Consider the following 87,206-nt stretch of genomic DNA (forward strand, 5'->3'; position numbering starts at 1 on the left):
TGCTGTCAAGCGGTAATTTTCAGAAGTTTTCGAAGATTTCTTCAACAACTTCAACCACTTGCGCTTGCGATCTCTCGTAAGCGGGAGGCGAATTCTACAGAATCCACCAAGGGCGTCAAGCGCCTAAACCAAAAAAATGGAGATTTCCTTCCAGTTCGCCGTCCCTCTATATAGAAGAACAAACCAGACGTATCAAAAAGCGGTAGTTTCCGGCCCCATGAGCTGAATACCTCCCCTCTTTTCGGGAGAGATGATGGCCAGGCAAGGGAGCGAAGGTCTTGTGTATGGCGAACGCCAATAACATGAAGCGCAGAAGATGGTGTCCCAGGGCCGGTTCGAACGGCCAACCTTCCCCTTAGGAGGGTCAATTTAGACCCAACAGGTACAGCCACAAGCCCATGATTACTGGGCCTTTTAGTCCCATTGAGTCCGTGAATATCGAGCGGTATAGTGCTTTTTGCTGCCACCCTGCTGTCACGGTCGAACCCTTGAAAACCAAAATCACTCAGAAGCTTATTGGCAGCCTAGCCGCCGAGGCGAAAGCATACCGCGTGCATGACACCGCGCAACCCGGTTTCTTTATTCGCGTACTGCCCAGCGGTCATAAGTCCTACATGGTCACGTGGGGCCGAAACAAGAACGCCACCCTTGGGCGTGTCGGCGTGCTTACTCTTGACCTAGCCCGAACCGAGGCCGCCCAGTACTTAGCCGATGCCCACGCCCACGGCGAGCCCCTGGCCATCGCCCAGGGCCGTAAGGGGTCAGCCCTGCCCTCACTGCGCGATTTCATCGACGACACCTATATGCCGTGGTTTAAGGCTCATCACAAAGGCCACGAGAAGACGCAGCACACCCTCAGCAATAACTTCGACCCAATCATGTCCCAGCGCCTGGACGCGATCACCGGACGAGACCTGGAGCAGATCCGCACCGGATGGATGCAGGCCGGCAACAAGGCCTCGACGGTGAATCGAAAAATGGGCTCGATCAGTGGTGTTTTCAGTCGTGCCGTTGAGTGGGAGTACATCGACACACACCCGCTTGCCAAGCTGAAACAGCTCAAAGTCGATTCAAAGGGGGTGATTCGCTACCTGGCTGCCGACGAGACCAAGCGCCTACATGAGGCCTTGGACGCTCGACAGGATGAAATGAGGGTCGAGCGTGAGAGTGCGAACACTTGGCGGACAGACCGCAACAAAGAGCCGATGCCAAGCCTCCTGCAACTGCCCTTCACCGATCACCTGAAGCCAATGGTGTTGATATCGTTGAATACCGGCATGAGGCGCGGAGAGCTGTTCGACTTGGAATGGTCAGCGGTGAACTTCAACACGAAGACAATCACAGTCGCCGGGGCCACCACCAAAACAAGCGATACGCGCCACATCCCGATGAACAAGGAGACTATTGGTGTGCTGGAAGCCTGGAAGAAGCAGGTGAGCAAGTCGACGTATGTCTTCCCAGGTCAGGGCGGCGGTCGATTTGAGGACATCAAAAGCGCCTGGCTCAAGTTGCTTGAGCGGGCGCAGATCGACGGATTCCGCTGGCACGATATGCGTCACGACTTTGCGTCACGCCTGGTAATGGCCGGCGTACCGCTCAACACGGTACGGGATCTACTGGGGCACGCCGATATCAAAATGACGCTGCGCTACGCGCACTTGGCGCCAGGCACCAAGGCCGCCGCGGTAGAGCTGATTTAGAGAGGCGGCTCAAAGGGCACGATGGTGCGGCTTTCTTTGTTTTCCTCAACGTGAGCCAGCAAATCAGGCCACCAAATTCGGACGCTATGCTTGTCAATGTATCCAACCCCTGGAACATCCCAAAACTGAGCGTTTTCTTCGATGCCATCGGTTAGAAAGACTTTGGACGCTTTAATCGTTTCCCAAATCCGCTGCTCCTCGTAAGTAATCAGAGAAGGAAGGTGGGTGCATAGGTGGATAAAGCGCTCACTTTCATCTGTCGACCATATTTCGCTCACTGCGCTCAGCAGAGACATAGGCCATGGCTCGCCCGCCGATACGACCGGGGCGTCTAAATCAAAAGCGATTTCCTCGATCGCAGCTTCCACCACGCCGGTGATGGACTGTCGTCGAATGCGAGAGATGAGCTCGATCATCAGCTTAACCTTGGGGTCGAGACGTAAAGTCAAGGTCTCTGTCTTCCGTGCGCCCTGGTTGGGCTTGTTCTTAGCCATCTCATCTGCACTCATCAATTTACGCATAAATCGAATCGTACCTTTTGCGTCCGCCGAAGTCCATGCGTTCACAATCAGCTTATGATTGCAGTTGACTACATGCAAATACCGCAATAGGATTCTCACATTGCCCAATCACTCTCGATGGGCATTTGGAGAATCCTATGGAACAAGCACCTCAAAAAATGGCGCCGCTGTCGTTGAGCGTCGAGGAATCTGCCCGAATCTTGGGCATCTCTCGCTCCGCCACATACGAGCTTATCGCCCAAGGCGAAATCAAGACTTTCAAGATCGGGCGCCGGCGCCTGGCTTTGGCATCCGAGCTGAAGGCGTTCGTCGAGCGCGCAGCAAAGGTCGGCGCACGGTGAAGTGCGAAAAGAATAAGGAGTGGGGATTGCGCAGGACTGCGCGGGAGATTGCCAAGGCGGTGCTAGAACACCGCCTTAGCGAAAACACACTGGATAGCACCAACGTGAAGGGCAAACTATGACACGCCATTCTTCAACTGAGCAAGACCGCAAGATGATGGAGGCCCTGCGAAACGGGCCGGTATCGACCATCGAGGCCGCAAAGGACCTGGATATTGTCCAGCCACCAAACACCATTCGCCGACTCAGGAAAAAGGGTCACGAAATCCGCACCTACTGGACGCATCAGTCCACTGAGCCAGGCCGGCCGCCACACCGCGTTGCCAAGTACATCCTGATGCGCGAAGCGTCGTAATCCGGAGACCACAAAGGACGCCGCTAAATTGCGGCGTCCTTTGTGCCTGCCTGCGAGCTGCTGGCGGGCTTCGGCCCGTTGTTTATCCAGCCGAATTACGCGGAGGTCGATTCAGTGGAATGCCTAGCCACAAAACTACTTAGCCGCGGTGACGCGGTGAGCATTGAGCTTGGGCAGCTCGTCATTCAACCGGCGAGCGGCAAGCCTGTACCGCCTGAGTGGATGAACGCCAATGCGCGGGAGATCTGCCGATCGGTATTGGTTGCGGCAGGCATTGACGCCTACGAGTACGTGGGACACCGCACTGGTCACTACGGGAAGCGCAGAGCTGCAGGTTTGACTCTAATTTTCGCATCGGTGATCACAGGTGAACCCGCATACGCCATCTTCAACGTGGACCTGGCTAGAAAGCGGACCACGGCGGGCGGCAAGGCCGGTGATCCTCTTCCTGCTGGCGAGTTCCGTGTGGGTGAGCGGAGCCACTTCTACAAGTTCTGGCTGGCCATGGGTTTGCAGATGCCAGATCGGATGCAGCGGTTCCACAAATGCATGGGCAAGCTATCCAGTTTCTTGCTGGCGGGCAGCGTAACCAATGAGCGCCTTGACGTGCAGTCAATCCGACACGTGACCATCGATGCTGATCAAGCGCGGTCGGCGATTTTAGGGCACAAGGAGGGCACAAGGAGGGCACAACTCCAGGGCACAAGGAACCTGCTACAGAGCACGATCTACAAGGGTTTCAGCCGAATTCAACTACGTGCGTTGAAAACCACGGAAACAAGGTAATAAGGGAGGACGGTAACAAGGTACGTCCTCACTCCCCCATACACACACCTAAGCCACCACAGGACCAGAGTGTTGATGAGTGGTTGGAGGCATACAGCTCGACCTGACCACCTTGCTGAGAATTCACCCGCCGCCCACAAATGAAAAAGGGCACCACCCTGTTTCGGGGTAGTGCCCTCGATGCTGCAAAGGTTTCGTTGCTTACCTGCCCTACTCCAACATCACCGCGCGGTATTGCTGATCGCCGCCCAGGTCATCCGAGCCGAACAGAGCCTGATTGACGGCCTTCCTACTCTCAAGCAGAAGGTCATGCTCATCATGACTGCCAATGTCCGCCGCAACCCACTCAGGGAGCTCCTGACGCCGCCGCATCTCACTTAGGTGCGTCCACCACCGGGTAGCGTGGCGACGCTCTGCCAGGATGAGTTCAACCACTAAGGTTCGTTGATTGTCGGTGAAGATAGGCAGGCGTAAGACGCTAGAGTCTTCCGCCTCCATGCCTACCGAGCCCTCTCCGTCAAATTCGGACTTATCTTGGCCTTTAAGAGTGTTACTGGTACTTTGGTAAAGTTGCATGACGTGTGCCTCTAAGCTTCGTCGTGTGATCGCCAGGCCGCTGTTGACGCAGCGGCTTGGCACCTCTTTTGAGATGGCCCAAATCAGGACCATCGATTCAATCGGCTACGGCTTAAGCCGATCGACATACGGGATTTCCCCGTATCTACTGCTTACTCTTCTCGCTGATCCAGCCTGCCGCCCAACTCAAGGGGTCTTTCGACTCCATCGGCTCAAGTGGCTTCCCATCGCGTGCCGCCTGCTTGCCTTCCTGCTCCGTCTCTGTGTGAATCCACACCGTGGTGTTCTTGTAGCCCCCTGCTTTCTGACGCTCCTTGAATGCTCGCTGGCGCAACGTGTTCGGGCTTTCGGGTTTGTCTGCCATCTGAATTCCTCATTACCGGTAACGTGAATCATACCGTCACGGCATTACCGGTAACGCAATGGGGTGTGCAAAATAATTGCATCCCCCAAATCTGGGGTATCTGCACGGCCGAGATAACACGGGTTCGCGTGGCCTCTACTGAAATCCCGGTAGTTTTGCGAGGGAGTCGTAAAAGGGTTCCGCTCCCACAATCAACACCAGCTAGGAAATTCAGCGCTATTGCTAATACACAGGAAGGCAAGCGAGTATCGATGCAGAAAAATCGCCAAGACGGAAAGGGAATTGAACATGACGAGGCTTTTGGAAAAACGGTTCGGCGAACTTGAGGTGCAACTCGAAGCTATCGAGGCGACCAAGCGGATGGAGCAAGGCGCTCTGAGCGGATCCCCATACCCGCACATTAACGCCGACCTAATTCTCAACTGGACTGTCAAAGCGAAGTCGCTTTTATCAAATGCGTGTGGCGAAAAATCGTATCATTTGTCCGCTTTCGTCGAAGCAGAGAGGCCGCGCCCCTACTCAAACAATTTCGAAACGCTTCAGCGCGTTAAGGCCGTCTTTCTGGCAGCCAAAGAAGATTATGAAGGTGGCTACCTCAACAGCGTTCGCAACCTGGTGCAGGCAGAAGTGTTCACCAGCGAACTGGAGCAAGCCGAGGAGCTGCTCAAATCTGGGTATGCAACAGCTGCAGCGGTCATTGCAGGAGTTGTGCTTGAGACGACCCTGCGCGATCTATGTACAGCGCACGGGATAGAGCACGGCAGCCTCAACAAAATGAATGACGATCTGGCTAGAGCGAACGCTTACAACGCCACTCAGAAAAAACGAATCACGGCCTTGGCAGGAACTCGCAACAGCGCGGCTCATGGCAAGCCGGAAGAATTTACGGCTGCAGAGGTGAAGGGGATGATTGACGACGTTGAGAGATTCTTGGCTATGGCCCTGCAATGAGCTCTCGGACGGCATGGGCGTTATAATCTCAGCTGCCTGATCACCTGGCGCGGATCGGCGCCGGCGGATATTGCTGAGATAGCGTCCTTGGTCAACTGGTCCAGGGCCTGCTGTTCGAACGCCTCGGCCATAGGTGCAGCCTTGCGCACGATCAGCAGCGCCAGTTCGGGCGGGAATGTGGTCTTGGATGGGTCGGGCAGGTAATCGCAATCGATGACTGACATAGGGGCTCCGGAGATGTCCTGACTTCTCAGGGTATCTCGACGCCGTGCCAGGTGAAAACCCTACATACACGCGAAAAGGCAGTGAATTATCTCACTGTGTGACGATTTGGTCTCACTGGGACATCGAAAATTTCGCGAATTGCCTTGAAAGCCATTTGCCATCCTCATACCGTGGCTCGAGTCAGGGACGCCCCTGTCGCAAATTGATGAGTCAGACCAAACGGTCCGACTCGGACGAAATGGACTGTCTCAAACAGAGCAACAATTTAGCAGCGTAATCTGAACGCTTTATCGATATCGCCTGGAGGGCAAATGAAAGGACTCTTTCCACAATATGACCAAAACAACTCGGCTGACTATGCTGACATTTGGAAACATGCAATTTTTGTTTTTGACACTAACGTTCTCCTTAACCTGTACAGATACCAAACCAGTACATGCGAAGAACTCTTAACTGTCCTAGCGCAGTTATCCGAACGCATTTGGATACCACACCACGTAGCACTAGAATTTCAACGTAACCGCTTAAAAGTTATTGCTGGCCAAGGAAAGCGATTTTCTGAAATCCGAAATATCATTGACCTATCAAAAACAACTCTTTCGAAAGAGATTGAAAAACTTAGACTGCACAAAAGGCACGCATTGATCAATCCAGATCCTCTTATAAATGGATTTGAAACACTTACTGAAAACTTTTTAAGCGAACTGAATAAATTACAGCAAGCGCAACAAACCCTTACATCTCCAGACCCACTGAAAGAACGAATTGAAACATTATTCAATGAAAAAGTCGGAGCTGCATACACATCCCAACAAGACATTGACAACTTAAACAAAGAAGCAGAGAACAGGTATAAACTGAAAATCCCTCCTGGCTATAAAGATGAAGGAAAGGACAAAGACGGACCTGACGATTTCATACATGAAGGAATAATATATAAGAGAAAATATGGCGATTATATCGTCTGGAGCCAAATTTTAAAAAAAGCAGAAACTTATGCATCCAAAAAGCTAATCTTTGTAACTGACGACTCCAAAGAAGACTGGTGGTCGCAGATTGATTTCGAAGGAATCAAAACAACTGGTCCTCGCCCAGAGCTAATTGATGAAGCAATAAGAATCGGAAAGCTCGAGTCATTTTTAATGTATAAACCTGAAGGATTCTTACAGTATGCAAAAGAATTCCTAAAAGTAAAAATTTCCGAAGATGCTTTAAACGAAGTAAGAGAGGTCTCTTCAGAAAACAAAGCTTTTCTCGCACGAAGGCTGCGCATTCTTGAAAGCAAAAAAGACGTATCCGTAATCATTCAAAACTGGTTAACAAATAGACATAGCATCCTAGAGATACACGACGATGGCTTTTTTGACGCCATAGGAATAGATAATCACGAGCGCAACGCTTATGATATAAGATTCACAAGTAGCATAGACTCAGAAAGGGTGGAGAAAATTATAAACCAATCTCTCCGCATGCGAGACGCCTCAAACTTTACCAAGATTTCAATTTTATTCGTAACCGACTCAGCAGAAGAGGCTGAAATCCTATTAAGCACGATAAAATCAATAAAGGCAGATATCAACACCAATAAAATAAATATAATAGTCTCCTTCTACGAACCTCCATCTGACAAAATTCAAATATTCATTGAGGCGCCGCTCAAAGACCTCGTTGTAAATACCTCTTCAGATTTAGAACCCGGTGCGACACCGCCCCTGTAGCGATTGCCGACAAACTCTTCAGTTAGGGCAAAGACCGCATTTCAGTATATTCTGCAAAAATGCGGTCTTTGTTTAAATTTTGGTGCTAAACCCTGAGTCGCCTCTACGTGTAAAAATCCGCGTATGATTTAGCAATCAACACGGTCAGGCCCCCTCAGATCGGAGATATTCTCTGACTCCAGGTCAAACTACCAATTCTGGTAATTTCGATTGTTTCGAGACAGTCGGGATGTTCTGTCTCGGCTCAGATAATCGGTTTGATCAACGAGGAAGTAGAAAGTCCGGCATGGTCTCCGGTTGCTGATTGAAGATATGGGATACAAATTTTTCCCGAAACGCCGCCTCCAAAGCGGCGGAAAAGCTCTTAACGTTTGCAGTAATCTGTTCCCTCCGCAAGAAGCCTCTCCAGTGCAGTCGATCGTCACTCGGCGACTCCCAACCCAGCAACTGAACTAAAGCCTTATGAGCGAACTGTATACCTTCTTTCCCTGCAACAAATCGCAGGTGAATATGGGTGTCGGTATGCTCCTCTTGCGACTCTAAATTCCAAGCGGTAATCAGCGATTGGACTTCACCATCTACGTCTTTGCGGCGGTTGCCGTCACGATCGGTGAAAACCACGTCGTCAATTGTCATCATCCATTGCTCCGTGCTGCCGTCCTCGGTCTGCACCGTATTGACTAGCTTGTCTTTGCGGAATCGAAGATGCAAGCCAACACCGACGCCAAACCTATACGCAACATCGCCAGCTAGAACACCGAGAAGATTTTCCCGCATGGCCGAACTAAGCGTGATGTTGAAATTCGTTTTGGCCTTCGTCATATGGCGCACTTCGAATAGCATCCAGACGCTATGGAATTTCCAAGCAACCAACAAAGGCATCGCCATCAGATCTGCATAGTTCTGCAAACGTTTTAGGTAGTCGGGCGTGAAAGAAAGGACATTGGCCTTTTTCGACTTCACTTCAATCAGGATGGGAGATTGGTTGGCCTGAGTCGAGAACCTGGCTATAAGATCAGGCACCTGATATTCCTGCTTTGAGGCGACCGGCACCTGCTGCTGGTCAAGTTTGTGCATTAGCTGGCATTTTCCCAGCCATGCGCAGACTACTGAGAACTCGTCCTCTGCCGGCAGACCAATATCGAGGCGTCGGACCCCTTCGGCGACAGACGCAGCGTCTGCATCCCACCCCAGTTCTGCCACCACATCCTGAATTAGTCTGGCCCCATCCACTGGCATTGGTTTCTTATCGTCTATCGGCATCGCATCGTGCTCAGTAATAGAAAATGAAAAGATAATAGCTGCAGGTGAGATAACAATTCGGACTTTTCGGCGAGGTATACCACTGCATTCCACTGCTTCGCAACCGACCTGACAGCAGGCTGGAACAGGTGTTGCGATGACAGGAACACCCGATTGAACTGACTAGGATTGCTCGGTAGTTACGCCGCGGCATCAGATATCCGTGCCACGTTTTCACATCTCGCAAAACGTGGCGCGGATACCTGAGATACCAAAATGGTAGGTCAGCCCTCCCTGCTCCATCCTCAATCTGAGTTCGGACTGAGCTGAAATCCCAGCCCTGTATCACTTTGCCTACCCTCGATTTACTGCAACAAAAACACCCTCTCCAATCCCGTCAAAATCAACTATTTCAGTCCCATTCAATCCCGTTATGTGTAGCACATTAGGTTTACCTAAAAAGCACTGGATAAATGATCAGATCATGCCTAATGTGAGTTTTTGAGCCACTCAAAAACCATTCGAGGCAGCACCTATGAACACAGCTAAGCCCGCCCGAGGACGCCAGCACAAACCAACTCGCTCCGAAGTTGCTGCCGCCTGGGGCCGCCTTCGCGAAGCCGCAGCAGACGGAAGCGTTCAAGCATCCGCCCTGCTGATAGCGCTCGCTGAAAACAAACCGGTCATCGCTATGGAATCGCCCACCGCATGACTGATCGCGATAAAGCCGGCAAATGGAAGCCGGGGCAGTCAGGTAATCCCGGTGGTCGCTCTGGCCAAACGCAGGAGCTGCGCGCCCGGCTCGCAGAAGGTGCGGACGCCGTGACAAAAAAGGTTCTGACAGCAGCCAAGAAGGGCGATATGCAGGCTTGCCGACTGATCCTTGAACGCCTGGTGCCGCCAATCAAGCCAACTGCCGAGACAGTGTGCTTCGAGCTCGACGATACCGACCTACCCAGCGCAGCCAAATCAATCCTACGCGCAGTTGCCGCCGGCGAGCTACCGCCCGACCAGGGCAAAGCATTAATCGAAGGGCTGGGCGCTGTTGCCCGGGTTATCGAAGTTGCAGAGCTACAGAAGGCCGTCGAAGAACTCCGCGAACAGATGGAGGGAATGCGGCAATGAGCATTAAGTGGATGCGGGCCGAGCTCAAGCGAATTGCAGAGAAGATCGGCACCGAAGACGAAGAGACAGTGCTCGTTATGTTGACGGTGGTGGACTGCAGGGTTGACGCGGTTGAGGAGGAGATGGACTACCCCAAGACAGTAGGCCATTCGTTCAACTATCCCGTCCTGGGCGTACAGACGGTGATGCACTTCCCACTCTGCACCATGAACAGCTATGACGCGGCCAATCTAGCAGAGGCGTTCATTCTCCACGTCCGCGCAATTGAAAGCCTCCGCCGTCCCGCTCCAGTAGGTGTGATGGATATGCGGCCATTCCCAAGCGCTAGCGCTTGGATCTTCCCGCCATTGGCTGATGGGCAAGACATCAAAGACCACGTCGCAGAACAGTACCAACTGATCATCGAGGCCCGCCATGAACATCCGTAGCCAGGTGGCCAAGCTGCGTCAGCAATCCGGGCTCACTCAATTCAATCGTGACGTGCGAGAGATCAGCGCCCTTATGGATGAGTTGCACCTAGCAGCAGCCGGCGGTGGCACCCGACAAAACGTTTCCCTACTCGAGATCCTGAGCGAAGCCTCAGACCAAAACCGGCCGAACCACGGCCAAACAATCAAAAGGTAACTCAATGAAAATCGGCAAACGATCCGTCCTCAAAGTTGGCTTGGCCAACCTCCATTACTCCGAATACGAGCACTCCCAGGTAGAGGCAAGAACCTTCAATATTCAGCGCCCCGATGGCACCAAAGGAACCTGGCAGGCCGGTGGCTTGCTGAAGTCGGTTCGCCATTTGCAGGGCTTGTCGCTAGAGGCGTTCAAGGACCTCGGAGAAGAAATCCTCTCGATTCGCGAGAACAAGGACCTCAACGCCGCTGCCATTGAGCGCAAGGGCAAAGAACAGATTGATGGAATCATCCCCGCCCTGATGCCTGCGATGGAGAAGGCGGCAAAAGATATGCTCACGTTGGCCCAAACAGTGGCCAGCGGCTTTGCAGCGGTCACGCCACGCGCTAGCTCGGACGTTGTTGGTTTCCTGGCCGACCAGGAGCTACGAGCCATTGTGCGTAGCCTCAAGCCGGAAGAGCGCCAGCGATTAGTCGCTGAAGCGCGCGCAGGCAGTCACCCTGATGTTGTAGAGGCGGTGCTAAGGGCAAACCCAATGCTCTCCGGACTATCACCAGAGGCGGCTGACAGTCTTTCGCGCGCAGGTATTGCCGCGTCCCGCGCCGAAGACATTGAAGGGCTCAAGCAGATGCTAGCGATCTACGATGACGTGCTGGCCACCGCCTCCAATGCCGGTGTCGCACTGAGCGGTATGGTCGCCAATTCGAATGGGTACACCGGTCGGTTCGAGAAGTGGAGGTCGGGCTGCGAAGGCTCCGAGGCGCTTCGGGAATGGCTGGCGAAAATGCCCACTCGCAGCTCCGCGAAAGCGTCTCCTGATCAATCCGAAGCGGGCTAACTACCCATTCGCCTTGGGCTTCCAACCCCTTCGCCCAATCCATAGGAGGCCGCATGGCCGCTACAGCAATCGAATACGCCCCGCTCACCACCATCAAACTGTACGGGCAGCTACGGCAGTTCGGTAAGTCCTACCAGTTCTCCGTCCGAACGCCGGCCGAGGCCATCAAAGCACTGTCAGTGCAGATCCCTGGGTTTGAAAGGTTTCTGTCTAACGCGAAGTCTCGCGGGCTTGTATTCGCGGTCTTTCGAGGCAAGAAAAATATCGGTGAGGGCGAGCTTGGGTTTCAAGGCAAAGGCGACATCATCATTGCCCCTGTAATCGTAGGCAGCAAACGCTCGGGAGTTCTGCAAACCGTCATCGGCGCCGTGCTGATCGCAGCGTCATTCTTCACGTTCTGGGCGCCTCCAGTATCAGCCGGCCTGTTTGCATCTGGCGTGGGCATGGTCGCAGGCGGCGTCATTCAAATGCTCAGCCCCCAGGCTGGCGGCCTGAAGACCAGCGCCGCTCCAGAAAATACGCCTGGCTACGCCTTCGGCAGCGCGAAGAACACCACGGCATCCGGAAACCCGGTACCGCTGTGTTACGGCAAGCGGCGGGTAGGAGGCGCGATCATCAGTGCCGCGATCTACGCCGAAGACCAGATGTAGGCCAAAACGCCCTACGCCTTGGGCGGCACTAATAACACCGCGGCCAGCGGCGAGCCAATACCAATCTGCATCGGTAAGCGCCGCTGGGGGGGGATGATAATCTCGACTCTGATCCACACTAAGGATCAAGCTTGAAAACCTCATCTATGTTCAGGAGGCGGTACCAAAAATCACCTTTTCCGCAACAAACCTAACGATCGGCAAATATTCCTCGATGATACTTTCAGAGTCTGTTAATGGTATGTGGCAGTCTTCACGCTTGTAACGATCTGTTGAGTGGACAATTGCGTTTCTGACTTGCTTGAGAACTTTTGCCGTATTCGCCAACGCATGCGACTTATTAATAACAGCGTCCTTCTGCCCAAACAAAGTACGTGATTTCGTGTAGACTTTGTCGCCACACTTCTCCTCAAAAGTTGTTATAAACTCGACTAAATCCTCTTCAGAAATATATCGCGCAAGCACGTTACGAAGCATTTCCGTCTCATCATTACGCGAATCATGCCCTCGAATTGCAGATATAACCTTATCTAGATTATTCCGAGTTGCGCGAAATTTGGTCTCATTCAGTATAGATGCCAAGCGATCATGAACCACCAGCTCTGAGACCTTAAGGAATTGATATTCCAAAACATGATAAAACGCTAGGAAACTTTGACTCGGAAAAGGACTCGCTTTAGCAAGCTTGTAATAATTTACAACAGTCTCATCATAATCCGCCTCCGACAGGCACTCGTCATCGACCACATCCCCCCAGAATATCGAGCGATTTCGCTTCTTCTTAGGCTTCCAGACCACCATGCAATCATTTTGCTCAACGGCGAGTTTGAAAAGTGCTCGCTCAATGACTCGTAGCGCTACAGCGCTCAAGCTTGGCTGTATCTTTCTACCTTTTGCAGAATAAGTAACTGTTTGAGGCATAAACAACAGCTGCTTCACCGTACGCCGCTTTATTCTGCTCGCAAGTCGACGTTTAATCCTTATCTCAAAAAACCTCTCATATTCTTTTGAGATAAAAAAGGCCACAGCAAATATTGAAGAGCAATCACCAACAGTAACGGTATTTTGCCCCTTATCCTTCAGTGTATACGACTCATTATATAAGCCAGCAGTAGCTAGACGCGAAACTTGCATCTCCACAGAATTATTTAAAACCAGCAGCCTAGACTCAGAATCGTAGTTAACACTTCGCGCAGTAACAAATGCCTTATAACTGGCCTCCCACTCATCACTCACGGTGACTACAGTTACAAAGCCATCCTCAGCGGTGACCGTGATACTACTGCCTTCAAATTCGCAATTTAATCCTAGTTCCACAAAACGATTTTTAACCACTTCGACGAACGTCATGCCAGCTCCCTGATTACAAAAACAAGCGTTTTCCAAATACCCACGCAACGCAAACGATAGCCAAACGCCATACTTATACGAGAAAAACGCTGGTTAGATACGTATTTTTTTGCGTATGCCTATCCAGATACAGGCTTATTTTGCCTTTTTCGGGCTTTCCGCTTGATAAGTAACACCCAAAGTGTGACAGTGTTAGTAGAACGCCCTAACTGATACAGGCACCCATCATGTTCATCCGCGCATACCTCCGAGCCTCCACCGACGAACAAGACGCCGGCCGTGCCCGGGCTTCGCTCGAGCAGTTCGCCAGCGACCATAACAACGTAATAGCAAGCGTGTACCTGGAGAACGCCAGCGGCGCCACCGCCGACCGGCCCGAGCTGCTGCGCCTGCTGAAGGATGCCCGCAAGGGTGACGTGTTGCTGGTGGAGTCGATAGACCGCCTCTCCCGCTTGCCGGTGGAGGATTGGCAAAAGCTGAAGGCCGCTATTGACTCCAAGGGCCTGCGCATCGTCGCGCTCGACCTGCCGACCAGCCACCAGGGAATGCAGGACACTAAGGGCGACGAGTTCACCGGTCGGATGCTGGGGGCCATCAACTCAATGCTGGTGGAAATGATGGCCGCCATTGCGCGCAAGGATTACGAACAGCGCCGGCAGCGTCAGGCCCAAGGCATTGAAAAGGCCAGGGCTGCCGGAAAATACCAAGGTAGGCCCATCGACTTAGATCTGCATGGGCGCGTTAGAGAGTTGCTTAACGCCGGATTGGGGATTCGAGCAACCGCACGACACGCCGACTGCTCGACAACGACAGTTTTAAGAATCCGCGATCAAAACTAGGCCTTGGCTTCCTCTACTGGAGATGGGTCGTTCGACGCAACTTTAGGGGGCTCGATCTTTCCTTTTCGCTCAAGGGAGGACGCCGCCAAGTCTGTGACTTTTTGCATAAAGCCAGGAACGCTTTTGGCAGCGTCCTTGATGATTCCAGACGACAGAAACTCATGCCATGGGCTACCGAAACTGTCGGTTTCTACAAGCCTGAGTGGCTGCTCATCAAACCTAGACAGCGCAGACTTCAGGAGCTGCTTTTCCAGATCTGGATCAATCTTCGCAGCTTCCCGACGATAACCTTCATAAGCACGAGAAATGGATGCTTTGAATGCATAATCTTCAGAAAGCCGGAAGCGCTGTCCAATTTGCTTCGTTGACAGCCATGCAAACCATACCGGCGCACCCACAGAAAGCACCGCTAGCACCAGGTTAACGGTGATCGAAAAGCCACTCGCTGACGAGTCACCGATCATTCGTCCAAGCCGCTCCACTTGAATTGACCCGAAAAAGCTCCCAGCCCCCAGAGCGACAACAAGCCCAAACACCCAGCCCCACATTGAAAAATCTAATGCGCGGGATCGCTCAGTGAACGCAGCCGCAAGCCCCGTACTTGTGGCAGAAGCATAAGCCTGCTCACAAAGCTCAGTGACATTCCGGGCATCTTCAGCGGCTTTTGATATTGTGACCTCTAACTCTTCAATCCGTTTTTTGGCAGCTTCGATAGCTGCCTTGTCGGAATCGGCGCCTTTAACAACGATGTCGACCCGCTGCCTAGCCTCCTTCAGCAACTGAAGATCGGCAGGTAATTCCTCGGCTGCACTATTGGCGTTTTCGATACGCGCTACCTGCTGATCTAAGTCCAACGACCTCTCAGCTAAATCGCCAACACGCGCCTCGATAGCTCGAACCTTCTTAAGCGACTGCTGAATACTCTTCGATAGGTCGTGCTCGCTCAGAAGGATCGGCTCAAGAGCCTGCTCCAAGCCTTCTAACGTCAAAACATAGGCAGGCACCGCCTGAGAAGCGTTGTCCCACATATTCGGGACAGTTGCTTTCCTGAGGTACTGCAGGCGTTTAGGGTAGCTCGCAAGGTCCTCTTCATAAGATCCAAGAAAATCGCCCCCCCTATCAGTGATAAGGCGTTCGAGCCGGTGCGCCTTGCTCATTAGCTCAGTGCCAGTGAGACCAGGAAAGGACCAGTTCGACTGGAATGTTGAAAGGGGCTCGTCACTTGGAAATTGATCGGCAATCTCCTGCGCTAGCAACTCAAGCTCACTACTTAATTCTTCTAACAACGGGTGCATTTTGCCTCCTGCATATATGCGTGAACCATAAACGTAAAAGCCCCGCGCAAGGAGTTGCGCGAGGCTCTAATCGGATCGTTGCACCCGCCATGCACCCACGGATCAAAAACAGAAGTGTTGTGGGAGTGCTAAATCATTGAATTATATGGTGTCCCAGGGCCGGTTCGAACGGCCAACCTTCCCCTTAGGAGGGGGATGCTCTATCCAATTGAGCTACTGGGACATGTCGCGATCGTCGGGCCAAAGGCTCAGCGACGGACGGCGTGCATGTTAACGGCCACGGTAAAGTTTGTCATGTCATCCGTTGGCTTTTTGATCGTAGGCCAATCCTGCAAGCATATACGTGGCGCCGCACTACATTCGCTCGCCCCGCCCCATCGTGCAGATTGCATCCCAGCAAATTGCCATCATTGCAAATTGCAATGCACCACAACCTCGACTGACCCGCAAGCCATTGTTTATATTGAACTAATAGGTTGGCACGAGAGCTGCAATAGTTCTTCTACTAACCCGATTTGATACAGGCATACGGAGAAGAAATCATGAACAGCGCCCTTTTGCTCGGCCTCAACGCATTGGCACTGGCCGCGCTGGCAACCTTTCACTTCCAGCCTGCCGATTTCCAAGACACTGCTCAGATCAATCAACCCGTCCCCCACCATCTGCAGCAACGTCCACAGTTGGCGGTCATGACTGCCAATGCCCAATCGCCCATTCGCTTGGCCCAAGGCACCCAAGAAGCCCCAGCATCCGAACACTGGGTATTTTGAGAGCGCTACTCATGTCCAAATCCGCATGGTTATTTCTTTGCCTGACGCTTCTCACCGCTCTACTGGGTTTGAGTAACGATATGCGGGAAAGCGCGACCCTCGCATTTATCGCCAGCGCTGTGTTCGGCTGCCTGCTGATCGTGTCGCTCGCCATTGGTCGTCGTATCAAATTCGACCCCGTGCTGCGCTAGCCCTCCCCGCCTCAAACCCTGCCCTACCTTACGTCGCCCTGCGCTAGTAAAACAGCAAACTGCCACTACCCTCGTAGATGAGGGCAAAAGGCCATATTGCTTCTGGCGCGAGCTCTTCAACCCGATGCGGGATAAGGTTTGCGCGAAGATCAGGAATGTCCGATCCGAGCAAAAACTTTTCCAACCAGTCCGCAAAAATGCAAATCAGTGCTGGCATAAAGCCTGTAGGCGGTTCAATATTTGTCACAGAATTGACGCCAAGGAAATGTCAAATCTGAGGCATGATGCGGCCTCTTTGCAATTCGGGTTGAACTTTGGTCGTGAGCCTTGTCTTAACACACATCCTTGCGGCCAATTCCAGAAACCGCTCCCCTGAACTAACCGGTTAAATATATGCGCCCATTGAAACAGGCAATTTATTCCAGCCGTACGGCTGACAAGTTCGTCGTACGTCTGCCAGACGGAATGCGGGAACGCATTGCCGATGTGGCCCGCAATCATCATCGCAGCATGAACTCGGAAATCATCGCTCGCCTGGAACAGAGCCTTATTCAGGAAGGTGCTTTGGGTGAAGAGCTAAGCATGCGCCTGGACAGTCCGGAGCTGTCACTGCACGAACGCGAACTGCTGCAGCGTTTTCGTCAGCTTTCCCACCGCCAGCAAAATGCTCTCGTTTCGCTGATCGCGCACGACGTAGAGGCGGCCGCAGAAGCTAATTGATTTACACTTGAAAGCCGAAGCCAGCTATATGCTGGCTTTTTTTTGTGTGGGATTTGAGCAAGGGAGGCGAGGGCAGAATTGCCCTCGCAGGGAAGGTCAGAGCAGGAAGATGGTGGCCAAGCCCAGGAAGATGAAAAAGCCCCCACTGTCGGTCATGGCCGTAATCATCACGCTGGCCCCCATCGCAGGATCGCGCCCCAAACGCGCCAAGGTCATGGGAATCAGAACCCCCATCAAGGCAGCCAACAATAAATTGAGAGTCATGGCAGCGGTCATCACCACGCCCAACGACCAACTGCCATATAGCAAGTAAGCCACCACCCCTATCACTCCGCCCCATACCAGGCCATTGATAAGGCCCACCGCCAATTCCTTGCGCAACAGACGCGAAGAGTTTGCGGTACTGACCTGATCCAAGGCCATGGCACGTACGATCATGGTGATAGTCTGGTTACCGGAATTGCCGCCGATGCCAGCCACTATCGGCATCAAAGCTGCCAAGGCCACCAACTTTTCGATGGAGCCTTCAAACAGACCGATCACGCGGGACGCGATAAACGCGGTAATCAAATTGACGGCCAGCCACGCCCAGCGGTTATGCAACGAACGCCAGACTGACGCAAAAATGTCTTCCTCTTCACGCAAACCTGCCATGTTGAGGACTTCGGTTTCACTCTCTTCGCGAATCAAGTCGACGATTTCATCGATTGTCAGACGGCCGATCAGCTTGCCGTTCTTGTCGACCACCGGAGCCGAGATCAAGTCGTAACGCTCAAAAGCCTGGGCCGCGTCGTAGGCATCTTCATCCGGATGAAAGCTCACGGTATCGCTGGCCATCAGGTCAGCAACCCTCTTCTCCGGATCATTTACCAGCAGGCGCTTGATGGGCAATACGCCCTTGAGGATGCCTTCGTAGTCGACCACAAACAGCTTGTCGGTGTGGCCAGGCAGCTCTTTGAGACGACGCAGGTAGCGCAACACCACTTCCAGGCTGACATCCTCGCGGATGGTGACCATCTCGAAGTCCATCAGCGCGCCGACCTGGTCTTCATCATAAGACAGTGCCGAACGCACACGCTCACGCTGCTGAGTGTCCAACGCCTCCATCAGCTCATGAACAACATCACGCGGCAATTCAGGCGCCAGGTCGGCCAGTTCGTCCGCGTCCATCTCCTTGGCCGCAGCCAGGAGCTCATGATCGTCCATGTCGGCAATCAGGGTTTCGCGAACCGAATCGGATACTTCGAGGAGAATGTCGCCGTCGCGATCAGCCTTGACCAGTTGCCAGAGCGTCAGCCGATCATCCAACGGCAAGGCTTCGAGGATGTAAGCGACGTCGGCGGAGTGCAGGTCATCCAGCTTACGTTGCAACTCGACAAGATTTTGCCGGTGAACCAGGTTTTCGACGCGGTCATGGTGCGGACCTTCCTGGCGGTGCGTGAGGTCTTCGACCACGCGCTGGCGCTGCAGCAGCTCGATAACTTGAGCCAGACGATCCTGCAGGCTTTCTTGTGTTTTCTTTACTTCTACTTCGGTCATAGGCGAACTCCACCCCCAGCAGCGGAGCGCGCCGGAAGGATCAATCAGTCAATTCATGATTGGTAAAGCGGGGTACTGAGTAACTACTGGGTAAGTCCATGGAGGCAGTCCATAAGCCCCGGCGGGGCTGACCGGCGCATGATACACCGACCAACCGCTTTTAACGTCAAAAAACTGGAAAGAACAAGCGCTTGCAAGCCAAAGTTGAGTATTGGCTGCATCCATGAACTGCGACGACACAGCCGGAAGGGAAAACACACGGAAAATCGAAAAAGGCCTGCGCCAGGATAAAACCTACACAAACCCCAGACGGCAAAAAGCCCGCACTAGGCGGGCTTTTTGTTTGTATGGTGCACTCGACAGGATTCGAACCTGTGACCGCTCGGTTCGTAGCCGAGTACTCTATCCAGCTGAGCTACGAGTGCAGATTGTGCTTTTTAGACCAGATCACAACTGGTTGGAGCCAAGTCACCTGCATTACTGCAACCAACTCTTAAATGGTGCACTCGACAGGATTCGAACCTGTGACCGCTCGGTTCGTAGCCGAGTACTCTATCCAGCTGAGCTACGAGTGCATTTGTTGCCGCGCATTATAGGCCGTTCAATCTCTATGTAAAGCTATTTTTTCGAGTATTTTCAACAACTTACCGAAAAAACCAGATTGCAACGTACTAAGCAAATAATGGCGGAGAACGGGGGATTCGAACCCCCGACACCCTTTTGAGGTGTACTCCCTTAGCAGGGGAGCGCCTTCGGCCACTCGGCCAGCTCTCCGCAACACGGGGCGTATATTAACCACGTTCCTCCCCGTTTGCAAACATAAAAAACGATAAAAATTAAAGGCTTGGTTCTTCGTCCTTCTCTTTCTTGATCCGCAGGTAGATTTCCTCGCGATGGACCGCTACCTCTTTCGGAGCGTTAACCCCGATACGCACTTGATTGCCTTTGACGCCGAGCACGGTCACGGTGATTTCGCCATCACCGATAATCAGGCTTTCTGCGCAACGACGAGTCAGAATCAACATACCTTTCACCTCACGCAATTCATTTCAGGAACAACAGTCTGCAAAAAAAAGGCATTGGACCTACAACCAGACGGCCATAGCCCTACCGCCTAAGTATTGTCGAGCCCACGCAAAAGAACATGCGCTCAACAAAAAAATGAAAGGCGCGGTAAGCCGCGCCTTTCTGGCATCGCATCACTCGCCCTGTCGGGCCGGAGCGTCCAGCTCAAAAGCGGTATGCAGCGCGCGCACAGCCAGCTCCAGGTACTTCTCCTCGATCACCACCGAGACTTTGATCTCTGATGTAGAGATCATCTGGATGTTGATACTTTCCTTGGCCAGCGCCTCGAACATGCGGCTGGCAACACCTGCGTGGGAGCGCATGCCCACGCCCACGATCGATACCTTGGCGATCTTGGTATCACCGATCACTTCACGGGCGCCGATCTCCTTCGCCGTGTTCTGCAGGATACGCTCGGCCGCATCGTACTCGTTGCGGTGCACGGTGAAGGTGAAATCGGTGGTGTTATCGTGCGAAACGTTCTGCACGATCATGTCGACTTCGATATTCGCACCGCTGATAGGGCCGAGGATCTTGAAGGCCACACCTGGAGTGTCTGGCACGCCACGGATCGTCAGCTTGGCTTCGTCGCGGTTGAAAGCGATGCCGGAAATGATCGGCTGTTCCATGGATTCCTCTTCATCAATAGTAATGAGGGTGCCCGGACCCTCCTTGAAGCTGTGCAGTACGCGCAGCGGAACGTTGTACTTGCCGGCGAACTCCACCGCACGGATCTGCAACACCTTGGAACCAAGGCTGGCCATTTCCAGCATCTCTTCAAAGGTGATCTTGTCCAGGCGCTGGGCCACGGACACAACGCGCGGATCAGTGGTGTAGACGCCATCCACATCGGTATAGATCTGGCATTCGTCGGCCTTGAGAGCCGCTGCCAGCGCCACGCCCGTGGTATCCGAACCGCCACGCCCGAGGGTGGTGATATTGCCCTGCTCGTCCACCCCCTGGAAACCGGCTACAACCACCACGCGTCCAGCCTTCAGATCGGCACGAATCTTCTGATCGTCGATCTGCAGGATGCGCGCCTTGGTATGCGCGCTGTCGGTAAGAATGCGCACCTGGCTACCAGTGTAGGACACCGCCGGCACACCGCGCTTGTTCAACGCCATGGCCAGCAACGCAATAGTCACCTGCTCACCGGTGGACACAATGACATCCAGCTCACGCGGCAGCGGCTGTTGATCACCGCTGATGGCCTTGGCCAGGTCGATCAGGCGATTGGTCTCGCCGCTCATGGCCGACAGCACGACCACCAGGTCGTCGCCGGCATCACGGAACTTCTTAACCTTGTCGGCGACCTGCTCGATTCTTTCGACAGAACCGACCGAGGTGCCTCCGAATTTCTGTACGATCAAAGCCATTTCTAAGCCGCCTCAGCCCGTAAAGGGGCGCCCAATAAACGAATCTTCCAGCAACCGAGCGAGCCCACGACTAAACCATGGGCTCATTAACAGCGCCTTAAATACCTGCCTCGACAAACGGCACGGCCAAGGCCAGGGCCGCGTCCAGGGCGCCGGCATCCACACCACCGCCTTGCGCCATGTCCGGACGACCACCGCCCTTGCCGCCCACTGCCGCAGCAGCTTGCTTCATCAAATCACCGGCTTTGAGTTGGCCAGTCAGGTCCTTGGTTACACCGGCAACCAGAACGACCTTATCCTCATGGACACTGCCGAGCAGGATCACTGCGCGGCCGAGCTTGTTCTTCAACTGATCGACCAAGGCCAGCAACGCCTTGCCGTCCTGACCGTCCAGGCGCGCCGCCAGGACTTTTACGTCCTTGACGTCAACCGCCGAGGCCGACAGATCGTCGCCCGCGGCACTGGCTGCCTTGGCCTGCAACTGCTCCAGCTGTTTCTCCAGCGCGCGGTTGCGCTCAAGCACGGCGGACAGCTTGTCGATCAGATTGTCGCGGCTGCCCTTGACCAGGCCGGCCGCTTCCTTGAGTTGTTCTTCGGCGGCATTGAGGTAGGCCAGCGCCGCGGCGCCGGTCACCGCCTCGATACGGCGCACACCCGAGGCCACGCCGCCTTCGCTGATGATTTTCAACAGGCCGATGTCACCGGTGCGATTGGCGTGGATACCGCCACACAGTTCCACCGAGAAGCTGCCGCCCATGCTCAGTACGCGCACTTGGTCGCCGTATTTCTCGCCGAACAGCGCCATGGCGCCTTTGTTCCTGGCGGTCTCGATATCCGTTTCCTCGGTTTCAACCGGGCTGTTCCTGCGAATTTCCGCGTTGACGATATCTTCCAGCGCCTTGATCTGCTCAGGCTTGATCGCTTCGAAATGGCTGAAATCGAAACGCAGGCGCTGGCTATCGACCAACGACCCCTTCTGCTGGACATGCTCACCGAGCACCTGGCGCAACGCAGCGTGCAGCAAGTGAGTGGCCGAATGGTTCAGCGCGGTTGCATGCCGTACATCGGCATCGACCTGAGTATCGACCGGCGCACCCACGACCAGGTTGCCCAGCACCAACACACCATGGTGCAGGAACGCACCACCGGTCTTGGTGGTGTCGCGCACCTCGAAACGACCGGACGTCGAACCGAGGAAACCACAGTCACCGATCTGGCCACCCGACTCAGCGTAGAACGGCGTCTGGTCCAGGACCACGACCGCTTCATCGCCCTCGTTCAGCACATCGACTGACTTGCCGTCTTTATAAATGGCAACGATTTTGGCGGAGCCGGCGGTTGCCTTGTAGCCGATGAACTCGGTGGGTACATCAACCTTGACCAAGGTGTTGTAGTCCAGGCCAAACGAGCTGGCCGAACGCGCGCGCACACGCTGGGCCTCCATCTCGCGCTCAAAACCTACCTCATCGACGGTCAGCTCGCGTTCGCGGGCGATGTCGGCGGTCAGGTCCATTGGGAAACCGTAGGTGTCGTAAAGCTTGAACACCACGTCGCCCGGCACCACCGTACCCTTGAGCTCAGCCAGGTCCTGCTCGAGGATTTTCAGGCCATGCTCCAGGGTCTTGGAGAACTGCTCTTCTTCAGCCTTGAGCACCCGCTCGATGTTGGCTTGTTGCTGCTTGAGTTCCGGAAAGGCGTCGCCCATCTCGGCCACCAGCGCAGCCACGATCTTGTAGAAGAAGCTGCCGGTCGCACCCAGTTTGTTACCGTGACGGCAGGCGCGACGGATAATGCGGCGCAGCACATAGCCCCGGCCTTCGTTGGACGGCAACACGCCATCGGCAATCAGGAAACCGCAGGAACGGATGTGGTCCGAGACCACCTTGAGCGAAGACTGGCTCTCATTGGCGCAGCCAATGGCCGCAGCCGAGGCACTCAACAGGTTGGTAAACAGGTCGATTTCATAGTTGGAGTGAACGTGCTGCATGACCGCACTGATGCGCTCCAGCCCCATGCCGGTGTCCACCGACGGTGCCGGCAACGGATGCAACACGCCATCGGCGGTGCGGTTGAACTGCATGAACACGTTGTTCCAGATTTCGATATAGCGGTCGCCATCTTCATCCGGCGAACCCGGCGGGCCGCCCCAGATGTCGGCGCCGTGATCGTAGAAAATCTCGGTGCAGGGGCCGCACGGGCCGGTATCGCCCATGGTCCAGAAGTTATCGGACGCGTAAGGCGCGCCCTTGTTGTCACCGATGCGGATCATGCGTTCGGCGGGCACACCGATTTGCTGGGTCCAGATGTCATACGCTTCGTCATCCGTCGCGTAGACGGTGACCCAGAGCTTTTCCTTGGGCAGCTTCAGCACGCCGGTCAGGAAGGTCCAGGCAAAGGTGATCGCGTCTTTCTTGAAATAATCGCCAAAGCTGAAGTTGCCCAGCATTTCGAAGAAGGTGTGGTGGCGCGCGGTGTAACCGACGTTTTCCAGATCGCTGTTCTTGCCGCCGGCGCGTACGCACTTCTGACTGCTGGTGGCGCGGGTGTAGGCGCGCTTTTCCTGGCCCAGGAAGCAGTCCTTGAACTGGTTCATCCCCGCGTTAGTGAACAGCAGGGTTGGGTCATTGCCTGGGATCAAGGAGCTTGAGGCTACACGGGTGTGGCCTTGCTCTTCGAAGAAGCGAAGGAAGGCTTCACGGATTTCTGCGCTTTTCATTAGGTTCTTCCACGGAGGCTGCGGCCAAAGGCCAGTGCGCAACATCATCAGACGAAGCGACGGCAAAGGGCCGCATTATATCGGCCCTTTGCCGGTGGTACAGCGTGTTTATGTGATAGAAACAGTCAATTAGACGGCCTGCACTGTCATTTCCGCGAAAATGCGACGAATGTCTGCACGACTTGCTCAATCTGGGCCCGACTGACATCCAAATGCGTGACCATGCGCAGACGCGGCGCGGCGCTCAACTTGATCCCGTGCTCGGCGGCAAAGCCTTTCAGGGCCTGCGCCCGATCGCCCATCTGCACATAGACCATGTTGGTCTGTACCGGCTCGACCGTATAACCGGCCTGGCGCAACGCATCCCCCAGCCACTGCGCATTGGCGTGGTCATCGGCCAAACGCTGCACCTGGTGATCCAGGGCATACAGGCCCGCCGCCGCCAGGGAACCGGCCTGGCGCATGCCGCCGCCGACCATCTTGCGCAGGCGCCGCGCCTTGGCGATCAACGCGGTGGAACCGCACAGCACCGAGCCGACCGGTGCGCCGAGCCCCTTGGACAGGCACACCGACACCGAATCGAAATGCCGGGCAATCTCTCGTGCCTCCACGCCCAATTTGACCGCTGCGTTGTAAAGCCGCGCGCCATCCAAGTGCAAAGCCAGGCCGTGTTCACGGGTAAACGCACGCGCCCGGGCCAGATATTCCAGCGGCAGCACCTTGCCCTGCATGGTGTTTTCCAGCGCCAGCAAGCGCGTACGGGCGAAGTGGAAGTCGTCGGGCTTGATGGCGTCGAGCACGTGATTCAGGTCGAGGGAACCGTCGGCCTGCACTTCCAGCGGCTGCGGCTGGATTGAACCGAGCACGGCCGCCCCGCCGCCTTCGTATTTGTAGGTATGGGCCTGTTGCCCGACGATATATTCCTCGCCGCGCTCACAGTGGGCCATCAACGCCAGCAGGTTGCTCATGGTGCCGGTGGGCACGAACAGCGCAGCGTCGAACCCCAGGCGCCTGGCCAGTTCAGCCTCCAGTTGGTTGACGCTGGGGTCTTCGCCGTAGACGTCATCACCGCTGACGGCGCTGGCCATCGCATCGAGCATACCGGGGGTGGGTTGAGTCACGGTGTCGCTGCGCAGGTCGATCACGGTCATGAAGGGGGCCTCTAACGGAATGGATAAGTCCTTTTGTGAGTGATTACTGCGGGCAAAGCCACGCAATATCAAGTCCCCGCTGCACTCAATCGAATACCCACCAAACAAACCGATATAGCTTATCGATACGGCAACCGTGCAGTTTTTGAAAAACCATGTTAAAAACTCTGCGCCGCCAGGGTTCTGGCGGCAACGTTCTCAGGGCGGGGTGTAATTCCCCACCGGCGGTAATTGCGCGCAATGTGCATAGCCCGCGAGCGCTTGGCGCCTCGAACTGCTCAGGCAGGACGGCGACAAGGTCAGCAGACCCGGTGTGATCCCGGGGCCGACGGTCATAGTCCGGATGAAGAGAGAACGGGATTGGCACCTAAGGGCCGCGCGCCTGTTCGCGCACGCGTACCCTTAAATCCCATTCGATTCATAACGCCCTGTTTTTTTCTTAAACAGGAGTCAGAACATGCAACCCACCGCAATCGACAGCAAAAGCAAAAACCATCACGGCGAGCGTGTCGCGTTTATCCAGGCCTGCTGGCACAAGGATATTGTCGACCAGTCGCGCAAAGGCTTCCTCGCCGAAATGATCGCCCAGGGCTACCAGGAATCGGACATCGATTTCTTCGAAGTCGGCGGCGCCTTTGAAATGCCCCTGCACGCCAAGCTGCTGGCCAAGACCGGCCGTTACGCCGGTATCGTCGCCGCCGCGCTGGTGGTGGACGGCGGCATTTATCGTCACGAATTCGTCGCCCAATCGGTGGTCAGCGGCCTGATGCAGGTGCAGTTGGAAACCGAAGTGCCGGTATTTTCGGTATCCCTGACTCCCCACCATTTCCACGGGGGCAGCGAACACACCACCTTCTTCTACGAGCATTTCGTGCACAAGGGCCAGGAAGCTGCGCGTACGTGTGCCGACACCCTGCACAAGGTGCGGGCGATCCGTCGTAGCGAGCCGCGTGCTGTAGCGGTCTAAGCAACACCGCAAAACGAGTGTGGGAGGGGGCTTGCCCCCGATGGCGGTGTGTCAGTCAGCTCATCTGTAGCTGAAACACCGCTATCGGGGGCAAGCCCCCTCCCACATTTGAAGCCAGTCAGGCCTGAGATCTATGCAAGGCCAGCTTCTGTGGTCGGCACGATGAGAATTCCCGCGCGCAAACCATTCTTCACCTTCGGGTTGGGGAAGATGATGCGTACGCCCTCCTCCTCGATCACCCAGCGGGTCTGGGCCACATCTTCGGCCAGCAGATACCCCTTTTCCAATTCCGAAAAGTTTTCCACGTCCGCCGGCAAATGCAGTAGGAACGCGTCGCTGTGCTTGATGATTTCCCGTGCGACGGCGAACAGCTTCAAGCCGTCGAGGTCGCCTGTCTCAGGCTCGGTGCCTTCGATGATGTGCTTGAGGCGCGTCTCCAGCCTGGACACATCCACGCTCTGGTTCTGGCCGAAAGGACGGGCCTTGCCCAGCTCCAGGGTGAAGGCCTCGGCGTCGAGTCGTTCGTAGGTGAACGCCGTGAAGGTGATAGAGGCTTTGTTCTGCAGCAGCACCGCCTCCATTCCGGCGGCGCGCAGGCGCTCCAGCTCACGGCGCGAATGCTGGCGCCCTTCTTTCCACGGGTACAGCGCAAATTGCTCGATCTTCGAGCCGCGAATCGCGGTGTGCAGGTCGTAATGCAGGCGCGAACGGCCCGGCTGGCTGAAAAAGCTGCGGGCCAACTGTTCAAGTTCGGCGGCGCGCATGGCTTCGGGACCAATGTTGCTTTCATGCCGGCCGTTGAACAGCCGGTTGATGTCCAGTTCAAGGTAACGCTCGCCGCGACGCATGGCCTCGGGGTTGCCGAACAGGAACAGAATACGGGTGCGGGGCTTGATCTCCCCACGGGCGATGCCATGCAACAGGCGGTCGAGCAGTTCGATCGGCGCGGTTTCGTTGCCATGGATGCCGGACGACAGCAGCAGGTCGCCGCCATTGTCCCGGGCTTCAGGCGGGCGCACTTCAAGCGCGCCCTCACTGAGCCAGCGCATTTGCACGCCGTCGACAGTCAGTTGAATTTTTTGCGCCGGTTCGCGACCGGCGAGGGTCAGTTCAAGCAGTTTGCCGAGGGCGAGCATAAGCAGCTTCCTTAGTGGTTGCAGCCTGGGCCGTGGACGTGATCGTCGTCATCTCCTTCGACGTCAGCCGGTTCCATTTCCAGTTCCAGGCTCATCAGGTTGGTCGCCAGCGGGCGCATCAGCAGGTTGGCGTACTCGGCGTCGCCCTCTTCCACATCCACACCGATCAGCAGTTGGCCACGGCCGTCATGCTGGATCCAGATCTCCTTGCCCTGCCAGACCACGGCAACGCGGGTGCAGGAGGTTTCCAGCTGGGTGCCGTCGGTGTCTTCAAGGATCAGCTTCAGGGTGTCGGTCATAAATAAAATATCTCAGCCGTAGGGCGTTAATTGATCTGGAAAGGATAAACCGAGCCCAGTTTAAGGATTTGCGTCAGTTCATCCAGTGCCGTCCGGCACTCAAGCAGCAATTGCGGGTCAGCCAGGTCGGTTTCGCGCAGGCTGTCGCGGTAGTGCCTGTTGACCCATTGGGTCAGGGTGTCGTACAGCGGCGCGGTCATGATAACGCCTGGATTCACCGCCGCCAGTTCGGTTTCGTTCAACGCCACACGCAAACGCAGGCACGCCGGGCCGCCGCCGTTCTGCATGCTTTGCTTGAGGTCGAACACCTTCACTTCGCGGATCAAGCCGCCGCTGGCCGTGAGGTGCTGCAGGTACGCCCAGACGCGCGGGTTGGCGCGGCATTCTTCCGGCACGATCAGCAGCATCGAGCCATCGGGACGTGTCAGCAACTGGCTGTTGAACAAGTAGGAGCGCACCGCATCTTCGACGCTGACCTGGGAACGCGGCACACACACGGACTGGAAGTTGCCGCCCCGCTTGCCCAACTTGCCCTGCAGTTCGGCGAGCATCTGTTCGGTGTTGAGGAACGCGTCCTCGTGGTAGAACAGCACCTCGCCGTTGCCGACCGCGATCACGTCGTTGTGGAACACACCGGCATCGATCACCGCCGGGTTCTGCTGGGCGTAGACCACGCCGTCATCCTTCAGGCCGTGCAGACGTGCAACCGCCTGGGACGCCTCGAGTGTCTGGCGCGCTGGATATTTTTGCGGGGCCGGGTAGCGAGCATCGAACGCACTGCGGCCAAACACGAAGAACTCGACGCCGGCCTCACCGTATTCACGGCAAAAGCGCGTGTGATTGGCCGCGCCCTCATCGCCAAACTGTGCCACCGCCGGCAATGCCGCGTGGTGGGCGAAGTGCTTCTGGTCGGCGAACATCGCCCCCAGCACGCGGCTGGTGGTCGGGTGTTCGATGCTGCGGTGGTATTTGCAGTTGAGGTTGGCAGCGGTGAAATGCACGCGGCCATCCGCCGTGTCGGCGCTGGGACTGACCGTGGCGGCGTTGGCCACCCACATGCTCGACGCCGAGCAGCTCGCCACCAACAACGGCATGGCGTGCCTGGCCGCCTGCTCGATGACCTGAGCGTCGGTGCCGCTGAAACCGAGGTTGCGCAGAGCGGCCACATCCGGGCGCTCCTGGGGCGCGAGTACGCCTTGCACAAAGCCCATGTCCATCAGCGCTTTCATTTTTTGCAGCCCCTGCAACGCCGCTTCCCTGGGGTTGGAATGCTGCTGGCTGTTGCTCTGGGACGCGACGTTGCCGAAGGACAAGCCGCCGTAGTTATGGGTCGGCCCCACTAGACCGTCAAAATTGACTTCATAGGATTTCATCGGCGAGGCTCCACGAACATCTGTTCTTATAGGCAATCTTCAACACACCACAGATTCAGTGTGGGAGGGGGCTTGCCCCCTCCCACATTCAAATAAGCGTAATGCCAGGTGTTAGCGTGGCGGGCACCGCCAACGTTGGGGTCTCCAGCGACGCCACCGGGTACGCGCAATAATCGGCCGCGTAATACGCACTGGCGCGATGGTTACCCGAGGCCCCGACCCCGCCAAACGGCGCGGTGCTGGCGGCGCCGGTCAGCTGTTTGTTCCAGTTGACGATACCGGCGCGGCTTTCCAGCCAGAACTGCTGGTAACGCGCCTCGGAATCCGACAGCAGGCCTGCGGCCAGGCCGTACTGGGTGTCGTTGGCCTCGGCAATCGCCGAAGCAAAATCTGCGTAGCGAATCACCTGCAACAGCGGGCCGAACAGTTCTTCGTCTTCGCGCTCGGTCACTGAGGTCACGTCGATGATGCCCGGGGTCAGCAAGGCGGCCTGGTCCCGGGGTTGGGTCATTTCCAGCAGCGCCACAGCGCCATTGGCCAACATCAGTTCCTGGGCGTCCATCAAGGCTTTGGCGGCAGCCAGGGAAATCACCGAGCCCATGAATGGCGGCGGTTGCTGGTCGAACGCGCCCACTTCAATGGCGGCGCTGACCGCTACCAGACGTGCCAGCAACGCATCGCCCCAGGCGCCTTCCGGCACCAGCAAGCGACGGGCGCAGGTGCAGCGCTGGCCGGCGGAGATAAACGCCGACTGGATGATGGTGTACACCGCCGCATCCACGTCGGCCACTTCGTCTACCACCAGCGGGTTGTTGCCACCCATTTCCAGGGCCAGGATCTTGTCCGGACGCCCGGAGAACTGCTGGTGCAGGTGGTTGCCGGTTCGGCTGGAACCGGTGAAGAACAGACCGTCGATGCCTGGGTTGGCCGCCAGCGCGATACCGGTTTCCCGCGCGCCTTGCAGCAGGTTCAATACACCCGCCGGTAAACCCGCTTCGATCCAGCACTGCACGGTCAGCTCGGCAACTTTGGGCGTCAGCTCGCTCGGTTTGAACAGCACGGTGTTACCCGCCAGCAGCGCCGGGACAATATGCCCGTTCGGCAAGTGACCGGGAAAGTTGTAGGGGCCGAACACCGCCACCACACCGTGAGGCTTGTGGCGCAGCACAGCGGTGGCGTCGCCCAGGGCGCCGCTCTTCTCGCCGGTACGCTCGCGATAACTTTGCACCGAGATGGCGATCTTGTTGGCCATGCTGGTGACTTCAGTCGCCGATTCCCACAGCGGCTTGCCAGTTTCCTCACCAATGCAGCGGGCGATTTCATCAGCGCGGCTTTTCAGCGTGGCGGCGAAGGTTTCGAGCACACCGATGCGCTCTTCCAACGACTGCCGAGCCCAGCCTGGAAACGCCTGACGCGCAGCCTGCACGGCGGACTCGACCTGTTCGGCCGTCGCGCCATTGCCGCTCCACAGCACTTGCTGGGTGACCGGGTTACGCGACTCAAACAGTTCACCCTGGCCAGCCAGCCAGCTACCTGCGATGTACAACGAATTCATTATTTCGACTCCCGAGCAGCAGACAACGCAACAGCACGCACTTGATCACCGACCACCAACTGCAGGCGCCTGGCGGTCTGGGGATCGACCACCAACGTGCCCGCAGCCAGGCGGGCCGGTGCGGCCGTGATGCGGCAGTCTTCGCGTTTGCGGTTATGGATCAGGAACGGCGTGGCGTCGTCCCCCGGCGTGCCGATTGCCAGCACCAGCGCCTGGCTGTCGCGCACCGCACGAATCTTGCTGGTTTCACACTCCACCGCCGGGCCCGCGTCGAAAATATCCACATAGCCCTGGTAGCTGAAGCCTTCGCTCTTGAGCATGCTCAGCGCCGGCTCGGTGTCCGGATGCACCTTGCCGATCACGTTGCGCGCGTCTTCGGAAAGAAAGCAGCTGTACAGCGGAAACTTCGGCATCAGCTCGGCGATAAACGCCTTGTTGCCGACGCCGGTGAGGTAGTCGGCCTGGCTGAACTCCATCTTGAAGAAGTGTCGGCCCAGGCTTTCCCAGAACGGCGAGCGCCCTGCCTCGTTGGACACGCCGCGCATCTCGGCAATGATCTTGTTGCCAAACAATTGCGGGAATTCGGCGATGAACAACAGGCGCGCCTTGGCCAGCATGCGGCCATTGAGGCCGTTGCGGTAATCGGCGTGCAGGAACAACGAGCACAGCTCGGAATTGCCGGTGAGGTCGTTGGCCAGGAACAACGTCGGAATTTCGCGGTAGATATTCAACTCCTGGGAGGCGCTGACCGTCAGGCCGACCCGGAAGTTGTACCAGGGCTCGCGCAGGCCGACGGCGCCGGCAATGGCCGAAATCCCCACTACCCGACCTTCGTCGTTTTCCAGCACGAACAGGTAGTCCGCATCGCCGCGCCCGGCTTCGCCGCGAAAGGTTTTCTCCGCCCAGCCCACGCGATGGGTCAGGCGCTCTTCGTTGGCCGGCAAGGTGGTGAGGCCGGTGCCGGTGCTGCGCGCCAGGTCAATCAGGGCCGGTAAATCGCTGCTGCGTACGGGACGAACGATCATGCTATCTCCTCGAACGGGCCGCTGTGGTCAGCCACCCGCGAAACTCTCTTTTTAAACCGCAACCAGGCGCACACTCGCACCTTCGCCCACACCCAGGGCTTCAGCTGCCTCCAGGTCCAGAATCACTGGCTTGCCCGGCGCGTAGTCCAGCTCCAGCATCACCGCGCGGTAATCCTGCAACTGCGCGTTGCTCACCAGGTACTGGCGACCGACGCCCTTGGCCATCTCGCCGATTTTCACCGGCACCACGCGGCTCTGGGCAATCGAGCGAATCCCCGACACCCGCGCGTGCAGCGTCGGGCCGCCGTCGAAGATGTCGATGTAGTGATCGGTCTCGAAGCCTTCGCGCATCAGGATGTCGAAGGTGATCTGTGCACGCGGGTGCACCTGGCCCATGGCCTCCTGGGCTGCGTCCGGCAGCAGCGGCACGTAGATCGGGTAATGCGGCATCAGCTCGGCGAGGAAGGTACGGCTTTTCAGCCCGCACAGGCGCTCGGCGGCGGCGTAGTTGAGGTCGAAGAAGTTGCGACCGATGGCGTCCCAGAACGGCGAATCGCCGTTTTCGTCGCTGTAGCCAACGATCTCGGTCACCACCGAATCGGCAAAGCGCTCCGGGTGGCTGGCGACGAACAGCAGGCGACCACGGGAATTGAGTTCCGACCACGGCGAACCGACCAATGCAGGCTTCACGTAGAAACTGGTGAGCAGGCTATTGCCGGTCAGGTCGTGGCACTGGGAAAGCACGTGGATCTTGTTGTGGATCTTCAGCTCGCGGGAGGCGTGCACAAAGGTTTCGTTACGAAAACTGTAGAACGGCTCGGAGTAGCCGGCTGAAGCAACGATGGCCGAGCAGCCGGCGAGCTTGCCGGTGTCGGTGTCTTCAAGCACGAAGAAATAGCTTTCTTCACCGTTGAAACTCACTTCGGCCGCGAAGGACGCTTCACTGGCGGCGATCTTGTCGCTCAGGCGTTCCACATCATCCGGCAAGGAAGTCACACCAATCGGGCTGTCCGCAGCCAGACGCTGTACCTCGCCCAGATCAGCCATTTGCGCGGGGCGCATCACCAGCATGGTGTCACTCCTTAACTCGAAAAACTCATAGGAAAAAATACCGGACACGGGAACTGAGTTCACACAGATCCCACGTGGGAGGGGGCTGGCCCCCGATAGCAGTGTGTCAGTTGATAAATCAGGGGACTGATCCACCGCCATCGGGGGCAAGCCCCTTCCCACATTTGGAAACGGTCCGACCTGCCAAATGTGTTGCTATCAGGCTTGGGTCAACGTCTTCACAGCACGTTCAAAACGGTCCAGGCCTTCCTTGATGTCCGCCTCTTCCACCACCAGGCTTGGCGCAAAGCGCAGCACGTCCGGGCCGGCTTGCAGGATCATCAGGTTCTCTTTCTCGGCGGCGTTGAACACGTCCTTGGCCCTGCCTTTGAATGCATCGCTGAGCACACAACCGATCAGCAAGCCCATGCCGCGCACTTGCGTAAAGATGCCGTATTGCGTGCCGATCTGCTCCAGGCGCGCCTTGAACAGCGCGTGTTTGGCATTCACGCCGGCCAGCACTTCGGGGGTGTTGATCACGTCGATCACGGCTTCCGCCACCGCGCACGCCAGCGGGTTGCCGCCATAGGTGGTGCCGTGGGTGCCGACCACCAGGTGCTTGGCCAGGTCTTCACGGGTGAGCATCGCGGCAATCGGGAAACCGCCGCCCAGGCTCTTGGCGCTGGTGAGGATGTCCGGCGTCACGCCGTAATGCTGGTAGGCGAACAGGTGACCGCTGCGGCCCATGCCGGTTTGCACTTCGTCAAATACCAACAGCGCGTCGTGGGCGTCGCACAGTTCGCGGGCGCCTTGCAGGTAAGTCAGTTCGGCCGGCAATACACCGCCCTCACCCTGGATCGGCTCCAGCACCACGGCGCACGTCTTGTCCGACACAGCGGCCTTCAGTGCAGCCAGGTCGTTGTAAGGCACATGGGTGATGCCAGTGATTTTCGGCCCGAAACCATCGGAGTACTTGGACTGGCCACCGACGTTGACGGTGAACAGCGTACGGCCGTGGAAGCTGTTCAGCGCGGCGATGATCTCGTACTTCTCGCTGCCGAAACGGTCGAACGCGACGCGACGGGCCAGCTTGAAGGCGGCCTCGTTGGCTTCGGCGCCGGAGTTGCAGAAGAACACGCGCTCGGCAAACGTGGCGTCGATCAGCTTATGAGCCAGGCGCAGCGCCGGCTCATTGGTGAACACGTTGGAGACATGCCACAGTTTGTTGGCCTGTTCGGTCAGCGCACCGACCAGCGCCGGATGGGCGTGGCCCAATACGTTGACCGCGATGCCGCCGGCAAAATCGATCAACTCACGACCCGCCTGGTCCCACACGCGCGAACCTGCGCCACGCACGGGAATAAAGGCGGCAGGTGCATAGTTGGGCACCATGACCTGGTCGAAATCGGCACGTTGCACCGGGGCTTGCTCAACGGACATCGGAGTCTCCTGAAGAGGAACGCCTGCCTGGAACTGGCGGGCGATGCAGGGATTGTAAGGACAGTTTTCGGCTGGGCCTTGTCGCCAAGCGACAACTTCTTATAGCGCCAACCCGCGTTTTTCGGGGGTTTACGCCAATGCGACAAATAGCGTCGCAATGGCGCAGTTTAAACGGTGCATCAGGTTTGCGTCAGGATATCCGGTGAAAGGGTGGCGACGCGCTAACTATCTAAAGTTCGCCGCCCGGGACCGGCTGGTTAACTGCAAGCCTTCATGACTTGCACGGACCCGCTCCATGACGAACATCGACTATTCCGATACCCGCCTGCCTGACAGCCACTATCAACTGTTGACCGGCACCCTGCCCCCCTGGCTCGGCAATGCCTCTGCCAGCAAACGCCAGGCGCTCAAAGCCGTCCAGCCGCTGCAGTTGCAGGGCAGCGCTGAACAACGGGCCGCACTTGCGCGGCTGACCGGCGCCCACTGGGAGGCGCAAAACAGCGTAGACCTGGGGTTGCAAAGCCTGCAGGACATCAAGGCGTTCGCCACGCCGATACTCGAACAGGCACTCAAAGCCGACTTCAACCTGGTGCTGGATGTCGAGGCGACCTATCTGCGCCTGTACATCCCCGATCACATCCCCTGGTTTTCGATACGCTCCGGCGCAGCGCGAACCTGGACGGTCTCGCTATTGGACGCCGCCCTGCATAATTTCGAACACAAGGAAACCCTGGTCGACGCCTACGCACCGGCCTCGACCTTTATCACAAAGCCCTCGGCCAGCGGCCAATTCGACACCCTGGCGCAGATCAAGCGTGTGCTTTCAATTCCGGCGTTCACCAGCCTGTGCCGTGACCTGGATATCGGCGCCCGCTACGCCCGCTACCTCAACGAAGCGCTGGGCATGTCCAACCCTGTGGCCGCTGCGGTCTTGCGCCTGAAGGTCGATGCCAGCCAGAAAGCCGCTCTACGGGCAGCCCTGCAATTGGCCCGGATCAACGCAGATATCAGCGATGACTACGCTGACGTGATCGAAAGCTTGATCGCCGGCACACCCGACCCCAGGCTCGACGGCGCGCGCCTGCGCTGCCAGGATTTACGCATGATGGGGATTGCGCTGACGGGCATTCAACTGTTCGCCCCCGAGCTTGAAAGCCCGCGGTCGCCGCAACGCCTGGTGGCGTATGTTCCCGATGATCCGCAGCACCCCGTCAAGGAATATGCGTCACCCCTGGCGTTCAAGCAGGAGCTGACCCGACAACTGCGTGACCTCGACTACCAAACCTTTTTCAGCCGCTTCGTGCCCCACGCTCAACTCGGGGTGTTTTTTTCCGGCTTGAGCCAGCATCTGGCACGGATCACCTGGCACCCGCCGGTCAAGGGCAGCGGCCAGGCGCCCTGGCGCAGCACGCCCATCGACGACCCCAAGCTACAGTTTGATGCCCAGCCCATCACGGGCGATCCCTGGTTGCACCTGTACCATCGCAAACTCGACAAGATCCTCAACGACGCCCGCACGCTGGCGGTCTCCACCGCCAGCGTCGATCGTGAGGCGCGCTGGCGGCTGTGGGACTCTTTCGTCGATGTGGCGGCCTCAATCCTCAATGCCGCACTGATGGTGGTGGCCCCCTTCGTCCCGGGGCTGGGCGAATTGATGCTGGGCTACATGGCCTATCAACTGCTTGAGGACGTGTTCGAAGGCATCGTCGACTGGGCCGAAGGCCTGGGCAAGGAGGCTTTCGGTCACCTCATGAGCGTGCTGGAATCCCTGGTGCAAATGGGTGCTTTCGCAGTGGGCGGCCAGATTGGCCCGGCCGAGTTGCGCAAAGTGCTGCCCGAACCCGTCCTCGCGTACATCGACAGCTTCAAACCGGTGAGCCTGGCCAACGGCGCCCAACGCTACTGGAAACCGGACCTGGCGCCCTACGAATATCCATCCGCCTTGCCGCCGCGCATCGGCATCAATGAGTTGGGCCTGCACGAGGTGCGCAGGGAATCGATTTTGCCCCATGAAGGCAAGCTGTACTCCGTGGAAAAAGACGCCGACAGCGAGTTCTATCGCATCAAGCACCCAAGCCGTCCTGAAGCCTACCGCCCCGTGGTGCGGCACAACCAGGCCGGCGCCTGGCATACCGAGCTTGAACAACCGCTGGCGTGGGACAGACCTACGCTGTTGCGTCGGCTGGGGCACAGTGCCCAGGCACTGAGCGAGGCGGACCGGGAACTGGCCCTGGACATCAGCGGCGTTCCCGAAGACGCCGTGCGCAAGATGCACGTCAACAGCGAACGCCTGTCGCCCCTGCTGGACGATACCTTGAGCCGCCTGCGCATCGACCGCAGCCTCCAACGGCTGATCGAGCAGCTGCGCAGCGACGACCCGGCGGTGCATCACCAGATCGACCCTCAAGACACCTTGCAGTTGCTGACCACCCACGGGCCATGGCCGCGTACCAAAGCCTTGCGCATCATCGATGACAAGGGCCAGATCGCCTGGGCGTTCGGCGACAGGAACGTGCCGGTGATCCAGGTACACGAAGCCCAGCTGGAAAACGGCGACTTGCTCAAAACCGTCTTGCGTGGGCTGAGCCCCGAGGAAATTCGCGCCCAATTCGATGAACGCGCCAGCGACCCCGAGCTGAGCCTGGAAAACCGCAGCCGCCTGCTGCGCCATAGCCTGGCCGATATTGCCGAGCGTCAGCGCAGCGCGTTGTTCGAATCGCGCTATGCACCGCTGCGGGCCTCCACCGCCCCCCTTACCCAACAATTGCTCAGCACCACACCTGAATTGCCCGCAAGCGTTGCGCAAACCCTGGTGAACCAAATGACCGGCGCCGAGCTTGCGCTCCTGCATGACGGCAACACCCCGCCACGCCTGGCCGAACTGGCACGCACCGCAGTGAGCGAAGTCCGGGTCAATCGCGCCTACGAGGGGCAGCATCTGGACGCACCGCGCGCCCTCGACACCGATCGCCTTGAATTGAACAGCCTGCGCCTTCTGCCGGGCTGGTCGAGCGAGATACGGCTCGACGCTCGCCATCACTCGCCGACCGGCCCCACCTGGCTGCAGATCGGCCCGACTGATGCGCCCATTCACCGCACACTGGTGCGCACTGAAGCAGGGCGCTACATCCCCTGCGACGAACAGGGCGAGCTTTCGAGTGAAACAGACCTGTATTCGGCCATCTTGAGTGCACTGCCCGATCAACAACGCGATCAGCTCGACCTGCGGATTCACCAGGGCGGCGAACTCAAGAGGCGCCTGCGGCAACATTCATTGCCCCGCGATGAACTGCGTGTGCTGCTCACGCCTGATATCAAACCGCAGAGCGTCACGGAAACCCTGCGCCTGTTAGGCAGCGACAACGGCTACCGTGCCCAGGCACCGGCACCGCTGGGCCCGCCGAGCCTGCTGGACCGCGCGCGCGCCCTGTACCCCGAACTTCGCGAACACCCATTGACCACGCTGGTGAACCACTTGCACTCACAGACAGGTGGCGCGCTCGCGGGCCTGGAAGCGCTGGGCATCGAATACCGCCAACTGGAACGTGACCTCAGTACCTGGCAACGCAATATCCCGCTTCAAGACCCCGCAAACGGCTCCCTGCTCAGCCTGCGCCAGCGCCAGTACGAGCAACGCAATCGCGAACTCATTGCCACTGAACTCAAACGCTGCTGGCGCCGGGAGCTGCCCGTTGATGATTACTTCGAAGACCCTGCGCGCGACGGCTACCGGCTGAACCTTCACTATCACATTCGCGGCGAACTTCCACGGCTATCGGCCAACTTCGATCACGTCTCGATGCTGACCCTCTCAGGCAGCCACCACACACAGGGCGCCGCCGGGTTTCTGGCCCTCTTTCCCCGCCTGCGCCATCTGAGCGTTGACAGTATTCCCTTGGGCAGCGTGCCGCCGGTCGTGTTTCAGATGCACAACCTGAACGTACTGAGCCTGAGCGACTGCGGTGTCACCCTGACGCCCAACAGCCAGGCCCGGCTCGCCTCAATGACCCAACTGCAAACCCTGGACCTGCATAAGAACCCTTTGGGCCGGGTGCCCAGCGTCGAAGCAATGAACGAGTTGAACACCCTGGACCTGTCCGAAACCGGCATTGATCGCCTCCCTCCCGGCATGCTCACCCGCAACGACCTGAGCGCGGCCTTTCTCAGCGGCAACCGGATCAGCGAATTACCTGAGGCGCTGTTCGAACTGCCCTCACATACCAGCGTTGCCTTCGACCTGTCTGACAACCCGCTGTCATCGGCCACGCTCGAGCGCGTTAAAGCCTACTACCAGCAACATGGCACCTACTGGGAGGCCAATGCGCCAGCGGTAGATGTGCGTGACGCACAACAGCTGTACCCCTCGCTGGACATCAACCAGATCAACCAGCTTATCTACAGTCTCCCGGGCGATCTGGAAGCGGGTAAGCGCGAGCTGGCAAGATTGGCGGGGGAATTGGGTACGCTGCAGTCAGAACTCAACCATTGGGCGCAACAACCGCAGCTGCCGCCCCCGGAAGCCACCCGGCGCAGCCAGCTTAACGCCTTGCTTGAACGAAGCTGGCGCAGGGAAATCCCCCAGGACACTCAATTCGTCCATGCCCTGGAAATCCCCGCAACACTGGCGGGCGAGTTGCCCACGCTGAGCGCGCGCTTCAAGCATGTTGGCTCACTGACCATCAAAGGCAATGGCGGCCCAATGCAATCGTCGGCCTTGATCGACAGCTTCCCGGCCTTGAGCATCCTGCACCTCGAAAACGTTGCGCTCGGCGACATGCCGGCACCGGTGTTCAACCTGCCGGCACTGACCGTACTGGGACTGCCACGCTGCTCGATAGCACTGAGCCCCGCCAGCGCCGCGAAGTTGCAAGGCATGAGCCGCCTCGAATACCTGAACCTGGATCACAATCCACTGGTAAACACCCCGGACTTCAGTCACTTGCCCAGACTGAGCAGCATTTCACTCAAGGACACCGGATTGACGCAGGTCCCCCAGAGCCTGCTGGGCGACCCGCCACGCCAGTCGATCAACTTGAGCAAAAACGCTATCGAGCAACTGCCCGACGCGCTGTTTTCCATGCCGGCCTCGAGCACCAGTGGCCTGGACCTGTCGGAAAACCCCTTGGCACCCCAGGCCCTGGAGTCGATCAAACGCTACTGCCAGCGCACCGGCGAAAGCTTCGCCGCCCAGGCACCCGTGGCCCAACGCCGGCGCACGCAGCAGCTATACCCCTCGTTCCTCGACACCGAGGCAGACCGTTTCATCTTCCACCTGCCCGGCGACTTGGCGGCAGTGGACCCAACGCTGACGCACCTGGCGGCCGAGTACGAACAACTAGGCAATGACCTGCAACTGTGGGTGCAGGCCGTTCCGGACCGCCATCCGATCCTGGATGTGCCCATTGACGAACAAACCCGTGCCCAGGACCAACTGAGGCGACGCAACTTCAAGACACTGCTGGAACAGGCCTGGCGACGAGAAAGCCCCGAGGATGAAGACAGCCTGGACGATGAGCTCACCCATCAAGTCATACTCGACACTCCGGTGATGGGCGATTTACCAGCATTGAACGCCAACTTCGACCACGTGACCTTGCTCCAACTGGACGGGAACGGCACCACGACCGGCGTCGACACGATGTTGCGCAGCTTCACCCACCTGCAAACACTCAGGCTCAGCAAATGCTCCCTGGGCGCCCTGCCCGAGGCGCTCCAGCGCATGCCCAAGCTTTCCACGCTGGACATGACCGAATGCGCGATCCGATTGACCCCCGAAACCCGTGGCAGGCTGACCGCCCTCACCGAACTTGAGTTCGTCAATCTGAGCAACAACCCCTTGGGCCTTACCCCTGACATCAGCTCATTGCGTGAACTGACCTCGCTGCACTTGAGCAACGCGGCACTGAACGAAGTTCCGCAGGGCGTCTTTGGCCTGGATCAACTGCAAACGCTGGACTTGAGCAACAACGCCATCCAGGAGATACCGGCGGACTTGCTGGAGACCTCGGCAGCCTTCAATGGCGACAGCGATTTGAGCGGCAACCCCCTGTCGGCGCAAAGCCTGCTGCGCTTGCGTCAGTACTATCAGCGCACGGGCGTGGACTTCCAGGTGGCGGCCGCCACCGTGGACAATCAAGGCAGACCCCTGGTAGTGGCCAGGCCTGTCCCCGACGAAGACTGAGGTCGATCAACCGCGCTCGGACGGTACCGACGACAATTCAAACGGGCTGCTGCTGCGGCGCTGGTTGCGGTCTTCGCGCGGCGTAGCGCCGAAGAAGTTACGGTAGGCGCTGGAGAAGTGCGGCCCCGAGGAAAAGCCGCACGACAGGCCGATCTGGATGATCGACTTGCTGGTTTGCATCAGCATCTGGCGGGCCTTGTTCAGGCGCAGCTCCAGGTAATACTGACTGGGGACGCGGTTGAGGTATTGCTTGAAGATGCGTTCCAGTTGTCGTCGGGACACGCACACGTGCTGGGCGATTTCATCGGTGGTCAGCGGTTCTTCGATATTCGCTTCCATCAATAGAACAGCCTGGGTCAGTTTCGGATGACTGGAACCCAGGCGGTTCTGCAAGGGGATGCGCTGGCGCTCGCCGCCTTCACGGATGCGCTCTACCACCAGTTCTTCGGAGACCGCGCCGGCCAGTTCGGCGCCGTGGTCACGCGCGAGTACCGCCAGCAGCAGATCGAGCACCGACATGCCGCCGCAAGCGGTCAGGCGATCACGGTCCCAGTCAAACAGATGACTGGTGGCGATGACCTTGGGGAAGCGCTCGGCAAAATCGTCCTGCCAGCGCCAGTGCACGGCGGCGCGATAGCCGTCGAGCAAGCCGAGCTGGGCCAGCGGGTACACGCCCGCCGATAATCCACCGATCACACACCCTGCCCGGACCAGTTGCTTGAGCGCAGTGCTGAGCTGGGAAGCGATGACGGTGGGCGGCTCGTCCGCCAGCAGGAACAGTTTCTGAAAGCCGTCCAACTTGCCGGCCCACGGCTCGCCGGGCAACTGCCAGGCCCCTTCGGTTTGCGGCTCGGCCTGTAGAAACGATAACTCGTAGACCACCTCCGGATGCACCCGCTGAGCAACGCGCAAGGCCTCCTCAGCCAGCGCAAGCGTGAGTGCTTTTGTGCTGGGCCAAATCAGGAAACCAATTTTATGGGCGGTCATGGAGTGCTATCCGAAGCGAGTAACGGTAATGAAGACAGAGGCCAATGCTAGCCGGTAAACCGACACAAATCTCAAAAACAATGGTGATCAAATGTGGGAGGGGGCTTGCCCCCTCCTACATAAAGCAGCTCCAACAGCAAAGGACTATTTCAAGCTGCCGGAGAGGAACTGCTGCAACCGTACGGACTGCGGGTTCACCAGCACTTCGCGCGGGTTGCCGCGCTCTTCGACAATGCCTTTATGCAGAAACACCAACTGGTTCGACACCTCACGGGCAAAGCCCATTTCATGGGTCACCACCACCATGGTGCGGCCTTCCTGGGCCAGGTCCTGCATCACCTTGAGCACTTCACCGACCAACTCGGGGTCGAGCGCCGACGTCGGTTCGTCGAACAGCATCACCTCAGGTTCCATCGCCAGGGCACGGGCAATGGCCACGCGCTGCTGCTCGCCGCCGGACATGTGGCCGGGGAACGCATCCTTGCGATGGCCCACGCCGACCTTGGCCAGGTAGTGCTCGGCCTTTTCACGGGCTTCTTTCTTCGACACGCCCAGCACATGCACCGGCGCTTCCATCACGTTTTCAATCGCGGTCATGTGCGACCACAGGTTGAAATGCTGGAACACCATGGACAAGCGCGAACGCATGCGCTGCAGTTGTTTGGGGTCGGCGGCCTTCATCGCGCCGTCTTTGGTCGCGACCAGTTTCAGCTCTTCGTTGTTGAGCAGGATCTTGCCGGCGTGGGGCTGCTCCAGCAGGTTGATGCAGCGCAAAAACGTACTTTTGCCCGAACCACTGGAGCCGATGATGCTGATCACATCACCAGCTGCGGCGGCCAGGGACACGCCCTTGAGCACTTCATGACTGCCATAGCGTTTATGCAGGTCTTGGACTTCAAGCTTGTACATGCGGTCGGTTCTCACAAAAACAGGTGGTCAGTCGTTGAGCAAGCGCCCGTGACGCAGCGCTTCGCGCCCCGCCACCTTGGCCAGCCAGAAACCCGCTTGGGCATAACGCAGCCGTTCAACGGCAAACAACACCCCGGACGTACCCGCGCAGATAATGCTCACGCGGTCGGCCAGGGGATCAATCACTTCAAAAATGGGGTCGCCCTGCTCGACCCAGTCACCGGCCTTACGCAGGTAACTGATCACCCCGGCGTGGGGAGCGAACAGCAATTCGGTGCCTTCGAACGGCATGCCTTCGCACGCTTCGTGTTGCGGTGCCGGCCATTCGCCCTTGATCAGGCCTTGCTCGGCCAGAAACGCCAGGATGCCTTCAGCGTGGAAGATCGCTTCATCGCGGCCGGTGTCAGCCTGGCCCCCCAACTCCAGCGTCGTCGCCAGACAGGCCAGTGGAATCTGCGCGTCGGGGAACGTGCGCGACAAACGCAGCCAGGGCAACGAACAGGCTTCATCAAACGAACTGCCGCCGGAATCTTCCGCGAGCAGGCCGACCTTCACATGCAAATGCGCCGACAGCGAACGCCACTGCGGCCAGTGCTGGGGCAGTGCGTACATGTGCAGCGCGGCCTCGGCGTCGCAATGCAGGTCGAGCACCACGTCGGCGGTGCAGGCATGGCTGAGCAGGATACGTTGCATGCCTTGCAACTGGCTGCTCGGCGCGGGCAAGGCCGTGAGCACATCGCTCATGGCCTGGCGAATCATGCGCACATTGGCATGGGGGTCATCGCCCAGCTTGCCTTGCAGCCGCTCGGCGACCGGCTCGCTCAGCTCAACGAAATCGCGGTTGAAATTCTTGCCGCTGCCCACCTCGAAACGGCCCTGATGGCTGCCTTGCAGCAACTGGCCCAGGCCCATCGGGTTGGCCACCGGTACCAACTCGATCACGCCGTTAAGCGCGCCTTGCTGTTCCAGTTCGCTGAGGCGCTTTTTCAGCTCCCAGGCCGCGCGCATGCCGGGTAATTCATCGGCATGCAGGCTGGCCTGGATATACGCCTTGCGCTCGCCACTGCCGAAACGAAACACGCTCAGCTGGCGTTCACAGCCCAGGTGACCCCAGGGCAACAGGTGATCGATACGTTCCATATCAATGCTTCCGTGGAGCCAGGTAGCTCAGCCAGCGGCGCTCGGCCAACTTGAACAGGCGCACCAGGATGAATGTCAGGCACAGGTAGAACACACCGGCGGTGATATAGGCTTCGAACGGCAGGTAATACTGGGCGTTCACCGTGCGCGCGGCACCGGTGATATCGATCAGGGTGACGATGGAGGCCAGGCTGGTGGTCTGCAGCATCATGATCACTTCGTTGCTGTACTGCGGCAGCGCGCGGCGCAGGGCCGAAGGCAACAGGATGCGGCGGTACAGCTTGTAGCGCGACATGCCCATGGCCTTGGCCGCTTCGATCTCGCCATTGGGCGTGGCCTTGAGGCTGCCGGCGATGATCTCGGCGGTGTAGGCGCTGGTGTTGATCGCAAACGCCAGGCACGCACAGAACGTAGCGCTGGACAGCAGCGGCCACAAGAAGCTTTCCCGCACCGCTTCGAACTGGGCCAGCCCGTAGTAGATCAAAAACAGCTGCACCAGCATCGGCGTGCCGCGAATCACATAGGTGTACAGCCACGCCGCACCATTGACGATCGGCTGCTTGGACACGCGCATCAGGCCCAGGGGCAAAGCGGCGAGCAGGCCGAAGAACAGCGCAATGGCGAGCAGTTTGAGGGTGGTCAGCAGGCCGCCGAGGTACAGCGGCATGGCCTCCCAGATGACGTTGTAGTCGAAGATCATAGATCAGCCGCCCTTACGCCTACCGAGTAGCGCTTCTCAAGGTAGCGCAGGGCCAGCAACGACACGCTGGTAATCACCAGGTACATCGCCGCCACTGCGAGGAAGAAGGTAAAAGGCTCGCGGGTGGCGTCGGCCGCCTGCTTGGCCTTGAACATCATGTCTTGCAGGCCCACCACTGAAATCAGCGCAGTCGCCTTGGTCAGAACCAGCCAATTGTTGGTGAAACCGGGGATCGCCAGCCGAATCATCTGCGGCACCATCACCCGGAAAAACACCTGGAAGCTGCTCATGCCATACGCCAGGCCGGCTTCAGCCTGGCCCTTGGGAATGGCCATGAAGGCGCCGCGGAAGGTTTCCGACAGGTAGGCGCCAAAGATGAAACCCAGGGTGCCGATACCGGCGGCCAGGGGGTTCAGGTCGATATAGTCGTCGTAGCCGAGCAGCGGCGCGACGCGGTTGAGCAGGTCCTGACCGCCGTAGAAAATCAGCAGGATCAGCACCAGGTCGGGGATCCCGCGGATCACCGTGGAGTACAAGTCACCCAGCCAGGCCAACCAGCGCACCGGCGACAGGCGTAACGCGACCCCGATCAGACCCAGAACAATGGCCAGGGCCATGGACGACAAGGCGAGCTGAAGCGTCAACCATGCGCCATCGAGGATAACGGCCCCGTAGCCTTTCAACATGATTCAGGTCCTCGAAAAGGGGGATGAAAAAATGGCGCAAACTTCAGAGTGTTCTGTTGCTTGCGCCATTTCAGACAGACAGCTGCGACGATTTACTTGGCTTCAGGCCCGTAAATGTCGAAGTTGAAGTACTTGTCCTGGATTTTCTTGTACTCGCCGTTGGCACGGATCGCTGCGATAGCGGCGTTGATACGGTCCAGGTTTTCCTGGTCGCCCTTGCGTACCGCGATGCCTACGCCGTCGCCGAAGTATTTGACGTCGGTGAACGATGGGCCGGTGAACGCGTAGCCTTTGCCGGCGGGGGTGTCGAGGAAACCTTCCTGCAACAGGGTGGCGTCAGCCACGGTGCCGTCGAGGCGACCGGCTTCCACGTCCAGGTAGATTTCGTTCTGCGAGCTGTAAGGCACAACCGTGGCGCCTTTGGGAGCCAGCACTTCCTTGGCGAAACGATCGTGGATCGAACCGCGCTGCACACCAATCTTCTTGCCCTTGAGTTCATCCAGGCTGTCGCTGACCGTGGTGCCTTCCTTCAACACCAGGCGCGCCGGCGTCAGGTAGTAGCGGTTGGTGAAGTCGACAGACTTCTTGCGGTCTTCCGTGATGGACATGGACGACAGGATCGCGTCGATCTTGCGCACTTTCAGCGCCGGGATCAGGCCGTCGAATTCCTGCTCGACCCAAGTGCACTTCACGTCCATCTGCTTGCACAGGGCGTTGCCGATGTCGTAGTCAAAACCGACGATGCTGCCATCCGGCGCCTTCGAGGCAAACGGAGGGTAAGCGGCTTCAATACCAATCTTCAGTGGCTTGCCTTCGGCGAAAGCCTGCATGGACAGCACGGACAGCGCCAGGGCGCCCAACAGCACGAGTTTCTTCATCTTGGGACTCCATCGGTATAGGGCAAAACAGCAGTATGAGCCATGGCCCACGATGCGGCGAAGGTGAAACCGAATAGCGTTGCAGCGTCCTGCGCCAGAGAGTGCCAGCGACGACGAGCGAGTGATCGGCATTCTAACGACAGGCGGAAAGCCGATATTTCCTCAATGCGACAACAATTTACAGAAGCACCGAGAAAGCGGTTCCAGCCCATTGACAGCCTCTGGATTTTATGCAGAGACAAAAGATATTAAACCAGCTAATGCTGCAAATTGCGGGCCTATTATTCGCAAACCCTTCTGGCACGGCAAGTGTGGCGTTTAATCTTATTTGCGGGGGTGTCTGAAACGCGATTTTTCGGGGCGCGGATGTAGCCGTTCGCCTCATGCCAGGGCGCAGGGTTACACATTTGCGTTCGACGGTAACATTCAGAAATATCCTACTGCGCAAATCGATATTTATTGGCTTGTTGGTTATGCGGGTCTGTCAGACCACCCTCTGCACACGCCTTGAAATGCAATCCAAATGTGGGAGGGGGCTTGCCCCCGATAGCGGTGTGCCAGCCGATACATGCTCCACTGACCCACTGCCATCGGGGGCAAGCCCCCTCCCACAAGGGATCTTCACTGTGTGCAAGATCCCATAAAAAAGCCCCACCCGGCCTGCACCGAATGGGGCTTTGTCCCACCTACCCCGCCTTACGCGACGTTCATGGTCTTGTGCGTCTCAATCAACTGCGCAACCACCCCCGGGTCGGCCAGGGTGGAGATATCCCCCAGCCCGTCATATTCAGCCGTGGCAATCTTGCGCAGAATGCGCCGCATGATTTTCCCCGAGCGCGTCTTCGGCAAGCCCGGCGCCCACTGGATCACGTCCGGCGAAGCAATCGGGCCGATCTCCTTGCGCACCCAGTTCTTCAACTCCAGGCGCAATTGCTCGCTGGGCTCTTCGCCGCCGATCAAGGTGACGTAGACATAAATGCCCTGCCCCTTGATGTCATGCGGCACCCCCACCACCGCCGCTTCCGCGACTTTCGGGTGGGCGACCATGGCGCTTTCGATCTCGGCGGTGCCCATGCGGTGGCCGGACACGTTGAGCACGTCGTCTACACGCCCGGTGATCCAGTAGTAACCGTCCTCGTCACGTCGCGCACCGTCACCGGTGAAGTACATGCCACGGAAAGTCTTGAAGTAGGTGTCGACGAAACGATCATGGTCGCCGTACAGCGTACGCGCCTGGCCCGGCCACGAATCGAGGATCACCAGGTTGCCTTCAGCCGCACCTTCGATCAGGTTGCCCAGGTTGTCCACCAACGCCGGTACCACACCAAAGAACGGACGCGCGGCCGAACCCGGCTTGAGCGCATGGGCGCCCGGCAACGGGCTCATCATGTTGCCGCCGGTTTCGGTCTGCCACCAGGTGTCGACAATCGGGCAACGGGATTGGCCGACGTTCTTGTAGTACCAGTCCCAGGCTTCCGGGTTGATCGGCTCGCCCACTGAACCCAGCAGGCGCAGGCTGCTGCCGTCGGCGCCTTCGCAGGCGGCGGTGCCCGACGCCATCATCGCGCGGATCGCGGTCGGCGCGGTGTAGAGGACGTTGACCTTGTGCTTGTCGACGATCTTCGCCACCCGCGTGATATCCGGGTAGTTCGGCACACCTTCGAACAGCAGCGTGGTCGCGCCGTTAGCCAGCGGGCCGTAGACGATGTAAGTGTGGCCAGTGACCCAGCCGACGTCGGCGGTGCACCAGTAGATTTCGCCCGGGCGGTAGTCGAACACGCGCTCATGGGTCAGGGCTGCATACAGCAGATAGCCGCCGGTGGTGTGCTGCACGCCCTTGGGCTTGCCGGTGGAGCCGGAGGTGTAGAGGATGAACAGCGCTTCTTCGGCGCCCATCTCCTTGGGCGCACACACGGTGCCCGCCACTTTCATCAGGTCTTCGTACCAGATGTCGCGATGCTGGTTCCACTTGATCGCGCCATTGGTGCGCTTGCACACGATGACCTTCTGGATGCTGCTGGTTTCCGGGTTGGTCAGGGCGTCATCGACGTTGGCCTTGAGCGGAATCTTCTTACCCGCGCGAATGCCTTCGTCAGCCGTGATAACGACCTTCGACTTACAGTCGATGATGCGACCGGCCAGGGCTTCCGGCGAGAAACCACCGAACACCACCGAGTGAATCGCCCCGATGCGGGTACAGGCCAGCATGGCGACCACGGCTTCGGGGATCATCGGCATATAGATAGTCACCACATCGCCGCGGTGCACATCCTGGCCGCGCAGGGCGTTGGCGAACTTGCAGACTTGTTCATGCAGTTCGCGGTAGGTGATGTTGCGGCTCTCGGCAGGGTCATCGCCCTCCCAGATGATCGCGATCTGGTCGCCGCGCTCGGCGAGGTGGCGGTCCAGGCAGTTGTAGGAAACGTTCAAGGTGCCATCGGCAAACCACTTGATGTCTACATGGTGATCGTCGAACGACGTCTGCTTCACCGTGGTGAAAGGCTTGATCCAGTCGAGACGCTTGGCTTGCTCGCGCCAGAAACCATCGGGATTGACCACCGACTGCTGGTACATCGCCTTGTAGGTCGCCTCGTCGGTCAGCGTGTTGGCTGCTACTTCGGGACGAACGGGGTACAGGGAAGCCGCACTCATCTTTCTTACCTCGGTGACAATAGTTGTTGTTGTATGGCCCCTGTTGTAGCCGGGGTAGGCCTATAGAACCATTCGACGATGGTAGTAACAAGACCCTACAAATTGCCCAGCTATGCCGGTATCCCGCTCTGGCCCGCGTCCTGTGGCGCTTGGCGGCCTGCTGAAAAAACCTCCATCGAGGGATTGTTACAAAAACCGTCAAAAGTGTTTATCAAAACCACGGGTATATGAATATAACTCGGGCGCCTAAAATCAACTCCGCCAACCAAGGCACTGTGATTAACACCGTAACAGCCCCCACGAAGGCAACGTTAATCCGAACTTCCCAACTTTCAAGTGACACACGTGGCCTCACAAGGGCCCCGTGACCCCTTTCGCCCTGAAGAAGGTAAGTAGAGAAATGAAAGCTTTAGTAGTATTAGCCCTCAGCAGCCTGTGCGCCACCGCCGCCCTGGCCGACGAAGCCCCGACGGAGCTGGCTGGCGGCAACGCGCCGATTGTCGAGGACTACACCTACAGCACCCACCTGGACGTCGCCAAAGTAGTGTCCATGAGTGACATTCCACAAGTGTGTGAAGTAGTACCGGTGAAGATGGAATATGAAGACTCGCAAGGTCAGCGTCATATTCTTAATTATCATGTGATGGGGAATGGTTGCTCTAACGGATAATAACTTCGTTATTTAGCTTTAACCCGGATCTTGGTCGCCGCAGGAAATCGTTCTTGCGGCCAAGAACCCACCTCGAATGCACCACAGATCAAATGTGGGAGCGGGCTTGCTCGCGAAGACGATAGATGCTGCACCACTGCAATCCGCTCTAAGCGCCCGAATTGGGCTTCACACGCTCAATGACATCTTTCCTTTCTTGCAAAAAAACCTCATCCACCTTAGGCAAATCGACCAGCGACAACCAACTGGGCCTGACTGGCCTCAGAATAATTGTGTCCCCCTCCCTGAGAATTTCCAGCTCATCCACCCCGTCGTAAGTCATATCCGCTGGCAAATGGATCGTCTGACCCTCTCCACTCCCAATGATCGAAACAGTGCGCATAACAAGTTGCCTCCCCAACGTAGCTGACTGCTGCAATTTAAGGGAGCTCCTCGTCGCAGAGCAACGCAAATGCCCACAACCTGATCACCTCTTCCCCCCTCGGTAAAATACCGACACCTCCCGTCAAAAACTTCCTACCCACCAACCCCCCGTAATCCCTCACTCTGGCCTAAATATCCACCTTTTTGTCCGCCCACCGGGACAATCCGCCACAACACAAACCCGTTTTTTTCCCTATAATGCGCGGGTAAATCGGGCCTGCAATATCCCTTTACACAGGGATGAAGAGCCAGACCTGAGGCCTCCGCTGGAGCCTGCACCTACCGCTCCGCACCTCAAGCCTCATGCAGTACCCGTTACGCAATTTCCGTTTATTTGCCTGCGCGAGCTGCTGCAACAAACGATTCCTTAAGATCCACCGCGGCCTCAGGGCCGTGTGAACACCCCACTATCCGGTTTCACACGGGCACCTTTGAGCCCTCACGCAGGAGACGACACGTCATGCTGAGCTGGGACGAATTCGACAAAGAAGAAGAAGGCGAAGTAGCCACCAAGGGCGCCAACGCCGGCCACGCCACCGAAGCCAACATGGACCGCCTCGACGGAGCCGGCGCTGCTGCCGCCGTCGAAGCCCGCGCCGTCACCGCCAATGACTCCGCCGCCATCGCACGCGCCAAGGCCGAACTGGACAAACTCGACGTCGCCGAAGGCCTCGCCGAACTCGAAGGCGCCTCCGCCCGCGTCGCCGTCGACGAAAAGCGCATGATCAACTGCCGCGCCGACCTCAACCAACTCGTGCCCTTCAAGTACGACTGGGCCTGGCAGAAATACCTCGACGGCTGCGCCAACCACTGGATGCCGCAGGAGGTCAACATGACCGCCGACATCGCCCTGTGGAAAAACCCCGAAGGCCTGACCGACGACGAACGTCGCATCGTCATGCGCAACCTCGGCTTCTTCTCCACCGCCGACTCCCTGGTGGCCAACAACCTGGTGCTGGCCGTGTACCGCCTGATCACCAACCCCGAGTGCCGCCAGTACATCCTGCGCCAGGCCTTCGAAGAAGCGATCCACACCCACGCCTACCAGTACTGCATCGAATCGCTGGCCATGGATGAAGGCGAGATCTTCAACATGTACCACGAGATCCCATCGGTCGCTAAAAAAGCCGCCTGGGGCCTGAAGTACACCCGCTCGATCTCCGATCCGAAGTTCGAAACCGGCACCGTCGACACCGACAAAGAGCTGCTGCGCAACCTGGTCGCCTACTACTGCGTGCTGGAAGGCATCTTCTTCTATTGCGGCTTCACCCAGATCCTGTCCATGGGCCGCCGCAACAAAATGACCGGCGTGGCCGAACAGTTCCAGTACATCCTGCGCGATGAGTCGATGCACCTGAACTTCGGGATCGATGTGATCAACCAGATCAAAATCGAAAACCCGCATTTGTGGGATGCCGAGATGAAGGAAGAAGCGACCCAGATGATCCTGCAGGGCACGCAGCTGGAGATTGAATATGCGCGCGATACCATGCCTCGCGGTGTTCTCGGTATGAACGCGGCGATGATGGAGGATTATCTGAAGTTTATTGCTAACCGTCGGTTGTCGCAGATTGGTCTTAAAGAAGAGTATCCAGGGACGACCAACCCGTTCCCGTGGATGAGTGAGATTATGGATTTGAAGAAAGAGAAAAACTTCTTCGAAACCCGCGTGATCGAGTACCAGACCGGCGGTGCGCTGAGCTGGGATTGATTAACAGCACAGTGCCAACATGTGGGTGGGACTTGCTCCCTCCCACATTGTGAACGCGGCGTTCCATAACTTTGCAAATTGCCTTTTATGCCCAATCAAACCATCAAGACACCCTGCATAGGCCTGTGTTCCACCGTCTACGGTGACCTGGTCTGCCGAGGCTGCAAGCGTTATCACCATGAGGTGATCCAGTGGAACGGCTATAGCGCCGAGGAAAAGCACGCGGTGTGGCTACGCCTGGAGCAGTTGCTGGTGCAGGTGATGAGCAGCAAGCTGGAAGTCTTCGACCCGCAGCGCCTGCGCCAGCAACTGGAGGACCGCAAGATTCGCTTCATGCCGCAGCAGTCGCCGTATTGCTGGGCGTACCAGTTGATTGCCCGGGGTGCGCGGGTCATGTCGAACCTGGACGCCTATGGTCTGGCGTTGCTGCCGGAGTTTCGCGAGCGTCCCCTCACCGACTTGCGCGATGCGATTGACCGCGAGTTTTTCCTGCTGTCCGAAGCCCATTACGAGCGCTACATTGCCCCGGTTTTTCTGCGCGAAACCTTTGGCCCAGCCCTGATCGCCACGCTCTGACGCACAATTGTGTTTAAAATGCCGCCCGCTCAACGACTGACGCTCACCGATGACCCCAGACGCACTCGCTACCCTGCACGCCCATCTGCTCACTGCCCTGGCCACCCCACCCGCTGAAACCCGCCGCCTGTTCCACGGCCGTGGCCGCTGCTGGCCGGGCCTTGAGCAACTGACGGTGGACTGGCTGCAAGGCGTGGTGCTGGTGGCGCTGTTCAAGGAGACCGAGCATCTGCAGGCCTTGAAGCAGCTGTTGTTGCAGATCGACTGGGCCGGTTGCGGCGCCCATACCGTAGCGCTGCAACACCGCTATCTGCCGCAAAGCACCACCGAGTGGCTGGTCGGTGACGCCCTCGACGAGTTGACCATTACCGAAGGCGGCCTGCGCTACTTGATCGACCTGGGTAAAAAGCAGAACAGCGGCCTGTTTCTCGACATGCGCTACGGCCGCAACTGGGTGCGCGAGCAGGCCAAAGGCCAGCGCGTGCTTAACCTGTTTGCCTACACCTGCGGGTTTTCCGTGGCCGCTGTCGAAGGCGGCGCCGAGCATGTGGTGAACCTGGACATGGCCCGTGGCGCCCTGAGCCGTGGGCGCGACAACCATCGCCTCAATGGTCACGACTTGAGCAAGGTGACCTTTCTGGGCCACGACCTGTTCAAGTCCTGGGCCAAGGTCACCCACAGCGGCCCCTATGACCTGGTGATCATCGACCCGCCGTCCTTCCAGAAAGGCAGCTTCCTGCTGACCAAGGACTACCAGCGCGTGCTGCGTCGCCTGCCGGACTTGCTCACGCCCCACGGCACGGTGCTGGCGTGCATGAACGATCCGGCGTTCGGCGAAGACTTCCTGATCGACGGCGTCAGCCGCGAGGCAGCGGGCCTGCGCTTTGTAGAACGCCTGGAAAACCCGCCGGAATTCCCGGATATCGACCCTCAAAGTGGCTTGAAGGCCCTGGTGTTTCGCCAGGGCTGATGCCGAAACTTGCTGCGCTTGCTACGCTAAGCCATACGCCGGGTGGTGAACCTTATCCCCGCCTTCCCGGTCGATACCTGCATTCCCCGGCCAGACTCGACGGCGTTACGCTGTCGGCTGCCCCGTTTGATCCTTTGGAGAACCGCCCGTGATATCGACCCTGCATGTAGCCAGAATCAAAGCCTGGGGCGCCCACGGCTTCACCGCCACGGGCGTGGTATTGGCATTCCTGGCCACCCTGGCGCTGCTCGAAAACTCACCCAAGGCCTGCCTGCTGTGGCTGGGCCTGGCCCTGGTGGTCGATGGCCTCGACGGCTCCCTGGCGCGACGGGTCAACGTCAGCACGGTGTTGCCCAGCTTTGACGGCTCGGTACTGGACCTGGTGATCGATTACCTCACCTACGTGTTCATCCCGGCACTGTTTATCTACCGCTATATCGACCTGCCGGAATTTACCCACCTGTTTGCGGTGTCGGTGATCCTGGTGTCATCGCTGTTCTGTTTCTGCAACGTGAACATGAAGAGCAAGGACAACTATTTCGTCGGCTTCCCGGCGGCGTGGAATGTGGTGGCCCTGTGCGTGTACATCATCCAGCCGGACGCATGGGTCACCCTGCTGACCGTGATCGGCCTGGCGCTGCTGACCGTGACGCCGATGAAGTTCCTGCACCCGTTCCGGGTCAAGCGCTTCATGCCGATCAATATCGCGGTGACCACGATCTGGTTGCTGTGCAGCTTCCTGATGGTGGTGGATTATCCGAACACCAACCCGTGGACATTCGGGCTGTGGTCGCTGATGTCGGCCTACTTTCTGGGCATCTGCATCTGGCGCACGGCGCTGGAATGGCTGGGCACCCATAAATAACCCAGCACCCAGGATCAAAATGTGGGAGGGGGCTTGCCCCCGATGGCCATAGATATCTACACAACTCTGTAGCGCTCAACCGTAACCACGATGCGAAGCGAGTCGCTCTTGATCTTGATCTGCTTTTGATCTCAGGCGCCCCGTTAAACCACGCTGGCCGAACGCAGGCTTGAATCCGTGGGTAACCCGGCAGGACGCCGGGTTAGCCGCACTGGGCCAGGGATGGCCCATTGCGGCGGCCCACGGATTCAAGCCGGAGAGAGGGCACACCGAGCCTAGGCGAGGTGCCGAGTGGTGGGGCAAGAGCGTTTTGCTTACTTTTGCGCTTTTCAAAAGTGAGCCGCCGTCAGGGCGGAACCCTAAGCAGGCGTTACCTAAATAATGGATATGTACCCGGTCCAATCCAACATCCTGGTCGGCCCTCAGGCCGCCATCGGGGGCAAGCCCCCTCCCACATTTGGTTTTGCGTACATCCGGGGGGTAAGATGGCGGCCTTCCCAGCAGCCCCGCCAACAATAAGCCCTGCCCATGCCCTTCGAACTCAGCGTTGACCTGACCACCCTCGCCATTCTCGCCGTCGTGGCCTTTGTTGCCGGTTTCATCGACGCCATCGCCGGCGGCGGCGGCCTGCTCACCACCCCTGCCCTGCTTACCGCCGGCATGCCACCGCACCTGGTGCTGGGCACCAACAAGCTCAGTTCCACCTTTGGCTCGGCTACCGCCAGCTTTACCTTCTACCGCCGCAAGCTGTTCCACCCGCGCCAATGGGTGCATGCCATCGTCGGTACGTTGATCGGTGCGCTGACCGGCGCCGTGGTCGCGCACTATTTGCCCGCCGAAACCCTGAACAAGATGCTGCCGGTGATCGTGTTCGCCTGCGGGGTGTACCTGCTGTTCGGCGGCACGCCCAAGGCGCCGCTGGACGCCGAGGCACCCATCAAGAAGAAATGGCAGGCCACCCAGGGCTTCGGCCTGGGGTTCTACGACGGCGTAGCCGGGCCAGGCACCGGCGCGTTCTGGACCGTGAGCACGATGCTGCTGCACCCGATCGACCTGGTGAAGGCCAGCGGCGTGGCGCGCAGCATGAACTTCGTCAGCAACGCGGCGGCATTGACGGTGTTCATCATCAACGGTTCGGTGGACTGGATCGTCGGCCTGGCGATGGGCATCTCGGTGATGGGCGGCGCATTCTTTGGCGCTCGCAGCGCCATCAGCGGCGGCGCCAAGTTCATTCGCCCGGTGTTCATCACCGTGGTGCTCGGCCTGACCGTGCGCCTAGCCTGGCAGCACTGGTTCAGCGTGGCCTAGGCGGCGCGCCACATAGAGGTCGATCAGGTAACGCGCAATCGAGCGTGACGCCGGCAACGGCGGCAGGTCGTGGATATTGAACCACTGCGCATCTTCGATTTCGTCGGCCTGGGGCACGATGTCGCCACCGGCATACTCGGCATGAAAGCCCAGCATCATCGAATGCGGGAACGGCCAGCACTGGCTGCCCATATACTGCAGGTTCTTCACCTCGACCTGCACTTCCTCGCGCACCTCACGGATCAGGCAGTCTTCAGCCGACTCACCCGGCTCGGCGAAGCCGGCCAGGGTGCTGTAGACCCCGGTGACAAAGCGTGGCGAGCGCGCCAGCAGGATTTCATCGCCACGGGTCACCAGCACGATCATGCTCGGCGAAATCCGTGGATAGCTGCGCAGGTCGCAGGCTTGGCAGTACATCGCCCGTTCCCGTGGCACCTGGACCATGGCCTGGCCGCAACTGCCGCAGAAGCGATGCTCGCGCGCCCAGGTGCCGATCTGTGCGGCATAACCCAGCACTTTGTACAGCGTGTGATCGCCTTGCAGCATAAAGCCGCGCAGGCCCTGCCAGCTGCAGCCCGGCACCTGGGCAGCAGCGTTGACTTCGAGCAGGTACACCGGCTCGCCATCAAGATGCCCGATGCCGTGCTCGGCAAAGACCGACAGGTCCTGGCGCTTGAGCCATTCGCGGGGGAACAGCGGCCCGTTGGCATCGTGCAAAAAGCCATCGCGGCTGCGGGCCACGGCCCAGCCGCCGGCGGCGTCGTTGTCCAGCAGCGTTGTGGTAATCCAGCCTGGGGTCATATCAATCAATCCACGAATTCGGGTGTCTGTTTGCTCATATGGGCCGCGATGGCCACGCGCAGGTCGTTGGATTGCAACATAGCCGAGTTCCAGGTGGCAACGTATTCCAGGCCGTCATTGATGCTGTGGTCGCGCATATAGCTGATCATCGCCTTGGTGCCGGTGATGGCAATCGGCGACTTGGCGGCGATTTCATGGGCGATGGCCATGACGCCCGCCAACAGGCTGGTCGAGTCGGCATACACGCGATTGACCAGGCCGATGCTGCGCGCTTCTTCGGCGCCGAACTGACGACCGGTGTAGGCCAGTTCGCGCAACATGCCGTCGCCGACGATGCGCGGCAGGCGTTGCAAGGTGCCGACGTCGGCGGCCATGCCGATGTCGACTTCCTTGATCGAGAACAGCGCATCCTCGGCGGCGTAGCGCATGTCACAGGCGCTGATCAGGTCGATGGCGCCGCCGATGCAATAGCCGTGGATCGCTGCCAGCACCGGCTTGCGGCAGTTGTCGACCGCATTGAACGAGGCTTGCAGTTCGAGGATCTTGCGCCGCAGCACGCGCGCGTTACGGCCCACATCCTTGCCGAGCTCGTTGGCTACCGAAGCGAGCATCATCAGGTCGATACCGGAAGAAAAGTGCTTGCCGGCACCGCTGAGCACCACCGCGCGCACGGCATCGGTGTCTTCGACCCATTGGAAGATATCGATGATTTCGCTCCAGAACGCCGCGTTCATCGCGTTGATCTTTTCCGGGCGGTTGATCTGCACATGGGCAACGTTGCCGTTGAGTTCGACGACGAAAGCTTGGTATTCGGACATGGCAGTGATCCCTGACTGGCGAGTGATAAGGCCTGAACTATAACAAGGCCAGGCAACGGCGCATCGGCCAAAAGCGGGACTGGCAAAAAACCTTGCCAGGCGCCATCCTTGGCGCTTTAAGCCGCCCCACTGCGGCGTTCGACGTTTGAAGGATATGCCCCATGCACGCCCAGCCCCTCACCCCCGCCGATTTCGACCTGATCGAGGAGACCCTGCTCAAGTACGGCGACGACCATTCGGTGCTGAACCTGGCTGAACTCGACGGTTATTTCACGGCCTTGGTCTCCAGCCCGACGCAGGTGGAGATCGCCGAGTGGTTCCCGGCAATCTGGGGCGGGCAGCACCCGGACTGGGAAAGCCCCGCAGAGGCCGGGCAGTTCCTGGACCTGTGTGTACGCCACTTCAACACGCTGGCGGCGCAACTGGCTGGCGATTCCACGACATTCAAGGCCCTGTTCGATGAAAAAGAACACCACGGCCAGTCTGTGACCCTTGCGGAAGAATGGTGCTTTGGCTACATCCGTGGCGCCGCCATTGGCAACTGGCCAGCGCTGCCCGCCGAACTGGCCGTTCAGTTCGAAAAAATCTCCTGGTGCGCCGAGCAGGATAATTTCGAGTTGCCGGCGGACCTGGATGTGCAGGCGCATCAGCAACAGGTCGGCGAAATCGAACCGGCCGCCCGAGCGCTGCACGATTACTGGCTGAGCCAGCGCTAAATCTCGACAAGCACCGCACCTTTGGCCGATTATTCGGGTCCGCCCCGTCGGCCACTCCATGCCACCTCGCCTTGATCAGGAGCCTTGTCCCTTGAGTTCGCAGAAAACCGTGACCGTTACACCGCCCAACTTTCCTCTCAATGGCAAGGTCGCGCCCCCCGGCTCCAAATCCATTACCAACCGCGCCCTGCTGCTGGCGGCCCTGGCCAACGGCACCAGCCGCTTGAGCGGCGCCCTGAAGAGCGACGACACCCGCCACATGTCGGTAGCCCTGCGGCAGATGGGCGTGACCATCGATGAGCCGGACGACACCACCTTCGTGGTTACCGGCCAGGGCAAACTGCAATGGCCGGCGCAACCGCTGTTCCTCGGCAATGCCGGCACCGCCATGCGCTTTCTCACCGCCGCTGTCGCCACCGTGGAAGGCACCGTGGTACTGGACGGCGACGACTACATGCAAAAGCGCCCGATCGGGCCACTGCTCGCCACCCTCGGCCAGCACGGCATCCGGGTCGACAGCCCGACCGGCTGCCCACCGGTGACCGTGCACGGCGTGGGCAAGGTCCAGGCCAAGCGCTTCGAGATCGATGGCGGGCTGTCCAGCCAATATGTATCGGCGCTGCTGATGCTCGCAGCCTGCGGCGAAGCGCCGATTGAAGTCGCATTGACCGGCAAGGACATCGGTGCCCGTGGCTATGTGGACCTGACCCTCGATTGCATGCGTGCCTTCGGCGCTCAGGTTGAAGCCGTCGACGACAGCACCTGGCGCGTGGCCGCGACCGGCTACACCGCCCACGATTACCTGATCGAACCCGACGCCTCCGCAGCCACCTACTTGTGGGCCGCAGAAGTATTGACCGGCGGCCGTATCGACATCGGCGTCGCCGCCGAGGATTTCACCCAGCCGGACGCCAAGGCCCAGGCAGTGATCGCCCAGTTCCCGAACATGCCGGCCACGGTGGTGGGCTCGCAGATGCAGGACGCCATCCCGACCCTGGCGGTGCTCGCCGCCTTCAACAACACCCCGGTGCGCTTTACTGAACTGGCCAACCTGCGCGTCAAGGAATGTGACCGCGTGCAGGCGCTGCATGACGGCCTCAACGCAATCCGTGCGGGCCTGGCGACCATCGAGGGCGACGATCTGCTGGTGGCCGCCGACCCGGCCCTGGCCGGCACATCGTGCAACGCATCGATCGACACCCATGCCGACCACCGCATCGCCATGTGCTTTGCCCTGGCCGGGCTGAAAGTCTCGGGCATTCACATTCAAGATCCGGACTGCGTGGCCAAGACCTATCCTGGGTACTGGAAGGCCCTGGGCAGCCTCGGCGTGACGCTCAGCTACTAAGGCCACCGCGCAGGTTACGGGAGGGCACGCACATGACCATTCGCCAACCCTGCCCGCCCGGCGCCTGCGTCTGCGAGCGCGAACGCTTGCTGGAGGCGCCCGGCGCCGACCTGCGCATTCTCAACCTGACACGCCAGGAAGAAAAACGCCTGCTCGAGCGCCTGGAAAACCTCAAGAGCCTGCAGGACCTGGAGCATATGCAGCAGCGTATGTACGAACAATTGGGCATCCGCCTGCATATCGCGCCGGGCCATACCGAGGTCAAGAGCATGCGCGGGATCCAGATCGTCATCGACGAACTGCCCGGCCTGTGTCGCAAGACCCGGCAATCGATCCCAGCAGCGATTCGTCGCGGCATGGAGAAGCAGCCCGAGATTGCCTACCGCTTGCTGGACGCCCACGACCTGTTTCGCGACGCTTGAATCACCCGGCGACTGTCTCACGCTCAAACAGCCCCTGCCCAACCATCCTGGCCTTGTGCAAATGCGCCTGGGCACTGTCGGTTTCCGAGTCCAGCAGCAGCTCCGAGGTCAGCACCTGCGCGCCGCAATAGTCAAAGATCCCGTAATCGATCTGCGTGCGCATGGCCTTGGCATAGCCGTGCCGGTCAAAGGCGCTTGCATCCGCAGCGCCCAAGGCCAGCAGATGCACCTGCAAGTGCCGCAGTTTCTTGGTCATGGGGATGTCCGGGCCGTACTTGATCGCCCAGCCGTTGACGAAGACGCGGTCGATCCAGCCCTTGAGCAACGCCGGCATGGACCACCAGTAGATCGGGAACGCGAGCACCAACGCGTCGGCGCGGTCGATGCGTGCCTGTTCGGCCCGCACATCCGCCGGCGGCATTGCGCCGCTGCGGTGTACCTGGTGGTCAGCGGCGGTGTAGCGTGGGTCGAAACCTTCCGCTGCGAGGTCGGCGATTTCAAAGGTGTGGCCGCAAGCGCTCAAACCCGCGCCGACCTGCTCGGCCACGCTGCGGGTGAGGGATTGCGGGTCGTGATGAGCAACAACGATCAGTGCGTGCATGGCATGGCGTCCTTTTGGGCTTAATCTACCTTTAGTAAGTTACCATCCTTAAGTTACTTTTGGTAGATAGCAAGCGCAGCAGGATGAGGTCTGTCGGGTAAAACAAACCAACTGTGGGAGGGGGCTTGCCCCCGATGGCGGCCTCTGGGCCGACCAGGATGTTGGATCAGACCGAGTACATATCCGTTTCTGCGGTAACGGCCACTTAGGGTTCCGCCCTGACGGCGGCTCACTTTTGAAAAGCGCAAAAGTAAGCAAAACGCTCTTGCCCCACCACTCGGCACCTCGCCTAGGCTCGGTGTGCCCGAACGCAGGCTTGAATCCGTGGGCCGCCGCAATGGGCCATCCATGGCCCAGTGCGGCTAACCCGGCGTCCTGCCGGGTTACCCACGAATTCAAGCCTGCGTTCGGCCAGCGTGGTTTAACGGGGCGCCTGAGATCAAAAGCAGATCAAGATCAAGAGCGACTCGCTTCGCATTGTGGTTACGGGTGGGCGCGGCTGCGTTGTGTAGATACCTATGCCCCGATGAGGGAGTGCCAGTGAATGCATCTGCAACTGACACACCGCTATCGGGGGCAAGCCCCCTCCCACAGTTTAATCTTCAGTGTTCGAACCTCTTGCCAAACGCTCGCTCACAAACATCCGTACCTTGCGCGTTAGTTGATCCAAATGCCGATCACGCTGCTTTTCCGCATCGACCATGGCGCGCTTACCGTGCTTTTGCAGCAGGTAGGTATGGATCTGCCGCACTTCCAGCGAGCTGTAGATGGCAGCCACGTCCAGCACCCCCATCAGCCCATCGGTCCCGTAGTCCCGCGTATTCATCAGCACTTGCGTGCCGCGCACGCCGCGCACCTTGAAGCCCATGGCTTCGAATGCGGGGACCTTCTCGACCGAACACGCCAGTTCCGCATGGGGATAGCGCGCCAACACGTCATCGAGCATGGCCCGGGCCACGCCCTGGCGCCTGAAACCGGCGTGCACGGCCATAAAGGCCACGCCACAGGCTTGAGGGTCGTCCTTCACCGGCAGGTACAGGCAGAAGCCGACGACGGTCTCGTCCTGCATCGCCACGACCAGCTCAACGCTGATGCCCTTCGAGCCGTCCAGCGCCTCGAGATACAGGTGCACCTCAAAACCGATGGCGTACTGGTAGATGTTATAGAGCAGGTTACTGGGCGCCAGGGCCACGCTGCTGATGTCGGTGAGGTTGTCGACCACCAACTGCAGGATCTGGCTGTTGACCGGTTCGGGACAGGGCGTGGTGTAGCGGGTAAGGCTGAACATGCAAATTCCTGGGGTTTCACGTCGAGGCAGCGGCAATTGTACCTGTTGCGCGCCGTGTCGCCGGAGTGCTCGACAGCCGCCACTCAACAATTGAGTGAAAAAAGTTCGGACCAACGGGTGCATGCATGCCCCTGGATCGCGCATCATGGGCACTTTCAAGCTCAAGGGTAACGTCCATGCGCGTTCTGTCATTGATGATGGGTCTTACGACGCTGGCCGCCAGTACGGTGTTCTGCGCCAGCGCGATGGCGAATGAAGAAAGTCAGTTGGTGCAACAGATCAACCAGTACCGCAGCCAGGTGCAGCGCTGCAACGACCAGGGTTCCCAGGAGTTGCCGCCGCTGGCCAGTGACACACGGCTGGTGCTGCCGGCCTCCAATGTCGGCGATTTGCAGCAGTCGCTGGCGCGGGCCGCGTACCCGATGGTCAACGTGCAGGCCATCAGCCTGTCCGGGCCCAAGGACGCCGAGGCCGCCATGAAAGCGGTGCGTGAGAGCTTCTGTCGCGTGGTGCTCGACCCGCAATTCGTCGATATCGGCGTGAGCAACAACGGCCAGGACTGGCGCATCGTACTGGCGCGTCCGCTGCTGACCAGTGGCCTGGGCGACTGGCAGACCGAAGGCCGCAAGCTGCTCGACCTGATCAACGCCGCCCGCGCCCAGCCGCGCGAGTGCGGCACCCAGGCGTTCACGGCGACCACGCCGCTGTCGTGGAATGACGACCTGGCCAACGCCGCCAACAGCCATACGCGCAACATGGCCAACGGTAACTTTTTCGATCACCTCGACCACGATGGCCGTACCCCCGGCGACCGTGCCGAACTGTCCGGCTACGTCGGGAAAAATATCGGCGAAAACATCGCCGCCGGTCTCGATACGCCGCGCAAGGTAATCGACGGTTGGCTCGCCAGCCCCGGCCATTGCGCCAACCTGATGAACCCGCAATTTCGCGATTTGGGCGCGGCCTACGCGATGGACCCGAAAAGCGATGCGGGCATCTATTGGACGGGGCTGTTCGGCACACAATAAAGCCTGCGACCGAGCCGCCAAATGAGCAATAAAATCAAAGTGCTATCTGGGAGAGTAACGTGCTGAACTGATTGCGGTCATACCGGTCTGTAGCTAGGCAGTCTGACCTCTTCAAGGCTTAACTACGCGTAGCGAAAAAGGTGTGAACCCAATGATGAATTGGCTGCAAGGCAGCAGCGAAATGGCAGAGCGGGTTCGTCGGCATGATTGGGCCAATTCGCCCCTGGGGCCGCTTGAACACTGGCCGGACGTGTTGAAGACCACCGTTGCGCTGTGCTTCGCCTCCAGCTTCCCCCAGGCCATCGTCTGGGGGCCGCAGCTGATCACCCTCTACAACGACGCCTTCGTGCCGATCCTGGGTAACAAGCCCGATGCCCTGGGCCGTCCGTTCAGCGACGTGTGGCACGAAGTCTGGGATGACATTAGCCCTATCGCCGATACCGCGTTCGCCGGTCAGGCCACCTATATCGAAGACTTTCCGCTGCTGATCCAGCGTGGCGAGGCCCCTGAACAAGCGTATTTCACCTTTTGCTACAGCCCGATTCGGGATGCCCAGGGTCGGGTGGTCGGGTTGCTCGATACCGTCACGGAAACCACTGCCACGGTGTTTCTCGCCCGGCGCCTGGCGGTGCTGGAAGCCATCGGCAGCAGCGTCGCCACTGCAACCGACGCTGAAGCCATCATGAATTCGACCACCCGCTTGTTGGCCAAACACCTGCAAGTGTCGATTTGTGCCTACGCCGACATGGAAGACGATCAGGACGGTTTTACCATTCGCGGCGACTGGTCGGCGCAAGGCTCGCCGAGCATCGTCGGCCGTTACAGCCTGGCCGCGTTCGGTGAACGCGCGATGACCTGCCTGCGGGCCGGCGAGCCCTTGGTGATCCGCAATAACGTGCTCGAATTGCCGGCCCATGAAGCCGCGAATTTCCAGGCGCTCAGCGTGACGGCGACCCTCTGCATGCCCCTGATCAAGGACGGCCGCCTCACCGCATTGATGGCCGTGCACGACAGACAACCCCGCTACTGGTCCCCCTATGACCTGGCGCTCCTGGGCGAAGTCACCGAACGTTCCTGGGCACATATCGAACGCGTACGCGCCGATGCCGCGGTGCGTGCGGGGCTGGCGGCCTATACCGAACTCAATGCGACCCTCGAGCAGCGCGTGGAAGAACGCACCCGCGCCCTCGCCCAGGCCGAAGCCGCGCTGCGCCAGTCACAAAAGCTTGAGGCCATCGGCCAGCTTACCGGCGGCGTCGCCCATGACTTCAACAACCTGCTGACGATCATCCGCTCCTCCGTGGATTTCCTGCGCCAACCGGGGCTGTCGGAAGAACGCCGGCAACGGTACATGTGGGCGGTGTCCGATACCGTCGAGCGCGCCAGCAAGCTCACCAGCCAACTGCTCGCCTTTGCCCGCCGCCAGCCGCTGAACCCGCAGGTGTTCGACGTCAGCCAACGGGTGCGCAACATCGGCGAGATGCTCGAAAGCGTTACCGGCGCACGCATTCAAGTGCAGGTGCAATTGCCCGATCAGCCCTGCTTTGCACGCATCGATCCGAGCCAGTTCGAAACCGCCTTGATCAACATTGCCCTCAATGCCCGCGATGCGATGAACGGCCAGGGCACCCTGACCATCAAGGTCGTCGGGCAGCAGCCACTGCCGCGCATTCGCGGTGACGCCGGGTCGCGCCTGCCTCACCTGTGCATCTCCCTGGCCGACACCGGCAGCGGTATTTCCAGCGAGACCTTCGAACGCATTTTCGAACCGTTTTTTACCACCAAGGCCGTGGGCAAGGGTACCGGGCTGGGTTTGTCGCAAGTCTTCGGCTTTGCCAAGCAATCGGGCGGCAATATCGATGTGGCCAGTACCTTCGGGCTGGGTACGGTGTTCACCCTGTACCTGCCCCAGGTGGAGGGCGAAGTCGCACCACCGCAGGCCGAGCATCCAGCGCTGCTACCACCGCAGGACGTTACCCAATGGCATGTGCTGATCGTCGAAGACAACCTTGAGGTAGGACGTTTCGCCTGCCAGATCCTCAAGGACCTGGGTTACCAGACCACCTGGGCGACCAATGCCGAACAGGCGCTGACACTTGCCGGCAAAGACGCGGAGGCTTTCGACGCGATTTTTTCGGATGTGGTGATGCCGGGGATGACCGGTGTCGCCATGGCCAGGCTGCTGCGTCAGCGCCGTGCGGACCTGCCGGTGGTGCTCGTGTCGGGCTACAGCGAAGAACTGGCGGACAATGGGTACGAGGGCTTTGAGTTCCTCGCCAAACCCTACTCCGCCGAACAGGTCGCGCGGGCGTTAGCCAGGGCCATGGCCAAGGATCAGCCCGCCACGGCGACCTGATTACGCCCCAGCGCCTTGGCCCGGTACAGCGCCTTGTCGGCGCTGTCCATCAAGCCATTCAGGTCCAGCGGCTCGGCGTGGGTCGATGCAAGGCCCAGGCTGGCACTCAGCCCCTGCACCGGGTCGGCGCGCAGGTCGCCAATGGCCTGGACCAGTTGCTCTGCAATGCTGCGCGCGGTCTCCAGAGACGTATTGGGCAGCAATATTGCGAATTCTTCGCCCCCCAGACGACCGGACACATCGACCTGGCGAAACGAGGCGCTGATCACGCCGCCAATCTGGCGCAACACCTGATCGCCGGTCTGATGACCGTAGGTGTCATTGATGCTTTTGAAGTGATCCATGTCCAACATCAGCGCGCACAACGGCTGCTGCTCGCGATGGCATTGGGCGTACAGCGCCTGGGCACGCTCGAAGAAGGCACGACGGTTCATCAATCCGGTCAGTTCATCGGTCTGGGCGGCGTGGGTTGAAAGGGTGTGCGCACGTTCCATCTGGCGGGTCAGGCGAAAGGCTTTTTCCAGGGCATCGGAGAGCTTGCGCGTGGCGCCCACTACAAAGGAGGAAAACACCAAGACCGCCAGCGCCACGCCCACCTGCATCGGCGCCGGCTGGAACAAAAGCCACAGGGTACAAGGCAGCAGCACCAGGCCCATGGACCCCAGCGACATGGAGCGATAAGCCGAATAGCACGACACTGCGCTGACCGACATGCCCACGGCAAACAGCATGACCAACACTTGGGACAGGCGGTCATCGACGGGCATCACCGCCAGCGCCCCGCCGCCCCAGATCCCCGCCGACAGCATCAGTGTCAGCCCGTAACGACGCTCCCAGCGCGCGGGCGTGCGTTCGCTGTTGGGGCAGCGGAACCATTCAAGGAACAGCTGCAGGCGCACCAGTGAGGAACCCGCCAGCAGCACCAGCCAGACCACCATGACCTGGTGATCGAAACGCTCCCAGCACAGCCAGCAGAGCATGATGGCGGCCAGGCAGGCGCCAAAGATGGCCGAGAACGACTGGCGAAACAGCTGATGCAAACGGTCGGTTCGCACCTGTTCTTCGATGACGTGGTCCGGGTCTTGCCCATGCCCAAGGCTATGCATGCGATTCGCCTGTTTGGCTGCTCCGACAGAGGCGCCATTGTGGCACCCTGCCAGTAGCCCGGACAACAGGATCCTGCGTGCTAGAGCGTTTAACCGTTCTGAGCAGATGCTCTGCAATCCAAATGTGGGAGGGGGCTTGCTCCCGATGGCGGCCTCTGGGCCGACCAGGATGTTGAATTGGGTTGAGTACATATCCGTTTCTGCGGTAACGGCTGCAATGGGTTCCGCTTTTACAGCGGCTCACTTTTGAAAAGCGCAAAAGTAAGCAAAACGCTCTTGCCCCACCACTCGGCACCTCGCTAATGCTCGGTGTGCCCGAACGGAGGCTTGAATCCGTGGGCCGCCGCAATGGGCCATCCATGGCCCAGTGCGGCTAACCCGGCGTCCTGCCGGGTTGCCCACGGATTCAAACCTCCGTTCGGCCAGCGTGGTTTAACGGGGCGCCTGAGATCAAGATCAAAAGCGCGGCGGCCTTAGAGCCGACCGGCATTTTGTGTCGACTCCGGTCCAAATGTGGGAGGGGGCTTGCCCCCGATGGCGTCCTCCGGGCCGCCGCAATGGGTCATCCCTTGCCCAGTGCGGCTAACCCGGCGTCCTGCCGGGTTGCACACGGATTCAAGCCTGCGTTCGGCCAGCGTGGTTTAACGGGGCGCCTGAGATCAAGATCAAAAGCGCGGCGGCCTTAGAGCCGACCGGTATTTTGTGTCGACTCCGGTCCACATGTGGGAGGGGGCTTGCCCCCGATGGCGTCCTCCGGGCCGCCGCAATGGGTCATCCCTTGCCCAGTGCGGCTAACTCGGCGTCCTGCCGGGTTGCCAACGGATTCAAGCCTGCGTTCGGCCAGCGTGGTTTAACGGGGCGCCTAAGATCAACAGCGCCTCGCTTCGCATCGTGGTTACGTTTGGCGCCGCAGCCTTGTTTGGATACCTATGGCTCTTGTGGCCGCAGAATCAGCACGCCCAGGGGCGGCAGGTTCAACGACAGCGACACCGGCTGACCATGGCGAGGTTCATCCACGGTCTGCACCGCACCGCCATTACCGTAGTTGGACCCGGCGTACATATCGGCATCACTGTTGATCACTTCGCTCCAGCGCCCGGCAAACGGCACGCCGACGGCGTAGGCCTCACGAGGCACCGGCGTGAAGTTGGCGACCACCAGCACCGGCTTGCCGTCTTTACTCCAGCGCAGCCAGGCGTAGACGCTGTTGATGGCGTCGTCACCGATCAGCCACTGGAAGCCCTGGGGCGCGTCGTCCTGCTCGTGCAGCGCCGGTTCCTCGCGATACAGGCGGTTCAGGTCGCCCACCAGTTTCTGCACACCACGGTGTTCCGGGTATTGCAGCAGGTACCAGTCCAGTTGCTGGTCGTGGTTCCACTCGCGCCACTGGCCGAACTCGCAGCCCATGAACAAGAGCTTCTTGCCCGGATGCATCCACATGAAACTCAAGTAGGCGCGCAGGTTGGCAAATTTCTGCCAGCGGTCGCCGGGCATCTTGTCGATCAGCGAGTGCTTGCCGTGCACCACCTCATCATGGGAAATCGGCAGGATAAAGCGCTCGGACCAGGCATACACCAGGCCGAAACTCAGTTCGTTGTGATGATGGGCGCGGTAGACCGGGTCTTGCTGGATGTAATGCAGCGAGTCGTGCATCCAGCCCATGTTCCATTTGTAGTTGAAGCCCAGGCCCCCTTGCTGGGTGCTTTGACTCACGCCTGGCCACGCAGTGGACTCTTCGGCAATCACCAGCGCACCCGGCGCTTCCAGCGCGACCACGTCGTTCAGATGGCGCAGGAAATCGATGGCTTCCAGGTTCTCCCGGCCGCCGTGGCGGTTGGGCACCCACTCACCGGCCTTGCGCGAATAGTCGCGATACAGCATCGAGGCCACCGCATCCACGCGCAGGCCGTCGATATGGAAGTGCTTGAGCCAGTGCAACGCCGACGCCAGCATGAAACCGTGCACCTCGGTGCGGCCCAGGTTATAGATCAGCGTGTCCCAATCCTGGTGGAAACCCTCCAGCGGGTTGGCGTATTCGTACAGCGCAGTGCCGTCGAATTGCGCCAGGCCGTGGGTGTCGGTAGGAAAATGCGCCGGCACCCAGTCGAGGATCACGCCAATATCAGCCCGGTGGCAGGCGTCGACGAAGTAGGCGAAATCTTCCGGCGAGCCAAAGCGTGCGCTCGGCGCGAACTGGGACAAGGCCTGATAACCCCAGGAACCGCCAAATGGATGCTCCATGATCGGCATCAGTTCGATGTGCGTGAAGCCCAGTTGCTCCACATAGGGGATCAGCCGCTCGGCCAGTTCGCGCCAGCCGTATTGGCGTGACACTTCGCCCGCTTCGTCCAGCTCGCACTGCCAGGACCCGACGTGCAACTCATAGATCGACAGCGGCGCGGTGGATTTCTGTTTGTCGCCACGCGCCTGCATCCACTCATGGTCCTGCCACTGCACTTGCAACGGCGCAGCGACTTTCGAGGCGGTATCCGGCGGCAGTTGGGTGGCCAGGGCCATGGGGTCGGCCTTGAGCGGCAGGATGCCGTGGGCGCCAAGAATTTCATATTTGTAGGCCGCGCCCGGTTGCAGGCGTGGGACAAAGATTTCCCACACGCCCGAAGGATGGCGCAGGCGCATCGGGTGACGGCGACCGTCCCAGACGTTGAAATCGCCGACCACCGAAACGCGTCGGGCATTCGGTGCCCACACGGCAAACCGTACACCCTGCACGCCGTCCACCGTGGTGACCTGGGCGCCCAGGCAATTGCCCAAGTCACGGTGGTTGCCTTCGGCAAACAGGTACAGGTCCATTTCACCGAGCAGCAGTTGGCTGAAGCTGTACGGGTCTTCGGTGATCTGCTCGCCGCCGGCCCACTGGATCTTCAGCAGGTAATCCTGGCGCGTGCCGAAGTGCCCGACGAACAGCCCCGGCACCTGGGTCGCGTCGAGGCTGCCGATCGGCTCACCGCCGTCACGCGCCAGGACCTGGACACTCAGGGCTTCAGGCAGGAACGCACGGATAAACTGCCCGCCCTGCTCATCATCGTGCGGCCCAAGGATCGAGAATGGATCAGGGTGCTCGGCGCGCACCAGCGCTTCGACGTCCCTGGATGCCGGCATTGCAGTCAACTTGGGCTGCAGCGGTTCTTTATGCGTAAAACTCATGACGTCTCCCCACCGCGTGCAGTTTTCGATTCAGGTGTAAGCCCGCTGAGCAAACCGTGCAACCCTTGCAAGGGCACCGGCAACCAGCTCGGGCGATTTTCCGCTTCGTAGGCCACTTCGTACGCGGCCTTCTCCAGGCTGAACAAGGTCAGCGCGGCGTCCTGGCCATTGGCATCCTGCCAGTCATGCGCCAGTGTAGCCGTCGCTGCCTGATAAGCCTGGGTAAATGCCTGGCGGGCTTCACTCAGGTAACGCTCGGTCACACGCCGACGCGCGGCGTCCGCCTCCGGCGAATGATCAACCCCCTGCACATTCAGGGCCATCGCCGCTGCGTAATCAAAGGAGCGCAACACCCCGCTGACATCCTTGTACGGGCTGTGTTTGCCTCGCCGTTCATGCAGCGGTCGCGCCGGCTCGCCTTCAAAGTCGATCAAATAGGCGTCGCCCTTGACTACCAATACCTGGCCCAGGTGCAAGTCACCGTGGACGCGAATCCGCAATCCGCCCAGCGTGGCCTTCGCCAATGCCTGGACGTGGCTGCCGATGGCTTTTTTCTGCGCCAGTAATTCACTGACCAGCGCCTGATCGGCGGGGTTCAACTGGCTTTGATTTAGTTTGAGCAAGTGCAAGGCACGTTCGATCTGCGCGCCTACGTCCTTGGACCAGGCCTGGGTGTCCCTGGCCGAGGTGACTTCGGGCTTGAAGTCCTTGTTCTGGGTGGGCGCGCCCAACACCACGTGCATTTCACCCAGGCGCTGACCGAGCAGGCCGGCGAAATCCGCCAGCTCGCCGAGGGCGTTGTAGTGCTGCTCCTGTTCGGACATCGCTTCGGCCAACTCGTCGCGAATGGCCCGCTCGAGGTTGTTCTGGGTCCAGCTCCAGGCATCGCCCTGGTTGCTCAGGTAGCCCTGGGCAATCATCAGCAAGCTGTCCTCGCCCTGTGCGTCGCGCCGGCTCATCGAGCCCATCAGCGGCGAAATGTTCGGGTAGGCGGCTTCGGTCAGGTAGGCGCTCATCTCCAGTTCCGGGTGAACCCCGGCGCTGACTTTACGGATCAACTTGAGCACCAGGCTCTCGCCGACCACCACCGAACTGTTGGATTGCTCGGCAGACAGGTAGCGCACCGCTGATTCGTCCGTCAGTTGCAAGGCGGCCAGGTGCGGGGTCGCCTCGAAGCGCAGGTCACCCTCGCTGCAATTGAGCACGGTAGCGGCCTGCATGCCTTGAATCACACTGCGAATAAAATGTTCGAGGCTGAACGCGTCGGTGACCAGCCCCACCTGGCGGCTGCGGCGTACCCGCGCCAATGCCAGTTGCTGCGGCAAGGCGCTGGTGAGCTGGTCTTCGCCGAGGAAACCGAACGGCAATTGATAGCGGCTGGTCTGGCCCGCGCTGGTGACGTCGATTTCGCTGAGCAGCACCGGATGCTGCGCATCGCCGAAGCGCACGCCATAGGCAATATGCACGCTGTCGATGGTGGCGTCCTTGCCGGCGAACCAGCGGCGCTTGGGCAGCCAGGCCGGCAACGAGGTCTGTTCCAGGGTGGTGCGACCGGGTTCTTCGAGCAACTCTTCCATACGTTTTTTCAACACCAATGTCGTGAAGTCGGGAATGCTCTGGGCCGGTTCCACATGCCAGCTGGGCATCTGGTTTTCCGCCGCCAGCACGAACCAATAAAAGCCATAGGGCGCCAGGGTCAGCAGGAAATTCAGCTGGCCGATGGGCGGGAAGGCGTTACCGCCCAGCATCTCCACCGGCACCATCCCGGCGAACGCGGACAGGTCCAGTTCCGCGGCCTGGGCGCTGCGCGAGACGTTGGCCACGCACAGGATGATTTCGCTGCGGCCGTCCTCCCCAGTGTATTCACGGGTATACGCCAGGATGCGGCGGTTGCTCGGCGAGAGCATTTTCAGGCTGCCGCGACCGAACGCCTTGGACTGCTTGCGCACCGCCAGCATGCGCCGCGTCCAGTTCAGCAATGAATGCGGGTCCTGGGCTTGGGTTTCGACGTTGACCGACTGGTAGCCGTACTGCGCGTCCATGATCGGCGGCAATACCAGGCTGGCCGGGTCGGCGCGGGAAAAGCCGCCATTGCGGTCGATGGACCATTGCATTGGCGTACGTACGCCATCGCGGTCGCCCAGGTAAATGTTGTCGCCCATGCCGATTTCGTCGCCGTAGTAGAGGGTCGGCGTGCCGGGCATCGACAGCAACAGGCTGTTGAGCAGTTCCACGCGGCGCCGGTCACGCTCCACCAGGGGTGCCAGGCGTCGGCGAATGCCCAGGTTGATGCGCGCGCGGCGATCTGCGGCGTAGTAGTTCCACAGGTAGTCGCGCTCTTTGTCGGTGACCATTTCCAGGGTCAATTCATCATGATTGCGCAGGAAGATCGCCCACTGGCAATTGGCCGGAATTTCCGGGGTCTGGCGCAGGATGTCGGTGATGGGGAAACGATCTTCCTGGGCCAGCGCCATATACATGCGCGGCATCAACGGGAAGTGGAAGGCCATATGGCATTCATCGCCGTCGTCGCCCTTGCGGTCACCGAAGTAGAGTTGCGTGTCCTCGGGCCATTGGTTGGCCTCGGCCAGCAGCATGCGATCAGGGTAATTGGCGTCTATTTCGGCGCGGATCTGCTTGAGCACCCCGTGGGTCTCGGGCAGGTTCTCGTTGTTGGTGCCGTCACGCTCGATCAGGTAGGGAATCGCGTCGAGGCGCAGGCCGTCGATGCCCAGGTCGAGCCAGTAGCGCATCACCGACAGCACCGCTTTCATGACCTGCGGGTTGTCGAAGTTCAGGTCCGGCTGGTGCGAATAGAAACGGTGCCAGAAGTACTGGCCGGCCACCGGGTCCCAGGTCCAGTTGGACTTCTCGGTGTCGAGGAAAATGATCCGCGTACCGTCGTATTTCTGCTCGTCATCGGACCAGACGTAAAAGTCCCGCGCCGCCGAGCCCGGCTTGGCCTTGCGCGCCCGCTGGAACCAGGGGTGCTGGTCGGAGGTGTGGTTGATCACCAGTTCGGTAATCACCCGCAGCCCGCGTTTGTGGGCCTCGGCGATGAAGCGTTTGGCATCGGCCATGGTCCCGTAGTCGCTGTGCACGCCACGGTATTCGGCGATGTCGTAGCCGTCATCGCGGCGCGGCGAGGGGTAGAACGGCAGCAGCCAAATGGTGTTGACGCCAAGGTCGGCAATGTAGTCGAGCTTGGCGATCAACCCGGGAAAGTCACCAATGCCATCGTTGTTGGAGTCGAAATAGGATTTGACGTGCACCTGATAGATCACCGCGTCCTTGTACCAGAGCGGGTCTTTGATAAAGGTGGCTGCCTTGGGTTTCTTCGCCATGTGAAACTCCTGAAATGCTGCAGACGCAAATGCCATCAATGTGGGAGGGGGCTTGCCCCCGATGACGGTGGCTCAGCTGGTCATTCGGTGACTGATACACCGCAATCGGGGGCAAGCCCCCTCCCACACTCTGTTCTCCACTCGTCTATTGAGCAGTGATCCGCCAGATTCCGAACGGCATCTGCGGGTCCAGTCGGGTCCATTGAGTCTTGCCATACCAGGTCCAGCGATGGCCGTTCATCAAGTCTTCACCCTGGGTCTGGGCATCGTCCGGCAGGCCCATCTCCCACAGCGGCAGCTCGAAGTGCGCTTCCTGGGCGTTGTGCGGGTCGAGGTTGACGGCCACCAGCACGAAATTGCTGCCGTCCTCGCTGCGCTTACCGAAGTACAGGATGTTGTCGTTCCAGGCGTTGTAGAGCTTGAGCCCCAGGTGCGTCTGCAACGCCGGGTTCTGGCGGCGGATGCGGTTGAGCTGGGCGATCTCGGCAATGATGTTGCCGGGTGCGGTGAAGTCGCGCGGGCGGATCTCGTATTTCTCCGAGTCCAGGTATTCCTCCTTGCCCGGCACCGGTGCGGACTCGCACAGTTCAAACCCGGAGTACATGCCCCACAAGCCCGAGCCCATGGTGGCCAGCGCGGCGCGGATCAGAAAGCCCGCCCGGCCGCACTCATGCAGGAAGCCTGGGTTGATGTCCGGCGTATTGACGAAGAAATTCGGGCGGTAGCACTCGCGCCATGGCGACTGGTTCAACTGGGTGAAATACTCACTCAGTTCGGCCTTGGTATTGCGCCAGGTGAAATAGGTGTAGCTCTGGGAATAACCGACCTTGCCCAGACGCGCCATCATGGCCGGGGTGGTAAAGGCTTCGGCGAGGAAGATCACTTCCGGGTATCTGCTGCGCACGTCGCTGATCAACCATTGCCAGAACGGCAGCGGCTTGGTGTGCGGGTTGTCCACGCGAAAGGTCTTCACGCCCTCATCCACCCAGCCCACCACGATGTCACGCAGTTCGGTCCACAGGCCGGGGATGGCGTCCGCCGCATAGAAGTCGACGTTGACGATGTCCTGGTACTTTTTCGGTGGGTTTTCCGCGTATTTGATCGTGCCGTCCGGGCGCCAGTTGAACCAGCCCGGATGCTCTTTGAGCCACGGGTGGTCCTGGGAGCACTGGATGGCGAAATCCAGGGCGATTTCCAGGCCGTGGTCGGCGGCAGCCTTGACCAGGCGGCGGAAATCCTCGCGGCTACCCAGTTGCGGGTGAATCGCTTCGTGTCCGCCCTCCTCGCTGCCGATTGCGTAAGGGCTGCCGGGATCGTCGGGACCGGCGGTCAGGGAGTTGTTCTTGCCCTTGCGATGGCTGCGGCCGATGGGATGGATCGGCGGGAAATACAACACGTCAAACCCCATGTCGTGGATCATCGACAGGCGTGAATGCACATCGTTGAAGGTGCCATGACGGGCCGGATCATCGGTAATCGAGCGGGGAAACAGCTCATACCAGCTGGCGAACTGGGCACGCTCGCGCTCCACGTCGATCGGGTACACCGTGCTGATGCTCAAATAGGCACGGTGGTCGGCCTGGGTCATCAGGTGTGCACTGTCTTCGTGCAGGAACTGCGCGACCTGCTCGGTTTCCAGCAGGCCGGAGAGTTCGTGGTGCAGCAGCATCAAGCGGTCGCGCAGTTCGTTGTCACTGCGCTCGGCGGCCTGCAACACCAGGCTGCGGCCTTCCTGCAGCTCCAGGCTGACCGGCACCCCGGCTTCATGCTTTTTACGCAGTTCATAGCAGAAGCTGGCAAAGGTATCGATCCAGGCTTCAATGCAGAATTCATGGGGCCCCTGGGTGGTGACGGTAAACGCACCTTCCCAGCCGTTGTTGCCCACATCATTCATGACCACGCTGTGCCAGTTTTCCTGCCCGAGCGGGCGCCAGCGCACCAACACCGCCAGCTTGTCATGGCCATCGGCGAACACTTTACTGGTGACATTGACCTGCTGGCCCACCACCGCCTTGACGGCAAATTCGCCGCCGTCAATCACCGGCGTGGTGCTTTCAATGGCGATTCTGGGTAACAGCAGTGCCTGGGACAACGGCAATAAGGAATGTTCTGGAACCAGTGTTTCAGCAGTCATCGAGCATATTCCCCTTACGCCCAGTGGACGCTCTGTGCTTGATCCGAATTCGTAACATGGCGGCGCACTCCCTGAGCAGGCCCGTATTAGGTCCGAGCCCGGGGTGCGGGCAAAAGTTCAGGCGGATATGTCGCCACCGGGCGGGGAATCAATTCCCTCCCGTGGCTGTCCACCGATAGAGCAAAGCACAAAGGAGGCCACACCCATGACTATCCCGATCCCGGCAGAGACGCCCGACCCGAATATCGACAACCCGACCCTGCCACCCACCGAGCCTGCACCGGTTCCGGAACAGGAACCGCCGGAGAACGAGCCGCCACCGGTGCAGGAACCGCCAACCACCATGCCGCCGGTTATCGTCAGTCCTTCTCGAAACGCTTGACGATTTTCGGCATCACGCTGAACACCACCAAGGCCAGCAACGTACTCAGGACCGCTGTCGATTCCCGACCCAAACCGGCCGAGACCCCAATCGCAGCGGTCATCCACAGCCCGGCGGCGGTGGTCAGGCCTTTGACGTGGCCGGCGTCCTCATCCTTGCCCTTGATAATGGTCCCGGCCCCGAGGAAGCCGATCCCGGCAATCACGCCCTGCACCACCCGGCTCATGGCATCGGCCTGATTGCCGGACATCTGCGGCACCATCACAAACAGTGCAGCCCCCAGCGCCACCAGCATGTGGGTACGCACGCCGGCGGCCTTGCCCTTGCTCTCGCGTTCAAACCCCAGGATGCCGCCGAGGATCGCGGCCATCAGCAGGCGCACGGTAATCTGGGTGACCTGCCGGGCGTCGCCGATATCGGCAAACTCAGCCTGCAGGGTTAGCCATGCTTCATGTAGCCAAGCGTCCATCAATGCCATCCTTTTTGTGATTATTGATAGAAGATGGACAGCGGCGACCGTCAGTCAGTTGCGTGGAACCGGCACTGCTTATTGGCTCCTAAATGATCAGAGCCCATGAAAAGGAGACCGGTATGCCTATCCGTATCGACAACCATCTGTGTTATTTCACGCTGAATGACAATGGCCAGGAACAAAGCGTGCCTGCGACCCGCGTCAATATCGTGACCGATAGCGAAAAATCCATGTCGTACGTGGAACTGGCGGCTGAACGCATCTACATCACCGAAGCCGAGGCCGATGCACTCACCGTTGCGGGTGCCCATGACGGACGCCAGCATGTGAAGGCCGACGAACCGGGTTCGGTCATTTAATCGATGCCTCTGTAGGAGCGAGCTTGCTCGCGAAAAACCTCAACGATTACGCGTGCTTCCTGCAAGACCGCGGTGCCTGTGGGTTTTTCGCGAGCAAGCTCGCTCCTACAGGGTCTCGCATCAAGGCGCGGATTGCCATCTGATCCGCTTTTTAACCGCCAACCTGAGTCTGTTACGCAAACAGCGCGCCGCCCATAGTTCATCCGCCTGATGGAGGCTGATGAGCGAACGACCATGAGCGAACGAATCCCCACCGTGGAAACTTTTGTGCCCATTCACCCAAAGAAGGTGAAGGCCGCATCCCGCGACAACCTGATCCATACCCGCAGCTTCACCGGCCTCTACCGCACCTTGCGCATGAGCGGTGGCGCGTTGTTGTTCCTGGCCTTTTTCGGCACCGTGTGGCTGAACTGGGGCGCACGCCAGGCGGTGCTATGGGATCTGGCCGAGAGCAAATTCCATATTTTCGGCGCAACGTTCTGGCCCCAGGACTTCATTTTGCTGTCGGCACTGTTGATCATCTGCGCCTTTGGCCTGTTTGCGATCACCGTGTTTGCCGGCCGTGTGTGGTGTGGCTACACCTGCCCGCAAAGCGTGTTCACCTGGCTGTTCATGTGGTGCGAAAAAATCACCGAAGGCGAGCGCAACCAACGCATCAAGCTGCACGCCGCACCCTGGAGCCTTGACAAGCTGGCACGGCGTTCGGCCAAACACACGCTGTGGCTGGGCATCAGCGTGCTGACCGGGCTGACCTTTGTCGGCTATTTCACGCCCATCCGTCCGTTGGCTGCGCAGCTGCTGACCTGGCAACTGGGCGGCGTCAGTCTGTTCTGGATGCTGTTCTTTACCGCGGCCACCTACCTCAACGCCGGGTGGCTGCGCGAAGCGGTGTGCATGCACATGTGCCCGTACGCGCGCTTCCAGAGCGTGATGTTCGATAAGGATACCCTGGCCATTGCCTATGACGCCGCCCGTGGCGAACGCCGTGGACCGCGTAAACGCGAAGTCAAATCGGCGGATGTCGGCCTCGGCGACTGCATCGACTGCCAGCTGTGCGTGCAGGTGTGCCCCACCGGCATCGATATCCGCGACGGCCTGCAAATGGCATGCATCGGTTGCGCGGCCTGCATCGACGCCTGCGATTCGATCATGGACAAAATGGGCTATGCCCGTGGCCTGGTGAGCTATACCAGCGAACATCAATTGCAAGGTGGCAAGACCCGGCTGCTAAGGCCGCGCCTGATCGGCTACAGTGCCGTGCTGCTGGTCATGCTTGCCGCGTTGGCGGTGGCTTTGGTGGAACGGCCGATGGTGTCGCTGGACGTGACCAAGGACCGCGGCCTGTTCCGCGAGAACAGCCAGGGCTTGATCGAAAACATCTACAGCCTCAAGGTCATCAACAAGACTCAGCAGCATCAGGACTATCGTGTGGAGCTGGTGGACGCCGAGGGCTTCCAGTTGCAGGGCAAGACTCGAATCAGCCTGGCGCCGGGGGAAATCGTGGATGTACCGGTCTCAGTGACGCTGCTGGCGGACACACCGGCGAGCAGTTCACAGACGCTGCGCTTCAAGGTGACGGATGTGGATGAACCGTGGATTTACAGCGCTGCCGACAGCCGCTTTGTCGCACCACTGAACCGCTGATAATCCCCTTGAATGCATAAAACTCCAATGTATAGAGATCCAATGTGGGAGGGGGCTTGCCCCCGATGGCGGTGGCTCAGTTGGTTATTCGGTGGCTGATACACCGCAATCGGGGGCAAGCCCCCTCCCACAAATGAAACTGTTCAAGGCCCCCCATGAAACGCTACGAAAAATTCGCCGATGACATCGCAGAACTGATCCGCTCCGGCGTCCTCGGCCCCGGCCAGCGCGTGCCGTCGGTGCGTTACGCCAGCCAGACCTACGGCGTCAGCCCGTCCACGGTCTTCCAGGCCTACTACCTGCTGGAACGGCGCGGCCTGATCCGCGCGCGGCCGCGCTCCGGCTACTTCGTCAATACCCACGCGCCCAGCCCGTTTTCCGAGCCGGTGGTGAGCGAGCAAGTGCACGAGTCCACCGAAGTCGATGTGAGTGAGTTGGTGTTTTCGGTACTCGACTCGATCAAGGACCCGAACACCGTGCCCTTCGGCTCGGCCTTCCCCAGCCCCATGCTGTTCCCGCTGCCGCGCCTGGCCCGCTCCCTGGCCAGTGCCAGCCGCGCGATGGACCCGCGCCTGGTGGTCACCGACATGTCCCCCGGCAACCCGCAACTGCGCCGTCAGATTGCGCTGCGCTACATGGTCGGCGGCCTGATGCTGCCCATGGAAGAACTGCTGATCACCAATGGCGCCCTCGAAGCGCTGAACCTGTGCCTGCAAGCGGTGACCGAGCCCGGCGACCTGGTAGCAATCGAAGCCCCGGCGTTTTATGCCTGCCTGCAAGTGCTCGAGCGCTTGAAACTAAAAGCCGTGGAAATACCTGTGCACCCGCGCGACGGCATCGACCTCAACGCCCTGGCGCAAAGCCTTGCGCGTTACCCGATCAAGGCCTGCTGGACCATGACCAGCTTCCAGAACCCGATGGGCGCGACGGTGCCGGAAGAAAAAAAACAGGCGCTGGTAGCGCTGCTGCGCAGCCATCAGGTACCGCTGATCGAAGACGATGTGTATGCCGAGTTGTATTACGGGCAACACGCGCCGAAACCAGCCAAGGCCTTCGACACCGAGGGCCTGGTGATGCACTGCGGCTCCTTTGCCAAGAGCTTGGCGCCAGGGTACCGCGTAGGCTGGGTGGCGGCGGGTCGCTTCGCGCAGAAGGTCGAGCGCCTGAAACTGATGACATCGCTGTGCCCGTCGATGCCGGCCCAGGCCGCGATTGCCGACTACCTGCAACACGGCGGCTACGACCGGCACCTGCGCAAACTGCGCTACGCCCTGGAAGAACAGCAAAGCGCGATGCTCGCCGCCATCGCCCGTTACTTCCCGGCGCAGACCCGCGTCAGCCAACCGGCCGGAGGGTATTTCCTGTGGCTGGAACTGCCGGAGCAAACCGATTCATTGAAGCTGTTCCAGATGGCCCTGGCGCAAGGCATCAGCATCGCACCGGGCCCGATCTTTTCGGCGACCCGGCGCTTTCGCAACTGCATCCGCTTGAACTACGGCAGCCCGTGGACCGATGTGTCGGAGAAGGCGATGGAGACGCTGGGGCGGATTGTGCGCTCGTTTTGAGGGTCAGCAGGTCGCCGCCGCGAGCATCGCCGTCATGCGTCTGGCGCCGGCGCTTCCCGGGTGCGCTGGATATCGGCCATGAACCCGTCGGCCGGCAGTGGATGGCCCAGCAGATAGCCTTGCAGCGAGTTACAGCCCAGGCGGGTCAGGAAGCGCTGCTGCGCCTCGGTCTCCACGCCTTCGGCGACGATCCGCAAACCCAGGGCCTGGCCCAGCGCAACGATGGCTGAGACGATGGCGGCGTCGTCGCTGTCGTGCTCCAGGTCGCGCACGAAACCCCGGTCGATCTTCAGTTCATTGGCCGGCAGGCGCTTGAGGTACATCAGGCTGGAATAGCCGGTGCCGAAGTCATCGATGGACAGGTCGACGCCCATGTCCGAGAGCTGCTGCAATACGGTCATGCTCGCGTCGGCATCGCTCATGGCGGTGGTTTCGGTGATCTCCAGGGTCAGGCGGTTGGCCGGCAGTTGGTGCCGCTCCAGAGCCGCGGCCACGCTGGCGACCAGCCCGGGGTGGCAGAACTGCAGCGCCGACAGGTTCACCGCAATGCGCCAACTTTCATAACCCTGGGCGTACCACAGGCTCATCTGGCGACAGGCTTCATTGAGTACCCACTCGCCGATGGGAATGATCAGCCCGGTTTTTTCCGCCAGCTCAATGAACGTGGCCGGCAGCAACACGCCGTGCTGTGGATGCTGCCAGCGCAGTAGCGCCTCTGCCCCCACCGCAACCCCGCTGAGCGCGTCGAACTTGGGCTGGTAGTGCAAACGAAATTGCGCGTCGTCGAGGGCGTTGCGCAGGTCCTGCAATAACTGCAGCTGTTTGCGCGCGTTGGTGTTCATCGACACATCGAAGAACCGGTAGCCGTTCTTGCCCATGCCCTTGGCGTGGTACATCGCCGCATCGGCATTCATCAACAGCTCCTGGGGGTTGGTCCCGTTGCCCGGGAACAGGGCGATGCCGATGCTGGCGGAGATTTTCAGCTCGTGTTCGGCGACCGTGAAGGCGCGATTGACCAGGCTGACCTGGCGTTCGGCCAGGCCCATGGCATCGTCCGGCTGGGTCAGGTGCACCATTAATACAAACTCGTCACCGCCGATGCGCGCCAACGTGTCCTGGCTGCGCAGGTCCTCGCGCAGGCGCAGGCCGACTTCGCGCAGCAACTGGTCGCCCATGTGGTGACCAAAGGCGTCGTTGACCGGCTTGAAGCCGTCCAGGTCGATAAACATCAGCGCAAAGCAACCGCCCTGCTCCTTCACCGCCTGGATACCTTGTTGAATCCGGTCTGACAGCAGCGTGCGATTGGGCAGGCCGGTGAGCATGTCGTGCAGGGCCAGGTGGGTCAGCTCCTGGTTGGCCAGGGTCAGGGAGTCAGCCAGCACGGCGGTGCGCGCTTGCAGCCGCGCGTCGAGCAGCGAGGTCAACAGGGCGATGACCAGCACCGCCAATGAGGTCACCAGCACCAGGTTATCCAGGCCCTTGCCGCTCAAGCCGGTCTGTGCGGCGGCGCAAAAGCTGTCGTCGGCAAAACGCGCGGCGGCCATGCCGGTGTAATGCATGCCGACGATGGCCACGCCCATCACCACCGCCGCGCCCCCGCGTGCCAAGCGTACATAGGGTGTATTGCGGCGCAGGTTGAAGGCGATCCACAGCGCCGCGCCGGAAGCCACCACCGCGATCAACAACGAGGCGCCGAACAACGCCGGGTCGTAATCGATGCCCGGCGTCATGCGCATCGCGGCCATGCCGGTGTAGTGCATGCTGGCGATGCCTGCGCCCATGACCAACGCGCCGAATGCCAGTTGCCAGGCCGGCAGGCGTGGCTGGCTGACCAGCCATAAGGCAAAACCGCTGGATAACACGGCAATCAGCAACGACAGCGCGGTAATGTCCAGGTCGAAGCCCATTTCGAACGGCAGGCGCAGGGCCAGCATGCCGATAAAGTGCATCGACCACACCCCGACGCCCATCGCGACGGCACCGCCGGTGATCCATAGATAAACCGTACGTCCCTTGGCGGTCGCGATCCGCCCCGCCAGGTCCAGCGCGGTATAGGACGCCAGGATGGCGACGCACAGGGAAATCACGACAAGGGAGGTGGTGTAGCTACCGGTCAGCATGGGGTATCTCGCGGTTTGACAGCCCGGGCCGGGTGGCAAAGCGGCGGATTGTAGCGAGAATATTTCAGGGCTGGCGATTAATTGCTTACGGACGGCGGGCTGATTTTTCTGACGTCAAATTGGTGGCTTTGCCAGGTGCTGTGCGACGCTCGATTCACCCGTCAGCGCGCACATTTTCACGGCGTTGCTGAGGCTTGCCGCGCCGGCCGTGAGAAAAAATCTGCCGATGGGTGAATTATTTCGTGTCCGCTTGTATCTGAAGTGACAGAGCGGTGCCATCGCAGCGATGGCACCTCCCCGTTCAGCTTCTAGAGTGGCCCGCATGAAATTACGTAAGAAACGCGTCAGTCCGATCGGATTGAACGACATCACCATCGTCGACGACAACAAGATGCGCAAGGCGATCACCGCCGCCGCATTGGGCAACGCCATGGAATGGTTCGACTTTGGCGTCTATGGTTTTGTCGCCTATGTGCTGGGCAAGGTGTTCTTCCCGGACGCGTCCCCCAGCGTACAAATGATCGCTGCACTGGCCACTTTCTCCGTGCCCTTCCTGATCCGTCCACTGGGCGGTCTGTTCTTTGGCGCCCTGGGTGACAAATACGGGCGGCAGAAGGTCCTTGCCGCCACCATCGTGATCATGTCCCTGAGCACCTTCGCCATCGGCCTGATTCCCGGCTACGCGTCCATTGGTATCTGGGCGCCGATCCTGTTGCTGCTGTGCAAAATGGCCCAGGGCTTCTCGGTAGGCGGCGAATACACCGGCGCGTCGATTTTCGTTGCCGAATACGCCCCGGACCGCAAACGCGGCTTCCTGGGCAGTTGGTTGGACTTCGGCTCGATTGCCGGCTTCGTGCTGGGCGCGGGCGTGGTGGTATTGATTTCCACAGTGCTCGGTGAAGCGGAATTCGAGGCCTGGGGCTGGCGCCTGCCGTTCTTCCTGGCCCTGCCGCTGGGCATCATCGGCCTGTACCTGCGTCACGCCCTGGAAGAGACCCCGGCGTTCCAGCAACATGTCGACAAGCTCGAACAGGGTGACCGCGAGGGCCTCAGCCATGGCCCCAAGGTGTCGTTCAAGGAGATCGCCACCAAGCACTGGCGCAGCCTGCTGACCTGCATCGGTATCGTCGCGGCCACCAACGTGACCTACTACATGCTGCTCACGTACATGCCCAGCTACCTGTCGCACAACCTGCATTACGCCGAAAACAGCGGCGTGTTGATCATCATTGCGATCATGGTCGGCATGCTGTTCGTACAACCGTTCATCGGTTTTGTCAGCGACAAGATCGGCCGCAAACCCTTCATCATCGCCGGCAGCATTGGCCTGCTGTGCCTGTCGATTCCGGCGTTCATGCTGATTACCAGCGGCAAGACCGGGCTGATCTTCAGCGGCCTGCTGATCCTGGCGATCGTGCTGAACTTCTTTATCGGCGTAATGGCCTCCACGCTGCCAGCTATGTTTCCTACACATCTGCGCTACAGTGCATTGGCCAGTGCGTTCAACGTCTCGGTACTGATTGCCGGCGTCACGCCCACCGCGGTGGCGTGGCTGGTGGAAAGCACCAACGACCTGTACATGCCGGCTTATTACTTGATGGTATTCGCCGTGGTAGGCCTGGTTACCGGCCTGACCATGAAGGAAACCGCCAATAAACCCCTGCGCGGCGCGGCCCCGGCGGCGTCGGATATGGAAGAGGCCAAGGAATTGCTGCAAGAGCATCATGACAATATCGAGCAGAAGATCGAGGACATCGATGCCGAAATTGCAGCCCTCCAGGCCAAGCGGGAAAACCTGGTGCAGCAGCACCCACGGATTAATTAAGACCTGACTGTGCGTGGTCGCGGCCTGCGGCCACGCACATTGGAGTGATCACATGGTTCCAAGCGTCACCTATGCACAATCGCTCCTGAGCGCCGACGAACGCGCGGCCATCGCCGAAATCGAAGCGAGCACCAATATTCTCAAGCTGGTCACCCGCCTGACCGGTATGCGCTTTGCCGGCATCGCCAAATTCACCGACCTGGAGTGGGTGGTGTGCTCGGCCTATGACCCTCTGCAGATGGGCATCCACGTCGACGACGTACTTGACCTGGAAACCACCCTGTGCAGTGAATTCTGCATCAATCCCCAAACCCTGTTCGTGCCGCAGATCAGCGTCGACGGGCGCTTTGCGTCGCGTCCGGTGGTCAAGAAATACGCCATCGAAAGCTATGCCGGCGCGCCGATTTTCCTGCCCGACGGGCGCCTGTTCGGTGCGCTGTGCGCGCTCGATTCACGCGCCATGCTGTTCGACGATCCCAACCTGCCGGAAACCCTGAGCCTGTTCGCCCGACTGATCGGCTGCATCTTCTACGCTAACCTGGCCCCGGCCGATCAGTGACCGCCGCCCTGCCCGTCCAGCATCGCTCGCTGCATCCTCGTGTTGCCAACAGCGCTACTTGAAGAAATGACTCGGCGTCTTGCCAAACTGTTTCTTGAACATGCTGGTAAAGGCGCTCGGGCTGTCATACCCAAGCTTCAGGGCCACATCGATAATCTTCTCGCCCACCGCGATGCGCTCCAGCGCCAACAGCAAGCGTGCCTGTTGGCGCCACTGGCCGAAGGTCATGCCGGTTTCGCGACGGAACAGGCGCTGGATGGTGGTTTGATCCAGGTCCAAACGCGCGCTCCAGTCAGCGACCGTGGACGCATCACTTGGGTCTTGCTGCAAGGTCAGGCAGATGCGGTTGATACGCGGGTCGGCGGGCTGCGGCAGGGATAAGGCCAGTGCGGGCAGGATCGCCAGCTCATCGAGCATCAGGCGCATGATCCTGGCGTCACGCGAGTTCTCGGCATAGGGCGGTTTCAAGCTGACCGAGGCCTTGATCAATTCACCCAGCAACGGCGACACCGTCACCGCCTTCGGCTCGGTCGGCAGGTTGGGAAAGCTGTCCGGGCGCACGAAGACACTGCGCATTTTCAACGTGCCCACGCAGCGCAGCGCATGCACATGCCCGCAGGGTATCCAGAAGCCACGGTTGGGGGGCACCGTCCACTGGTTCAGCGCCGAATGCACCACCATCACGCCCTCGATGGCGTAGAGCAACTGATGCTTGTTATGACTGTGTTCGGGAATCACCCAGTTTTGCGGATAATCAGTGGCCGAGCTGATGACGGCCCAATCGCCTTCATCGATCTCCTGGAGGAATTTGTCGAGGGATTTAATGATTTCGCCCTTTTTGCGAGGTTTTCTGCCCGAATTTCGCGAGACAGGCATTTTTGCCGACTCTAGCATAGCGCCCGAAACAATTAGAAATGGGCCGTCGGCTCACGTACTGTCTGCCCTTGTTAGCTGCCTTGTATGGAATGCCTGAATGTCGACCCTCACTGCGACACCCGCCGCTGCAACCACCACGCCCCAGATAAGCCCGCTGGTCATGCGCGTGCTCGGCGCCTGCGCCCTGGCGCACCTGATCAATGACTTGATTCAGGCCGTGCTGCCGTCGATCTACCCGATGCTCAAGGCCAACTATGGCCTGACGTTTACCCAGGTCGGCCTGATCACCCTGACCTTCCAACTGACCGCCTCCCTGCTGCAACCGTGGATCGGCTACCACACCGACCGTCACCCCAAGCCCTGGCTGTTGCCGGCGGGCATGGTCTGCACCTTGATCGGCATCCTGATGCTGGCATTCGTCGGCAGCTTCCCCGCGATTCTGCTGGCGGCGGCGTTGGTGGGAGTCGGCTCGTCGACGTTTCATCCGGAAACGTCCCGCGTGGCACGCCTGGCCTCCGGCGGCCGCTACGGTTTGGCGCAATCGACCTTCCAGGTCGGCGGCAACACCGGCAGCGCCTTCGGCCCGTTGCTGGCGGCGGCCATTATCATTCCCTACGGCCAGTCCCATATCGCCTGGTTCGGCCTGTTCGCGGTGTTCGCAATCGGAGTGCTGTACGGCTTGAGTCGCTGGTACCGTCACCACCTCAACCTGTTCAAGCTCAAGCAAGGCGGCCAGGCGACCCACGGCTTGTCCAAAGGCCGCGTGACCTTTGCCCTGGTGGTACTGGCGCTGCTGGTGTTCTCCAAATATTGGTACATGACCAGCCTGACCAGCTACTTCACGTTCTACCTGATCGAAAAATTCCAGCTGTCGGTCGCCAGCTCCCAGATGTACCTGTTCCTGTTCCTCGGCGCGGTGGCCGTGGGCACCTTCGCCGGCGGACCGATCGGCGACCGGATCGGCCGCAAGAAAGTCATCTGGTTCTCGATTCTCGGCGCCGCGCCGTTCACCCTCGCCCTGCCCTACGTCGACCTGTTCTGGACCGCCGTACTCAGCGTGGTTATCGGCTTTATCATCGCCTCGGCGTTCTCGGCCATCGTGGTGTTCGCCCAGGAACTGGTGCCGGGCAATGTCGGCATGATCGCCGGGATATTCTTCGGCCTGATGTTCGGTTTCAGCGGGATTGGCGCGGCATTGCTGGGCTTGCTCGCGGATCACCATGGCATCGAATACGTCTACAAAATCTGCTCGTTCCTGCCGTTGGCGGGCATCCTGACGATCTTTTTGCCTTCGACCAAAGGCGTCTGACTCTGTGGGAGGGGGCTTGCCCCCGATGGCGGTGTTTCAGTCAAGTAGATGCCGACTGACACATCGCTATCGGGGGCAAGCCCCCTCCCACATTGGTACGTGTCGTCTAGGTGCGTCGCGTAAACCCATTGACGACGATATACAACAACGGCCCCACCGACACGAACACCGCCGTCAACAGGAAATAGGGGATCAACGACGCCACGGAGCGCCCTCGCCCGCGCGCGTCCCGGTACATCCACACACACGCCAGGATCGCCATCAGGTACAGGTCGATCACCACTTGCGCGGTGTCCGGCCGCGACATCAATTCCTGGCCGAACGCAATGAGCGATTGCTCGGCCGTCAGCATCGTCGCCACGGTATACAACGAAAAGCCGAGCAAAGCGGCCAGGGCGATGTAGGGTTTAGGCATGTTCTCCTCCTTGGAGTGCAATGTGGATGATCAGGCCGCTTACCTTAGCAGTAAGCTGGCACTGGCAAATATCTGTACGTAGACTGCCGTCATACCTCCATTCGAAGGCGGCGAAAAAAACCTGATGCAAGTTACCGAAGTCTCCATTGCCCAATTGCGCGCTGCGCTTGAATCCGGCCACACCACTGCCGTTGAACTGGTGCGCGCCTACCTGGCGCGGATCGAAGCCTATGACGGCCCGCAGACCGCTACCGCGCTGAATGCTGTGGTGGTGCGCAATCCCGACGCCTTGAAGGAAGCCCAAGCGTCCGATGCACGCCGGGCGCAAGGCCAGACCCTGGGGCCGCTGGATGGCATTCCCTATACCGCCAAGGACAGTTACCTGGTCAAGGGCCTCACCGCCGCGTCCGGCAGCCCGGCATTCGCCAAGCTGATCGCCCAGCGCGATGCCTTCACCATTGAGCGCCTGCGCGCCGGCGGCGCCATCTGCCTGGGCAAGACCAATATGCCGCCCATGGCCAACGGCGGCATGCAGCGCGGTGTCTATGGCCGTGCCGAAAGCCCGTACAACGCCGCTTACCTCACTGCACCGTTCGCCTCGGGTTCGTCCAATGGCGCCGGCACGGCGACGGCGGCAAGCTTCGCCGCATTCGGCCTGGCCGAAGAAACCTGGTCGAGCGGTCGCGGCCCGGCCTCCAACAACGGCTTGTGTGCGTACACGCCTTCGCGTGGGGTGATTTCGGTGCGCGGCAACTGGCCGCTGACCCCGACCATGGACGTGGTGGTGCCCTATGCGCGCACCATGGCGGACCTGCTGGAAGTGCTCGACGTGGTGGTCGCCGACGACCCGGACACCCGTGGCGACCTGTGGCGCCTGCAACCCTGGGTGCCGATTCCCAGCGTCAGCTCGGTACGCCCGGCATCGTATGCCGAACTCGCAGAGGGCAGCGCGGCCCTCGCCGGCAAACGCTTCGGTGTGCCGCGCATGTACATCAACGCCGACCCCGAGGCCGGCACCAGCGAAAAACCGGGGATCGGCGGGCCGACCGGGCAGAAAATCCACACCCGCGCCTCGGTGATCGAGCTGTGGCAGGCCGCGCGCCAGGCTCTGGAAGCCGCCGGCGCGGAAGTCATCGAGGTGGATTTCCCTTTGGTGTCCAATTGCGAAGGCGACCGCCCCGGCGCGCCTACGGTGTTCACCCGTGGCTTGGTGCCCCGGCAGTTTCTGCACGATGAGTTGTGGGAACTATCGGCCTGGGCCTTTGATGACTTCCTGCGCGCCAACGGCGACCCGGCCTTGAACCGCCTGGCGGATGTCGATGGCCCGAAAATCTTCCCCCACGACCCCGGCACCCTGCCCAACCGCGAAGACGACCTGGCCGCCGGCATGGACGAATACGTGCGCATGGCCCAGCGCGGTATCACGCCGTGGAACGAGATCGACACATTGCCTGACGGCTTGCGCGGTCTTGAGCAAACCCGTCGCCTGGACCTGGAAGACTGGATGGACACCCTGCGCCTCGACGCGGTGCTGTTCCCGACTGTGGCTGATGTTGGGCCCGCTGATGCGGATGTCAACGAAGCGTCTGCCGATATCGCCTGGAGCAATGGCGTGTGGGTGGCCAATGGCAACCTTGCCATTCGCCATCTCGGCGTGCCTACGGTCACCGTCCCGATGGGGGTGATGGCGGACATTGGCATGCCGGTCGGGCTGACGTTTGCCGGGCGGGCCTATGATGATTCGGCGCTGTTGCGCTTTGCGGCGGCGTTTGAGGCCACTGGTAACAAACGGGTAATTCCGCCGCGGACACCGCCGCTGTAGGCCGATTTGTCATGTCCGAGGCCCAAATGTGGGAGGGGGCTTGCCCCCGATGGCGGCCTCAGGGCTGGCCAGTATCTTGGATCAGACCGAGTACATATCCGTTATTTAGGTCACGGCCACTTAGGGTTCCGCTTTTACAGCGGCTCACTTTTGAAAAGCGCAAAAGTAAGCAAAACGCTCTTGCCCCACCACTCGGCACCTC

At 59.5% G+C, this 87,206-nt stretch carries 75 protein-coding genes, 4 tRNA genes and 1 riboswitch; of the genes, 36 read left to right on the top strand and 43 right to left on the bottom strand.

The window, feature by feature from the left end:
* Positions 1–488 precede the first annotated feature (488 nt).
* Complete coding sequence (locus BFP96_RS11310; protein WP_065936202.1) at positions 489–1,700, top strand: site-specific integrase; 1,212 nt, start codon at positions 489–491, stop codon at positions 1,698–1,700.
* On the opposite strand, the gene BFP96_RS11315 is transcribed toward BFP96_RS11310, so the two are convergent.
* Positions 1,697–2,221, bottom strand: coding sequence for a hypothetical protein (locus tag BFP96_RS11315; protein ID WP_065936200.1), 525 nt, complete (start codon positions 2,219–2,221; stop codon positions 1,697–1,699). The genes BFP96_RS11310 and BFP96_RS11315 overlap by 4 nt on opposite strands.
* Positions 2,222–2,358: 137 nt before the next feature.
* Here BFP96_RS11315 and BFP96_RS11320 point away from each other — a divergent pair, with 137 nt between their 5' ends.
* The 3 genes from BFP96_RS11320 to BFP96_RS11330 all read left to right on the top strand — a co-directional run bounded on the left by BFP96_RS11320 (position 2,359) and on the right by BFP96_RS11330 (position 3,703).
* Positions 2,359–2,562: a helix-turn-helix domain-containing protein gene (locus tag BFP96_RS11320; RefSeq protein ID WP_065936199.1), complete on the top strand. Its 204-nt coding sequence runs from the start codon at positions 2,359–2,361 to the stop codon at positions 2,560–2,562.
* 118 nt (positions 2,563–2,680) lie between these two features.
* Positions 2,681–2,917 (top strand): helix-turn-helix domain-containing protein, encoded by a 237-nt coding sequence (locus tag BFP96_RS11325; RefSeq protein WP_026067396.1) that lies wholly within the window; start codon positions 2,681–2,683, stop codon positions 2,915–2,917.
* A 42-nt stretch (positions 2,918–2,959) separates the two neighbouring features.
* Positions 2,960–3,703, top strand: a complete 744-nt coding sequence (locus BFP96_RS11330; RefSeq protein WP_256548930.1) for a hypothetical protein — start codon at positions 2,960–2,962, stop codon at positions 3,701–3,703.
* A 210-nt stretch (positions 3,704–3,913) separates the two neighbouring features.
* Here the strand turns inward: BFP96_RS11330 and BFP96_RS31235 are convergent, their stop codons facing one another.
* Both BFP96_RS31235 and BFP96_RS11340 read right to left on the bottom strand, forming a co-directional pair.
* Entirely contained in the window at positions 3,914–4,279 is a 366-nt protein-coding gene (locus BFP96_RS31235; protein ID WP_256548929.1) for a hypothetical protein, read from the bottom strand.
* Between the two features lie 145 nt (positions 4,280–4,424).
* A complete protein-coding gene (locus tag BFP96_RS11340; protein WP_065936198.1) occupies positions 4,425–4,643 on the bottom strand; it encodes a hypothetical protein in 219 nt (72 codons plus the stop codon).
* Positions 4,644–4,931: 288 nt separating this feature from the next.
* Between BFP96_RS11340 and BFP96_RS11345 the strand changes: the two genes are divergently transcribed.
* Positions 4,932–5,594: a DUF4145 domain-containing protein gene (locus tag BFP96_RS11345; RefSeq protein WP_065936197.1), complete on the top strand. Its 663-nt coding sequence runs from the start codon at positions 4,932–4,934 to the stop codon at positions 5,592–5,594.
* A 20-nt stretch (positions 5,595–5,614) separates the two neighbouring features.
* Here the strand turns inward: BFP96_RS11345 and BFP96_RS11350 are convergent, their stop codons facing one another.
* Positions 5,615–5,818, bottom strand: a complete 204-nt coding sequence (locus tag BFP96_RS11350) for a hypothetical protein (protein WP_065936196.1) — start codon at positions 5,816–5,818, stop codon at positions 5,615–5,617.
* A gap of 312 nt (positions 5,819–6,130) precedes the next feature.
* Between BFP96_RS11350 and BFP96_RS11355 the strand changes: the two genes are divergently transcribed.
* Positions 6,131–7,537 (top strand): PIN-like domain-containing protein, encoded by a 1,407-nt coding sequence (locus BFP96_RS11355; protein WP_065936195.1) that lies wholly within the window; start codon positions 6,131–6,133, stop codon positions 7,535–7,537.
* A gap of 261 nt (positions 7,538–7,798) precedes the next feature.
* Here BFP96_RS11355 and BFP96_RS11360 read toward each other — a convergent pair whose 3' ends face one another.
* Positions 7,799–8,800: a restriction endonuclease gene (locus BFP96_RS11360; protein ID WP_065936194.1), complete on the bottom strand. Its 1,002-nt coding sequence runs from the start codon at positions 8,798–8,800 to the stop codon at positions 7,799–7,801.
* Between the two features lie 687 nt (positions 8,801–9,487).
* On the opposite strand from BFP96_RS11360, the gene BFP96_RS11365 reads away from it, so the two are divergent.
* Genes BFP96_RS11365 through BFP96_RS11385 form a run of 5 tightly spaced genes read left to right on the top strand, consistent with a single transcriptional unit; the run spans position 9,488 to position 12,016 of the window.
* A complete protein-coding gene (locus BFP96_RS11365) occupies positions 9,488–9,904 on the top strand; it encodes a DUF5681 domain-containing protein (RefSeq protein WP_017138405.1) in 417 nt (138 codons plus the stop codon).
* The gene (locus tag BFP96_RS11370; RefSeq protein WP_065936193.1) at positions 9,901–10,332 is read left to right on the top strand and encodes a hypothetical protein; all 432 of its coding nucleotides are present in this window, start codon (positions 9,901–9,903) and stop codon (positions 10,330–10,332) included. The genes BFP96_RS11365 and BFP96_RS11370 overlap by 4 nt, the downstream gene beginning before the upstream one ends.
* Positions 10,319–10,528 carry a hypothetical protein gene (locus BFP96_RS11375; RefSeq protein ID WP_139113388.1) on the top strand — a complete coding sequence of 70 codons (210 nt, stop codon included), beginning with the start codon at positions 10,319–10,321 and terminating at the stop codon, positions 10,526–10,528. Before BFP96_RS11370 ends, BFP96_RS11375 begins: the two co-directional genes overlap by 14 nt.
* A 4-nt stretch (positions 10,529–10,532) precedes the next feature.
* Positions 10,533–11,366, top strand: coding sequence for a hypothetical protein (locus BFP96_RS11380; RefSeq protein ID WP_065936192.1), 834 nt, complete (start codon positions 10,533–10,535; stop codon positions 11,364–11,366).
* A 53-nt stretch (positions 11,367–11,419) separates the two neighbouring features.
* Entirely contained in the window at positions 11,420–12,016 is a 597-nt protein-coding gene (locus tag BFP96_RS11385; protein WP_065936191.1) for a tail assembly protein, read from the top strand.
* 150 nt (positions 12,017–12,166) lie between these two features.
* On the opposite strand, the gene BFP96_RS11390 is transcribed toward BFP96_RS11385, so the two are convergent.
* On the bottom strand, positions 12,167–13,366 hold the full coding sequence (locus BFP96_RS11390; RefSeq protein WP_065936190.1) for a hypothetical protein: 1,200 nt from the start codon (positions 13,364–13,366) through the stop codon (positions 12,167–12,169).
* Positions 13,367–13,593: 227 nt separating this feature from the next.
* Between BFP96_RS11390 and BFP96_RS11395 the strand changes: the two genes are divergently transcribed.
* Positions 13,594–14,205 (top strand): recombinase family protein, encoded by a 612-nt coding sequence (locus BFP96_RS11395; RefSeq protein ID WP_065936189.1) that lies wholly within the window; start codon positions 13,594–13,596, stop codon positions 14,203–14,205.
* Here the strand turns inward: BFP96_RS11395 and BFP96_RS11400 are convergent.
* Positions 14,202–15,500, bottom strand: coding sequence for a hypothetical protein (locus tag BFP96_RS11400; RefSeq protein ID WP_065936188.1), 1,299 nt, complete (start codon positions 15,498–15,500; stop codon positions 14,202–14,204). The two genes, BFP96_RS11395 and BFP96_RS11400, sit on opposite strands and share 4 nt — an antisense overlap.
* 146 nt (positions 15,501–15,646) lie before the next feature.
* A tRNA-Arg gene (locus tag BFP96_RS11405) sits at positions 15,647–15,723 on the bottom strand.
* A 319-nt stretch (positions 15,724–16,042) separates the two neighbouring features.
* On the opposite strand from BFP96_RS11405, the gene BFP96_RS11410 reads away from it, so the two are divergent.
* The 3 genes from BFP96_RS11410 (at position 16,043) to BFP96_RS11420 (ending at position 17,181) form a co-directional block, all read left to right on the top strand.
* On the top strand, positions 16,043–16,270 hold the full coding sequence (locus tag BFP96_RS11410) for a hypothetical protein (protein WP_065895870.1): 228 nt from the start codon (positions 16,043–16,045) through the stop codon (positions 16,268–16,270).
* Positions 16,271–16,281: 11 nt separating this feature from the next.
* Positions 16,282–16,461 carry a PA3371 family protein gene (locus BFP96_RS11415; RefSeq protein WP_065884436.1) on the top strand — a complete coding sequence of 60 codons (180 nt, stop codon included), beginning with the start codon at positions 16,282–16,284 and terminating at the stop codon, positions 16,459–16,461.
* 393 nt (positions 16,462–16,854) lie between these two features.
* Positions 16,855–17,181, top strand: coding sequence for an Arc family DNA-binding protein (locus tag BFP96_RS11420; protein WP_065884435.1), 327 nt, complete (start codon positions 16,855–16,857; stop codon positions 17,179–17,181).
* 96 nt (positions 17,182–17,277) lie between these two features.
* Here the strand turns inward: BFP96_RS11420 and mgtE are convergent, their stop codons facing one another.
* The 8 genes from mgtE to ltaE all read right to left on the bottom strand — a co-directional run bounded on the left by mgtE (position 17,278) and on the right by ltaE (position 25,028).
* Positions 17,278–18,720, bottom strand: coding sequence for a magnesium transporter (gene mgtE, locus BFP96_RS11425; RefSeq protein ID WP_065892684.1), 1,443 nt, complete (start codon positions 18,718–18,720; stop codon positions 17,278–17,280).
* Between the two features lie 348 nt (positions 18,721–19,068).
* A tRNA-Arg gene (locus BFP96_RS11430) sits at positions 19,069–19,145 on the bottom strand.
* Between the two features lie 73 nt (positions 19,146–19,218).
* A tRNA-Arg gene (locus BFP96_RS11435) sits at positions 19,219–19,295 on the bottom strand.
* A gap of 108 nt (positions 19,296–19,403) precedes the next feature.
* Positions 19,404–19,494 (bottom strand) — tRNA-Ser (locus BFP96_RS11440).
* 62 nt (positions 19,495–19,556) lie between these two features.
* Complete coding sequence (gene csrA, locus BFP96_RS11445; protein ID WP_003175645.1) at positions 19,557–19,745, bottom strand: carbon storage regulator CsrA; 189 nt, start codon at positions 19,743–19,745, stop codon at positions 19,557–19,559.
* Between the two features lie 174 nt (positions 19,746–19,919).
* Positions 19,920–21,161: an aspartate kinase gene (locus tag BFP96_RS11450; protein WP_057723714.1), complete on the bottom strand. Its 1,242-nt coding sequence runs from the start codon at positions 21,159–21,161 to the stop codon at positions 19,920–19,922.
* A 97-nt stretch (positions 21,162–21,258) separates the two neighbouring features.
* On the bottom strand, positions 21,259–23,877 hold the full coding sequence (alaS, locus tag BFP96_RS11455) for an alanine--tRNA ligase (protein WP_065936187.1): 2,619 nt from the start codon (positions 23,875–23,877) through the stop codon (positions 21,259–21,261).
* Between the two features lie 146 nt (positions 23,878–24,023).
* Entirely contained in the window at positions 24,024–25,028 is a 1,005-nt protein-coding gene (ltaE, locus tag BFP96_RS11460) for a low-specificity L-threonine aldolase (protein ID WP_065936186.1), read from the bottom strand.
* Positions 25,029–25,218: 190 nt separating this feature from the next.
* Positions 25,219–25,388: riboswitch (FMN riboswitch) on the top strand.
* Between the two features lie 97 nt (positions 25,389–25,485).
* On the opposite strand from ltaE, the gene BFP96_RS11465 reads away from it, so the two are divergent.
* Positions 25,486–25,995 (top strand): 6,7-dimethyl-8-ribityllumazine synthase, encoded by a 510-nt coding sequence (locus BFP96_RS11465; RefSeq protein WP_057723717.1) that lies wholly within the window; start codon positions 25,486–25,488, stop codon positions 25,993–25,995.
* 131 nt (positions 25,996–26,126) lie between these two features.
* Here BFP96_RS11465 and astE read toward each other — a convergent pair whose 3' ends face one another.
* The 7 genes from astE to BFP96_RS11500 all read right to left on the bottom strand — a co-directional run bounded on the left by astE (position 26,127) and on the right by BFP96_RS11500 (position 33,873).
* A complete protein-coding gene (gene astE / locus BFP96_RS11470) occupies positions 26,127–27,131 on the bottom strand; it encodes a succinylglutamate desuccinylase (RefSeq protein ID WP_065936185.1) in 1,005 nt (334 codons plus the stop codon).
* An 11-nt stretch (positions 27,132–27,142) separates the two neighbouring features.
* Positions 27,143–27,430: a topoisomerase II gene (locus tag BFP96_RS11475; RefSeq protein ID WP_065884430.1), complete on the bottom strand. Its 288-nt coding sequence runs from the start codon at positions 27,428–27,430 to the stop codon at positions 27,143–27,145.
* A 26-nt stretch (positions 27,431–27,456) separates the two neighbouring features.
* On the bottom strand, positions 27,457–28,803 hold the full coding sequence (gene astB, locus BFP96_RS11480) for an N-succinylarginine dihydrolase (protein WP_065895867.1): 1,347 nt from the start codon (positions 28,801–28,803) through the stop codon (positions 27,457–27,459).
* Between the two features lie 88 nt (positions 28,804–28,891).
* On the bottom strand, positions 28,892–30,361 hold the full coding sequence (gene astD, locus BFP96_RS11485; protein ID WP_163001579.1) for a succinylglutamate-semialdehyde dehydrogenase: 1,470 nt from the start codon (positions 30,359–30,361) through the stop codon (positions 28,892–28,894).
* The gene (gene astA, locus BFP96_RS11490; RefSeq protein WP_065884427.1) at positions 30,358–31,383 is read right to left on the bottom strand and encodes an arginine N-succinyltransferase; all 1,026 of its coding nucleotides are present in this window, start codon (positions 31,381–31,383) and stop codon (positions 30,358–30,360) included. The genes astD and astA overlap by 4 nt, the downstream gene beginning before the upstream one ends.
* A gap of 51 nt (positions 31,384–31,434) precedes the next feature.
* A complete protein-coding gene (gene aruF / locus BFP96_RS11495; protein ID WP_065884426.1) occupies positions 31,435–32,454 on the bottom strand; it encodes an arginine/ornithine succinyltransferase subunit alpha in 1,020 nt (339 codons plus the stop codon).
* A gap of 198 nt (positions 32,455–32,652) precedes the next feature.
* Positions 32,653–33,873, bottom strand: coding sequence for an aspartate aminotransferase family protein (locus BFP96_RS11500; protein WP_065884425.1), 1,221 nt, complete (start codon positions 33,871–33,873; stop codon positions 32,653–32,655).
* A gap of 295 nt (positions 33,874–34,168) precedes the next feature.
* Between BFP96_RS11500 and BFP96_RS11505 the strand changes: the two genes are divergently transcribed.
* A complete protein-coding gene (locus BFP96_RS11505) occupies positions 34,169–40,054 on the top strand; it encodes a leucine-rich repeat domain-containing protein (RefSeq protein ID WP_065936184.1) in 5,886 nt (1,961 codons plus the stop codon).
* Between the two features lie 6 nt (positions 40,055–40,060).
* Here the strand turns inward: BFP96_RS11505 and BFP96_RS11510 are convergent, their stop codons facing one another.
* From BFP96_RS11510 to acs, 7 genes are all read right to left on the bottom strand, one after another.
* Positions 40,061–41,041: a GlxA family transcriptional regulator gene (locus BFP96_RS11510; protein ID WP_065884423.1), complete on the bottom strand. Its 981-nt coding sequence runs from the start codon at positions 41,039–41,041 to the stop codon at positions 40,061–40,063.
* A 144-nt stretch (positions 41,042–41,185) separates the two neighbouring features.
* Positions 41,186–41,950, bottom strand: a complete 765-nt coding sequence (locus BFP96_RS11515; RefSeq protein ID WP_065884422.1) for an ABC transporter ATP-binding protein — start codon at positions 41,948–41,950, stop codon at positions 41,186–41,188.
* A 27-nt stretch (positions 41,951–41,977) separates the two neighbouring features.
* The gene (locus BFP96_RS11520; protein ID WP_065936183.1) at positions 41,978–43,090 is read right to left on the bottom strand and encodes a succinylglutamate desuccinylase/aspartoacylase family protein; all 1,113 of its coding nucleotides are present in this window, start codon (positions 43,088–43,090) and stop codon (positions 41,978–41,980) included.
* 1 nt (position 43,091) lies between these two features.
* A complete protein-coding gene (locus BFP96_RS11525) occupies positions 43,092–43,790 on the bottom strand; it encodes an ABC transporter permease (RefSeq protein WP_065892692.1) in 699 nt (232 codons plus the stop codon).
* Entirely contained in the window at positions 43,787–44,476 is a 690-nt protein-coding gene (locus BFP96_RS11530) for an ABC transporter permease (protein ID WP_053257623.1), read from the bottom strand. The genes BFP96_RS11525 and BFP96_RS11530 overlap by 4 nt, the downstream gene beginning before the upstream one ends.
* Before the next feature lie 92 nt (positions 44,477–44,568).
* Positions 44,569–45,354, bottom strand: a complete 786-nt coding sequence (locus tag BFP96_RS11535; RefSeq protein WP_065892694.1) for an ABC transporter substrate-binding protein — start codon at positions 45,352–45,354, stop codon at positions 44,569–44,571.
* Positions 45,355–46,050: 696 nt separating this feature from the next.
* Entirely contained in the window at positions 46,051–48,006 is a 1,956-nt protein-coding gene (acs, locus tag BFP96_RS11540) for an acetate--CoA ligase (protein WP_065892695.1), read from the bottom strand.
* A 400-nt stretch (positions 48,007–48,406) separates the two neighbouring features.
* Here acs and BFP96_RS11545 point away from each other — a divergent pair, with 400 nt between their 5' ends.
* Positions 48,407–48,676 (top strand): DUF2790 domain-containing protein, encoded by a 270-nt coding sequence (locus tag BFP96_RS11545; protein ID WP_065884417.1) that lies wholly within the window; start codon positions 48,407–48,409, stop codon positions 48,674–48,676.
* Between the two features lie 148 nt (positions 48,677–48,824).
* Here BFP96_RS11545 and vapB read toward each other — a convergent pair whose 3' ends face one another.
* Entirely contained in the window at positions 48,825–49,058 is a 234-nt protein-coding gene (gene vapB / locus BFP96_RS31245; protein WP_065936201.1) for a type II toxin-antitoxin system VapB family antitoxin, read from the bottom strand.
* A gap of 501 nt (positions 49,059–49,559) precedes the next feature.
* Here vapB and BFP96_RS11555 point away from each other — a divergent pair.
* The 5 genes from BFP96_RS11555 to BFP96_RS11575 all read left to right on the top strand — a co-directional run bounded on the left by BFP96_RS11555 (position 49,560) and on the right by BFP96_RS11575 (position 54,529).
* Positions 49,560–50,810, top strand: a complete 1,251-nt coding sequence (locus tag BFP96_RS11555) for a ribonucleotide-diphosphate reductase subunit beta (protein WP_065936203.1) — start codon at positions 49,560–49,562, stop codon at positions 50,808–50,810.
* An 87-nt stretch (positions 50,811–50,897) separates the two neighbouring features.
* On the top strand, positions 50,898–51,386 hold the full coding sequence (locus tag BFP96_RS11560; protein ID WP_065892590.1) for a DUF1289 domain-containing protein: 489 nt from the start codon (positions 50,898–50,900) through the stop codon (positions 51,384–51,386).
* Positions 51,387–51,435: 49 nt separating this feature from the next.
* The gene (locus BFP96_RS11565; protein WP_065936230.1) at positions 51,436–52,356 is read left to right on the top strand and encodes a class I SAM-dependent methyltransferase; all 921 of its coding nucleotides are present in this window, start codon (positions 51,436–51,438) and stop codon (positions 52,354–52,356) included.
* 148 nt (positions 52,357–52,504) lie between these two features.
* Entirely contained in the window at positions 52,505–53,221 is a 717-nt protein-coding gene (gene pcsA / locus BFP96_RS11570; RefSeq protein ID WP_065892588.1) for a phosphatidylcholine synthase, read from the top strand.
* 528 nt (positions 53,222–53,749) lie between these two features.
* A complete protein-coding gene (locus BFP96_RS11575) occupies positions 53,750–54,529 on the top strand; it encodes a TSUP family transporter (protein WP_065884472.1) in 780 nt (259 codons plus the stop codon).
* Here the strand turns inward: BFP96_RS11575 and nudC are convergent.
* Entirely contained in the window at positions 54,497–55,330 is an 834-nt protein-coding gene (gene nudC / locus BFP96_RS11580; RefSeq protein WP_065895439.1) for an NAD(+) diphosphatase, read from the bottom strand. The genes BFP96_RS11575 and nudC overlap by 33 nt on opposite strands.
* A 5-nt stretch (positions 55,331–55,335) precedes the next feature.
* A complete protein-coding gene (locus BFP96_RS11585; protein ID WP_065895438.1) occupies positions 55,336–56,148 on the bottom strand; it encodes a crotonase/enoyl-CoA hydratase family protein in 813 nt (270 codons plus the stop codon).
* 161 nt (positions 56,149–56,309) lie between these two features.
* Here BFP96_RS11585 and BFP96_RS11590 point away from each other — a divergent pair, with 161 nt between their 5' ends.
* From BFP96_RS11590 to BFP96_RS11600, 3 genes are all read left to right on the top strand, one after another.
* Positions 56,310–56,864 carry a UPF0149 family protein gene (locus tag BFP96_RS11590; RefSeq protein ID WP_065898303.1) on the top strand — a complete coding sequence of 185 codons (555 nt, stop codon included), beginning with the start codon at positions 56,310–56,312 and terminating at the stop codon, positions 56,862–56,864.
* Between the two features lie 91 nt (positions 56,865–56,955).
* On the top strand, positions 56,956–58,212 hold the full coding sequence (locus BFP96_RS11595; RefSeq protein WP_065898304.1) for a 3-phosphoshikimate 1-carboxyvinyltransferase: 1,257 nt from the start codon (positions 56,956–56,958) through the stop codon (positions 58,210–58,212).
* A gap of 32 nt (positions 58,213–58,244) precedes the next feature.
* Entirely contained in the window at positions 58,245–58,634 is a 390-nt protein-coding gene (locus BFP96_RS11600; protein WP_065895435.1) for a hypothetical protein, read from the top strand.
* A gap of 1 nt (position 58,635) precedes the next feature.
* Here BFP96_RS11600 and BFP96_RS11605 read toward each other — a convergent pair whose 3' ends face one another.
* Together BFP96_RS11605 and BFP96_RS11610 are read right to left on the bottom strand one after the other, a co-directional pair.
* Positions 58,636–59,235, bottom strand: coding sequence for an NAD(P)H-dependent oxidoreductase (locus BFP96_RS11605; RefSeq protein WP_065936231.1), 600 nt, complete (start codon positions 59,233–59,235; stop codon positions 58,636–58,638).
* Positions 59,236–59,830: 595 nt separating this feature from the next.
* Positions 59,831–60,523 carry a GNAT family N-acetyltransferase gene (locus BFP96_RS11610; RefSeq protein WP_065936232.1) on the bottom strand — a complete coding sequence of 231 codons (693 nt, stop codon included), beginning with the start codon at positions 60,521–60,523 and terminating at the stop codon, positions 59,831–59,833.
* Positions 60,524–60,699: 176 nt separating this feature from the next.
* On the opposite strand from BFP96_RS11610, the gene BFP96_RS11615 reads away from it, so the two are divergent.
* Both BFP96_RS11615 and BFP96_RS11620 read left to right on the top strand, forming a co-directional pair.
* Positions 60,700–61,551: a CAP domain-containing protein gene (locus tag BFP96_RS11615; RefSeq protein ID WP_065936233.1), complete on the top strand. Its 852-nt coding sequence runs from the start codon at positions 60,700–60,702 to the stop codon at positions 61,549–61,551.
* Positions 61,552–61,702: 151 nt separating this feature from the next.
* Positions 61,703–63,907, top strand: a complete 2,205-nt coding sequence (locus BFP96_RS11620) for a GAF domain-containing protein (protein ID WP_065936234.1) — start codon at positions 61,703–61,705, stop codon at positions 63,905–63,907.
* Here BFP96_RS11620 and BFP96_RS11625 read toward each other — a convergent pair.
* From BFP96_RS11625 to BFP96_RS11640, 4 genes are all read right to left on the bottom strand, one after another.
* Positions 63,886–65,013 (bottom strand): GGDEF domain-containing protein, encoded by a 1,128-nt coding sequence (locus BFP96_RS11625; RefSeq protein WP_065936235.1) that lies wholly within the window; start codon positions 65,011–65,013, stop codon positions 63,886–63,888. The two genes, BFP96_RS11620 and BFP96_RS11625, sit on opposite strands and share 22 nt — an antisense overlap.
* A 927-nt stretch (positions 65,014–65,940) precedes the next feature.
* Positions 65,941–68,178: a 1,4-alpha-glucan branching protein GlgB gene (gene glgB, locus BFP96_RS11630; RefSeq protein WP_065936236.1), complete on the bottom strand. Its 2,238-nt coding sequence runs from the start codon at positions 68,176–68,178 to the stop codon at positions 65,941–65,943.
* Positions 68,175–71,522 carry a maltose alpha-D-glucosyltransferase gene (treS, locus tag BFP96_RS11635; RefSeq protein ID WP_065936237.1) on the bottom strand — a complete coding sequence of 1,116 codons (3,348 nt, stop codon included), beginning with the start codon at positions 71,520–71,522 and terminating at the stop codon, positions 68,175–68,177. Before treS ends, glgB begins: the two co-directional genes overlap by 4 nt.
* 145 nt (positions 71,523–71,667) lie before the next feature.
* Positions 71,668–73,656 (bottom strand): alpha-1,4-glucan--maltose-1-phosphate maltosyltransferase, encoded by a 1,989-nt coding sequence (locus BFP96_RS11640; RefSeq protein ID WP_065936238.1) that lies wholly within the window; start codon positions 73,654–73,656, stop codon positions 71,668–71,670.
* Positions 73,657–73,861: 205 nt separating this feature from the next.
* On the opposite strand from BFP96_RS11640, the gene BFP96_RS30860 reads away from it, so the two are divergent.
* Entirely contained in the window at positions 73,862–74,038 is a 177-nt protein-coding gene (locus BFP96_RS30860) for a hypothetical protein (RefSeq protein ID WP_163003436.1), read from the top strand.
* Here the strand turns inward: BFP96_RS30860 and BFP96_RS11645 are convergent.
* Positions 74,016–74,507, bottom strand: coding sequence for an MgtC/SapB family protein (locus BFP96_RS11645; RefSeq protein ID WP_065885316.1), 492 nt, complete (start codon positions 74,505–74,507; stop codon positions 74,016–74,018). The genes BFP96_RS30860 and BFP96_RS11645 overlap by 23 nt on opposite strands.
* A gap of 122 nt (positions 74,508–74,629) precedes the next feature.
* Between BFP96_RS11645 and BFP96_RS11650 the strand changes: the two genes are divergently transcribed.
* The 3 genes from BFP96_RS11650 (at position 74,630) to mapR (ending at position 78,078) form a co-directional block, all read left to right on the top strand.
* Positions 74,630–74,869, top strand: a complete 240-nt coding sequence (locus tag BFP96_RS11650; RefSeq protein WP_065885315.1) for a DUF3203 family protein — start codon at positions 74,630–74,632, stop codon at positions 74,867–74,869.
* Between the two features lie 234 nt (positions 74,870–75,103).
* The gene (ccoG, locus tag BFP96_RS11655; RefSeq protein WP_065895425.1) at positions 75,104–76,513 is read left to right on the top strand and encodes a cytochrome c oxidase accessory protein CcoG; all 1,410 of its coding nucleotides are present in this window, start codon (positions 75,104–75,106) and stop codon (positions 76,511–76,513) included.
* Positions 76,514–76,668: 155 nt separating this feature from the next.
* A complete protein-coding gene (gene mapR / locus BFP96_RS11660; protein WP_065936239.1) occupies positions 76,669–78,078 on the top strand; it encodes a GntR family transcriptional regulator MpaR in 1,410 nt (469 codons plus the stop codon).
* A 32-nt stretch (positions 78,079–78,110) separates the two neighbouring features.
* Here the strand turns inward: mapR and BFP96_RS11665 are convergent, their stop codons facing one another.
* Entirely contained in the window at positions 78,111–80,198 is a 2,088-nt protein-coding gene (locus BFP96_RS11665) for a putative bifunctional diguanylate cyclase/phosphodiesterase (protein WP_065936240.1), read from the bottom strand.
* A gap of 322 nt (positions 80,199–80,520) precedes the next feature.
* Here BFP96_RS11665 and proP point away from each other — a divergent pair, with 322 nt between their 5' ends.
* Positions 80,521–82,023, top strand: a complete 1,503-nt coding sequence (proP, locus tag BFP96_RS11670; RefSeq protein WP_065885310.1) for a glycine betaine/L-proline transporter ProP — start codon at positions 80,521–80,523, stop codon at positions 82,021–82,023.
* Positions 82,024–82,075: 52 nt separating this feature from the next.
* Positions 82,076–82,582 (top strand): GAF domain-containing protein, encoded by a 507-nt coding sequence (locus tag BFP96_RS11675; RefSeq protein ID WP_065885309.1) that lies wholly within the window; start codon positions 82,076–82,078, stop codon positions 82,580–82,582.
* A gap of 54 nt (positions 82,583–82,636) precedes the next feature.
* Here BFP96_RS11675 and BFP96_RS11680 read toward each other — a convergent pair whose 3' ends face one another.
* Positions 82,637–83,458: an AraC family transcriptional regulator gene (locus BFP96_RS11680; RefSeq protein ID WP_065936241.1), complete on the bottom strand. Its 822-nt coding sequence runs from the start codon at positions 83,456–83,458 to the stop codon at positions 82,637–82,639.
* A 97-nt stretch (positions 83,459–83,555) separates the two neighbouring features.
* Here BFP96_RS11680 and BFP96_RS11685 point away from each other — a divergent pair, with 97 nt between their 5' ends.
* Positions 83,556–84,767, top strand: a complete 1,212-nt coding sequence (locus BFP96_RS11685; protein ID WP_065885307.1) for an MFS transporter — start codon at positions 83,556–83,558, stop codon at positions 84,765–84,767.
* Between the two features lie 106 nt (positions 84,768–84,873).
* On the opposite strand, the gene BFP96_RS11690 is transcribed toward BFP96_RS11685, so the two are convergent.
* Positions 84,874–85,182: a DUF2834 domain-containing protein gene (locus tag BFP96_RS11690; RefSeq protein ID WP_065898317.1), complete on the bottom strand. Its 309-nt coding sequence runs from the start codon at positions 85,180–85,182 to the stop codon at positions 84,874–84,876.
* Between the two features lie 121 nt (positions 85,183–85,303).
* Between BFP96_RS11690 and BFP96_RS11695 the strand changes: the two genes are divergently transcribed.
* Positions 85,304–87,004 carry an amidase gene (locus tag BFP96_RS11695; protein ID WP_065898318.1) on the top strand — a complete coding sequence of 567 codons (1,701 nt, stop codon included), beginning with the start codon at positions 85,304–85,306 and terminating at the stop codon, positions 87,002–87,004.
* The last annotated feature ends 202 nt before the right edge of the window (positions 87,005–87,206 follow it).

Source organism: Pseudomonas sp. 34 E 7 (assembly GCF_900005715.1).
GTDB lineage: Bacteria > Pseudomonadota > Gammaproteobacteria > Pseudomonadales > Pseudomonadaceae > Aquipseudomonas > Aquipseudomonas orientalis_A.

Excerpts from the sequence above, each read along its gene's own strand:
- BFP96_RS11315 (WP_065936200.1), bottom strand. The coding sequence starts at position 2,221 with ATGCGTAAATTGATGAGTGCAGATGAGATGGCTAAGAACAAGCCCAAC.
- BFP96_RS11320 (WP_065936199.1), top strand. The coding sequence starts at position 2,359 with ATGGAACAAGCACCTCAAAAAATGGCGCCGCTGTCGTTGAGCGTCGAG.
- BFP96_RS11325 (WP_026067396.1), top strand. The coding sequence starts at position 2,681 with ATGACACGCCATTCTTCAACTGAGCAAGACCGCAAGATGATGGAGGCC.
- BFP96_RS31235 (WP_256548929.1), bottom strand. The coding sequence starts at position 4,279 with ATGCAACTTTACCAAAGTACCAGTAACACTCTTAAAGGCCAAGATAAG.
- BFP96_RS11340 (WP_065936198.1), bottom strand. The coding sequence starts at position 4,643 with ATGGCAGACAAACCCGAAAGCCCGAACACGTTGCGCCAGCGAGCATTC.
- BFP96_RS11345 (WP_065936197.1), top strand. The coding sequence starts at position 4,932 with ATGACGAGGCTTTTGGAAAAACGGTTCGGCGAACTTGAGGTGCAACTC.
- BFP96_RS11350 (WP_065936196.1), bottom strand. The coding sequence starts at position 5,818 with ATGTCAGTCATCGATTGCGATTACCTGCCCGACCCATCCAAGACCACA.
- BFP96_RS11355 (WP_065936195.1), top strand. The coding sequence starts at position 6,131 with ATGAAAGGACTCTTTCCACAATATGACCAAAACAACTCGGCTGACTAT.
- BFP96_RS11360 (WP_065936194.1), bottom strand. The coding sequence starts at position 8,800 with ATGCCGATAGACGATAAGAAACCAATGCCAGTGGATGGGGCCAGACTA.
- BFP96_RS11365 (WP_017138405.1), top strand. The coding sequence starts at position 9,488 with ATGACTGATCGCGATAAAGCCGGCAAATGGAAGCCGGGGCAGTCAGGT.
- BFP96_RS11370 (WP_065936193.1), top strand. The coding sequence starts at position 9,901 with ATGAGCATTAAGTGGATGCGGGCCGAGCTCAAGCGAATTGCAGAGAAG.
- BFP96_RS11375 (WP_139113388.1), top strand. The coding sequence starts at position 10,319 with ATGAACATCCGTAGCCAGGTGGCCAAGCTGCGTCAGCAATCCGGGCTC.
- BFP96_RS11380 (WP_065936192.1), top strand. The coding sequence starts at position 10,533 with ATGAAAATCGGCAAACGATCCGTCCTCAAAGTTGGCTTGGCCAACCTC.
- BFP96_RS11385 (WP_065936191.1), top strand. The coding sequence starts at position 11,420 with ATGGCCGCTACAGCAATCGAATACGCCCCGCTCACCACCATCAAACTG.
- BFP96_RS11390 (WP_065936190.1), bottom strand. The coding sequence starts at position 13,366 with ATGACGTTCGTCGAAGTGGTTAAAAATCGTTTTGTGGAACTAGGATTA.
- BFP96_RS11395 (WP_065936189.1), top strand. The coding sequence starts at position 13,594 with ATGTTCATCCGCGCATACCTCCGAGCCTCCACCGACGAACAAGACGCC.
- BFP96_RS11400 (WP_065936188.1), bottom strand. The coding sequence starts at position 15,500 with ATGCACCCGTTGTTAGAAGAATTAAGTAGTGAGCTTGAGTTGCTAGCG.
- BFP96_RS11410 (WP_065895870.1), top strand. The coding sequence starts at position 16,043 with ATGAACAGCGCCCTTTTGCTCGGCCTCAACGCATTGGCACTGGCCGCG.
- BFP96_RS11415 (WP_065884436.1), top strand. The coding sequence starts at position 16,282 with ATGTCCAAATCCGCATGGTTATTTCTTTGCCTGACGCTTCTCACCGCT.
- BFP96_RS11420 (WP_065884435.1), top strand. The coding sequence starts at position 16,855 with ATGCGCCCATTGAAACAGGCAATTTATTCCAGCCGTACGGCTGACAAG.
- mgtE (WP_065892684.1), bottom strand. The coding sequence starts at position 18,720 with ATGACCGAAGTAGAAGTAAAGAAAACACAAGAAAGCCTGCAGGATCGT.
- csrA (WP_003175645.1), bottom strand. The coding sequence starts at position 19,745 with ATGTTGATTCTGACTCGTCGTTGCGCAGAAAGCCTGATTATCGGTGAT.
- BFP96_RS11450 (WP_057723714.1), bottom strand. The coding sequence starts at position 21,161 with ATGGCTTTGATCGTACAGAAATTCGGAGGCACCTCGGTCGGTTCTGTC.
- alaS (WP_065936187.1), bottom strand. The coding sequence starts at position 23,877 with ATGAAAAGCGCAGAAATCCGTGAAGCCTTCCTTCGCTTCTTCGAAGAG.
- ltaE (WP_065936186.1), bottom strand. The coding sequence starts at position 25,028 with ATGACCGTGATCGACCTGCGCAGCGACACCGTGACTCAACCCACCCCC.
- BFP96_RS11465 (WP_057723717.1), top strand. The coding sequence starts at position 25,486 with ATGCAACCCACCGCAATCGACAGCAAAAGCAAAAACCATCACGGCGAG.
- astE (WP_065936185.1), bottom strand. The coding sequence starts at position 27,131 with ATGCTCGCCCTCGGCAAACTGCTTGAACTGACCCTCGCCGGTCGCGAA.
- BFP96_RS11475 (WP_065884430.1), bottom strand. The coding sequence starts at position 27,430 with ATGACCGACACCCTGAAGCTGATCCTTGAAGACACCGACGGCACCCAG.
- astB (WP_065895867.1), bottom strand. The coding sequence starts at position 28,803 with ATGAAATCCTATGAAGTCAATTTTGACGGTCTAGTGGGGCCGACCCAT.
- astA (WP_065884427.1), bottom strand. The coding sequence starts at position 31,383 with ATGATCGTTCGTCCCGTACGCAGCAGCGATTTACCGGCCCTGATTGAC.
- aruF (WP_065884426.1), bottom strand. The coding sequence starts at position 32,454 with ATGCTGGTGATGCGCCCCGCGCAAATGGCTGATCTGGGCGAGGTACAG.
- BFP96_RS11500 (WP_065884425.1), bottom strand. The coding sequence starts at position 33,873 with ATGTCCGTTGAGCAAGCCCCGGTGCAACGTGCCGATTTCGACCAGGTC.
- BFP96_RS11505 (WP_065936184.1), top strand. The coding sequence starts at position 34,169 with ATGACGAACATCGACTATTCCGATACCCGCCTGCCTGACAGCCACTAT.
- BFP96_RS11510 (WP_065884423.1), bottom strand. The coding sequence starts at position 41,041 with ATGACCGCCCATAAAATTGGTTTCCTGATTTGGCCCAGCACAAAAGCA.
- BFP96_RS11515 (WP_065884422.1), bottom strand. The coding sequence starts at position 41,950 with ATGTACAAGCTTGAAGTCCAAGACCTGCATAAACGCTATGGCAGTCAT.
- BFP96_RS11520 (WP_065936183.1), bottom strand. The coding sequence starts at position 43,090 with ATGGAACGTATCGATCACCTGTTGCCCTGGGGTCACCTGGGCTGTGAA.
- BFP96_RS11525 (WP_065892692.1), bottom strand. The coding sequence starts at position 43,790 with ATGATCTTCGACTACAACGTCATCTGGGAGGCCATGCCGCTGTACCTC.
- BFP96_RS11530 (WP_053257623.1), bottom strand. The coding sequence starts at position 44,476 with ATGTTGAAAGGCTACGGGGCCGTTATCCTCGATGGCGCATGGTTGACG.
- BFP96_RS11535 (WP_065892694.1), bottom strand. The coding sequence starts at position 45,354 with ATGAAGAAACTCGTGCTGTTGGGCGCCCTGGCGCTGTCCGTGCTGTCC.
- acs (WP_065892695.1), bottom strand. The coding sequence starts at position 48,006 with ATGAGTGCGGCTTCCCTGTACCCCGTTCGTCCCGAAGTAGCAGCCAAC.
- BFP96_RS11545 (WP_065884417.1), top strand. The coding sequence starts at position 48,407 with ATGAAAGCTTTAGTAGTATTAGCCCTCAGCAGCCTGTGCGCCACCGCC.
- vapB (WP_065936201.1), bottom strand. The coding sequence starts at position 49,058 with ATGCGCACTGTTTCGATCATTGGGAGTGGAGAGGGTCAGACGATCCAT.
- BFP96_RS11555 (WP_065936203.1), top strand. The coding sequence starts at position 49,560 with ATGCTGAGCTGGGACGAATTCGACAAAGAAGAAGAAGGCGAAGTAGCC.
- BFP96_RS11560 (WP_065892590.1), top strand. The coding sequence starts at position 50,898 with ATGCCCAATCAAACCATCAAGACACCCTGCATAGGCCTGTGTTCCACC.
- BFP96_RS11565 (WP_065936230.1), top strand. The coding sequence starts at position 51,436 with ATGACCCCAGACGCACTCGCTACCCTGCACGCCCATCTGCTCACTGCC.
- BFP96_RS11575 (WP_065884472.1), top strand. The coding sequence starts at position 53,750 with ATGCCCTTCGAACTCAGCGTTGACCTGACCACCCTCGCCATTCTCGCC.
- nudC (WP_065895439.1), bottom strand. The coding sequence starts at position 55,330 with ATGACCCCAGGCTGGATTACCACAACGCTGCTGGACAACGACGCCGCC.
- BFP96_RS11585 (WP_065895438.1), bottom strand. The coding sequence starts at position 56,148 with ATGTCCGAATACCAAGCTTTCGTCGTCGAACTCAACGGCAACGTTGCC.
- BFP96_RS11590 (WP_065898303.1), top strand. The coding sequence starts at position 56,310 with ATGCACGCCCAGCCCCTCACCCCCGCCGATTTCGACCTGATCGAGGAG.
- BFP96_RS11600 (WP_065895435.1), top strand. The coding sequence starts at position 58,245 with ATGACCATTCGCCAACCCTGCCCGCCCGGCGCCTGCGTCTGCGAGCGC.
- BFP96_RS11605 (WP_065936231.1), bottom strand. The coding sequence starts at position 59,235 with ATGCACGCACTGATCGTTGTTGCTCATCACGACCCGCAATCCCTCACC.
- BFP96_RS11610 (WP_065936232.1), bottom strand. The coding sequence starts at position 60,523 with ATGTTCAGCCTTACCCGCTACACCACGCCCTGTCCCGAACCGGTCAAC.
- BFP96_RS11615 (WP_065936233.1), top strand. The coding sequence starts at position 60,700 with ATGCGCGTTCTGTCATTGATGATGGGTCTTACGACGCTGGCCGCCAGT.
- BFP96_RS11620 (WP_065936234.1), top strand. The coding sequence starts at position 61,703 with ATGATGAATTGGCTGCAAGGCAGCAGCGAAATGGCAGAGCGGGTTCGT.
- BFP96_RS11625 (WP_065936235.1), bottom strand. The coding sequence starts at position 65,013 with ATGCATAGCCTTGGGCATGGGCAAGACCCGGACCACGTCATCGAAGAA.
- glgB (WP_065936236.1), bottom strand. The coding sequence starts at position 68,178 with ATGAGTTTTACGCATAAAGAACCGCTGCAGCCCAAGTTGACTGCAATG.
- treS (WP_065936237.1), bottom strand. The coding sequence starts at position 71,522 with ATGGCGAAGAAACCCAAGGCAGCCACCTTTATCAAAGACCCGCTCTGG.
- BFP96_RS11640 (WP_065936238.1), bottom strand. The coding sequence starts at position 73,656 with ATGACTGCTGAAACACTGGTTCCAGAACATTCCTTATTGCCGTTGTCC.
- BFP96_RS30860 (WP_163003436.1), top strand. The coding sequence starts at position 73,862 with ATGACTATCCCGATCCCGGCAGAGACGCCCGACCCGAATATCGACAAC.
- BFP96_RS11645 (WP_065885316.1), bottom strand. The coding sequence starts at position 74,507 with ATGGACGCTTGGCTACATGAAGCATGGCTAACCCTGCAGGCTGAGTTT.
- BFP96_RS11650 (WP_065885315.1), top strand. The coding sequence starts at position 74,630 with ATGCCTATCCGTATCGACAACCATCTGTGTTATTTCACGCTGAATGAC.
- ccoG (WP_065895425.1), top strand. The coding sequence starts at position 75,104 with ATGAGCGAACGAATCCCCACCGTGGAAACTTTTGTGCCCATTCACCCA.
- mapR (WP_065936239.1), top strand. The coding sequence starts at position 76,669 with ATGAAACGCTACGAAAAATTCGCCGATGACATCGCAGAACTGATCCGC.
- BFP96_RS11665 (WP_065936240.1), bottom strand. The coding sequence starts at position 80,198 with ATGCTGACCGGTAGCTACACCACCTCCCTTGTCGTGATTTCCCTGTGC.
- proP (WP_065885310.1), top strand. The coding sequence starts at position 80,521 with ATGAAATTACGTAAGAAACGCGTCAGTCCGATCGGATTGAACGACATC.
- BFP96_RS11675 (WP_065885309.1), top strand. The coding sequence starts at position 82,076 with ATGGTTCCAAGCGTCACCTATGCACAATCGCTCCTGAGCGCCGACGAA.
- BFP96_RS11680 (WP_065936241.1), bottom strand. The coding sequence starts at position 83,458 with ATGCCTGTCTCGCGAAATTCGGGCAGAAAACCTCGCAAAAAGGGCGAA.
- BFP96_RS11685 (WP_065885307.1), top strand. The coding sequence starts at position 83,556 with ATGTCGACCCTCACTGCGACACCCGCCGCTGCAACCACCACGCCCCAG.
- BFP96_RS11690 (WP_065898317.1), bottom strand. The coding sequence starts at position 85,182 with ATGCCTAAACCCTACATCGCCCTGGCCGCTTTGCTCGGCTTTTCGTTG.